Here is an 83,481-nt window from a genome sequence, read left to right as displayed (position 1 = left end):
GCGCTGGCCGCCGAGCTGCCCGATTACATGGTGCCGTCCGCGTTCGTCGTGCTCGACGCCCTGCCGCTGACCCCCAACGGCAAGCTCGACCGCCGCGCGCTGCCCGCGCCTGGCGCGGAAACCGCCGACCAGCACGTGGCACCGCGAACCGAAGCGCAACGCTGGCTCGCGCAGGTGTGGCAGGACGTGCTTGGCGTGCCGCGGGTGGGACTGGACGACAACTTCTTCGCGCTCGGCGGCGATTCGCTGCTGAGCCTGAAGGTGATTTCGCGCGTCCGCGCCAACCGGGCGCTGGGACTGGACCTGAAGTTGCGCGACCTGATGCGGACCCCGACCATCGGCCAGTTGCTGCCGGAGGGCGAGCCTGCCGCAGCCCTGCCGGAAGCCACGCCCGCCGCCGCGCTGCGCGTGCTCGCGCCTGGCCCGGCAAACGCCACGCTGCCGCCGGTGGCGTGCGTCCACGCGGCGCTGGGCACGCTGTTCGACTACGACGCCATCGTCGCCCAGCTGGGCGCGCAGCGCACGGTCTATGGCTTCCAGGCGCGCGCGCTGGCCGATCCGGCATGGCGCGACGCCTCGCTGGCATCGATCGCGGCGGACTATGTGCGGGAATGGCGTGCGGCGCAGCCGCAAGGGCCTTACCTGCTGCTGGGCTGGTCGCTCGGCGCGGCACTGGCCACGCTGATGGCGCGCGAGCTGGAGGCGCAGGGGCAACCTGTCCAGTGGCTGGGCATGGTCGATCCGTTCGTGCCGGAGCCGCGTTCGCAGGCCAGCGCGACGCCCGGCTGGCCCGCCGCGCTGGCGGCGTTTGCCGAGCGCCTGCTGCCCGCTACGGAACCGCTCGCGCTGCCGCGCGATGCCGCCGCCGAGCCCGACGCCGAAGCCGTGCGCGCCCTGCTCGCGCCGCGCATTGCTGCGTCCACGGCGCCGCAGGCAGCGCTGGGCGCGGACGAGTTGGCGCACATGTTCCTGGCCGCGCACCGGCTGGGCTTGCTGGCCGCGGCCCAGCGCACCCTGCCGGTGGTACAGGCGCCCCGCGCGGTCTGGTGGCGCGCCGGCCGTGACGGCGCGGCCGCGCGGCTGGCCGGCTGGCTGGGCGCGCCGTGCGAAGAGACCGTGCTGGACGGCGTCGACCACCACGCCATCGTGCGCGACCCGCGCTTGCTGGTGCAACTGCGCCGCAGTGCCGAGGCCCGGCCCATGCCCAATTCCCAAGCGCGGCACCCCGCTACCGGCCCGGCCACCCTCCCGACGTAGGAGGCTGCGAATGAAATTTCTTAACGCTAATAACAATGATTTGCATTTACAATACGGCCGAAATCAAGAAAGCCGAAATCCAGGAGGAATATGCACAGGGGTAGCACGGGTCGCCCGAGCCAGGGCCGGCCAAGCCATCAACCATTTGCGCTGACGGCGCTGGCGCTGGCGGTCTCCATGCAGTGCGCGCAGGCGCAGGACAGCGGCCCGGCGCAGGCGGGTACCACCGCGGAGGTGCAGTTGCCGGCCGTGAGCGTGCGCGCCGACAGCGTGGAGAACTACGGGCCGGCGAACAAGAAGTCGGTGTCCGCCACCAAGTCCGATGTGCCGATCGCGGACACGCCCCAGTCGATCAGCGTCATCACCGCCGACCAGATGCGCGCCCAGGGCGTGCAGCGGGTCGAGGAAGCGCTGCGCTACAGCGCCGGCGTGCGCACCGAGCCGATCGTCGATACGCGGCGCAGCACGTACATGATCCGCGGCTTCACCGTGTCGCAGAACAGCCAGTACTGGGACGGCCTGAAACTGCCGGCGTCCGGCGGCTACGGCGGCTGGGAACTGGATCCGTACAGCCTGGAGCGCGTCGACGTGGTGCGCGGCCCATCGTCGGTGCTGTACGGACAGACCTCGCCTGGCGGCCTGATCAACCAGATCAGCAAGCGGCCGCAGGCGGAGACCGCCAACGAGATCAACCTCAGCTTCGGCAACTATGACCGCAAGGAGATCTCGGGCGACTTCACCGGCGCGCTCGACAAGGACGGCAAGGTGCTGTACCGCCTGACCGCGCTGGCGCGCGACAGCGGCACGCAGACCGACATGGCCGGCGACGACCGCTTCTTTATCGCGCCGCAGATCACCTGGCGCCCCACCAATGCCACCAGCTTCACGGCGTACGCGCAGATCTACCACGACAACGCCGGCAACAGCGCCAACTTCCTGCCGGCGCTGGGCACGGTCACGCCGCTGGCCAACGGTTCGAAGATCCCGACCGACCTGTTCACCGGCGAGCCCGGCTTCGACCGCTTCAAGCGCGAGCAGTACCTGGCCGGCTATGAGTTCTCGCATCGCCTGAACGATACCGTGACGCTGCGCCAGAACCTGCGCTACGGCCACATGTACGTCAGCTACGAGAACATCGGCGGCAACGGCGGGCTGGTGGCGAATCCGCCCAACGGCCCCTACCTGCTGCGGCGCATCGGCTTGCGCTCGAACGAGTCGTTCGACCTGTTCACGGTCGACAACCAGGCGCAGGTCAAGGTCAGGCATGGCATCTTCGACCATACCATCCTGACCGGCATCGACTACTCGCGCTCGACCTTCAACCGCCTGCGCGGCCTGACCGGCAACACGCCGGCCGCCCAGCCGCCGCTGAATATCTTCAACCCGGTCTACGGCAATTTCGTCGCGCCGAACTACCAGACCGACGAGGACACCACGCGCAGCCAGATCGGCTTCTACCTGCAGGACATGGTGCGGATCTCCGACCGCTTCGTGCTGCAGCTGGCCGGGCGCTACGACAAGGCCAAGGTCAGCACCGACACGCGCGCCCTCGCGACCAACGCGGTCACCCGCACCGGCAGCGACGACGGCAAGTTCACCGGCCGCGCCGGCCTGCTGTGGGAAGGGCCCTACGGCCTCTCGCCCTACGTCAGCTACTCGACGTCGTTCGAGCCGGCCACGGCGGTGCCGCTGTTCGGCGGCGGCACGCCGCAGCCCACCACCGGCAAGCAGTACGAGGCCGGCTTGAAATGGCAGCCGACCGGCAGCCGCAGTTTTGCCCAGCTGTCGCTGTTCGACCTGACCCAGGCCAACGTGCTGACCACCTCGCCGGTCAGCGGCTTCTCGTCGCAGCTGGGTGAAGTGCGCTCGCGCGGCGTGGAGCTGGAAGGCACGTGGTCGGTCACGCCCAACTTCAACATCCTGGCGTCGTACACGTACACCGACGCCGAGGTCACGAAGGCCGGCCCGAACGCGCCCAACGCCGGCAAGACGCCGCAATACGTGCCGCGCCACATGGCCTCGCTGTGGGCCGACTACCGCCTGTCTGGCGGCTTCCTCGCCGGGGTCTGGCTGGGTGGCGGCGTGCGCTACGTCAGCAAGACCTACGACCAGACCAACGTGACCGAGGTGCCGGGCTTCACGCTGGTGGACCTGGCCGCGAGTTATTCGTTTGCCCGGCACTACACGCTGCGGCTGAACGTCAACAACCTGTTCGACAAGACCTACGTCGCCGCATGCGACAGCGCCACCAACTGCTATTACGGGCGCCGCCGCACCATCATCGGCACGGTGACGTACCGCTGGTAAGCCGGGCATGGCCTGGCATGCCAACCCCTGGCGGCAGGCACGGCCCCGCACCCGCAACCCGGGTGCGGGGCCGCGGCCTTGCAGGAGTCCCATCACATGAAAGCCCCCACGCTACGCTTCTGGTACGCGATCCACCGCTGGACCAGCCTGCTCTGCACCCTGAACCTGCTGGTGCTTTGCCTCACCGGACTGTTGCTGATCTTCCATGAGGACATCGACGCGCTCGCCGGCCAGGAACACCACGGCCTGGTGTCCGCCGAACGCACCCTGCCGGTGCCGGCGCAGCGCCCGCCGCTGCAGGGCATGGTCGACGCGGCGCGCGCCGCCCATGCGGGCCAGGCGCCGAAGTCGATCGCCTTCGCCGAGGATGACGCCGATGCCGTCGGCGTGCGCGTCGGCCCGCCCGGCGAGCCCAAGCTGCGCCACGGCACCACGGTGCAGTTCGATGCCGCCACCGGCGCGCCGCGCAAGCCCGGCCCGGCCGGCGAGACCGTCAGCGGCTTTATCCTCAAGCTGCACCTGAACCTGTTCCTGGGCCTGCCCGGGCAGTTCTTCATCGGCTTTATCGGCGTGCTGTTCGCGCTCAGCCTGGTCAGCGGCCTGGTGCTATACGGGCCCTTCATGCGCAAGCTGGCCTTCGGGCTGGTGCGTTTCGGCAAGCCGGTGCGCGTGGTGCAGGCCGACCTGCACAACCTGTTCGGCATCGTGGTGATGGTGTGGGCGCTGGTGGTCGGGCTGACCGGCACCTTCCTGTCGTTCTCGCCGCTGATCATCGGGCTGTGGCAGAAGACCGAGCTGCAGCACCTGATCGCCACCCTGCCCGGCCCGACGCCGCCCAGGCTGGTGCCGGTCGACCGCGCGCTGGAAGCCGCCCACCAGGCCGTGCCGGGCAAGGATCCGGCCTTCGTGTTCTACCCCGGCACCGAGTTCTCCACCGGCCGCCACTACGGCGTGGTGCTGCGCGGCCATACCGAGCTGCAGAAGCGGGTCTATGCGATCGTGCTGGTCGATGCCGGCGACGGCAGCGTCGCCGCGGTGCGCGGCATGCCGTGGTATCTGCAGGTGCTGCTGCTGTCGGCGCCGTTCCATTTTGGCGACTACGCCGGCAGGCCGCTGCAGATCCTGTGGGCGCTGCTGACCGTGATCACGGCGGGGGCCACCGTGACCGGGCTGATCTTCTGGCTCAAGCGGCCGCGCCGCAGCCGCGAGGAGACACGCGCACCGCTGCCGCCGCAACTGTCGGGAGACCAGGCATGAAGCTGATCGACGATACCTGGCCGATGCCGGTGCTGCTGGGCGCGCTGTCGCTGGGTGGGCTCGCGGCCGGCATTTTTGGCGACGGCGCGTGGGATGCGCTGTGCTGGGTCGGGCTGGGCGTGCCGGTTGCGGTCACCGTGGCGTGGCTGTGGCGGCAGTGGCGCGGGCGGGAGCCGTCTGCGCGCCGCTGAGCCGCGCGCGTGCCCGCGCATCCGCCACCAGCGGGCACGTGCCGCAATACCCTTCGCCGGGCAGGCGGTGGTTCAGGCAGCAGATGCGCCGCACCGCCGCCACGCCGGGCAGCCAGGGCTCCGCGCCCGGACGGAAGGCGCCGTGGAACGGATTGCCGAAGCCGTCGGCGGACACGGCATTGCCGCTCCACGCCAGCACTTCCTCCTTCTGCGCCGCCGCAAGACCTGGATGGGCGGCCAGCTGACGCGCGATGCCGGCGGCGGCAACGCCACCGGTACACCAGAGCAGCCGCGGCGATACGCGCGCGGCGACGGCGAATGCCGCCACCACTTGCGGCAGGTGTCGCGCGAGCAATGGCGACAGCAAGCGCGGTAGCGTCGCCGCGGCCGGCGTGCCGTCGTCGGGCAGCAGCAGGCGGGCAAGGCGGCCATCAGCCGCGACTTGCCATCCCAGCGCCGGATGATCGAACGGCAGGCTGCGCCGATGCAGTGTTGCCGCCACCAGCGCGCCGGGCAGTACAGCCAGCGTGTAGTCACGGAACCATGCCGCCGCCAGCGCGCGCCGATCGTTGCAGCCCAGCGCCTGAGCGAGGCTGGCGAGGCAGGCATCCGCCCAGCTGTGGTCCAGTGCCGCGGCGCTGGCCGAGGGCTGCGCTGGCTGCGTGGCAATGGTCAGGCGCTCGCCGAACGGGCGCAGGGGGCCGGCGAAAAATGGCGCAAGCAAGGCGATCATCGGGTTCCTGGTGCGGGCTCACGCGCGATAGGTGCTTCACGGATGACGGATGGCCCGGCCCGGAAATTAGGGCGCCGCGGGCTGTTTGGTATGGCGGTTGGATTGTTGGTCGTGCTTGGCGGGCGTGGCTGTTTCGCCGGCGCAGCCGGCGAGTCACTTTTTGGCCGAGCGCCAAAAAGTAACCAAAAAACGCGTCGCCTGAGCGGCTGGCTAAGGCGGCGCTGGTGGTTCCGGCGGTGGTGACTTGCGGTCAGGCGATTGGTGGTTCCAGCCTGCTGACGCTACCTGGAGGTGCCTGGCGTTCGGGGGCGGATGGACGAACCCGACTTTAGGTCGGTGGCCGCCTGCTAAGCGCGTTATTGGTGGGACGCCTACGGCTGCGCTGCGCGCGCTCCCAATCTCAGGTCGGCTGCACTGGCACGGAGTGCGTCGCTGCGCTCGCACGCGTTGGTGCTGGTGATGCCAAAGGACTTTTCCCTCCCGCTTGTTGTCTCCCCTCTCCCGCGCGCGGGAGAGGGGCGGGGGTGAGGGCCGGCGTATCCACGAAGTCAGCCGCATCAATTTGTGCGTCCCTGCATCATCCCCGCAATTCGGCGACGACCGTAATTTTTCCCGGCGCCCGCACGTCATCCGCTCAGTAACGACCCTCCCGCCAAGCCCGCATGACGCTATTTGCCTCCCTGCCGCGCACGCTGCGCCTTACCATCGTCCTGGCCGCCGCGGCCAGCCTGGCCGCCGGCCTGTGCGCGGTCGGCATGGTGGCGCTGATCAACCGCGTGCTGGCCACGCAGGGCGCCGCGGCGCCACAACTGGCGCTGCCGTTCGCGGCGCTGGCCATCGCGGTGCTGGGGTGCCGCACGCTGGCGTCGACGCTGTTCGTGCGCGTCAGCCAGAGCGCGCTGGCGCGCATCCGCGCACAGATCTGCGAACGCTTTATCGGCGCGCCCTATCCGCATATCGAGCAGACCGGCAATGCGCGCGTGCAGGCAGCGCTGGCGGACGACAGCACCCATGTCGCCAACGGCCTGTCGGTGATCCCCGTGGTGCTGACCAACGCCATGGTGGTGCTGGGCTGCCTGGGCTACCTGGCCTGGCTGTCCTTGCCGACCTTCGCCATTGCCTGCGCGATCCTGGGCGTGGGTTCGTGGATCTATCACCTGAACCACCGCCGCGCGCTGGTGCACCTGAAGCAGGCCGGCGTTGCCCAGGACACGCTGCACGGCCAGTTCAAGGCGCTGGTGGCCGGCGCGCGCGAGCTCAAGCTCAACCACGACAAGCAGCGTGGCTTCCTGCGCGACAGCCTCGGCGCCACGCTCGAAGCGGTGCGCGCGGCGCGCACGCGCGGCCTGTCGATCTTCTTCGTGGCGCTGGGGTTCGGCAGCTTCCTGTTCTTCGCGGTCATCGGCGGCGTGCTGTTCGCGCCGCGCGCGACGCCGCTCGATCCGGCGGTGATGACAGGGTTCACCATCATGTTCCTGTACATCATGTCGCCGCTGGAATCGCTGCTGAACGCGCTGCCGGCGCTGAGCATGGGCCGCGTCGCCTACGCGCGCATCGAGACGCTCGGTGCCGACGCCGATCCCGAGGCGCCGCCGGGCGCGGCGCCTGCCGCGCCGTTCTCGTCGGTTGCACTCGACGGCGCCAGCCACCGCTACTTCCACGAGGGCGAAAACAGCTTCTTTGCACTCGGGCCGGTCGACCTGGTGCTGCGCGCCGGCGAGATCGTGTTTCTGGTGGGCGGCAACGGCAGCGGCAAGACCACGCTGGCCAAGCTGGTCGCGGGGCTGTACCCGCCGCTGTCGGGCCGCCTGCTCCATAACGGCAAGGCGGCCGACCCGGCGCGGCTGGCCGACTACCGGGCGCTGTTCTCGGCGGTGTTCTCGGACTTTCACCTGTTCGACACGCTGCTGGCGCACGACCCGCAGGACGAGGCCCTGGCCAACCGCCTGATCGAGCGCTTCCAGCTCGGCCACAAGGTCAGCGTGCGCGCGGGCCGCTTCACCACGCAGGCACTGTCGCAGGGCCAGCGCAAGCGGCTGGCGCTGATCGTTGCCTGCCTGGAGCGCCGGCCGGTGCTGATCCTCGACGAATGGGCCGCCGACCAGGATCCGCTGTTCAAGGACATCTTCTATCGCGAGGTGCTGCCGGAATTGCGCGCGCAGGGCAAGGCGGTGCTGGTGATCTCGCACGACGACCGCTATTTCGGCCTGGCCGACCGCGTGGTCAGGATCGAGAACGGGCAGATTGCCGGCGACGCCGCGCCGCCCGCCGCCAAGCCGGTGCCGCAAGCCTCCGCCGCCTGACCCCTTCTTCCCCATCGGTACCGATCATGGCACTGCATCCCGATCTCGAAGCGCTGCTCGACATGGTGGAAATCGCCACCGCCACCGGCAAGCGCCCGGTCATCCACCAGCTCACGCCGGCACAGGCGCGGCGCGAATTCGACGCTGCCTCGGCCGCGCTGGACCTGCCGCCCGAGCCGCTGGCGCGGGTCGAAGCGCTGCTGATCCCTGCCCGCGACGGCCAGCGCCTCGATGCCCGCCTCTATGCGCCGCGCGCGCACGGCGACGGGCCGGCGCTGCCGGTGCTGCTGCATTTCCACAGCGGCGGCTTCACCGTGGGCAGCCTGGACTCGCATGCCGCGCTGTGCAGCGCGCTGGCGTCGCGCACGCCCTGCGCGGTGCTGTCGGTGGCGTACCGGCTGGCACCGGAGCACCGCTTCCCGACCGCGGCCCACGACGCCATCGACGCGCTGGCATGGCTGGGCGCGCACGCGGCCACGCTGGGGCTGGATCCGGAGCGGATTGCGGTGGGCGGCGACAGCGCCGGCGGCACGCTCAGCGCGGTGCTGGCGCTGGCCGCGCGCGACGATCCCGCGCTGCCGCAGCCTTGCCTGCAAGTGCTGTGCTACGCGGGACTGGGCGGGCACACCGACACCGATTCGCACCGGCGCTACGGACAGGGCTACCTGCTGGATACGGACACCATCGAATGGTTCTACCGCCAGTACCTGCGCGATGCCGGCGACCGTGCCGACTGGCGCTTCGCGCCGCTACTGGCGCCCGATCATCGCGGCGTGGCGCCGGCCCTGCTGGTACTGGCCGAATGCGATCCGCTGCGCGACGAGGGCCACGCCTATGCCCGCAAGCTGGCCGATGCCGGCGTGCCGGTGACGGTGCGCGAGTATGCGGGCATGGTCCACGAGTTCCTGCGCATGGGCAATATCGTTGCCGATGCCGCGCAGGCGCACGAGGACATCGCCGCGGCGCTGGCGCAGGCGTTTGCCTGCGTGCCGGGCCAGGTGCAGCCGCTCGCGGCGCACCTAAATTCGGCCTCCGCTGCCTCGTCTCGATAGGCATGGCGGCAGCGCCAGGCGCGCCGCCCGCAACCATCGCTTCGCCTGCACAGGACTTCGATGCCGACTACGCTCTCTCCCTTCCCTCGCCACGTTTCCTTCGCCGCAGACCCCGCGCTGCGCTGCGAAAGCCGCTTCGACGGCGCACAGCTTACCGTCGCGCAAGCCGCCGCCGCACCGGTCCGCTTCGCGCTGGACGGCGACACCCTGCGGCTGCTCGAGACCGAGGCCGATGCCGCCGCGCTGGCGCATGCCGCGATGGCGGCGCTGGACGCCGCGTTCGCCCACGGCGCGCCCCGCACGCTGCGCGTCCAGCTGGAGTCCCGCGACGCCGGGCAACGGCTGCAGGCGCTCGGCGTGCTGGTGCCCGATCCGTCCGGCGCGCGCGGCAGCGTGGCCCATGCCGAGCTGCTGTGGCAACGCCCCGAGCTTTACCTTGCGCCAGCGGCCGGGCCGTATCCGCTGCGCTATGCGCTGACCGACGGCAAGCGCCATCCGCAGCGCGCGCCCAAGCCGCACGGCGTGGTCTATGCGCGCCATATCCCGTGGCTGGACCAGACCCTGACGCTGCGCGCCGCCGAGCTCGAGCGCGACCTGCCGCTGCTGCACCGCTGGATGAACGACCCCGACGTAGCGTACTTCTGGAACGAGGAAGGCGACGAGGCCAAACATCGCGCCTACCTGCAGGGGCTGCTCGACGACCCGCACATGCTGCCGCTCATCGCCGCGTTCGACGACGCGCCGTTCGGCTACTTCGAGGTGTACTGGGCCAAGGAGAACCGCATCGCGCCGTTCTACGACGCGCACGACCACGACCGTGGCTGGCATGTGCTGATCGGCGAGCCGGCGTTCCGCGGCAAGGCCTTCCTGACCGCGTGGTTTCCCGCGATCCAGCACTACCAGTTCCTCGACGATCCGCGCACCCAGCGCATCGTGGGCGAGCCGCGCGCCGACCATGTGCGCCAGATCGCCAACCTCGACAAGGCCGGCTTTTCCAAGGTCAAGGAGTTCGACTTCCCGCACAAGCGCGCCATGCTGGTGATGCTGCTGCGCGAGCGCTTCTTTGGCGAACACCTGCTGCTTCCCTCCCTGGCCTCTTCTTCGACTGCTCAGCAAGGACCGAACCCATGACGCTACGCGAGATTCCCCCGGCCGCCCACGACCTGATCGGCATCGGCTTCGGGCCGTCCAACCTGGCCTTGGCGATCGCGCTGCAGGAGCAGGCCACGGCCGGCCGCCCGCTCGACGCCCACTTCATCGAGAAGCAACAGGACTACCAGTGGCACGGCAATACCCTGGTGGCCCAGAGCGAGATGCAGATCTCGTTCCTGAAGGACCTGGTGTCGATGCGCAACCCGACCAGCCCGTACAGCTTCATCAACTACCTGCACCGCCACGGGCGCCTGGTCGATTTCATCAACCTGCGCACCTTCTACCCCAGCCGCATGGAGTACAACGACTACCTGCGCTGGGCGGCCAGCCACTTTGCCGCGCAATGCAGCCATGGCGAGGAAGTGGCGCGGATCGAGCCGGAAGCCCGGGACGGGCGCATCGGACGCGTGCGGGTGGTGTCGGTCGATGCGCAGGGCCGCGAGCGCACGCGGCTGGCGCGCGCCATCGTGCTGTCGACCGGCGGCACCCCGCGCATTCCCGAAGCGTTTGCCGGCCTGCGCGGCGACCCGCGCCTGACCCACCACAGCGGCTACCTGAACTGGATCGGCGCACAGCCCTGCGCCGGCGGCAAACCCATGCGCATCGCCGTGATCGGCGCCGGCCAGAGCGCCGCCGAAGCCTTTATCGACCTGCACGACAACTATCCTTCGGTGAAGGTGGACTGGATCATCCGCGGCGCGGCGCTGAAGCCGGCCGACGACAGCCCCTTCGTCAACGAGATCTTTGCGCCGGCCTACACCGATGTGGTGTTCGAGCAGGCGCAGGCGGGCCGCGACCGGCTGATCGACGAATACCTGAACACCAACTACTCGGTCATCGACGCCAACCTGATCGACCAGATCTACGCCATGCTGTACCGGCAGAAGGTGTGCGGGCAGTTCCGCGTCAACCTGCTGACCTGCAAGGCGGTGCAAAGCGCGCAATGCAGCGCCAGCGGCATCGAGCTGGCCATCGCCGCCACCGCGCCGGGCGCGCCGGCCGACACCGACACGCGCCGCTACGATGCGGTGGTGCTGGCCACCGGCTACGAGCGCGAAAGCCATCGCCGGCTGCTGGCGCCGCTGGCGCGCTACCTGGGCGACTTCAGCGTGGACCGCAACTACCGCGTGCAGGCCTCGCCGGAGCTGGCGGTGCCGGTGTACCTGCAGGGCTTCTGCCAGAGCAGCCATGGCCTCAGCGACACGCTGCTGTCGGTGCTGCCCGCGCGCGCCGAGGAGATCGCCGGCGACATCCACGACGCGCTCGCCGGCGAACGCCGCTGGATGGCGCAGCCGGCTCAGGCCGGCGGCACCCAGGCGATCGCCGCCGCATAGCCGTCCGGAGCGGCAAGCCGGTACAACCGCATCCGCGCCAGCGCCGCCGCATGCCCGGCGAGCTGGCCGGCGAACTGGCCGGATTCCGGCACCACGGCGAGGCGGCCCGCGCCGCCCCGCCCATCCGCCACCACCGACACATGCTGCAGGTGGTCGGCGATCCCCAGGCCCAGCGCCTTCAGCAGCGCCTCCTTGGCGGTCCATAGCAGGAAGAACGCACGCGGCCAGGCTTCGGCCGGCAACAGCGCCAGCCACGCGCGCTCGCGCGGCGTCAGGCAGTGCGCGGCCAGCTCGCGCATCGCCGCCACACCCAGGGCCGGGTCGATCCGCTCGATATCGACGCCGACCTCCCCGCCTGCCTCCGCCAGCGCGATCCACGCGTAGTCCCCCGCATGCGCAAGGTTGAACGCCGGTGCCGCGATGCCCTCGAGGTAAGGCTTGCCATGGCTGCCCGTGCGGAAACGCAGCGTCGACGGCAAGCACTCCAGCCGCTGCGCCAGCACGGTGCGCAAGGCCACGCGCGCGCCCGTGAAGCGCCGGCGGTCAGCGGCTTGCCGCAGCGTGGCGCAGTACGCCTGCTCGGTGGGGCCAAGGCAGCTGGCAGACGCAATCGCCGCCGCATGCACCGGGTCGGCCAGGTCTACCTGCCACAGCGACAGCTGCGGCACCGGTGCCGGCAGGCCGCGCGGAAAGCCGGCATGGGGAAGGTTTCGACAGTCCATCCGTGTCTTGACGAATGGCGGCGACCCAAATTTAGGAAGCCCCAGCGGACTGGGAAACGGCCTGGCGCCCACTGCGTCCGCCCCTAGACGAAGCATCCGTCGAGAAATTTAATTTCTCTCATATGCCGAAACGGTGCCATTAATTTCAATCTTGGTAACATCTGCGTTACGTTTTAATTAATTGCGAATCATTCGCATTCGTATTAACGTACAACTCCGCACTGCAGCAATCCCCAGGAGCCGCCCCCAATGCTTTCCCTGACCGAACCAGGCCTACACGCCGCTCCCCTCCTGGCAGGCGATTCCCTGCTCGGACTATTCGTAGCCAATCGGCGCGCGCTGGTCGGTGCCGCGGCGCGCATCGTGGGCACCCGCGACCAGGCCGAGGACGTGGTCCAGGACGCCTTCCTGCGCCTGCGCGGCATGGCCGACGAGCCGTCGATCCGCTGCCGGCTCAGCTACCTGTTCCAGGTGGTGCGCAACCTCGCCATCGACACCTACCGCCGGCAGACACTCGAGCAGAAATGGATGGCGCCCGAAGACGAAGGCATCAACGCGCCGTCGCCAACCACCACGCCCGACATCATCGCGATGGACCGCCAGGCGCTGTGCGCGCTGGCCGGCGCGCTGGCGGAACTGCCCGAGCGCACCCAGCGCGCCTTCGAGATGTGCCGGCTGCAGGGCATGACGCAGAAGGAAATCGCGTCGGAACTGGGGGTTTCGCCGACGCTGGTGAATTTCATGGTGCGCGACGCCTGCATCCATTGCCGCGCCAGGCTGACCCGGCAACAAGCGATCTGAGCGTGCCGCGCTGGTCCTGCCGCTACGTCGCCGCGAACCGCTCCGCCAGGAACGCCGCGCACGCCGCCCACGAGCGCCGGTCGGCCGCGGCATCATAGACAATGCCGCGCTCCGGGAAGTCGGCACCCTCGAACGTAAACGCATGCCGCGCATGGCCATAGGCATGCAGCTGCCAGTCGGCCCCGGCCTGGGTCAGCTCCGTTGCGATGCCGAGCACATCCGCGGGCGGCGCCACGGGGTCTTCCCAGCCATGCAGCAGCAGCACGCTGGCGTCGATCGGCCCTTGCGTGCCGATGCGCGGCGGCTGCAACACGCCGTGGAAGCTGACCGCGGCCACCAGGCCGGGCGCCGCGGCGCGTGCCAGGTCCAGCGCGCACAGGCCGCCGAAGCAGTAGCCCACCGCGGCCATGCGCTTGGGGTCCACGCCGGGCAAGCGCGTGGCCGCTTCAAACCCGGCCAGCAGCCGCCGGCGCAGCAGGCGGCGGTCGGCCATCAGCGGGTCCATCAGGTGCGCGTTGTCGCCCTGCTCGTCGCCGCGCACGCCCTTGCCGTACACGTCGGCGGCAAAGCAGGGATAGCCCAGTGCCGCGAAGCGATCGGCGCAGCGACGCATCGCCGCGTTAAGACCGCTCCACTCATGAGCCAGCACCACGCACGGCGTACGTGACGCTGCCATGCCGGCTGGCCTGGCGACGTAGCCCTCGAAAACCGTGGTGCCATCCGTGTAGGAGATAAAGCCGCGCTCCGGCGGCAGGCTTGCAGCGTTCATGGTTCCTCCGTTCAGGCCGCCAGCATGCGGCCGCGCGGGAACGCTGTATTGAACGTTTGGGACGTGCTTGGCGTGCGCCGGCGGCGCGCCAGTCAGAGGTAGAACGCGGGCGCGCCGGCCGGGCGCTGCCCGAAAGACGCCGCCAGCGGCGACTGCCCGCCGCGCGCATACGCGCCCGGCGTCTGCGCCACGCGGCGGCGCCATGCGCGGATCTGGTGGGCCTGGTCGCTGTAGCCGTGCAGCGCGTCGCCCGCGCCGCACTGCACCGCCTGGATGCTGTGCTGCAGGCGCTCCAGCTCCATCAGCTGCTTTGGGCCCAGCCCCAGCTGCTGCTCGAACCAGCGATTCAGCTGGCGCCGGCTGACCGCCATCAGGCTGGCGACTTCCTGTACCTGCCGGCCCTGGCGCAACAGCGCGTGCGCCGCGCGCATCGACGGCAGCGCCGCCGGTTCCCGCAGCGCGGACAGCCGGCGCAGCAGCCATGCATCCAGCCGCGCAACGATGCGCGCCGGCATCCAGGCGGCGCTCAGGTCGGCGCTGAGCGCGTGGCTGGCCTGGTCGCCCAGGTAGCCCGCGAGGTCCAGCAACTGGTCCCTGCAGTCGGGCCCGATGCCAGGAAACAGGCGCGCCAGCCCGGCGCCGCTGAGCATGGCCATGACGAAATACGTATCGGACCACGACTGCCAGCGCCGGCTGGCCGACTGGAAGCCCAGCAGCGACACCGCCGGCACGGTGGGACCGCCCACCATCGCGTTCGGACGCCCGAAGTTGACCGACAGCACCGCGCCCGGGTACGGACAGGTGGTGATATCGCTGCCGGCGTAGGCGCCTTCCAGGTCCTGCACGAACCAGTAGCCGTCGACATAGGGCGTCAGGGATGGGCAGGGAGCATGCACCTGAAACATGGCGGCGTCGCGCACGGGGCGGGATGGGTTGGCACAGGCGTACGTTTATCACAGGGCGCCCGGTCCGGGCGGGATCTTCCGGTCCAACAAAAAAAGGCGGGCTTCCGAAGAAGCCCGCCCGTTCCGTGGCGAAACGCCCGGGTGCCTGGCGTATGCGCCGTGTCCGCTCCACTCAGGCCGGTACTTGCGTGCCGGCTGCCGCCGTCTCCTTGGAGTACAGGCTCCTGGCTGTCGCGACGTGGCTCTTCAGCACCGGCCGCAGCACCATGATCGCCAGGAAGGCCGCGGTCAGGTCCATCGCGGCCACCGTGTAGAGCACGGTGGACCAGGTGCCGGTCGCTTCCATCATCAGGTTGCCGATCGGCACGAACAGTGCGCCGATGCCCTTGGCGGTGTAGAGCACGCCGTAGATCTTGCCGATGTGCTTGGTGCCGAAGGCATCGCCGGCGAGCGCCGAGAACAGCGAGTAGACCTCGCCCCAGGCCAGGAATACCACCCCGGACAGGATCAGGAACGCGTACGGGTTGCTGCCGAAGTAGCCCAGCGCGATGATGCCCAGCCCTTCCAGCGTGAAGGCGATCACCATGGTCTTTTCGCGGCCGATGTTGTCCGAGATCCAGCCGAACAGCGGACGCGAGATCCCGTTCATGATCCGGTCCAGCATCAGCGCCAGCGGCAGCGCGGCCATCACGAAGAAGTGCAGGTCGACCTGGAACTCCTTCACGCCGAGGTCCTTGGCGATTACGCCCAGCTGCGCCACGGCCATCATGCCGCCGGTAACGACCAGCACGAACATCAGCAGCATCAGCCAGAACAGCTTGGTGCACAGCGCTTCCTTGAGCGTGTAGTCGCGCGTGGCCTGGACCAGCTTGGCCGACGCCCGGACTTCATGCGACTTGGGCGAACGCAGGAACCAGGCCGCGACGAAGGCGAGCGAGCCCTGCAGCAGGCCGAAGAACAGGAAGGTGTGCTGGAAGCCCTGCGACTCGATCATCGCCGCGATCGGCAGGATGGTCGCCGCCGAACCCGCGCCATAGCCGCCGGCGGTCAGGCCCACGGCCAGCCCGCGGCGGTCCGGGAACCACTTGAGGGCGTTGTTGATGCAGGTGGCGTAGATCGAGCCCACGCCCAGCCCGCCCACCGCCGCGCCGACGTAGAAGCCCATCAGCGTGGTCGCCTGCGAATTGATGCACCAGGCCGCGCCGATGAACACCGCGCCGAACGCCACCATCATGCGTGGCCCGAACTTGTCGATAAAGTAGCCTTCGATCGGCGCCAGCCAGGTCTGCACCAGCACGAACACGGTAAACGCGATCTGGATGCTGGCGCGGGACCAGCCGTAGGTGTCCTGGATCTCCGGGACGAACAGGGTCCATGCATACTGGATGTTGGCGGTGGCGATCATGCAGACCACCCCCACGATCAGCTGGATCCAGCGTGTGCCTTCCGGGACCTGGTGATTGACGCCCATCCCCATTGCCGATGGATTACTCATTGCGCGCTCCTTGAATAGATTGGCCATTAACTCGCGACAGGGCGGAGGAATATACGGTCGCGCTGCGCCTCAGCTTAGGGATGGCTGCTGGCATTTCATGTCTCCTAATGTCATTGGCATTTGTTTGCCTCTTATCACGACGCGACCTGAGGTCTCCGCCCTCACCTCTCTCTCAAACTTTGGAGCGGCGATGGGATACACAGTATGTGATATATCAACGAAGTCAAGCGAAAGCCGGGGCAGGGTTTTCACTGAATTAATGCCAGTCATGGCTGGGCGGCCGATATTCACGACAAAATCGCATCAGAAGCTGTATGCAAAAGCTGGCCGCGGTAACGGATGACTGCCGCAATCCCTTTGCTGGCGCGGAAGCCCAGCGCAAGCTCCGGCATCGATGAGTATTTCTTCTGAATCGGCCGCGGTCACAACCGCGCATTATCATTACAACATTGTCATGATGCCGACCGCGCCATGATGACAAGTTTGTCATGATAATCTGCCGCCACCCGCGCAGATTCCGGCTAAATGCCACCGATTAATCTCGCGCCGACATAAAAAAAATGCCCGCAGGCGAACCTGGCGGGCTGAGGCATGGTGCGTGACATCGGCCGCAACATGTAGTTGCAGTTATAGGCGATAAATGGCATCGGTCAAATACCGCAAATGGATTTTACGCCGATTAATGGGCAAACTCAGAGAAAACCCTGAGCAAGTCTTTCGGCCGCACCGCCGATTATGTGGAAAGCCACCTCGATTATGACAAGCCTGTCATTTTCAACCGGCGTTTAAAAACCGGGGTGGGCGCGGCGCTGGCTGCCCGGTGTAGACGAAAGCGTCATCGCACGCGCCTGGAATAGACCAAACAGCAAGCGCAGTAGAGCGCCTGGTAAAGCCGGCCCGCAGGCCGGCAGGCCGGCCCCGCTGCGCGCCGGCCTCATAGATGAATTGATAAAAATTTGGCGGCGAGTAGATGTTTTGGTAAGTCCTGTAGAAGCTATGGTAAGCTCCGCGGGCATCTGCCTTACGTTTCACCAAGCTCCGCATGGCTCATGCACCACTAGGCTACGACGCCCTGATCCGCCAGTTCGGCCTGCGCGTGCCGCCCTTGCGCTGCACCTCCGCGCTTGGCGACAAGACCGGCGTGCTCAGCACGCATACCGGCCCCGATGGCACCACGCGCACGGTCTACCCCCGCAACCGCTACCGCGGCGGCGACACCACGGTGGACCACCTCACCTTTGCGCTGAAGAAGGAACAGCTCGACCTGACCGTGCTGGCGGCGCTGTTCGAGCAGCCGCAGGCGGTGCAGGATGTGCGCGCCTGGCTGGCGGCCACGCCGACCTCGCGCTATGCCCGGCTGAGCGCCTTCTATGCCAAATGGCTGGCCGGGGCACAGTTCGATTACAAGCTGCCGGCCGGCGCGCCGCGGGTGCTGGCGCTGGACGAGGCGGAATACGTGACCGGCCCGTCAACGCCCGACCTGCAGTTCGGCATCCAGAACAATCACCTCGGGCCGGCGGCATTCTGCCCGGTGGTGCGCCGTACCGAGAAGCTGGCGCGCTGGATCGCCGCCGACCTGCCCGGCCGCGTGGGCAGTGCCATCCGGCACCTGGAGCCGGAGTTGCTGGCGCGCGCGGTGGACTATCTCTACCTTGCCGAAACCCGCTCGACCTATTCGATCGAGCATGAGATTCCCGATAACCAGCGCGTCGCCAAATTCCGGCGGCTGCTGGAATATGCCGGCCAGCGCGCGCCGCTGACCGAATCCCAGCTGTGCGAATGGCAGAACGAGATCATCTCGGGCCTGCGCGCCGAATACAGCTTCCGCGACCAGCAGAACTGGCTGTCGCGCGGCGGGCGGCTGCGCAATATCGCCGACTATATTCCGCCGCCGCCGGCCCAGCTGGGGGCGATGATGGACGGCATTGCCGCGGTCGCGGGACTGGTCGAATCCCACGCGGCAAACCCGATCGTGGTGGCGGCGTGCGTGTCGTTCGGCTTTGTCTTTGCGCACCCGTTCTATGACGGCAATGGCCGCCTGCATCGTTTCCTGATCCACCATCTGCTGCGCCAGGCCGGCGTCACGCCCGCGGGCGTGGTGCTGCCGGTGTCGGCGCGCATGCTCAAGCAGCTCGACGTCTACGCCGGCTTGCTGAAGGCCTATTCCGCGCCGCGTACCGCACTGCTCAACTACGCGCTGGATGCGGACAGCGACACCATCCTGATCAAGTCGCCGCAGCCCTACTGGCTCTATGCCTCGTTCGACGCCACCGCGCTGTGCGAATTCGTGTTCGAGTGCATCGAGCAATGCGTCGAGCAGGACCTGGCGCAGGAAATCCAGTACCTGCGCGCGTACGACGCCAGCGTGACCCGGCTCGAAAGCTGGCTCGACCTGCGCCAGTCGCGCCTGTCGAACCTGATCGACCTGATCGTGCAGAACCACGGCGAGCTGTCGCGGCGCAAGCGCAAGCTGTTCGAGGACATCACCGACGCCGAGCTGGCGCGCATCGAAACGGTAGTGCGCGACGAGTTTGCCGAATACCTGGAGCGCCACGGCAGCAACTGAAGCGCGGCGCCCCCCCCGCTGCCCTATCGCGTCACGTCCTATCGCGTCACGTCCAGCTCCCAGCCAGGCTCCAGGTGGTCGGGGTTGTCGGCGAGCCGATAGCGCGGATTCAGGTTGATCAGTTCGCGCAGCGCGAAGTTGGCCACCTGCTGGTCCGGCGTCATCGCCCGCGCCTGCGCCTCGGCCTTCTGGCCGTCGGACAGCAGCGTGTCGAGATGCGCGCCGGCAATGCCCCATAGCGTGGAACTGGCGACGTTGTCCGGGCTGTAGGGCTGCACCCGTACCGGTCCGGATGCGGGGCGCTCCCTCGGGGTCTGGCTGGGTGGTTCTTTCGGCGGCTGCTGCGGCGGCGTGGGTACCCCGGGATCGGCCGTCGGCGGGGTCGACGGGCCACCGCCGGGGGTCGGCGTCGGCCGCGGCGCGCCCTTGTCCTCGTCCTTGAGCAGCTCCACCAGGATCTTGGCGCCAAAGTTGACGATCACGCCGCCGCCCAGCAGCACCAGCCCCTTGGGCATGGCGCGGCCGAAGAAATCCCATTTCTGCGCCAGCCATGGCGTGACCGGCTTGTCCACGGCATCGGGATTGGCCGCCTTGGCCAGCCGGTTTTTCTCGGCGTTGATCAGCTTCTGCTCGTTGCGCGACTGCAGGTGCGCGCCGATGCCGAACACCGCCAGGCTGCCCGCCTCGATCGCGCCGACCACGCCGCCGGTATGCATCATGTCGGCCGCGGCCAGCGGCACCGCGCCGACCGAATACGCGTTCATCACGAACTTGCGCAGCCGCGCGCCCAGCAGCGCCGGCTGGGCCAGCCCGGTGTGATAACCCGCGCGGGCCGCGAAATTGACCGTGCTCAGCACCGAATTGGCGGCCAGGAACACCGCGCTGCTGTAGGTCAGCGGCTCGCCGATCTGGGTCACGCCGTGCTCGCCGAACCACAGCATGGTGTTGCCGTTGTTGATCGCCAGCGTGGTCAGCTGCAGCGCGTCGTTGACCTGCCCGGCGCGCGTATCGGGCGTCAGCAGCGAGGCGCCGATGGTGCCGATCACCGCCTGCGCCTCGCGGATCTTGTCGGCGGCCTCGGGCAGGTCCTTCTTGTCGGCGTGGTGGGCGTAGGCATCGAGCTGGTCCAGCGCTTTGGCAAACTTCTGCTGGTTGCTGTCGTTGATGCCCCACACCGCGGTGCCGGGCTTTTCGGTCAGCGTGCGGCGCAGCCAGGCGATATCGGCGGGCGTGTGCGTGCCGGCGCGCCGGATCACCTTGCCGGCATGCACGGTGCGCCCCATCGCCACGCTGCCGCGGTAGATGAAGCAGCCGGCGCTGGTCAGCACCAGGTTGGCACCGGTCTGGGCCGAGATCGCCGCGGCGCCGGAGGCGGCGGCGAAGGTGCCGGCCGCCGATACCGCCAGCGCGGTGCGCACCTTCCACGGCCGCGGACCATTGCTGCCGGGCGGCGGTGCGTTGCCGGCCGGGCCATGCGAGATGGTGGCGCGCACCACCCCGCCCGCGCCGCCCTCGCCGCCCCGGGTAACGTCGTCACGCCGGGCGCGCCCTGCCTGCTGCATCCGGTCCAGCATGCGGTACACCGCGCTCCCTTGCGACGCATCCGAGCCGGTCTCGACATGGGTCAGGTCTGCGACCTTGACCGCGCCGTCCGGGAACAGCGCGAACTCCACGTCGCCCAGGTGCAGGCCGCGCGTCTTCATGGTGTCGACCAGTGCGGCGATATCGCGTGCCGAGCGGTCGTTGAGCAGCTCGGCATGCTGCGGCCGCAACTGGCCGGCGCCGTCGAACAGGTCCTTGGTGCTGGCCGCGTAGCGCTCATAGCCGATGGCCGGGCGCCCGAATGCCTCGAACGACTCCGGCCCGAAGCTACGCACGGTATTGAGCCCGTGCGTGCCGGCGGCCTCGGCCATGGCGGCGCGCTCGCCGTGGACCATGTCGCCCAGCCAGGCCTCGTTGGCAATGCCGACCGCCAGGTCCTTGCCCAGCGCGAACACGGTCTTGGCGCCGCCGCTGCCGAGCCGCGGGCCAAGGTAGGTCTCGAGCCGCACCCGTTCGCGGGTGCCATCGGGCCGTCGCAGGAACACGTTGCCGTGATGGTCGATCTTGAAACTGTGGCCGGCGTAGGGATCCGGCTGCGGCGACAGGCGGCGCCAGCGTCCGGGCTGCGCCAGGTCGATCTGGCTCTTGGCCGGGTCCTGCGCGTAGGCGCCGCGGCGCAAGCCGAACTCCGGCACCAGCACGTCGGTGCGCATCACGTCGGCCACCTGCTGCGCCAGCATGCGTCCCTGCGGCGCATGCGCGCCGTCCAGCGCCAGCACGATGGGCTGGCCGGGCTCCCAGTCATGCGCCAGCTGGAAGGCGAGTTCGTGGGCGCCGATGCCCTCGCCTCCCTCGCCGCGCAGCCCGCCCTCGGGGCGCACGGCGCCGACCACCACCAGATGATCCCGGGGCGCGTTGACGCGCACCGCCGGCTCGCCCAGCGCCAGTTCGGCCCAGCGGTCCGGCGTCTGCCGCCAGCTGGCCGGCACCGGATCGCCCGCGGCGCGCGCGCCATGCGAGCGCACCGGCTTGCCGCCGCTGGTGACTGCCACCACCGGCAGCGCCGGCATCGCGCCGTGGAAGCGGCCGCCGTCCTGCACATGCACCGGCGCACCTGACGCGGCCATGGTGGCGGGATCGGCGGCCACGCGCAGGCGCGCGCCATAGGCCAGGTCGCTGCCCGGCGCGCGGAACGCGTCCACGTCCAGCCGGCCGTCGGCGCCGTAGACGCGCGCGTTCAGCCCGGTGGCCAGTTGCTGCACCAGCGACACCGCGCCGTCCTGCCCGTAGCAGCCGTACAGCACCACCGGCATGCCTTCCTGGTAATCCGGATGCGCGCGGATGCGGTCGATCACCGCCGGCGCATCGAGCAACGGCCGCGGTCCGTCGTCGCGGCCGCCGGCGCGCATCGCGATGCCGCCGAACAGGCCCTCGGCGCGCACGGTGAAATGCCCGGGAATCTGGGGCACCGACACCGCCACCGCCTCATCGCCAAAGGTCTTCTGGCCGGCCTGCTGCGCCAGGTCCAGGTCCGCGCGCCCGCGCGGAAACTGCTCCAGCTGGGCCAGCACGTCGATGCGGCGGCCGTCCTGCTGGCGCACCAGCGGCAGGCCCGCACGGAAATCGTCGGGCAGCGCGGCGCGGATCTCGCCGTGGTAATCCGGATTCAGCGCAAAGCCTTCCGCGTGCGGCTTGTGCCCGCGCAGCGACAGCGGCACGGTGCCGATCACGCTGCGCGCGTCGACCGCCCCGTGCCGCGCCGCCTCGCGCTGCGAGACCATGGCGATGCGGAAGTTGCCGCCCGCCTGCAGCGCCGGGCCGAGGTCGCGCATGGCCTGCTGCAGCGACAGGAACGACGCTTCCGGCAGGCCCGCGCGCAGCGGCACCGACAGCCCATCGCCATGGGTCACCACGTAGTGGACGCCGGCCAGGCGCCCGCCGGAGCTATGGATGCCGTCGACCGTGGCCTCGATCGCGGCGCGGCTAGGCGCGCCGTCGCGCACCGACCAGCTGCCGTCGCGGATCGCCGGCCGCCCCGCGGGCATGGCCGCCCGCTCGCTGCCGGCGTCGTCGGCGCGACTGGTGGAGGTGGCTTTGCGCGGCAGCTGCCCGCCGTGCGCGACCACCGCTTCGGCGGCGTCGGCCAGCGGCGTGCGCGCCGGCGCCGGCCCACCCGGCAGCGGTGCGCGCGCGGCACCCGGCCCGCGCGGCTCGCCGCCGGCGGCGGCGCGTCCGTACAACGTGATCACCGCCTGGTGCACCTCGGTCGAGAAGCCATCCACCGTTGCCACCCGCTCGCGCGAGACACCGTCGACGGCGCCGGCATCGGCCGCGGCCTGCAGCACGCGGCCCAGTTCCTCGGGGCTCTGGAAGCGTTCCGGCATATTGCCCCGGCGCAACAGCAGCGCCGAGACCGCGTACGCGCCCCAGTTCGACACGCTGGCGGTGACCACATGGTCCACCGGCACCACCGCGGCGATATCGCTGCCGTCGAGCGCGCGCGGGATCAGCCCGCCGACGCCGCCCATGCCGGCCTCGTTGCCGCCGTCGCCGACGCCCAGGGTCTCGATGCCGTCGATGGCATTGGCTTCCAGCACGATCTGGTCCAGCGCCGGGTTGAAGTCGTCGATGCCGATGCCGCGCATATTGTGCTTGGTGCCGCGCGCGCTGCGCGACGGCAGCTCGATCGCCATCACCCGGTCGGGGCCGACCTCGCGCAACAGCGCACGGGCCGGTTCGGCGGCGCTGTCGATCGGTTCATCGAACACGCGGATATTGTCCAGCGGCTCGCCCATTTCGCGCAGGATGCCTTCCAGGATCGGCCGGTTGGCCGAATCCACCACATAGGTCACCTGCTTGCCGCGCAGCCGCAGCGCGCGGCCCAGTTCCGCGGTGCCCGGGGGCCCGTCGGTTTCCGGCATGTCCTTGGCCACCGAGAAGCCGGTCACCAGCATCACGTTGCTGGCGTCTTCCAGCGACGCCGCCGCGCGCTCGGCGCCGCCCGGCATGTAGAACTCGCGCAGGCCGCGGCCGATGTAGTTGAAGCTGATGCGGTCGACCGGAGACAGGTGGCGTCCGCCGTCGACCAGCGCCAGCGCCGGCGACACGTCGGCGGCCTCGCCGAAGGCGGTCTTGAAGACCCGGATATCGGGGCGCCGTCCCATCGCGTGCGCCAGGCCGGACACCCGCGACGGCTGGCCGGTGGTGAAGACGATGGTCGGCAGGGTCTTGTCGTCGGGCACCGCCGACGGGTCCAGCGGCTGCTCCAGCAGTGCGCCGCGGTCGATCAGGCCCTGGTCCACCAGCATCTCCACGCCCTTGCGCGCCTGGTACTGCATCGGGTCGATCAGCCTGACGTCGCTGCGGCCGATGGCATCTAGCTGCTGGCGCACCAGCGTTTCCAGCGCGGGATAGTGGGTGCAGCAGAACCACAGCGAGGTCGCGTCGGCGGGGATCTGTTCGGCGTTGATGTACTTGGCCACCAACCCCTTGAGCTGCTCCAGCTGCGGGCCGTCGGCCAGGTGCATCAGGTTGTTGACCGCATCGGCCCACTCGGTCGCGCCGATCTCCTTGACCGTGACGCTGCCGCCGCTGGCTTCGGCCACCGCTGTCAGGTAGGCATGCAGCTTCACCGTGCCGGGCGTGGCCACCACCACCGGGCGCGCGCCGCCCTCGGTAACGATCTTGGGCGCGGTCTGCATGATCAGGTTGACCACCTTGGCCTGGTGGGTGCCGGCCAGCGCCTCCGGGAACGCGGTGCAGGCGGTGTTGCAGGCAAACAGGTCGACCGCGCCCTTGGCCTTTTGCGCCGCGACCACGCCGGCGTGGACCAGGTTCACCAGGTCGCCGCGCTCGCGCCCGCCGTAGGTGCCGGCGGCATGGTCGGTAAAGGCCACCACCTGCACCGCCTTGCCGGTCATGGCATAGGTGTGGCGCGCGATGTTCTGCGCGGCCAGCAGGCCGCCGTTGCTGGAATCGAAGGCGGTGATGACGATCGCATCGTCCTGCACGCGGATGCCGAAGTCGGCCGGGTCGATCCCTTCGGGCAGGAAGCGCCGCTGGATGCCCTCGAACAGCTGCGCCATGTCGAGGCCCGCGGGCAGGCGCTCGGCCGCCTTCTGCAGCAGTTCGTAGACGCCTTTCTGCACGGTCTTGTCGTAGCCGCGCACGCTGGTGGCGCCGACTTCCAGCGTGACGCCGTCGCGCGCCTTGTGGCGCGCCATGGTGTCGAGCAGCGCGCCCACGGTTTCCACGCCGGGCATGCCGCTGTCGCGGCCCAGCGCGCGCTGCAGGCCGAAGCCGATCGCCTGCGCCGCCAGGTTGGAGTTCATGCCCGTCACCAGGTGGTCGGCGCCGACGTCGGACCAGCTGTCGGCCAGTTGCTCGGTCACCGCCATGTCGCGCAGCAGACGGTCGCGCGCGGCGCGCATGCCGGCCTCGTTGCCGTGGTCGCCCACGGCAATGGTGACCATGTCGGCCATGTCGTTGGCGTCGATCAGCAACTGGTCGAGCATGGCATTGCCGCGCACCCGCTCGCCGTTCTGGAGCCGGTATTCGTTGTTGGTGTTGCGCCCGGCCACTTCCACCGCCACCACCGCCTGCGGCTTGTGCATCGCCAGCAGCGCGCGCGACTGGCGCCCGGCGCTGGCAAAGTCCCTGGCCGAGAAGGTCTCGACGCGCGCATTGGGCTGGTTCAGGTCCTGGCGCAGCATCTGGCGCAGCGTGCGCGCATGGGCGCGGTCGGTGACATAGACCACGTCCTTGCCCAGCGAGGCCAGGTAGGCGCCGAGCGAGGCCGCCCCGACCGGGCCGTTGGTCTCGGCGCGGCCATGGGCGGTCAGCGGGCCGGTGACGATCATCACCGAGTCCAGGTCCGCCAGCGCGCGCGCGGCCATCTCGGCGCCATAGGGCACGCCGATGTTTTCCATGCTGCCGTCGATCCACAGCACATTGTCCAGCGGCGAGATCGCGTTCTGCCGCAGCGACATGCGCGCGGGCGCTTCGGGCCCATCGGCATGCGCCACCACCGCGGGGCCGTGGCTCACCGTGCGGCGCTGCACGCCGCCCTCGCCGTCGCCCGACGGGTGGCGCGGCGCGCGCGCCAGCGCCGGCGTGCCGGTGGCGGTGCGGCGGCGCGAGGCCGGCACGGGCGCGTCGGCGCGGCCGCTGCCGCTGCGCTCGCCCGAAGGGTTGCGCGCGGCGGACTCGGTCATATAGCGCGCCATGGCCCGGCTCATGGCGCGGTCCATCATGCCGTGGATCACCCGTTCCTGCAGGATCGCGCCGCGCGTGACCGCCATGTCGAAGGCCGCGGCGGTGCTGAGCCTGGCCGATTGCCAGGGCGTGAGCCGCTGCGGCGTGCGCAGGTCGCGCGCCGGGGTGGCGCCGCCGTCGGGCGCCGGGCGGTTGCCGCTGGCGCGCTCCGGGGTCGCGGGCCGGGCCGCGCCCGGGGTTGGTTCGCCGTCGGCCTGCTTGCCGGAGCGGCCGGATTGACCGTCGGCATCGGTGCGCGCGGGTGGCTGTGCGTCGGCATCGCGGCCAGGCACGCCGCGGCGCGTGGTGGGCCGCGTGGCGGAAGGCACGGGCGTGCCATCGCCGTCGCGGAACGCGCCCAGCGCTTCCGGACCCAGGCCGCGGCCCGGACCGTTGCTGCCGGCCAGGTCGCCCGCGCCGGTGCGCCCGCGCATGGCCTGGTAGCCGTCGCGCACCGACTCGCCGATGCGCTTCTGCAGCGCCATCGGCAGCATCTGCGTGGCGCCCATCAGCAGCATGGCGCCGTTCTGCAGCTTCTCGGACACGCTCATCTCGCTGCCGTGCTCGGCGAACATGGCGGCCTGCTGCAAGGTCTGCACGCCGCCGATGCCGAAGCCCACGCCGTTGAGCACGCGGCTGGCGGTGCCGTAGTGGCCGGCGCTGTGGCTCAGCATGCCGCCCGCCATCTGGCGCAGCGGGTTGGTGCTGCCGGCCAGCCGGGTGCCGGCGTTCATCGCCAGCGCGCCGGTCTTGGCCAGGCCCATGCCGCCCATGCCCGCCAGCGAGCCGGCCACGTTGAGCCACTGCGCCATCGCTTCCTGGCTGGCGAAGGGATTGACCGAGCGGCCATGGTCCGAAATATTGTCCAGCGCGGCCCACGAGGTACCGACGCCGTAACCCATGCTGCCCACCATGCCGACCCACGCCGCGGCCACCAGCGGCGTCAGCGTGCCGCCCGAGGCCACCGCCAGCACCCCGCCCGCGACCGCGCCCACCGCGGCCACGCCGAGGTTGACCCAGCCCCATACCTTCTCGCTGGTGGTGACGATATGGGCGTCCATCGCGGTGTAGTCGACGTGGCCGTCGCGGCCCAGGTCCAGGTTCTCGGCAAAGTACACCGTGCCCTTGTCGGAGAGCAGGTTGTTCTCCTGGAAATCGCGCTTCGCGTCCAGCTCTTCCTTGCCGTAGACGGCGCCCTGGTCGTCCACCCACAAGGTCTTGCCGTCCTTGCCCTCGAACTCGAACACCGCGGTCTGGTACGGCACCCCGCCGGGACCGGCCACGTACATCGGGATCGCCTTGACCGTGGTGCCGGCCTTGGCGTCGGCGGCGATCTGTTCGCGGATCGCGTTGGCGTCGCCCTGCGGCGCGCCCAGGGCGATGGCCTCGGACAGCCCCTTCTCGTCCGAGGCCTTCGCGCTGAGTTCTTCCTTGCGCATCGCCAGGCTGTCGAAGGTCTGGCGCAGGATCTCGTCCTTGTCGAGCTCGAAGCGCTGGTTGGCTTCCTTCGCCTCATCGGTGCCGGCGTAGTCCTCGCTGCCGCGCTGCACCGCGTTGCGCAGGTAAACGTCGGACATCACCGGCGCGTCCTTGCTCGACTTCAGCGACTGCTCGAACGCCGCCGACAGCCCGATGTGGCCCTTGGCGGCCGCGTCCTGGGCGCCGCCGTAGATGCGTCCCTGGCGCGACGAGCCGCCCTGGTTCATCATCATCAGCATGCTGACCTCGTTGTCGTGGTCGGTCAGCCAGCTGGCCGTGCCGGTCGCGGCCGGGGCCGTGCCGGGCTTCGCTTGCGGGTTGCGCGCGTAATACCCGGCATCGGCCGCATCGACCACCGCCGACAGGCCATGGTAGAAGTCGTCCCAGTCGTTGTATCCGGGCGACTGGCTGTTGTTGCGCCCGGTCCAGTCGTTGCTGTACTCGGTCTTCACCGTATCGAGCAGCGTGCCGGCGTCTTCCTCGATCAGGTGCGGCGCCACTTCCTGCAGGTACACGCCCACCTTGTCGGCGTACATCTTTTCCTGGCCGATGATGGGCCGGCCCTCGTCATCGTGGGTCTTGTTCTTCAGGTCCTTGTCCATCGACGCTTCGATCTGCGCCTTGAACAGGTCGCCGCTGAAGCGATCGTTGTGCACGTCGACGTAAAGCTGGCGTTCCTCGGGCGTCTGCGCGGCATCCGCGCCGGCCTTGCGGATCTGCAGCGCGCCGGTGACGTCGCCGCTGTCCAGCTTCTGGTCGATGCCGCGGGTCATGGCGTCCACCCGCAGCGGCACCGAGCCCTCCATGAAGCCGAGCATCCGGTTCAGGCCGCTGGCGGCCTGGTCGCGCTCGGCCTGGCTGAGCTTGGGGTCTTCGCTGCGCACCTTGAGCTGCTCGACGGTGTAGCCGAGCAGGCCTTTCTCGGCGACGCCCTTGTCGTAGGCGATCCGGGCCGGATCGGTCGCCGGCAGGTCGGGGGCCGGAACCAGGCTGTCCGCGCCCAGCGCCTTGTACATGACGTAGCCGGCCGGGTTGTGTTCCATCAGCGCGCGCTCGGCCTGCGGCAGGTCGCGCGGCGTGGTGGAGTTGGGATCGGTCTTGGCCTCGGGATCCAGCGTCAGCCCCTGCGCCTGCGCCATCGCCAGCGTGGTGGGGTCGTTCTGCGCCAGCTTGCGCTCGAAGTCGGTGGACGGCGTCAGGTGCTCCATCTCCCCGGCGATGCGTCCGCGCAGGTCGACCCGGTCGATCAGCTGGCCCATGCCGCCTTCGGTGCCGTAGCGCGCCTTCAGGTCCTGCACCGCCTGCTGGCGATAGCTGTCCGGCACCTTGACGCCCTTTCCAGACGCCAGCGCCTGCAGCTGCGCGTCGGCGTCGCTGACCTTGCCGTTGGCCAGGGTCAGGTCGTACGAGCGGTCCGCCATCGAGATGGTGCGGTCGTGCGGATCGTTGCGCAGGTCCTTCAGGGCCTGATTGGCGTCCTGCTGGTAGGCGTTCGCCGCGACCGTGTCGATCTCTTTCTGCATGGCGGCGAGGAAGGCCTCCTCGGCCTTTACCCGTTCCTGCTGTGCTTGCTGATGAGCGTCGCGCGCGGCCACCAGTTCATCGTCGGCCTCGAGCTCGAAGCGCCGGATGCCGCCGGGAATCTTCAGGTAGGCGGCCTGTTCCTCGTCGACCCTGGCGGCGGCCTGCTGCTCTTTTTCCTGCGCCAGCACCACGTTGAAGCGCGCGCCCTGGGTGTTGCGCGCCTCCTGGGTGCTCTCGTTTTTCAGGAATTGCGTCTTGGTCTCGTCGATGTTCAGCGCGACATTGGGATCGTCATAGCGCTTGCGGATCTCCTCGGCCTTGGCCTCGACCGCGGCCTTGACATCTCCGCCGGTGGCCGCGGCGTTGTTGGCGGCCACGCGCAGCTCGTTCTGCGCGCCGCCCATCACGTTGCCATACTTCAGGCCCAGCGGCTGCCACTGCTTGTCGGTCATGGCGCGGCCGTCGAGGTCGGCCACGACCTTGTCATAGGCGTCCTGCGCTTCCTGCTGCCAGCCATCGGTCAGTGCCCTGGCATCGCTTTCCTTCTTCTTGCGGGCTTCCTCGGCGGGATCGGTCCTGGGCTTCTCGGGCGCCGGCGCATCGACCTGCATCGCGCGGGGTGCCTGCACACCCGTGGTGCTGGTGGTGTAAAGCGCCGGCGTCACCGCGAGCGCCTGCGGCTTGTCCGGCTGGTCGGCGGGTTTCGCCTGCGGGTCTTGCTGCGTCTGCTGGGTTTGCTGCGACTGTTGCGCCTGCTGGGTGTTCTGGGCGTCCTGCTGGCGCTGGGTCTCGCGCGCCTCGGCCGCGCGCTGGGCACGCTCGGCGGCTTCGCGGGCGGCCCGTTCGGCGGCCTCGCGCGCGGCTTCGGCGGCGGCGCGGGCCGCGGCCTCGGCGGCCGCGCGCGCGGCAGCCCGGATGGCATCCATGAAATCCAGCATGACGCAAGTCTCCTGGCGACGCCGGCGCCTGCCGGCAGGTCAGACGGTTGCCGATGCCCTGGCACGCGGCCGGGTCACGGGCAGGCCGCGGGCATCATGCGCGCCGATTCTGCGCGCGTCGGCGGCGCAGGCCAACTATGGGAATTCGTAGGCCCGCGGCTGCCGGTGGAGTTGCCGGCAAACTACAGCCGGTTGTTGTCGAGGTCGGTCACCAGCATGCAGCCCGGCGCGTGGGTGATGCAGATCTCGGGCCGCGCCTCGCGGATCACGGCCTGCGGCGTGACGCCGCAGGCCCAGAACACCGGGATTTCATCGGCGTCGAGCGGCACCGCGTCGCCGTAGTCGGGCGACTCGATATCCTCGATGCCGATCAGTCGCGGGTCGCCGATATGCACGGGCGCGCCGTGCACGTCGGGATAGCGCGCGGTGATCTCGGTGGCCAGGATCGCGTCGGCGGCCCTGAGCGGGCGCATCGACACCACCAGCTTGCCCGACAGCCGGCCCGCCGGGCGGGTCTCGATCGCGGTGCGGTACATGGCGACGTTGCGGCCCAGGTTGATGTGCTTGAGCGGCACATTGGCCGCCAGCAGCGCCTGCTCGAACGAGAACGAGCAGCCGATGGCAAAGGCGACGAAGTCATCGCGCCACAACTCGGTGATGCCGGTGGTCTCGTGGTAGGCATTGCCGTCGCGGTAGACCCGGTACATCGGCACGTCGGTGCGGATGTCGACGTCGCGCCCGAGGTTGCGGAACACCGGGTCACCCGGGTCGGTCACGTCGATCAGCGGGCAGGCCTTGCGGTTGAGCGCGCAGAACTGCAGGAAGTCATAGGCCCAGTCGCGCGTCAGGATCACGATATTGGCCTGCACGTGGCCGCGCGCCAGGCCGCTGGTGTGGCCGCGGTAGCGGCCCGCGCGGATCAGCTGGCGCAGTGCGGCGGGGTCTTCGGGCAGGAGCGAGGCGGCGTGCTGGAGCGGCTGGTTCATGGTCGGCAGGCGGGCGCCGGGCGGCGCGCAAAGTCGGGTTGGCCTGCCGATTCTGGGCGCGCGCCGGCGCTGGCGTCCAACAAATCTTTCGGATCGAGCGCGATAAAGGAATCCGATGACTACGAGCCCGCGTGGGGCGCCGCGGCGGGCGCCTGCACCGGCACCGCCATGTCCTCGCCGACCTCGGCGCAGAACTCCGCCACCACACCGGTGGCCAGCCCCACGATCGACTCGTTGACCTCCAGTCCCGCGCCGATGCGCCACGAGGCGACGATATCGAGCGCGGGCGGATGGTTCTCCACGTCGACCACCGACAGCGTGCCCTCGGCCAGTTCCTTGCGCACCAGTGCCGGCGGCACCGCGCCGATGCCGAAGCCGTCGCCGATCAGCCGCGTCATCGCCGCCACCGAGTTCACGCAGTTGATGCGCGGCGAGGCCACGCCGTTCAGGTGGAACAGGCTCAGGATGTCCTGGTGCGGGCGCGAGTTCTTGACGAAGGTGATGACGCGCTCGGCGGCCAGTTCATCGAGCGAGGCATAGGGCCGGTCACAGGCGGAACCGGTGGCGACGATCCAGCGGATCGGGTAGCGCGCCAGTTCGACATTGCGCACCGTTTCCAGCCGCAGCAGGTCGGTCTGGAAGATCACGTCGAGATAGCCCTTCTGCAGCTGGTCGCACAGGTTCAGCGCGGCATCGGCGGTCAGCTCGATCTCCAGCGCCGGGTAGGCCTGCATCGCGCGCTTGACCACGGTGGAGAGCCAGGTATGGATGACGGAGTCCATCGCGCCGATGCGCACCCGCCCTGCAATGGCGCGCGAACGGTCCAGCGACTGCCGCATATGGTGCATGGTGTTTACCATCTTCTCGGCATACTCCAGCACGCGCTGGCCCTCCGGCGTCAGCGTGACACCGCGCGAATCGCGCAGGAACAGCTTGACCCCCAGGTCCTCCTCCAGCACGGCGATGCGGCTGGAGATCGAGGCCTGCGTGCTGAACAGCTTCTCCGCGGTCAGCCGGAAGCTGCGCAGGCGGGCCACCCAGACAAAGGTTTCGAGAAAGCGCAGGTTCATGGGCGATGGGTAGGGGACGGTCGCTGCGGCGGCGCATCAGGACAGGCGCCGAGCCACCGAATCTACGCGATGACACGGTGGCAAACAAGCGTTTGACAGCGGCGCTCGGTAGCGTGCCATGCTGCCGCGCAGCATGGCCGGCGCGCCGCGCTCACGCCCCCAGCGGCGACGGCTGCGACGGCGTCGGCGGCTGGCGCGGCGGGATCAGTGCAGGGCCGCGCGCGGCGTCCTCCTCGGCCTCATGCTGCGCCGCTTCCGCCTGCGCCTTCATGCGCTGCAGCGCGGCCAGCATGTCGTCGCCCAGCGCCGCCGGATACTCCGCGCGCGCGCCGTCGGGCACGGCCGACGGATCCAGCCACATCTGCCAGGTCACGCGCGTGGTGCCCACGCCCTGCCCCGGCGCGGCCTGCAGCCGACCACGCGTAAGGCTGGAGAGCTTGCGGTAGCTGTAGGAGTACGGCCCCTTGTCGGTCAGCACGTCGACCGCCGGCAGGCCGCCGGCCTTGTGGACCATGCGGCGTACCGTGCCCGGGCTGCCACTGCCCAGCACCACGCGGCAGTCCTTGTAGACGGTGTCCCACTCCGGCACCGCGCAGTAGCCGCCGGCCAGCTGCCAGACGCGCGCCGGATCGGCCAGCACCTCGACCGAGCGCTCCACGGGGATCAGCTGCGCGTGCGCCGGCGCCTGCCACGCCAGCAGCAGCGCGGGCACGGCGAGCCGGAGCGTGGACAGGGTCAGTCTGGCAAGAGTCGACATAGGCAAGGCGGCACGCGCGCGTTCGGGGCAATGGGTGCAAGCCTAGCCGAGCGCGGCGGCGCGTGCCATTACCGAAGGCTCGTAGCGGCCGCGCCTGCGGCCCTGGCCTACGGGTTTCCGTAGGGTCGCGGCCAACCCGCATGCGCTGGCGCGCCGTATGCTTATGCCCTCGCGGGTCCGGGCCCGCGCGCGCCGCCGGGGCATCGGGGAAAACCCGCGGCCCGTGGTGATGGCGCCACGGGCCGGAACGGCGCCAGCCGCGCATTTACGGGCTTTCAGCACAGGAATCAATTTTTCTTATCGGCCGCCGCCCGAAAAACTAGTTGGACGCGGGCAGCCGTGCCTTTCAAGAATGCAGTCAGCGGGCGCACCGCAGGACGCGCTGCAACCGCGCACCGCCGCGCCATCGATACGCGCCAGCGGTAGCCGGCAACGCATGCCGGGACCACAAGGCAAGCGCCGCGCACCACGCGCGCTGCCACGGCCGAGCCAGACATCGCACGAGAGGAATGCATGGAAACGCAGATTGGCAGTATCCAGAGCCCCCAGCCATCATCGCCCGCCAACGCCGAGGCAGCACCGTCGCGCGGCTTTTTCTCCTGGTACCGCGACATCACCGCCAATGAGCGCCGCACCTTCTGGAGCTGCAAGGTCGGCTATGCGCTCGACGCCATGGACACGCAGTTCCTGAGCTTCGTCATCCCCACGCTGATCGCCACCTGGGGCATCAGCCGCGCCGACGCGGGCTTTATCGGCACCGCCACGCTGCTGACTTCCGCCGCGGGCGGCTGGGTCGCCGGCATCCTGTCCGACCGCATCGGCCGGGTGCGCACGTTGCAGCTGACCATCCTGTGGTTTGCCTTCTTTACCTTCCTGTGCGGGCTGGCACAGAACTATGAACAGCTGCTGGTGGCGCGCGCGCTGATGGGCTTCGGCTTCGGCGGCGAATGGACCGCCGGCGCGGTGCTGATCGGCGAAGCCATCCGCGCGCAGGACCGCGGCAAGGCCGTGGGCATGGTGCAGGCCGGCTGGGCCGTGGGCTGGGGGCTGGCGGCGCTGCTCTATGCGCTGGTGTTCTCGCTGCTGCCCGCCGAGACCGCATGGCGCGTGCTGTTCCTGATCGGGCTGCTGCCGGCGGTGTTCGTGATCGTGCTGCGCCGCCTGGTCAAGGAGCCCGAGGTCTATACCGAGCACAAGGCACGCGAGGCGCAGGTCAGCGAAAAGACCTCGTTCGCCGCGATCTTCTCGCCGCGCCTGCTCAGCATCACGCTGCGCGCGGCGCTGCTGACCACCGGCGCGCAGGGCGGCTACTACGCCATCACCACGTGGCTGCCGACCTTCCTCAAGACCGAGCGCGGCCTGACCGTGCTGGGCACCGGCGGCTACCTGGCGATGGTGATCGTCGGCTCCTATATCGGCTATGTCACCAGCGCCTACCTGACCGACCGCATCGGCCGCAAGCGCAACTTCATCCTGTTCGCGCTGGGCTCGATGACGATCGCGCTGGCCTACACGCACATCCCCGTCAACGACACCGTGATGCTGCTGCTGGGCTTTCCGCTGGGGTTCTTTGCCTCGGGCATCTTCGCCGGCATGGGCGCGTTCCTGACCGAACTGTTCCCGACCAGCGTGCGCGGCTCGGGCCAGGGCTTCTGCTACAACGTGGGCCGTGCCATCGGCGCGTTCTTCCCGTTCCTGATCGGCCATGTCAGCCAGCAGATGTCGCTGGGCCACGCCATCGGCATCTTCGCCGCGGCCGCGTATGGCGTGCTGATCCTGGCCGCGCTGACGTTGCCGGAAACACGCGGCAAGGCACTGGAAGCGTAGGGCGCAAAATGACACCGCCGCGGCCCGGCGCCGCGGCTCGCGTACACCACAATAAAAATCACGGCAGCCCCACGCGGGGCCTGCCCAGTTTTGTTCCGACGGGAATCGGGTCAGCAGTATGTCGGGCTTGCCAGCTCGACGGCAATGCAGCGCAGCCGCGATACGCGCTGGCGATGGCCAGGCTCCGTGCAGCATCCGGCGGACCGCCACGACCGGCATGACGCGCCGCGCCCCGCAGTGCCGCCGCGCAGGCCAGCCCCATTTGCGCGCGTGGACCGGCTCACAAGGCCGTGGTCGCACGCCAAGACTCGTTGTCGGAGGCCTACATGATCAAAGATGTGGAAGTCGTGCCGTACCGTGACGCGGGGGCGTCCGGGCATGGCACCGCAGCAACCACCGCACGCCCCACGGCCCGCCCGGCCACCGCGCCTGGCACCGTCCCGGCACTGGTGGCCAACAACGGCATCAAGGTATTCGGCGAGCGCCACCTGGTGCCGGTCAGGCAGCGCGTGCGCCACGGCGCCACCCCCGGCCTAGTGACAGCGCTGCAGGCCGAGCCGACCCACGAAGGCCGCAGCGCCGTGATGCAGTCCGCCATCCGCGCCATCGGCTTCGACTGGCTGGGCTACGCCACCGCCGCCCATGTCGGCGGGCAGCTGCAGCCACGCACCTTCTTTGAAAGCTATTCCCCGCCGGGCTGGCGCGAGCGCTATTTCCGCGAGCGCTACTACGAGATCGATCCGCGCACCCCGCAACCCGGCACCTTCTGCCTGCCCACCGTGTGGGATGCCGACGACCTGGCGCAGACGCCGCTGGGCAACGTGCCCCCGCTGCGCCGGCGCCGCTTCCTGGAAGACCTGCGCGACGCCGGCGTGCGCAGCGGCATCTTCCTCAACCTGCCGATGCCGGGCAACAGCGAGTTCGTGCTGATCAGCTTTATGTCAGGCATCGAGAGCCGGCGCTGGATCGGCGACTCCGTGGTGGGCCAGGCCCTGGCAACGGGGCTGGCGCTGCACGAGTTCCTGACCTGCCACGTCGAAATCCCCGCATTTGCCGGCCGCCATCGCGAAGGCCTGTCGGACGTGCAGCGCGATATCCTTGCCTGCCTGGCGCAGGGGCTGTCGGACAAGGAGATCGCGCGGCGCATGGACATGTCGATCTTCAACGTCGACTACCACATGCGCCGGCTGCGCAGCCACTTCGGCGTGCGCAACCGGGTGCAACTGGCCAGCGCGGCAACGCTGCTGCGGCCGCCGGGCGCGCCCTTGTCGGTGGACAGGGAAAAGGATGCCGAAGGCGTGATCGCGGCGTAGTTTACTGTCGTTGGCGTTGGCGTTGGCGTTGGCGTTGGCGTTGGCTCGACCGACTGTGTACGCCCTCTCCCGCTTGCGGGAGAGGGTTGGGATGAGGGCCAGCATGTCGATGAAGTGAAGCCCGTCGATATTGCCGTCGCCCGCCCTCACCCCCGCCCCTCTCCCGCAAGCGGGAGAGGGGAGAAAACCTGCAGCGGGCAGTGTCCCCCACCCAGTCTCACTCCCCCTTCGCCCACCGCATCAGCTCCGCCACACGCTCGAACAACGTCCGATCGATATACCGGTCCAGCGGCACGTTCAGGTACAGGCGCTGCGCCAGGTCCGAATCAAAGGCCGACGGCACCAGGTAGTCCGCCGCGGCCTGGCGGATGCGCGCCGCCACCTGGCCGCTGCCCTTGGCCACCACGCGCGGCAGCGTGCCGGGGCCGTCGTAGCGCAGCGCCACCGCGTACTGGGTGGAATACACCACCGCGGTCGACACCCGCACCCGCTCGCTGACGCCGAAGAACGCGGCCTCGAAGAACGCGGCACGGCGGCGCCCGGCCATGATCGGATCGCCCTGGGTCTCCTTGTACTCGCGGCGGTACTCGTCCACGCTCATGCGCTGGCGCTTCATGAACTGGTGGCGCTCGTGCACGTAGTCCACCACGGCCATCACCAGGTAGATCACCGCGGCCCAGCAGCACATGCGCAGGATGATGTAGGCGACCAGCAGCAGGATTTCCGCCGGGCGCGCGTAGCCGGTGCGCACGCCGTCCTCGATCGCGCCCAGCGCCAGCACGTAGACCAGCCCCGCCAGAAGCAGGATCTTGACCAGGATCTTGGCCAGGTTCACCAGGTTGCGCACGGCGAACATGCGCTTCAGGCCCTCGGCCGGGTTCAGCCGCGCCAGGTCTGGCTTGATCTGCTCGAACGCCACCAGCGGCCCCACCTGGAGGAACGCGCCGACGATGCCGCACACCAGCGCCAGGCCGACGATCGGCAGCACGCCCATCAGCAGGAAGCGCGCCGCGGCCTCGCCCAGCACCAGCATCTGCTGGTCGGCCAGGTGCTGCGGCACGCTGCCCATGGCGCTGTGCCACAGGGCCTGGAACAGCCGCACGAAATAGCGGCCCAGCAGCCACAGCCCCGCCAGCACGCCGAGAAACACCACCGCCGAGGTGACGTCGCTGCTGCGCGGCACTTCGCCGCGCTTGCGCGCCTCGTCCAGCTTGCGGCGGGTCGCCTCGAGGTTCTTTTCGCTGTCGCTCATCTGGGGTCGATCTGCCGCGTCGCTGCTAGGATGGCGCGCCCCGGCGCAGCATCTCGATCAGGATATTGTCCGGGCGCAGGAAGCCCTGCAGCGTATCGACCATCACCGCCAGCATCAGCACCAGCATCAGGAAGGCCACCGAGATCTTGACCGGCTGCGCGAACTGGAACACGTCGAACTGCGGCACGAAGCGCGCGATCAGCGCAAAGCCCAGCTCGACGATCACCAGCAGCAGCAGGATTGGCGCGGCCAGCTTGACCACCCACGAAAACAGCGTGCCGGCGTAGAGGTTGGCAAAGCCCATCGACGCCAGCGACATCTCCGGCCCGAACGACATCACCGGCCAGAACGCGAACGACTCCACGATCACGCCGGTCATGGCGATAAAGCCGCCGAACGCCGCAAACAGCGCGATGCCGAAGTGCGACAGCAGGTTCTCCATGGGTCCGTCCTCCTGCTGCGTCACCGGGTCGAAGAAAGTGGCATTGCCCGAGCCGGTCTGGAAGTCGATCAGCTCGCCGATCATCTGCAGCGCGACGAAGAACAGCCCGAACGCCATCCCCAGCAGCAGCCCGATAAAGGCCTCCTTGAAGATCAGCACCAGCCACAGGCCGCCGGCGACCGCGTCCAGGTCGATGCGCGCGCCCGGCGACACGAACAGCGCGATCGCCAGCACGATGCCGTTGCGCGCCACCCCGGGAATGGCCTGCTGCGACAGGAACGGCAGCACCGTAAACGCCGTCAGCAGGCGCGGCATCACCATCACGATCGGCATGATGACCTCGCGTCCCCACTGGAACAGCAAGGCGGGATCGAGCAGTTCGCCCTGCATCTCAGGCCTGCCGCGCGTCGTGCCGGCCAGCGTGCCAGCTGCGCGCCGCGGCTTCGTCGATGGCCTCGTCCTCGCGCCGCCCGGCGCCGGCGCGCAGCGCGCGGCGCTCGCGCAGCGCCAGTTCGCGCGCGCCGTCCAGCCGCGCCTGCGCGCGCAGCAGCGCGTGGCGGGCCGCGTCGAAGGCGGCACGCCGCTGCGCCACGTCGTCTAGCACCGCGGCCAGGTTGGCATTGGCCCGGGCGATGCGGGCATCGAAGGCGCTTTGCCAGCCCTGCGCATCGAGCAGCCCCGACACCGACACCCCACCCTGCGACGCGCCCTGCCGCAGGCGTTCGATGAACGCCGCGCGCTCGGCCAGCGCGGCCTGCACCGCCTGCTGCGCGGCCTCGGCCTGCTGCAGCCCTGCCAGCACCTGCGCGCGGTGCTGCTGCAGCGCGCGCAGCGCGTCTTCCTGGCGGCGCTGGCGCACCGCCTCGAGCTGGCCCAGGCGCGGGTCGGCGCCGCCGCCCGTCATCGCGCGGCTCCGGCAAGCGGCGCGGGCTCGCGCACGCGCAGCGCCTGCGCCAGCTTGTCGACGGCGCCCGCAAAGGTATCGAGCCGCGCCGCCGGCTGCGCCAGGTAGGCGCGGATATCCGGCATCGCCGCCACGGCGGCGTCGGCGACGGGATCGGCGCCGGGCCGGTATTCGCCGATCTGCAGCAGCAGCTCCAGCTCCTGGTACCGGGCCAGCAGCTGGCGCAGCCGCGCCGCGTCGCGCGCGTGCGCGCCGGCCACCACCTGCGGCATCACCCGGCTGACCGACTGCAGCACGTCCACCGGCGGATACTGGCCGGCGCTGGCCAGCTTGCGCGACAGCACGATATGGCCATCGAGGATGGAGCGCACCTCTTCGGCGATGGGGTCGCTGTCGTCCTCGCCTTCGGTCAGCACCGTATACGCCGCGGTGATCGAGCCCTGCACGCCGGTGCCGGCTCGCTCCAGCAGCTGCGGCAGCATCGAGAACACCGACGGCGGATAGCTGCGCCGGGTCGGCGGCTCGCCGCTGGCCAGGCCGATCTCGCGCTGCGCGCGCGCCAGCCGCGTCAGCGAATCGACCAGCAGCAGCACGCGCTTGCCCTGGTCGCGGAAATGCTCGGCAATCGCGGTGGCGGTATAGGCGCAGCGCACGCGCTCCATCGGCGAGCGGTCCGAGGTCGACACCACCAGCACCGTGCGCGCCATGCCTTCGGGTCCCAGGTTGTACTCGATAAACTCGCGCACCTCGCGGCCGCGCTCGCCCACCAGCGCGACCACATTGACATCGCTGGACGCGCCTCGCGCCAGCATCCCGAGCAAGGTGCTCTTGCCCACGCCGGGCGGCGCGAAGATGCCTACGCGCTGGCCCTCGCCCAGCGTCAGCAGGCCATCGATGGCACGCACACCGGTGGCCAGCGGCTCGCGGATCAGCCGGCGCGTGAGCGGGTCGGGTGGCTCGTTGTCCACCGGCACGCGCGCCACGCCATCGAGCGCGCCCTTGCCGTCGATGGGCTCGCCCAGCGCGTCGAGCACGCGCCCCAGCAACGCGGCGCCGGCCGGGCACTGGTGGCCATGGGCTGAGGGGATTACCTCGGTCAGCGCCGACACGCCGGTGGTGCGCCCCAGCGGCGTGAGCAGCGCAGTCTGCTGCACGAAGCCGACCACCTCGGCCAGCAGCGGCGGCTCGCCGGGCGTGACCAGCTGGCACAGCTCGCCCACATGGGCCTGGATGCCGGTGGCGTTGATCAGCATTCCCACCGCCTTGCTGACGCGCCCGCGCATCGCCACCGGCGTGAAATGCTCGAACGCGCGTTCCAGGTCAGCGGCGGCATGCTGCAGCGCGGCTTCGATATCGGTGGCGGGGAGTTCGGTGGACATGGGTATCGAGGTAGGGATCAGCCCGCCCGCAGCCGGCGCGCAAAGGCTTCGAGCTGGGCCTGCAGGCCCACTTCCATGGTGCCCGAGGGGGTCTGGATGCGGCATGCATCGGGTTCCAGCCCCGGTTCGACCACCACGTTGGCGCGGCGCGGCCACTCCTGGGTCTCGGCCAGACGGTCGAGCAGGCTGCGCACCGCCTGCTCGCGGCCCAGCGGGATCTGGATGGTGATGAAGGGCTCGGCCCGCACCAGCGCCTCGACGCGCTGCAGCGCCACCTCCAGGATGATGTCGGGGTCGAGCTCGCCGGCAATCTGCTGCACCGCCTTCATCACGATCTCGGCCATGGTGCGGCGCATTGCGCCCAGCTGGCGCTCGGCCTCGGCGGCGGTGCTGACCTGCGCCGCGGCGTGGTCGGCGTGCGCGCGCGCCCAGCCTTCGCGGTAGCCGTGCTGGCGGCGCTCCTCGGCCTCGCGCTGCGCTTCGCTGCGGATGTGCATGGCCTCGCTGCGCGCCGACTCGATCACCGCGGCGGCGTCGAGCAAGGCGGCATACTCGGCCTCCTTGAGCACCTTGCGCTCGGACAGCAGCTGAAGGTTTTCGCTGGTGATCAGAAAAGCCAGTGCCATGCCGGGAACCGTTCAGGGATCAGGTTGAGCCGCAACAGTTCGCGCAGCTGCGCGGACTGCGCCGGGGTCAGCGGTGCCGGCGACAACGCCGCCAGCCGCCGCGGAAACTTGCGCCGCAGCGCCTGCAGCAGCGGCCCCTCGTGCGCCGCGTGCGCCTCGTGTGGCGCCTCGGCGGCCAGGAGCCCGCACAGCAGCCGATAGCCGCGCTCGGCCATCAGCCGGCCGGCGCCGGCAGGATGCGCGCGCAGCGGCGCCAGGTTCATCGGCAGCGCCGGCAGCGCCGGCACGCGCTTCAGGATAAAGGCCACCGCGTGGCGGTCGAGCCGGCGCGCGGCACGGCGCATCGCGCGCGGCGCGCTGCCGAGCAGCGGCGCCGACAAGGCACCGGGCAGCGGCGCGATGCTGTCGGCCAGTTGCGCCGGCAGCATGCGGCGCTCGCTGGCAAAGCCCGCCTGGTGCACCGCCAGGCCGAGCCACCAGGCCAGCAGGCGCAGGTCGCTGCGCGGCATCAGCACCAGCCGCGCCAGCGAGGGCGGCGCCTCGAGCAGGCGGTGGATCACGGCGTCACGGGCGGCGTCCGCGCCGGCCAGGCCCAGCGGCTGCGCCAGCACGTCGGCGGCGGCGGGCCCGAAGCGGTCCGCGCGGCGCCACGCCAGCGGCCAGTCGGCCGGCAGCCAGCTGGGATGCAGATGCGCCAGCGGCCGCTGCGCCAGGTCCGCCACCGCGCGCGCCAGCGCCGGGTCCGGCAATGCCGGCGGCGCCGGCGCGAGTGCGGCGGCCAGCGCGCCGGGCAGGTAGGCGCCAGGCACGGCCCCGGGGGCGGCAACGGTGGCTGGCGTCAATTCGCGCTCTGCGGCGCGCCGCGCCGCTGCGGCCAGCGCAGCACGCCGCGCTGCCATGCCACCACGGCCGCCACCGCCAGTGCAATCGCCACCGCCGCGCCGACCGCGAGCACGGCGAAGCGTCCGACGGCAAAGCCTGCCGCCGGCCCGGGTGCGCCTGCCTGCGGCGCGAACGGGCGCGCCTCGACCAGCGACAGCGACACGTTGTCGTGGGTCACGCCTTCGATGCTGTGCGCCACCATGTCCTTGACGGTCGGCACCAGCAGGCGCAGGTCGGTATCGGCGCGGTGCTTGATAAACACCGCCGCCGACGACGGCCGGATCTTGTCCGAGAGCGGATCGGTGGCGGGGATCACCACATGCACGCGCGCGGTGACCACGCCGTCGATATTGCGCAGCGTCTCCGACAGCTCCTGCGACAGCGCGAAGATGTAGCGCATGCGCTCTTCGGTGGGGGTCGCCACCAGCCCCTGCTTCTGGAACACCTGCCCCAGCGAGGCAAAGCGTTCGCCCGGCAGGCCTTCGCTGCGCAGGATCTCCAGCGCGGCAGGCAGTTGCGATTCCTCGACGCGCACGCGCCACTGGCCCTCGCCCGTGCCGCCGCTGGTGTCGGCGCGCGCCTTTTCCGCGTCGATGCCCTCGGCGGTCAGCGCGGCCAGCACCTGGTTGGCCTCGGGTTCGTTCAGCGACGCGTACAGGTCGACCTTGCATGCGGCCAGCGCCAACGCCATCAGCGCCGGCGCCAGGCGGGCCGCGCGCGCAAGGCGCCGGCACAGCGGTGGCGTGGACATCATTGCTGGTTCTTCAGCAGGCTGTTGAACAGGTTGGTGCCGGCGCTGCCGATGCTGGAGGTCACGTGGATCGACGAGAACAGTTCCAGCGACTGCGTCTGCAGCAGCATGGCCTGGTACACCACCTCGCTGGTGCTGCCCTCGTAGATCGACGCAAACATGCCGTCGCGCAGTTCCTGCAGGCGTGCGGCCTGGCGCGCCGATTCCTCGCCGGCCGAGACATAGCTGGCGCGGATGGCGTTGCCGAGCGTGGTCGAAGTCGGGTCTGCCGCCTGGGTCACGTGCGCGGTGCGCGAGCCGTCGGCGGCGCGGCCCTGCTGGACCATCTGCGCGAATTGCCGGGCATCGGCCGGGTCGGGCTGCGCGGCGGGGGCCGCGGCCGGCGACTGGTGCGCGGCGACGGTGGCGCTGTCGGGCGCGGCGCCGGCGGCGGGGGCGGCGGCAATGGCTGCGGTAGGGTCCATCATGGCTCTCCTTGCAAAGCGTTGGGGCGCCCCGGCATGCCGGGGCGCACGGCAGGCCTGCCGTCAGTTGGTGCGCGAGGTCTGCTTGACGTCCTGCATCGCGCCCTGGACCAGGTTGGCCTTCTGCGTGTTGTGGGCCATCTCGCTGCTGACCACCGCGTTCTGGCGCGTCAGCGTGTCCTGCAGGCCCAGGATGTTCACCGAGAACTCCTGCGCTTTCTGCTGGATTTCCTGCATCTTGGCATTGAGGTCGACTTCAGCCATGACAATCTCCTTCAGGTAGGTTGGCGTCATACACCTGCCCTCCGGGGGCAAGCGGCATCTGCGCCCGCGGGCGCAAATCCTGTGGCACGGCGCGCGGTTGTGCCGTCATCGCCGTGCCTGCGGCGGCACCGGGCTGTCCTTCAGCACCACGCCGTCCGCGTCGATCCGTTCGATCTCGGCGCCGTTCTTCAGCACCGCCCCTTCGAAATAGCGCGCGCCGTTGGCCAGCTGCACCGAGCGCGTGCCGTTGCCGTCCTCGGTAATGCTGACCACGCGCGCGGGAAACACGCCCTGCCAGTTCTCCATGTGGCCGTCGCGCACCTGCCTGCGCCGGCTCTCGGCGGTTTCGCGGTAATCGATCTTGTCGGACACCAGCACGCCCGGGTGCAGGTCCTCGATCACGCGCCGCACCTTGTCGCGCCCGTGCACCGGGTCGGCGGTGCCGCTCAGCAGCACCCGGCCCTGGCCCTGGTAGGCGATGCCCACGCCGGGCTCGTCGAGATAGCGCTGGATATGCTCGATCAGGTCGTCGGCCGAGCGCACCTGCTGCTGCACGCCGCGGCCGAACGGCGCCAGCGCCTGCACGATCCGCTGCCGGTCCACGCGCGAATTGACGAAGCCCTTGACCGTGACCGTGCCGTTGGGCAGCGACACCACCTCCAGCTCCGGATAAGCGGCCACGGTCTTGCGCACCGCCGCGGGGTCCGCCTGCTGCGTGCGCGGCGCCAGCCCGCCGTTGGCATAGGTGGCGGCGAGCCAGCCGGCGCCGACCAGCCCCACCACGCCGGCCACGCCCAGTGTCGCCAGCAGCGCGCGCCCGGGCCGGCGCCCGCCTTGCTGCTGCGCGTCGGCATCGCGCGCGGCGCGCCGCCCGGATTCGGCCCAGGCAAAGAGCGTGTCGGTGGCCTCCGACATGCCCGGCTGCGCGCGCAGCAGTTCCACGTCGAGCGCGCCGATGGTGAGGATGTCGCCGCCCGCCAGCGCGAACGCGCGCTGCGTGGTGGCGCGACCGTTGACGGTGACCGCGGCCTCGCCGACGCGCTCGGCCGACACCGCCAGCTCGCCCACGTTCAGCACCAGGTGGCGCGGCTGCACCTCGGCGCCGGGCACGCTGATGTCCACGTCCGCCGCGGTGCCGAGTACATTGGCGCCGCGCCGCAGCGTGACCTGGCGGCCGTAGACATCGCCGCCGAGAAAGCGCAGCGTCCAGCCCGAAGCTTGAGAATCGCGCAGGTCGGCCATCAGCTCATCCCCGGGATCACCAGGCGCGGCGTCAGCAGGTAGAAGCGCTCCATGTTGTTCTGGCGCTTCTCCTGGTACTTGAACAGGTTGCCGATGATCGGCACGTCCTGCAGCAGCGGCACGCCGGACGAGGCGTTTACCTTTTCTTCGGTGGTGTAGCCGGCGATCAGCAGGCTCTTGCCCTCTTCCACCATCGCCTGCGTGGTGATGGAGCGGCGCCGCACCACCGGAATGCGGTCGACGGTCTCGCCCGAGAGGTTGCCGTCGGCGATGTCGATGGTCAGCATCACCGCGCGGCTCTGCTGCTCGTCGACCACCAGCGGAGTCACGCGCACCGCTGTGCCGGCGGTGACGTTGAACAGGCCCGCATCCTGGAAACCGTCGACGCGCACATAGAATTCCTGCAGGTTCTCCAGCGCGGCCTCGGTGTTGTCGAGCGTCAGCACCTTGGGCCGCGCGACGAAGTTGGCCTGCCCGCGCTCGGCCAGCGCCTTGACGCGCGTGAGCAGGTAGCGGGTCACGTCGCTGCCGATGGCGCCGGTGAACTGCAGGCCGCTGCCGATGGTCGCGGCGGTGGTGCCGGCCTCGTTGGCGAGATTGCCGAAGCTCAGGCCGGCGTTGCCGTTGCCGCCGCCGAGCTGCAGGTCGATATGGCGCGTATGCAGGCGCCAGTCGACGCCCAGGCTGTCCAGGTCGGCCTGGCTGATGTCCATGATGGTGACCTCGATCTCCACCAGCCGCGGCTTGACGTCGAGCGATTCGATCAGGCGCCGGTACTGCGCCATCTTGTCCGGGGTGTCGCGCACGATCACCGCGTTGAGGCGGGTATCGGCCTGGAACTGCGGCAACTGGCCGCTGCCCCAGTTGTTCTGCATGCCCAGACCCAGGCCGACGCCACCGCCGCCCATGGCATCGAGCATCTGCGACGGGTCGGCGCTGGGGATGCCCATGCCGCCCCCGCCGCCCTCGCCCATGCGCAGCTGGGCCTGGCGCGTGGCGCCGCGGCTGGTGCCCAGGCTGGGGCCGGTGCCGGTGGCCAGGGTGCGGTTGCGGCCGTACAGGTTGCGCAGCACCGTGACCACGCCGGGGACGGTCATCTCCTTGCCGGCGCGGTTGATGCGGAAATCCGAGGCCCACGAGTACTTGAGCGGGAACAGCTGGATCTCGGCGCGCTCGTCGGCGATGGAGCGGTCGTCCACCGCGCGCACCGCGGCGCGCACGGTCTCGACATAGCGCTTGGGCCCCGACACCATCAGGGTGCCTTCCGCGTCGTTGATGGTGATGGGATAGCGCGAATCGGGCACCTGCATGCGCTCGAGCGAATCGCGCAGGCGCGCGCCCGAACCGCGCGCGATCGGCAGCACCTCGCTGCGCGCCTCGCTGGCGACGTCGATATACAGCAGCGAACCGTCGTAGTAGTAGGTCAGGCCGAACATCGAGCACACGCTCTTGAGCACGTGCTGCGCGGATTCATTGAACTTGCCGCTGATGGTCCCTTCCACCTTGGGATCGATCACCGCGGTGGTGCCCTGCGAGGCGGTCAGCTCGCGCAGGAAGTCGGCCAGCCGCTTGTCGCTGGCCGAGGCCTGGAACGGCTTGTTGGGCCAGCGCAGGTCCGCCGCACGCGCAGCCTGGGTGGCGCACAGCAGCGCGCCCGCCAGGCACAGCAGCGCCGCCGCGGTGCGCCATGGCCGCCGTGGCGGGCATGGGCGCCATGCCGGCGGGCGCGTGGCGCGGCCAGTCGATCCGTGTTCCCCGTGGTGCCCCAGCATCATGTCAGTTTGCTTGTCCGTTGGTCCTGCGTGATTGCCTGCGCATCGATTTCTCCTTACAGGAAGGTCAGCATGGTCTGCAGCGCGCGTTGCGCGAAGCGCATCACCTCGCCGCCCAGCCAGCCGCCCAGCAGTACCAGCGACACCAGCACCGCGATCAGCCGCGCCGAGGTGCCGATGCTCTGGTCCTGGATCTGCGTCACTGCCTGCAGCACCGCCACCACCAGCGCCACCAGCGTGCCGATCAGCACCACCGGCAGCGTGACCCACAGCACCACCAGCAGCGCCTGGCGCGTGATGTCGAGGATGGTGTCGGCGCCCATCTCACTCTCCGGCCGGGTTCTGGATCCAGCCCACCGGCACCAGCGTCACGTCTTCATCGACTTCCTGGTACGACAGCACCGGGATGCGCGGCGCGACCGGCTCGATCAAGCGCTTGATATAGCGGCGCACATCGACGCTGACCACCACCACCACGCGGGCGGCGCCCGATCCACCAACCGCGCCCGCCGCGCCTGCCTTCTCCGCGGCCTTCTCCAGCAGCACGCGCAGCTGCTCGCGGATATCGCGCGTGACGTCATGGCTGAGCAGCAGCAGGTTGCCGCGCGCTGCCTTCTCGATCGCGCCCTGCACGCGGGCTTCCAGCGCGGGCTCGAACAGCACCGCGTCCAGCGAGCGGTTGGCGCCGACATGGCGGCTGGTGATCAGGCGGCCCAGGTCCACGCGCACCAGCTCGGTCAGCGCGATCGCATCGGTTTCCTTGGGTGCCCAGGTCACCAGGCTTTCGAAGATGGTGCGCAGGTTGCGGATCGGCACGCCCTCCTGCAGCAGCCGTCGCAGCACGTCGGTGATGCGCTGCAGCGGCACCACGCGCGCCAGCTCCATCACCAGGTCCGGCGCCTCGGCCTGGATCACATGGATCATCGACTGCACGTCCTGGATGCCCAGCAGCGGCGCCGCATGCTGCTTGATCACCGCGCCCACGTGCACCGCCAGCACCTCCTCGCACGACAGCGTGCGCACGCCGTCGGCGGCGCCAGGCTCGGCCGGCACCCACACTACTTCCTGGAACGGGCCGAACGGCGCGCCGGTCTCGGCCACGCCCTGGTCCACGCGCGCCCGGGCACCAGGCTCCAGCAGCCGCTTGCCGGGGCGCAGCACGCCGCCGGAAGCCACCACGTCCTGCACGCGGATGGCATACGCATCGCGCTCGGCCAGCGCGCGGTGCTGGATGCGCAGGCGCGGGAACACCATGCCCAGCTCGGCCTCGACCTCTCCCTTGGCGGTGGTCATGCGTTGCTCGAACAGCCGCAGGTCGATGCGCCCGCGCAGCGCTTCGTCCAGCTCCAGCGCCAGCGCCGGCGCCACCGCGGCCTGGGTCCCGGCCGCCGCCGCGCCTTCGTCCGCATCGGCCATCTCGATCCAGGTGACGGTGCCGGTGCTGCGCTGCGCGCGGCGCAGCAGCAGGTAGCCGCCGCCGGCCACCACCAGCGCCATCAGCCCGAAGGTCCACTTGGGAAAGCCCGGCACCACCGCGAACACCGCGATGGCTAGCCCCGATACCACCAGCGCCTTGGGCTGGGCCAGGATCTGCTTGCCGATGACCTCACCCAGGTTGGGCGAGCGGCTGCGCTCTTCATCGGACGAGACCCGGGTGATCACCACCCCGGCCGCGATCGAGACCAGCAGCGACGGGATCTGCGACACCATGCCGTCGCCGATGGTCAGGATGGCATAGCGCTGCAGCGCCTCGCCGATGCTCATGTCCTTCATCAGCGTGCCGATGGTGATGCCCGCCAGGATATTGACCAGCGCGATCACCACGCCGGCGATGGCGTCGCCCTTGACGAACTTCATCGCGCCGTCCATGGCGCCGTGCAACTGGCATTCCTGCTCCAGCGCGCGGCGGCGCTCCTGCGCCTGGCCGGCGGTGATGGTGCCGGCGCGCACGTCGGCGTCGATGCTCATCTGCTTGCCCGGCATCGCATCCAGCGCAAAGCGCGCGCCCACCTCGGCGACGCGCTCGGAGCCCTTGGCGATGACGATGAACTGCACGATGGCGATGATCAGGAACACCACCCCGCCCACCACCACGTTGTTGCCGACGATCAGCTTGCCGAAGGTATCGATGATGTGGCCCGCGTCGGCATGCAGCAGGATCAGCTTGGTCGAGGCGATGTTCAGCGACAGCCGGAACAGCGTGGTGAACAGCAGCAGCGACGGAAACGTCGACAGCGACAGCGCCGACGGGATATAGGTAGCGACGATCAGCAGGGTCAGGCTCATGCCAAGGTTGATCGTCAGCAGCAGGTCCAGCAGGAAGGTCGGCAGCGGCAGCACGAACAGCGCGATCACGGCGAACAGCAGCAGCGTCAGCGCCAGGTCTGACTGGCGCGCCGCCGCCGCCGCCATCTGCTGCAGCCCCGGCGCGCCCGGGCCGAGGCCGCGCGGGAACGCTGGGAGGTTTGCCGGGAGTTTCGCCATCGTCCTTGCCGGTGGGATCAGTGGGCGCAGTGTATGGCCGCCTCCGCACAGCCACCAGTACCGAGGATTCGTAGCGCGCGCCGCACATCCGGCCCGCGCGGCCGGCGCCCGGCGGTTCTGGGCGCCGGCCTACAAGGCCTCGTAGTGGACGTGGCTGCACCCCGCTGCTTATCGTTGCGTCTCGAGCAACCGAGCCGCCCAATATGTCTTCCGTCCTGCCTCGTCCTGGCCGCGACCCGTCCGCGCAGGCGCCCGCCGCGGCGCCGCGCGGCAGCGCCATGCGCGTGCTGGTGCACGGCGCCGCCGCGGCGGCACGGCTGGCCACGGCGGGCCTCGATGCCACGCCGGCGCTGCCGCATATGGAGCCCGATACCGCGCGGCTGTCCGGCTGGCTGGCCTGCCGCGCGGCCGCCGTGCCGGTGCGGGCCGGCGGCCACGACTGGCAACTGCGTTTTGTCCCCGCCGACCCTGAGATCGCGGCGCGGCCCGGAGCCGGCTATGCCTTCACCTTCGGCAGCGGCCACGGCGTGCTGCGCTGGGATGTGGCCAGCGAACGCCTGCTGCTGGGGGTCCCTGGCGCGGCGGAAGCGCTGCCGGCATTGCTGCGCCACGCGCTGATGGCGGACGCGCTGGCCGAAGCGGTGGCGGCACTGGGCCATGCCGTGCCCGACGCCTTCAGCTGGCAGCCCGATGGCGCCCGTGCGCAGCCATTGGCCGCGGCCCATGCCTTTGGCTTCGAGCTGCGGCGCGACGCACCGCCGGCGCGGCTGCGCGGCACGCTGCAGCTGGACCAGCCCGAACGGCTCGCGGCGTTGCCCGCGGGCGTGCCCGCGCAGGCGCCGGCGTGGATGGAGCGTCTGCCGGTGCCGGTCGCGGTGCGTATCGGCACCACGCGGCTGGCGCTGGGCGAGATGCACGGCATCGAGCCCGGCGACATCGTCGGCATCGACGACTGGCATTCGCAGGGCAGCGCGCTGGTGGTGCGCTGTACCACCGGGCGCCACGGCCCGGACTGGACCGCGCTGGCCGAGGGCCGGCGCCTGGTGGTGCAGGCCGGCGCCAGCAGTACGGATGTTTCAAACGGAGCGCATATGGAAGAGCAAGACCCCGCACGGCAGGCCCAGCCCATTCCCCATCCGGACGCGGCGCAGCCGCCGCTGTCGCGGCTGGACCAGCTGGAGGTGACGCTGCGCTTTGAAGTCGGCGACGTCGCGGTGCCGCTGGCCGAGCTGCGCGCGGTGGCCCCGGGCTATGTGTTCGAGCTGCCGCAGCCGCTCAAGCAGAGCGAGGTGCGCATCGTCGCCAACGGCAACCGCATCGGCACCGGCACCCTGATCGCGGTCGGCAACCGGCTGGGCGTGCGCATCACCACCTTCGCCGGCGGCGACGCATGAATCGCGGCAGGCCGCCATCTCCCGTTCCGCCCCGGTGCATGCGATGAACAGCGGACTCTACAATCCGGTCCTGATCCTGACCATCATCCTGACGTTCGGCATTGCGCCCTTCGTCGCGCTGATGGTGACCAGCTATACCAAGCTGGTGATCGTGTTCGGCCTGCTGCGCGCCGCGCTGGGGCTGCAGCAGGTGCCGCCGAACATGGTCCTGAACGGGATTGCCATCATCCTGACCGCCTACATCATGGCGCCGATCGGCTCCGACGCCTTCGACGCCATCAAGCGTCGCGCCGACGCCAACGCCGCCTTCAACGTCAACGACGTGGTCACCGTCTACGACGCCGTCAGCGGCCCGCTCAAGGAATTCCTGGTCAAGCACACCGAGGAGCGCAACCGCACCTTCTTCGTCCAGTCCGCCAAGCGCATCTGGCCCGAGGGCCGCGCCGACGACCTCAAGTCCGACGACATGATGGTGCTGATCCCCAGCTTCACGCTGTCGGAGCTGACGCGGGCGTTCCAGATCGGCTTCGTGGTCTACCTGGTATTCGTGGTGGTGGACCTGATCGTCGCCGCCATCCTGCTGGCGCTGGGCATGTCGATGGTGGCGCCGACCACGATCTCGGTGCCGTTCAAGCTGCTGCTGTTCGTGATGCTGGAGGGGTGGACGCAGCTGATCCAGGGGCTGGTGCTGTCGTACCGCTGAGGGTGGTTCGATGACGGCATGCCCGCCGCGCCGTCCACCGCGTCAGCGCGCCGCTGCGTTGAAATGCCGGCGGATCAGCCAGTCGAGCGACAGCGCCCCGGCGCCCCGGGCCAGCAGCACCAGCAGCATCGCCGCCCACTGGATATGCGTGGGCCATGCCTGCGGATAGACCAGCAACTGGATCGACGCGATCATGCCAAGCAGTATCAGCGCCACCGGGCGGGTTGCCAGGCCGAGTATCAGCAGCACTGGTGCGGTCAGTTCAACGGATACCGCCAGGGAGGCGCCCAGCTCCGGCGACAGCAGCGGCAGCCGGTATTCCTCCCGGAACAGCTCCACCGCCGTTGCCCAGTTGGCCAGCTTGGCCATGGCCGAATTCCAGAACACGGTGGCAACCGCTAGCCGCAATGGAATCGCCAGGACTGTGTACGGTATGCGATCGAGCCGATCCACCACGCGCTGCACGCGCGCGGCAAGGGTGGCGGAGGCGCGGGGGGAGGACGCGGCGTGTGTCATGGCGAATGCTCCGGGATGGGCAAATCAGCGGCCCGGGCCGGGCCGAAGCCGATAAAGCAGCCGGCCGACAACAGCCACGCCAGCCACGCTTGAGCGTCCGCCGCAGGCACGGGGTCGAGCGCGGCGTGCAGTGGCTGCCCGGCCAGCAAGGCCGCCGTGAATTGCCATTGCCACGCGCCCAGCCGGGCGACGTCGATGCCGTCCGGCGTGCGGCGCACCAGCAGCCGGACCGCGCCCGCAGCCGGGTCGATGCGCGCCAGCGCGTGGTCGTCGCGGTTCAGCACCGCGCGCCAGATGGCATCGACGGGAAACGCGGCATGTACCAGCCGCACCGCGGGATGCGGCAGGAAGTGCATGGCGCCGGCTGCGGAAAGGTCGGATTCAGCCAGGCGGCGCAGATCGAGCGGCATGGCGTCCGGCGCGTGCAAGACCGTACTCACGGCCCATTCCAGCCGGGCGACGTCAGGCAGGTAGTCGATCGCGCCCGCCTCAGGCAGGCGCGCCAGGAAATCCGCGAACCCGTCGCCGTACACATCCAGCCACGCGCTCTGCGGGGCTGACTGCACGATAAACCGCCGGCACGCACCTTCGAAGAACCCGGGGCCTGTCAGGGCATGGACGGCCGGATAGGACAGGCGCAGCGCGGCTACCAGCGTCGCGGTGGCGGTGTTGCGGTAGAGGTCCAGCCGCGCCTGCGGCGCCAGCCCGTCAGCGACCACGTGCGCCGAGGCCCCGCCGGTGGCAGCATCCTCCAGCTCCCGGGCGAACGCGCGCTGCAGCTCAAGCAGTGAGGGCTGGCCGGATGGCATCTGGCTGTTGTTCCAGTACCGCCTGGGCGATACGCGCTTCGCCCATCAGTACATCGAGAGGCGGCACGTTCGTATCCCATTCGATCAGCGTCGGCACCGGCCCGAACTGCCCGAGCGCCGCCGCGTAGAGCGCCCATACCGCCGGTGCCACGCGCGAGCCGTGATCGTCGATGCGCAGGACCTGCCCGTTGCCGAGTTCACGCACGCTGTGGCCTGCCAGATGGATCTCGCCGATGGCAGCCGGTGCAAGCGCGTGCAGGTATGTCATGGCGTCCCATCCGTGGTTGCTGGCGCTGACATAGATATTGTTGACGTCACACAGGATGCCGCACCCGGTGCGCCGCGCCACTTCGGCGATGAATTCCCACTCGGGAATGGTCGAGTGGCGATACCGGAGGCAGGTAGACGGGTTCTCGACCAGGATGCGGCGCCGCAGCGCGCCCTGGACCTGGTCGACATGCGCGCAAACCACGGCCAGCGCCTCGTCGGTCATCGGCAAGGGCAGCAGGTCGGCCAGATACGTGCCGCGGGTGATGCTCCAGGACAGATGCTCCGACACCAGCCCGGGCTCGAAGCGTTCAACCACCTTGCGCACCCGCGCCAGATGCACCGGGTCCAGCCCGTCTGCACTGCCCAGCGACAGGCCAACGCCGTGCAGCGACAGCGCGTAGTCCCGGCGAATGGCGTCGAGGCAGGCCGGCATGCGGCCACCGCCCATGTAGTTCTCCGTATGCACCTCGAACCAGGCCACCGCCGGGCGTTCCTCCACCACCGCCTGATGGTGCCGGAAGCGCAGTCCGATCCCGACGCGCGGCGGGATCGGGCCCAGCCCGCGTGGCTGGGCGGTGGCCGCAGCAGCCATGGCGCCCGGCCTCAGGAGGCCTTCAGCTTGCCGCCCTGGATCTTGCTGCAATCGCCGGCGGGCAGCAACACGAAGGATTTGGCATCGCGTGCCTGCGTGGCTTGCCCCGCGCAGGAATGCGCACCTTCCGCGCAGTCGTTCTTGGCCACGGCATTGATGCCATAGCACTTCTCCAGCTTGCCCTTTTCCATCCTCGCCATGTTGTCCTTCACGACCTGGGGCGTCGCGCCCGCGTCCTTCGTGGCTTGCGCTTGCGCGGGCGCGGTGACCATGGCAAGCGCCAGCCCGAGGGCAGACGACAAGGTGGATGCGGCCAATGCATGCTTGTTCATCTCGCATTCTCCTGACGGTTGCGGCCCGGGATCCGGAGCCGTGTCAGGAGATTCGGCCCCGCGCGACGAAAGGTTACGCATCGTCGGAAAAATTAACCGGGCGACAAGCGGCCCGCCATGAAGCAGAATTCAGGCATGCCTTCCCAAGCCGACCGCTCGCAGCGCCAGGGCCACCATGCCGGCGGCAAGCCGGGCCTGGCGCACGCCACGGACGATGCGGCGGTTCCTGGCCCGTTGTCCGGGCCGCCGCGCCGCCCGGACGGCACGCCGGACTGGTCGGCCATGATGGCCCGCGCGCAGGCAGGCGACCGCGCGGCGTATCGCCGCCTGCTCGAAGGCATCACCCCGTACATCCGCGCGCTGGCCATGCGGCAGGTCCGCAATCATGGGGATATCGAGGACATCGTGCAGGATGTGCTGCTCACGATTCACGCCGTGCGTCACACCTACGACCCGGCACGTCCGTTCGGTCCATGGCTGGTGGCCATCGCCCGCCGGCGCATTATCGACAGCCTGCGCCGGCGGGCACGTACCAGTGCGCGCGAAACGCCGCTCGACGCCGAAGCGGAAACCCTTCCCGACCTCGGCGCGAACCTTCAGGAAATGGCATTGGACGCGCGCGCGCTGCACGACGCGGTCGACGGTCTGCCTGCCGGACAGCGCGAGGCGCTGCGCATGCTGAAACTAGAGGAAATGTCATTGAAAGAGGCCGCCGCCGCCAGCGGCATGTCTGTCGGCGCCCTGAAGGTGGCCACCCATCGCGCCCTGAAGACGCTGCGCAAACTGTTCGAATCCGAAGGTAGCAAGCCGTGAGAGACACCCATGACCTGATCGAGTCGCTGGTGGCCGACGCCAATCCGGTTCGGCGCTTGCACCGGCCCTGGGTGCGGGTGGTGTGCTGGGCGTTCCTGGCTGCGCTGTTGCTGGCGCTGGTCATGCTCGTGAATGGCGTGCGGCCAGACCTTGCGCTGAAGTTCCAGCAGCCAGTGTTCGCGCTCAGCATTGCAGCCGCCATCGTGACCGGCGTCCTGGCCGCGGCGGCCGCCTTCATCGCCAGCGTGCCGGGTCGCTCGCGCCGCTGGCTGTGGTTGCCGCTACCATCGCTGGCCGTCTGGATGGGGACCATCGGTTACGGCTGTCTCACCAACTGGGTGGAGATCGGGCCGGCAGGCGTATCGCCCGGCGAGACCGCGCGCTGCTTCGCAACGCTGGTGATGATCAGCACGCCGCTGGCCATTGCCCTGGCGGCGATGTTGCGCCATGTCGCACGCCTCTCGCCTGCGCCGGTGGCGATGTGCGCGGGCCTTGCCGTTGCCGCCTTCGCGGCTGCGAGCCTGCTACTCGTTCATCCGCTGGAGGCCAGCGCGATGGTCTTGTTGTGGAATCTGGGTATCGCGCTGCTGTTTGTCGGTGCCGGCGGCCTGTCTGGACATCGGACGGTCGCGCGAATGGCGCAACACTGACTGCCCGCAAACGTCCTTTGGACTTCGCGAACATGACATGGCTGCTGACTCAGGCACCATCAAGACGGTGTGGTCGTGTCCCCTTGCCTGCTTCCGGAGCTAGCCCTTCACGTCAAATGACTCGTGATACTTGACGACACCCGAGGGCACGTGCGGGCCGAACGCAATGGCTTGAAAGTAGTCCGCCGGAACTCCGGGTAGCACGAGCGACGACTGTGTTGAGAATCCAAAGCGGGAATAGTAGGCCGGTTCCCCGAGGACTACGCAACCTTGCGCGCCGGACTGTCTCAGGCGATCCAGAGCCGCACGTATGAGTTGCGAGCCCACCCCCATGCCTTGATAAGCAGGCATGACCGATACCGGACCAAGTCCGTACCATTGCGCATTGCCGTCGGAGATGTCGACGGGGGAAATGGCGACATGGCCGACAACCTTGCCTGACAGTTCCGCGACAAGCGAGATCTGCAACTGTCCCGCCGCCCTCAGGGCCGCGATGATCAGTTGTTCCGTGCCACTGGAGTGGGGAGCGACGGCGAAGGCCGCCTGTGTCACCTGGGTAATGGCGTGTGCGTCGTCCGGACGCTCGCTCCTGATCAGGATCGCATCAAGCTTGGTCATTCGGTTTCCTGAGATCGCTACGCGCAGTGCCATCAGTATGGGCCGCTCCCTGCATGAAGAAGTCCAGGGCTGTGCAAAGCTCGTCTTCCAGGCGCACGTCCGCGCCGCTCAGCCAGGTCATGACGGCACCCAGGTACAGGAAATGCAGATAGTGCGCCAGGCGCCCGGCCGCCGTATCGGACCGGAGCTCTCCAGCCTGCTGTGCCTGGTCGATCAGTAGCACGTACAAGGGAAGCATGTCCGAGCTGGCCTGCTGCTCCATTCCATCACGCACCTGCTGGAAGCGGAAGCGGATATACGGCGCCGCATACTGGCGATGGTGTTCCCACCAGCTGGCCGAGCCATGCCACAGCGTTGCCACGCGTGCGACGAAGGACTCCCGACTCAGAACGTAGTCCTCGACCACCGCTTGCAGGTCCTGCTCGAGCTCGTTGTGCATCCAGTGCACCAGTACCGCCTCTTTGACGGGGAAGTGGTTGTAGAGCGTTCCTCTTGCAACATCCGCCTCTGCTGCGATCTGTTCCATCGTGACCCCTTCATATCCGTCGCGTTCAAATAGCGCGTGCGCGGCGGCAGCGATGCGATCGCGTGTCTGCTTTCTTTTGCGGGCAATCCGGTCGTCTTCGCTCATCACAGTTGCGGCTGAATTGGACAATGTCTAATATTGTACAGTGTCCAATATTGCAGGGGAAGTCGTTGATGCGCGCAAGGAAAGAATTTCCCACGGTAGTCATCGGAGCGGGTCTCTCAGGCTTGGCTGCTGCGCTTTCGCTATCCCGGCGTGGCATCCCGGTGATGGTCGTGGAGGCGCAGCAGAGCGCGGGCGGATGCTGTTCGACCGAGGTGTCCGACGGATATACCTTCAACAATGGCGCGGTATACGTGGCCGTGCCTTCATTGCTTCGCGCGGCCTTCGGGCGCCTGGGCCTCAGCTTCGATGACGAAGTCGAGCTCGTCCGCATAGCAAAGCCCCACGCTACTTATCTGGACAATGGCACCGCCGTGCACCTTTCGACAGCGGAGCACTCGTATATGGAAGGGGCCAACCACAACCGTCGGACGCAGGCGCTGCGAGACGGGCTGGCCCGGCTACGGGACGACTGGCGTCCGATCTACGGAACCTTGGTCCGCGACGTGCTTCCAGAAGAACCGTCGCTGCTACGTACCGTCGGCAAACTCTGGAGACATCTGCCGCGAATGGGCGGGCATGTAAATGGCTTGATCGCGTCCTATTTTCCGGATGGGGACCTGCAAGCTGCCGTCGCGTCCACGTTGCTCTACACAGGCCTCGCACCCGCCCGGCTCCCCGCGACACAGATCATTGGCTTGCTGGCCTTGCTGGAGGAAGGATTTCACCTGCCGCGCGGCGGCATGGGAGCCATCAGTGCTGCGCTGCTGCGGAACCTGCAGAGTCAATCCGTCGCAGTGCGCTTTGGTACCGGGGTCAAGGAAATCGCCGTCAAGGATGGCCAGGTGCATGGCGTTGTGCTGACCGACGGGGAACGCATCCCGACCTCGCATGTCGTCGCCACGTGTTCGGGATTGGGTGTGGTGAAGAGTCTGCTGCGTGCCGCCGACATCCCGCGAAGCCTGGCCGTAAAGGCGGACAAGGCTCCGTTGTCACACAGAGCGATCTCCATCCAGATCGGATATTCCGGTGCTGCGGCAGCAGACGCGTTCATCGTCAACCATGTACCGGCGATGGAAAAACAAGGCGCGATGCATGTTCGGACATCCGACGTCCCGCAATGGATTTCGTACACACAGCCTACTCAAGTTCTCCCCGAACTGGCGCCTGGGGGCAGGCATATCATTGAGTTTTACGCGCCCGCTGGCGATATTCGCTCAGTATCTGAATGGAATCAGGCATGGAGCGATTCGGCACTGGAGAGATACCTGGACGCGTTGCAGAAACGAGTCCCCGGCATCGCCATCGAAACGACCCGCGTACTCGATCCGCAGGACTTTGCCCGGCAACGACAATTGTATGAAGGTGCGCTGTATGGAATTGCCCCGGGTGCTCCACCCCACCGGTTCCTCCCGCATCGGACACCGGTCAGCGGGCTATACCTGGGCGGACAAACGACGTTCCCGGGCTATGGCGTGCCCTCGGCAATTCTGTCTGGCATACAGTCCGCGGAGTCGCTATTTGCAGACTTGTCTCGGTCAGGCTGACTTCATTCTCCAGGGAGCGCCGGGTGGCATCGGCCAGGAAGCAGCACAGGACTACGATGCCTCGGGGCCGGGCGGCCGCAACCGCCCGGCAGCCAACCGCTCCAATTCCCTCACGCCGCCACCGCCCTCACGTCCGCCACCTCCCCCTCATGCGTATGGTCCACCACCGCCACCTTGGCCAGTTGCAGCGCCCGCACGCGCTGCCCGGGCAGGCCGAAGCTGCGCGCCAGTTCGTCGGTACGCAGCGCGGGCAGCGGCTTGCGGCGGTCCAGGCCGGCAAAGCGGTACTGGTTGTAGAGCGCCCATGACAGCAGCACGATGCCGTTGAACAGCCCCACCAGCACGTAGACCGTGAGCGTGCCCATGGTAGGCAGCAGCGCGGCCCAGAACGGCACGCCGGGGCCGGCGGAGGCTTCGTGCAGGATGGCGCGGATGCCGCTCGCGCCGAGGTAGAAGAAGCCGGCCCAGGCCAGCGCCGTGAGCAGCGCGTCGAACAGCCAGCGCAGGCGCGAGCCGCGGGTGCGGATGATCATGCTTTCGGGTTTCATGACGACCTCATGGTGTGGATGCCCCGGTCGGGGCTGGTCCAGCGCGCGCGCTGGCGCCGGGTCTTGAGCATGACCTTGGGGAAGGCCAGCAGCGTGGTCAGCATCCCGACCATCCAGTACGCCAGCGGATACCAGATGATCCAGTACAGCGTGCGCGCCAGGCGCGGCTCGTAGCGGCGGTCGATCAGCACGCTAAGCCCGAACTGCAGCAGGCACACGGCGGCCAGCACCATGCCGGTAAAGCCCGGCGGCATCAGCTTCTGGATGCGGATATTGGCCGGCAGCTCGATGAAATGCCCCAGCGCCCACAGCAGGATCGACATGGCGAAGGCAAAGGCCCAGCCCGCCGACAGGCAGTACTCCGCCATCAGCGGCCACAGCCGGCGATGGCGCCAGATCCAGATCGAGCGCACGTTCTTCATGAACACCTCGGCCCCGCCCTGGGCCCAGCGCAGCCGCTGCTTGAGCAGGCCGCGCACGGTCTCGGGCATCAGGATCCAGCACAGCGCGCGCGGTTCGTAGAAGATCGACCAGTGGTCGCGCTGCAGCTTCCAGCTGATGTCGATGTCCTCGGTGATCATGTCCAGGCTCCAGTAGCCCACGCGGTCCAGCGCGCGGCGCCGGAACGCCGCGACCACGCCCGAGACGGTGAAGACCTGGCCGTAGACGCGCTGGGTGCGCTTGATCAGGCCGATGATCGACGAGAACTCGCCGACCTGGATCCGCCCCACCAGCGTCGAGCGGGTACGGATGCGCGGGTTGCCGGTGACCGCGCCCACGCGCGGGTTGGCCACCATCGGCGCGACCAGGTAGGCGGCGGCGTCGGGGTCCAGCGCGGCATCGCCGTCGATGCACACCAGGTATTCGCCGCGCGCCGCCAGCGCGCCCATGCGCAGCGCCATGGCCTTGCCCTGGTTGTGCGCCAGGTGCACCACGCGCAGGCGCGGGTGCCGCGCCGCCAGCGTGTCGAGCAAGGCGCCGGTGCCGTCGCGCGAGCCGTCGTTGATGGCGATCACCTCGAAGTCCGGATAGCGCTGCGCCAGCGCCGCCAGCAGGGTTTCCTCGCCGTTCTTTTCCTCGTTGTAGCACGGCACCAGGATCGAGATGAATGGCTGGCCGGGCACCTCGGGCGCCTCGCGTTCGGCGCCCCAGCGCCATTTGCGCTCCCAGTGCCACCAGAAGTACAGGCCGCCGGCGATCCACAGGCCGGACATGAACAGCGGATAGAAGAACACAAAGGCCAGCAGCAGGTCACCGGTGGCAAGGGCGGCCAGCGCGAACGGCAGCGCCAGCGCAAGGCACAGGATGACCAGGGCAAACAGTCGTTCGATCATGGTGCGGGGTACCAGGCGTTGGACAGCGCCGGCCGGATTACCTCGAGCCGGGGCTGGTTGTTGTGGAAGTCGTCCGGGTAGTAGCCGAAATTGCGCGCGCCGCGGCGCTGCAGCCGCTGCATCCAGCCGGCCAGCACGGCGCTGTCGACCGGACGGGCCGCGGGGGCGCGCCAGTCGCGCGCCTGCAGTTCGAACACGGTGCGCCGCAGCGCGCCGGGGCGCCGGGCGATGGTGTCGACCATGCGGTCGAGCCACGCGTGCTCCTGCCCGGCCGGCACCTGCTCCATGTACGGCATCGCCATCGGCGCGGTCCAGTCGTAGGCGGTGAGGAAGTCGTCCAGGTTCTGCGCGAACCACGCCTCGCTCTGCGGCTGCAGCACCGGCAGCGCGAAGATGTTGCGCGCGGTCTTGATGGCGGGCCCGCGCATCTCGCGCACGCGCGCGGTCAGCTCTTGGGTAAAGTCCACCAGCGCCCTGCTCTTCATGCGCGTCCAGCGCTGCATCTGTTCGGGGCTGGCGCGCAGGTCGGCGATCGAACCGGGCAGGCCCGCGGCGCGATACGCGGCCAGTGCCGGCGCGCTGGCATCCTCGAAATCGCCCAGCAAGGCGTCGTCGTGGAACAGGATGCCGTCGAAGAAGGCGTGGCGCGCCAGGTCTTCATACAGGTCGCCGATGCGGGCCCGGGCCACCGGATCGAACGGCGACAGGCGCCGGTACTGCTTCGGGTCGACCGCCGCCGTGCCGGTGGCCGGATCCCAGCGCGCCACGCGCGCCAGCGACGGGTCGAGGTCGAAGCTCAGCACCGGCATCCACGCGTACACCTTCACGTTGGCGCGGTTGTCGAGCTGCCACGCGACCCGGTTGAACAGGTCGGCGCGCACCGGCAGCCAGCGGTTGGGGAAGTACACCGACTTGACCAGTCCGTCGCCGTCATCGTCGGAGAACGCCTGCAGGAACACGGTGTCGATCCTCAGGTCGGCAATGCGCTGCACCAGCAGGCCCAGGTTGCGTTCGACCTGGGCGGGATCGGGGTCATAGACGTAGTCCAGGTCCACGTGCGCGACACGCATGCCGTTGGGCTCTTCCGTCGCCACCACGGAGCGGGCGAAGCCGCGCAGGCCGGGATCGTCGCTGAGCAGCAGGCGCGCGCCCGACATCAGGCGGTCCACCGTGGCCAGGCCGTCTTCCAGCGTCAGCGCCAACTGGTAGCCGTTCTCGGCGACGATGCGCAGCGCCGCGCCGCCCTCCGCGCCGTACGGCCAGATCCAAACGCGCACCGGCTTGCCGGTGACGGCGCGCACCTTGGCGGTGATGCGGGCCACGTCGGCACGCAGCCTCTCTTGCTGCGCGGCATCGCTTTCATAGCGGCCGGTGCCGGCATCGAAGGCGCGCACCGCCGCGGCCGGCTCGGTGTTGCCCTGCGGGTTGGCGCGCACGCCGTAGTGCAAGGCATCGGTATGCGCGCCGATTTCCACCAGGCCCGACGCGGCGATCTCGCGCACCTGCTGCCAGTCGAGCAGGCGCTCGCGCGCCGTCGGCGTGCCGCCGAAATCCACCGGCTGTCCCGGCGGAGTATCGAGCCAGCCGCCCACCGGCGCCAGCACGGCCGGCCAGCGGTAAGCCTTCAGGATCGGCAGCACGCGTGTATAGAAGCTGCGGTAGCCATCGTCGAAAGTCAGCAGCACTGCGCGCTCGGGCAACGGCGGCCCGCCGCGGCGCGCCGCCAGCACCTGGTCGACCGAGACCGCGCGGTAGCCGTTCTCGCGCAGCCAGGCCAGCTGGCCGACCAGGTGGTCGGTGCGCACGCTCAGGTAGGCCTGGTCAGGGTCCTTGTCTTCGACATCGTGATAGGCCAGCACCACCACATGGTTGCGCGGCCACGGCTGCTCGGCAGCCGCGGCGGGGCGCTGGGCCGGCGGCGTGAACACCGGGATGTCCTTGGCACAGGCGGCCAGCAGGCATGCGGCCAGCACCAGCCAGAGCAGGCGGCAGGCGCGCCGCAGGGTTGGGTTCATGGCTTGCATTCCTGTTCAGAAGCGGTAGGTCAGGTCAAAGACGATGCGCAGTTCGCGCTCGCGCTGGCCGTCATAGGGGCGGCTGGTGCCGGTCACGGTGGCGCCGACTTCGAACACGTCGTTGGTGCGCCAGCGCTGGCCGTAGCCCAGCAGCAGGATCGCGCCGGTGCCGAAGCCGCGCTGGCTGTAGGCACCGGTGCCGGCCAGGAACTGCTGCTCCCAGACGGTCTCGTAGCGCCGGTACAGCGTGTGGGTCAGGCGCACCGACGGCAGCACGGTCAGGTCCGAGCGCGGGTTGTAGTACGGCGTGTCGGCGCGGCTATTGCGCGACGCCCACAGGTCGACCAGCAGGTCGGCCTTCAGGTGCGGCGCGGTATAGAAGCGCTGCACGCCGGACACGCCCGCTTCGAGCCGGTCGTTGCCGTCGCTGAAGCGCGACGGCGCCACGGTCAGCATCCATTCGCTGGCTTCGCTGCGGCGCCAGCGCGCGTAGGCCTGCACGGTGTCGGCATAGATGCCGTGCTTGAGCGCCTGCAGCGGCGTGCCGGTCGAGCGCAGCGCCGCCGAGGCGCCCACGCGCCAGCGGTCGTCGATGTCGTAGTCGGCGGCGATGCGCCCGCCCTGGCGTGCGCCCTGGCCATAGCCATGCAGCGACAGCTCGCCCTCGACGGTCAGGTCGCGCACGCGCCATTGCGCGCCGGCGCGCGCCCAGCGGTAATCGACGCGGCCCTCGTCGAAGCGGCCGGTGGCATAGCCGATGCCGCCGAAGGCGCGCCAGTCATAGTTGATCGGCGGCGTGTACAGCACCGCTTCGATGCCGAAGTTGCCGTTGCCGACCACCGCGCTGTCATTGGCCAGTCCGCGGTATCCCTCGATGCGCAGCTCGGCCTTGTTGTGGACCTGCCACTCGCGGTCGAGGCGCCGCGCGGTGAGGTCTTCGGGGAAGCGCGCCAGGGTGTCGTCGCGCAGCAGCTCGGCCTGGCGCCACTCCTGCAGATCGAGCGCCGCGTGCCCCTGCTGCACCTCCACCGCGAGGCCGCGCGGGGTCTGGGTCTCGGCCAGCTTCAACTCGCCCTCGGCCGCGCGCGGCCAGCCGCGGGCGCGGTAGACGTCAGCCAGCGCGGCGCGCAGGCCGGAATGGCCGGGCGCCTTGCGCACCAGTTCTTCCAGCTTCTGCTGTGCCGACCCGGTGGCGTCGGCCTGCAGGTCGGCGCGGCTGGCGGTCTGCTCGGCCTGCAACCACAGGTCGTTGGGCTGGCGCACCGGCTGGCCGCGCACCCAGCGCCAGCGCGGCTGCTCGGCGCTGGCCTGCGCCACCGCCTGCGCGGCGGGATCGAAGGCCTCGGCCTCGGCGTGCGCGTAGTAGAGGCCGGTCTGGGCCTTGAGCCGGGCCTCGGCATCGAGGCCCTGCGGGTAGGCGTCGCGGACCTGGCGGAACAGCGGCGCGGCCTGCTCCGGCTGACGCAGGTACAGGTAGGCGGCGGCGACATCGCCCAGGGCATAGGCCGGCACCTCGACGCCCTCGGCGCGCAGCGCCTCGTATTCGCTCGCCACCTCCTGCATCCGGACCCGCGCATGCAGCGCGGCGAGGCGGTCGATGCGCGCGCGGCGCAGTTGCGGCGCGGCTGGCGGCCCCAGCGCCCGCAGTGCGGGCAGCAATGCGTCATAGCGTGCCAGCGCGCGATCGGCAATGGCAAAGCGCTCGGCTTCGGTGCGCGTCGGCAGGTCGGCCAGGCGCACCAGCTCAGCCACGGCATCGAGCTCCAGCCCCAGCCGCGCGCGCTGGTCGAACAGTTCAGCATGCTCGCCGGCGACGCGCAGCGCCGCCTCCGGCAAGCCAGCGCGCTGCAGCGCGCCGACATATTCGCGTACGACCTCAGCGCGCTGCGGCGCGCGCAGGTACGCCTGGTCGACCTCGAACAAGGCCGCGTACGGCTCGCCGGCGCGCGCCTGCGCATAGGCCAGCGCCAGGCGGCTGTCGACGGCGGCGGGCTCGCGCTGCACCAGCGTTTGCCCCAGCGCCACCGCCTCGACGGCCTGGCCGCGGTCGGCCAGCACCTTCACCTCGCCCAGCGCGAACACCGCTTGTGCAGGGAAGCGTTGCCGGCCCTCGCGATAGCGCGCCAGCGCCTCGTCCCAGCGTCGCTCGTCGCGCAAGGCGCCGGCCACGGCCGCCAGCACCTCCGGCGGCAGCGCCCGGGTCTCGTCCAGGTGGCCATGGGCTTCCAGCACTTCGCCCGGTCGTCCCGCCCAGCTGGCGATGACGATGCGGTCCCACGCCGCCCGCTGGTCCGCCGGGGCGCGCGCCACGCGCTCGCGCAGCATCGCCAGCGCGGGCGCATAGTCGCCGGCACGGGCGCGCCGGATCAATGCGTCATAGTCGGTATCTGCATGTGCGAGTGCCGGCAGCCAGCACATTGCCGCCAGCCCCGCAGCGAGGCCGGTGGTCAGTCCGGTGGTGAGTCCGGTACCTGGCCTCGCCGGTGCGCGCCGGCGCCCCCCCTGCCGCCGCAGCGCCTCGTGGCGGGCACGCTCACGGCGCTTCATCAGTGAATCCATGGGATCCGCAGCCTGTCTCTGTGTTGCCCAAGCTTGCGCCACGCGCCGATGGCGCAGGCGCGCGTGTGCTTGAGGTCCGTTATCGGCTTATCGCAATGCGGCACGAGGACACGGAACCCGACCGGGCCTGGCCGGGAGCGAAAACCGGCAGAACAGGCCTACGGGATCCGGCGCGGCACCGAGGAACTGCGCCGGATGGCCATTCGCAGCGGGAATGGCGTCGTGCAACCGCAGGGGCCGATAAATCGGGCTGCGTTGCCGCAATGCGAAGGCGATTGTAGGGAGGGTTCCGCGATGAGATTGTTAATTTTCGCAAACGGATGGGTGACCGGATAAATGAATTCAATCACCAATTGGTCTATGTCGCGCTCCAGATATCTGGAGTCGATTGCGGAATACGTAGTCTGCCTCGCCGTGCTATGCGGCCCATATCCCAGTACAGACAAGGCTTTCAAGGAAATCGATGCATCTCATTTTTGGCTATGAAAATTCAACGCATTGCCACTGATTTAATCCAATAAATCGATCCAGCCACACCCATCACGCTAGTGATAATTGATTATGATTTTTATGACATAACCCAAATAGGCCAGGCGACATTTATCCCCCGATCAGGGGATGGGATGGGATTTTTGCTTAACGGATTTGGGGGATTGGGCCGCCACGAGGACGGTGAGTGGAATTTCCGGGGGGACTGACTTCGCGGGGGCGCCGACTCTCTCCCCCGCCCCTCTCCCACAGGCAGGAGAGGGGCGAAAAAAACTCGCTATCAGGCGGGCAGGCGCAGCGTGGCCTGCAGGCCGCCGCCTTCGCGATTGGCTAGTTGCAGCGTGCCGCCCAGGGCTTGCGTCAGCTGCTGCGCGATCGCCAGCCCCAGGCCGGTGCCGCCGGTGCCGCGGTTGCGCGAGGTTTCGAGACGGTAGTACGGCTGCATCACGCGCTCCAGTTCCGCCTCCGGAATGCCGGGTCCGCGGTCCTGCACGGCGATCTGCAGCCAGCCATCGTCCTGCCGCGCCACCGCCAGCGTGACCTCCGCGCCGAACTTCAGCGCGTTGTCGATCAGGTTGGTCAGGATGCGCCGCAGCGCCTGCGGACGCGTCAGCAGCGGCGCGCCGGCGTGGCCTTCGACGGCGATGGTATGGCCGGCGTCGAGGTAATCGCCGGCCAGGCTGTCGAGCAGTGCATCGGGATCGATGCGGGCCGGGGTCTCGGTGCCGCCCTGCAGGGTGCGCGCATAGGCCACGCCTTCGCGCACCAGGTGCTCCATCTCGCGCAGGTCGTGGTAGAGCTTCTCCTGGGTGGAGGATGCCTCCATCAGGTCCACGCGCAGGCGCATGCGCGTGATCGGCGTCTGCAGGTCGTGCGAGATCGCCGCCAGGATCTGCATGCGCTCGTCCAGGTAGCCGGCGATGCGTGCCTGCATGGCGTTGAAGGCGGCGGCGGCGTGGGCTACCTCGGTCGGCCCGGTTTCGGGCACGCGCTGCGCCTTCAGGTCCGGCCCCAGGTTCTCGGCGGCGCTGGCCAGCTGGCTGAGCGGACGCGTGACCACGCGCACCGCCAGCCAGGCACAGGCCACCAGCAGCGCCAGCTGCGCCGCCAGCATCGCCAGCAGCCACGGCGAGACCAGCGAACGCTTGGGCTGCACGTCGATCGTCAGCGGGCTGCCGTCATGCAGCTGCAGGTGTACCTGGAAACCGCCGCCCGGCTGGCTGCTGGCCGAGACCGGATAGCGGCCCTGCAGCGCCTCGGCAATGGTGTCGACGGCCCGGCGCGCCAGCGGGGCGCGCGGCGGCTCGCCCGGCGTGCCGGCATCGAGGCGGTAGCTGTAGTTCTCGCGCCGCACCCGCTCCAGCCAGGCCGAGCGCTGGTCGGGCGGCAGCATGTCGAGCATCGCCACCGAGCTGGCCACGTCGCGCTCCAGGTTGCCCAGCATCAGCCGGTCGGCCGCGCTCTTGCGCTCCATCATCACCAGGCTGTACGACAGGCTCTGCGCCAGCACCAGCCCGACCAGCAAAATCACCATCAGCCGTGCGAACAGCGTGCGCGGCCATGCCAGCCCCTTGCGCGTGCCCCCGCTCATGAGCGCTCCTCGCGGATTTCGACGGTGGCGCTGAAGACATAGCCGCCGTTGCGCACGGTCTTGATGTAGCGCGGCTCGCGCGCGTCGTCGCGCAGGCGCTGGCGCAGGCGGCTTACCAGCAGGTCGATCGAGCGCTCGAACAGCTCGGCGTCGCGGCCCTGGGTCAGGTTCAGCAACTGGTCGCGCGTAAGCACGCGCTGCGGGTGGTCGACGAAGACACGCAGCAGCCGGTATTCCGCGCCGCTGAGCGCGACGATCACGTCCTGCTCGTCGATCAGGTGGCGGGCGTCGGTGTCCAGCCGCCAGGGCCCGAACGCCAGCACGCTGGCGGCTTCGGTGACCTGCAGGTTGGGCGGCAGCATGCGCGTGCGCCGCAGCACCGAGCGGATCCGCGCCAGCAGTTCGCGCGCGGCAAAGGGCTTGACCAGGTAGTCGTCGGCGCCCATCTCCAGCCCCAGGATGCGGTCGGCCTCCTCGTTGCGCGCGGTCAGCATCAGCACCGGCAGGTTGCGCCGCTCGCCCGCGCGCAGGTCGCGGCACAGCGCCAGCCCGTCTTCGCCGGGCAGCATCAGGTCCAGCACTACCAGGTCGACCGAGCCCTTGTCCAGCGCCGCGCGCATCTCGCGCCCGTTGGCGGCCAGGGACACGCGCATGCCGCTGCGCTCGAGGTAGGCGGCAACCAGTTCGCGGATTTCGCGGTCGTCGTCGACGATAAGGATATGGTCCTGCGGGGTCATGGCGGGTCCCGGAATCGAAGAAAGAAAAGAAAGGGGGCGGCCGGCGCCGGCAAGGATGTCCGTCGCCTGGCCCGGTGCCGCCATTATGCGGCGCTGGCGGCGCTCTTTGTATCGCTGTGTATCCGGCTCGTGTCCGGACAAGAAACATTGCACAGCGGGCCGGATGCGGAAACAACGCCGATACGCCGGGACGGTGCAATGCAGTCATCGCCAATCCCGGAGTCCACCGCCATGATCGATGCCTACCTTGCCTTTGCCGCCGGCGTGCTGACGATTGCGTCGCCGTGCGTGCTGCCCGTGCTGCCCATGCTGCTGGGTGCTTCTCTGGGCGAAACCAGCCGCCTGCGCCCGCTGGCGATCGCACTGGGTTTCGTCTCCGCCTTTTCCGCGCTGGGCATTGTCTTCGGCGCGCTTACCAGCGCCTTCAGCGACGCCCCGGGCGTGATCCGCAACGTGGCCATCGCCATCCTTTTCGCCGCCGGGCTGGCGCGGCTGTGGCCGGCCGGCTTCGCCCGCCTCACGGCACCGTTGGCCGCGCCGTTCGCCGCGCTTACCGACCGCGCCGCCGGCGCCGGCAGCCGCGCCGGCAACGGCCTGGCCGGCGGCTTTGTGCTGGGCATGACGCTGGGCGCGGTATGGACCCCCTGCGCGGGCCCGGTGCTGGCCTCGATCCTGGCGCTGGTGGCCAAGGCGCAGGACCTGCACCGCGCCGCCGGCCTGCTGGCACTGTTTGCCGCCGGCGCCGCCGTGCCGATGCTGGGCATCGCCTACGGCGGCCAGTTCGCCACCACCCATGTACGCCGGCTGGCACGCCATACGCCACGGCTGCAGCAAGCCTTCGGCGTACTGGTGGTGGCCACCGCCATCGCCATGTACTTCCAGTACGACACCCTTGCCGTCGCCTGGCTGACCTCGCTTTTCCCCGCAACCCAACCTGGAGCCTGACCCATGCCCCGCATCCTTCGCACCCTGTTTGCCGCAGCCGCCTTTGCCGCCGCCCCCCTGGCAATCCAGCCCGCCGCCGCCGCGCCCGCCGCGCCCGCCAACTACGGCGCGGCGCCCGAGTTCACCGGTATCGGCAAGTGGCTGAACTCCGAACCGCTGACCCTTGCCGGCCTGCGCGGCAAGGTGGTGCTGGTCGACTTCTGGACCTACAGCTGCATCAACTGCATCAACACCCTGCCCCATGTGCGCAAGTGGTACGACAAATACCGCGACCAGGGCCTGGTCGTGGTGGGCGTGCACACGCCGGAGTATGCGTTCGAGCGCTCCACCAGCAACGTCCAGGCCGCGCTCAAGCGCTTCGACATCCGCTACCCGGTAGCGCAGGACAACGCCTATGCCACCTGGAACGCCTGGCGCAACCAGTACTGGCCGGCGCTGTACCTGGTCGATGCCAACGGCAACGTGGTCTACAAACACTTCGGCGAAGGCCAGTACGCCGAAACCGAAGCGGCGATCCAGAAGGCGCTGGCACAGCGCCGCTAAGCCTGAAAGCCGCCATGCGGGCGGCTTCCACGGCCTCCGCCTTGTCTTCCGGCGCATGGGAGTTGATACAAATTGTATGCAATCTTTGTATCACGGTTCGCTGATCCCTGTTATTCTTGCACGCCTGTTGAGGCGGGATGCAGGTCCTGCCCGCCTCGCTCGCGGAGTTGCCGCACCTGGCCCGCGAGCGTGCACGAGGACGCCGGGTTCCCCGCCCGGCGCCAGAAGAACAAGACAGCCCGGAACATCCGGGCAGACGACAGGAGACTCGAATGGCGCCCTTGCTGTTCCAGGTGGAAGACCGCCCCCCACGGTTGACGACGTTCTTGCTGGCGCTCCAGCATCTGCTGGCCGCGCTGGGCGGCATCATCGCGGTGCCGCTGGTGATCGGCGGCGCGCTGCGCCTGCCCTCCGACCAGGTAGTGGCGCTGGTCAATGCCGCGCTGCTGGGCTCGGGCATCGTCACCATCATCCAGTGCAAGGGCGTGGGCCCGGTCGGCATCCGCATGCCGTGCGTGATGGGCACCAGCTTTGCCTTCGTCGGCGCGGCCATCAGCGTGGGCGTCGAGCACGGCGTGGCCGGCATCCTGGGCTCGGCGCTGGCCGGCTCGCTGGTGATGATCCTGGGCAGCTTCTTCATGCCGGCGATCCGCAAGCTGTTCCCGCATACCGTCACCAGCGTGGTCGTGACCATGATCGGCCTGTCGCTGATCCCGGTGGCGATCGACTGGGCCGCCGGCGGCCAGGGCAGCAGCCGCTATGGCGCGCCCGGCAACCTTGCGATTGCCGTCGCCGTGCTGGCGCTGGTGGTGGCGGTGGTGCAGTGGGGCAAGGGCATGCTGTCGGCCTCGGCCATCGTGGTCGGCATTGCCGGCGGCTACCTGCTGTGCCTGGCGCTGGGGCTGGTCGACTTCACCCAGTTCCACCAGGCACCGGTGTTCGCCGTGCCGCAGCCGCTGCACTTCGGCATGTCGTTCCCGGTTTCCGGCATCGTCGCCATGTCGATCGCCTTCCTGGTCACCATCGTCGAGTCGACCGGCACCTTCATGGCGCTGGGCTCGGCCACGCAACGTCCGGTGTCCGGCAAATGCCTGTCGCGCGGCATCCTGTGCGACGGCTTTGGCTCGGCCTTCGCGGCGCTGGTGTGCAGCCCCCCGCTGTCCACCTTTGCGCAGAACGTCGGCGTGGTGTCGCTGACCGGCGTGGCCAGCCGCCATGTGGTGGCGCTGACCGGCGTGATGCTGCTGCTGGCCGGGCTGTTTCCGGTGCTGGGCGCGCTGGTGGTGACGATTCCGCAGCCGGTGCTCGGCGGTGCTGGCCTGATGATGTTCGCGATGATCGTCTCGGGCGGGATCCAGATGCTCAGCACGGTCCGCTTCACGCAGCGCAATACCCTGATCGTGGCGGTGTCGATCGGCTGCGGCCTGGCCGTGACCTTCCGTCCGGAACTGCTGGCCAAGCTGCCCGCCTTTGTCCACGAGGTGTTCGGCTCCGGCATTACGGTGGGCTCGCTGTCGGCGGTGATCCTGAACCTGCTGCTGCCCGGCGGGAAGGAAGAAGCCGCGGCCGAGGAAGACGGACACGGCACGGTCGGCGAGGCCGCCTGAACCGCAATCCCCGCCGGCGCTAGCGCGCGCCGACGGGCACAGCCGGCCTGAGCAGCGGATAAGGATTGATCGCCCCGCGCGCGGTATAGATGCCGTAGTGCAGGTGCGGCGGCGTGCCCCGCGCATTGCCGGTGGTGCCCACATACCCCAGCACGGTGCCGGCGGCGATGATGTCGCCGGCGCGCACGCCGGCATACCGGTCCAGGTGGGCGTAGTAGTGCATCTGCCGCCCCGGCCCCATCACCCACACCACGTTTCCACCCAGTCGGTTGGTGCCGACGCGCGTGACGATGCCTTCGGTGGCCGACACCACTTCGCGGCCGCGCGGCGCGAAGATGTCGATGCCCTCATGCTTGCGCCCGCCGGAGCGCGCGCCGTGCCAGGTATCGCGCAGCGCCCGGGGCGCCACGCCGGCGACCGGGACCGGCAGCGCCGCCGGCGCGGGCCGGGCGGACAGGCGGGCCGCGTAGATGGCGCGCTCCAGCGGCGGCTGCAGCCAGGGCCAGGCCAGCCAGGCCAGGCCGATCCACAGCGCCAGCCACGCCAGCCGGCGGACCCACGCAAGCACAGGGGGAAGGAGATGCGAGGCAGCCATATGCCTTCGACGGCAGCCTGGCATGCAAATTCCCCGCCCCAAACCCCTTCATGGGTCGTACGCGCCACTTCCGGCCGCCGTGCGGACCGAACCATCGGCGCCGCGGCCGGTCATAACTGGACCGTTTTCATTGCAACAGGAGAACCCATGGACTGTCCGGTGTGCCCGCAAACCCAACTCGTGATGTCCGAACGCCAGGGCATCGAGATCGATTACTGCCCCAAGTGCCGCGGCGTCTGGCTGGACCGGGGCGAACTCGACAAGATCCTGGAGCGCTCGGCGGCAGCCCCGGCGCAACAAGCCCCCATGCAGCAAGCGCCGCAGCAGCAGGCACCGGTGCACAATGCACCGCCGCAGCAGGGCTACCAGCGCGGCTACGGCGACCGTGACCGGGACCGCTACTACGAGCGCGAGCAGAAGCACTATCGGAAGAAGAGCATCTGGCACGAACTGTTCGACTAAGCCGGCCAGAGATTGAAAGAAAGGGCGACCACGGTCGCCCTTTTCTCGTTTGCGGCCCGCTACAGCCCGGCCGCCAGGCCGTCGCCGCGCGGATCGGCAGCGCCGTACATCACGCCGGTGACCGGGTCGATCAGGATCGCGCCGGCATGGCCCATGGCGTCGGTAAAGGCCTGCACCCGCTTCACCGGATGCCCGCGCCGCGCCAGTTCGGCGGTCACCGCTTCCGGCACGCGGCCCTCGATCTTGAGGTCGTTCGACGACACGCCCCAGTTGCGCCCGTAGAGCAGGCGCGGCGCGTTGACCGCGTCCTGCGGCGACATGCCGAAATCGACGATGCGCGTCACCAGCGCGGCCTGGGTCTGCGGCTGCCCCTCGCCGCCCATGGTGCCGTAGACCAGGAACGGCTTGCCGTCCTTCAGCAGCAGCGCCGGGTTCAGCGTATGGAAGGTGCGCTTGCCCGGCGCCAGGTGATTCACATGCGCGGGGTCTAGCGAGAAGAACGCACCGCGGTTCTGCAGCAGCACGCCGGTGCCCCTGGGCACGATGCCGGAGCCGAAGTCGTGATAGACGCTCTGGATCATCGACACCACGTTGCCGTCCTTGTCGGCGGTGCCGAACCACACCGTATCGCCGTGCGGATCCATCGGCTTCACGTCCGCGCCGGCGCGCAGCATGCTGATGCGCTCCGATTGCGCCTGCCCGTGCCGCGCCGACAGCAGCCGTTGCAGCGGGATCTGCACGAAGTCCGGATCGGCGAGATAGCGGTCGCGATCGGCAAACGCCTGCTTGGTCGCCTCCACCAGCACGTGGTAGTAGTCCGCCGTGCCCTCCCCCAGCGCGCGCACGTCGCGCTTGTCCAGGATGTTCAGGATCTCAAGCGAGGCAAAGCCTTGCGTGTTGGGCGGAACGTTGACGGCCTGGTAGCCGCGGTAGTTCACCGAGATCGGCTGGACCCAGTCGGCGCGGTGGCGGGCAAAGTCGGCCTGGGTCAGCACGCCGCCATGGGCATGCAGGTCGGCCACGATCTTGCGCGCAATCTCGCCCTGGTAGAACGCGGCGGCGCCACCTGACGCAATCTGCCGCAGCGTGCCCGCCAGATCGGGCTGGCGCAGCGTTTCGCCCATCCGGTAGGCCGATCCGTCCGGCTTCAGGAAGGCGTGGCGAAAGCCGTCGAAGCGCTGCAAGGCCCGGAATTCGGTGTCGGCCGGGTCGAGATTGATGCGGCTCCACGACGCCAGCGACGCCGACACCGGGAACCCGCCCTCGGCATGCCGGATGGCATCGGCCATCAGCTCCGGCCACGGCAGGCTGCGGCCCATGCCCTGGCGCGCGTACTGATACGCCGCTTCCCAGCCGGCGACGGTACCGGGCACCGTGATCGCCGACAGGTAGCCGCGCGCGGGAACCCGGTCGAGCCCCTTGTCCCGGTAAAGCGCGATGGTCGCGCGTTCGCCGGCACGCCCGCTGGCATTGAGCGCGCGCACCTCGCGCGTGCGGGCGTTGTAGATCAGCCAGAAGGCGTCGCCGCCGATGGAGTTCATGTGCGGGTACACCACCGCGATGGTCGACGCCACCGCGATGGCGGCATCGACCGCATTGCCGCCGCGCTCCAGCACGCGCAGCCCGGCCTGCGTCGCCAGGCGGTTGGAAGAGGTCACCATGCCGCCGGTGGCCATCGGGTTGATACAGGCCGAAGGCGTGTCGCAGTACTTGCCGGCCTCGTCGACGGCCCATGCCGGCGCGGCGGCCAGCGTCAGTGCCGACCACATGCCGGCCAGGCGCAGAGCGTTGAAGAATCTTGTGCGGTGCATCGCAGGCTCCCTGGGTAACACAGCGAAGTTGCATGCCGGAGCGGACGCAACCGGCACGAGCGGTAGAGCGGATTGCCCGGATTGTCTCGTGGGGCGAGCGCAAGTTAGCCTGCGCCAAACAATCTGGCTAACGGCAAAGTCGCATCCGGTGTCGGCAATCGGACATGAGCGGACATCGGCCGCGGCGCTGCCCGTGCCGCCAACCACTACCACCGACCACGCATGCCTGCCCATGATCCCGCCCTGCGCGCGCTCGCGCGGCTGCCTCGCCCGCTGTACGGCCACATCGAAGCCCTGCCCAACCGCGTGCTGGGCTACCGCCACCGGCATCCCTGGTGCCAGTTCGCCTATGCCCTGCAGGGCGTGCTGGAGGTATGGACCGACCGCGGGCGCTTTGTCGCGCCACCGCAATGGGCGGTGTGGATTCCGGCCGGCGTGGCGCACCGCGTGCGCTGCGCGACCGGCACGCGCATTCGCAGCCTCTACCTTGACAACAGCGTCTGCGCGGCGGCGCGTGCCCGTTGCCGCGTGCTGACGGTCAGCCCGCTGTTGCGCGAGCTGATCCGGACCTTCAGCCACCTGCCGGCCGAATACGATGAGCGCGGCGCCGACGGACGCCTGGCGCGCGTACTGATGGACCAGCTTGGCGCCGCGCCCGAAGTGGAGTTCATGCTGCCGCTGCCGGCCGACCCGCGCGTGCGCCTGGTCTGCAATGGCCTGCAGCGCCATGCCGACCGCGACACCAGCCTGGCGGCGTGGAGCGCGCGGCTGGCGGTCTCGGGCAAGACCCTGACGCGGCTGTTCCAGCGCGAAACCGGCCTGACCTTCCGCGCCTGGCGCCAGCGGCTGCGGCTGCTCGACGCCGTGCCCCGGCTGGAGCGCGGCGAAGCCGTGACCGAGGTGGCGCTGGATTGCGGCTATGAGTCCCTGTCGGCGTTTATCGCGGCCTTCCGGCGGCTCTACAACATGACGCCGGGCGAGCTGGCGCGCGCCAACCGCGTCGTTCCAGCGGGCAGTTAGCGAACGCCGTCAGGCACGCTTGCGGTGGCGCCGCGCCGCTTCCGCCGCGGCGTCGCGCAACGCCGGCGGCAGCGCGCGGACCTCGGCCGTGAAGAAGGCGCGTTCGGCCGGGCGCAACGCGGGCAGCTGCCCGGCCAGCCGCTCCACCGCGGCGCACGCGGCGGCGGTGGCGCCCTGTTCATGGGTCAGGTACCAGGCCGATTCCAGCAGCAGGTTGGCCAGCTGAAGCGGCGCCAGCCGGACGTGGCCGGCGTCGTGGTCTTCCAGCGCGAACGCGGCCACGGCCGACCAGCGCACGAAGCCCCTGGCCGGCGCGAACGGCGCATGGAACGGCCGCAGCGCCTCGACCGCGTCGCCCACCGAGAGCGGGCGCTGGCGGCGGAACACGGCCATGCTGTCGCTCGCGCTGGCCGGGCGGTCCAGCGGCGGCGCATCGGGCCCGCAGCTGCCGCGCGCGATGCGCAGCAGGAAGATCGCATTCCACGCCGTGCCGCCGCCGACGCCGAAGCGGTCGCAGATCCATTCCGACAGCCCCAGCCAGCGCATCGCCTGCCGCTGCACGGCGCTGGCGGAAAGGCTGCGCGCGCCGTCGATCAGCCCATGGCGCCAGAACAGCCACAAGCTCAGCCCGATATTGGCTGCGGCATGCTGCACGGCATCGACCGAATCGGCCTCGTATGCAGCCTGCAGCGCGCCCGAGAACGCGTCCAGCGCGCGCTGCGCCGCAGTCGCCGCGGCCGCATGCCCGGGGCGCATGGCATCGGCCTTGTGCAAGAGCGCTTCGAGGTTCAGCACCTCGAAGCGCACGCGCGGGTTGTAGCGCACCACCAGGCGCAGCTCGGCATCGGCGTGCAGGTGCTCCAGCCCGGCACGCGCGCCCTCGCCGTCGCCGCGCGTATAGCGCTCCCAGGCACGCACCACCTGCGCCATGGCCTGGAACGCCGGCGTGGCCGCGCCCGCGTCGGCCGCCTGAGCCAGCCGGTCGAAACGCCGGAGCGCGGCGCGGCTCTGGTCGAGGCGCCCGCAGCGGCGCCACGCCTGGCTTTCCTTCAGCAGCGACAAGGCCTGCTGGAAACCGTCGCCGGCAAGCCGGCGCGCCGCGCCGAAGGACTCGGCCACGGCAAAGCCGTGGGCGCCCGCATGGCCGTCCTGCGCGCTGCGCATGGCCTGCGTCAACTCGCTCCAGAAGGCCATCTCGCGCATCACGTAGCCAGTGCCATCGCGCTGCGCCGGCGGCACGGGATGCGCGCCGGCAGGAAAGCCGAAATGCCGCGCCAGCGCAACCGGGCCCAGCGTGCGGCCGTTGGCGATAAAGCGCAGCCGGCGCGCACTGGCCGCCGTCAGCCAGAACGGCCCGCGGCTGCGCAGCGCAGGGTTGGCCGCGGCCGGATCACGCGCGCGGTCCGCGCCCCACCCCATCACGACGCCCCAGCTTGCGAAGTCCGCAAACGCGCGCGACACCAGCATGCGCAGGTTGGCCGCCGTGGGGAACGCTCCGCGTACCGCGGCGGCGGTGACTGCTCCCTCCGCGCTGCGATGCGCATGCCATGCGCGTGCGAGCAGCCACACCGACTGGTAGCGCGCGGGCTGGCCATCGACCCGGTAGGGACTCGACACATCGACATGGATCAGGGCAGGCGCGGGCATCGGTTTGGCAGCAGGCAGCAGTGGCGACGCCCGCCATGTTACGCAAGTTACAGGGCACGCGGTTGGCGCTGCGCGAGCGCTCTCCTATGCTGCGCATCACGGTCCGGGCCCGGATTGTCATTCCCTCAACTTCCCACGCACAACCATGAACAATCATCTTGCCCGCCTGCTGACGCCGGTGGCCTTCGGCCTCGGCCTGCTTGCCGCCAACCTGCCCGCGCTGGCCGCGCCAAAGGAAGCGCCGCTCGACGCCGCGGCACTGTTCCGCCAGGCCGATACCACCGGCACCATGGTGATCTACGACCTGCGGCGCGACCGCATGCTGACCTACAACCCGTCGCGCGCCGCCACGCCTTATTCGCCGGCATCGACCTTCAAGATCATGAATTCCCTGATCGGCCTTGAAACCGGCGCGGTGGCCGACGTCGACCACGACAAGCTGCCATGGGACGGCAAGGTCTGGCTGGTGGGCGGCAAGGCCGTGCTGCCCGAGACCTGCAACGCCGACGTGCCGCTGCGCGTGGCCCTGCCCAACTCGTGCGTGCCGGCCTACCAGGCGCTGGCGCGCCGGGTCGGCAGCGCGGCCTACCAACGCTACCTGAGCGCATCGCACTATGGCAATGCCGACAGCTCAGGGCCGGTGGACCGCTTCTGGCTGAACGGCAAGCTGAAGATCACCGCCTACCAGCAGATCGATTTCCTGAAGGGCCTGGTGCAGCGCACCCTGCCGTTCTCACCCGCCACCTTCAAGGCCGTGGACGACATCACCGTGCTGGAGCGCACCGCCAATTACACCCTGCACGCCAAGACCGGCTGGGCCACCTCGGCCAAGCCGGCGGTGGGCTGGCTGGTGGGCTGGGTCGAGCGCGGCAATGACGACTACCTGTTCGCGCTGAATCTGGACCTGCTGCGGCCGGAGCATGCCAAGGCGCGGATGGAGATTGCGCGGGCCGCGCTGCGGCAGGTGGGCGTGCTCGCCGACTGAGCGCGACCAAGGGTGCTGGGCGTCCAAGTGTTCAATGAATTAGTCAATTCTTGCCTTTTTGACTAGAATACTAGACATATGCCAGCCTTCACTGACACCACTACAGTCCTGGAACGTCACTTGCTTCTGCAGCTGGGCGACCGTCTCAAACGGCTGCGGAAGGCGAGAAAACTCAGCACGGTCGAGATGGCCAAAAGCGTCGGCATTTCCCGAACGACGCTCGCGGCCGTTGAGGCGGGCGATCCTGCGCCAACCATGGGCACCTACCTGCGGGTGATGTCCGTGCTCGGCGTCGCCGGCGATCTTGCCCTGCTGGTCAGTGACACATTCCAGCCGCCGCCCCCGGATTCTGCGGCGGGTGCGTCCACGCGTGCCAGACCACATGTGCAGGTCATGGTCAGGACTGATCCGAGCCGTCACGAAGCACAGGACCTGCAAAGCATGGCGCTTCACAAAGAGGCGATCCGCATGATTCAAGATGATCCTGCGCTACTGGACCGTGCCCACGAGGTTCTCAGGCGATGGCGCTTGCAAGGGGACGCACGGTCAGATTCACTCTGGTCCGAATGGGAGGCAATTCTTGCGAAACAGTCGTGGCGCAAAGTGCTTGGCCGGACTCGGCGTGCTCAGGAACTTCGCCAGGCCTCTCCCCTGCCAACGATTCTGCCCGAGGCCCTTCGGCAGGACGTGCTTGCGCAGGTCCGGTCGTTGAAGAAAGGGGTAGTGCTCGGGGATCAGGAATGAACCGGGAAAATCTTGAACACATCATTCGGGCTGCGGCCGACATTACGAACGAGTATGAATTCGTAGTCGTTGGCAGCCAATCAATCCTTGGACCCATCCCCAATCCCCCGGCGATATTCACGATGTCCGCGGAGGCTGACATCTACCCGCTCAATGCCATCGACAAGGCGGATGCGATTGATGCAGCCATCGGCGAAGGTTCGCGCTTTCACGAGACATACGGTTATTACGCGCAGGGCGTCGGGCCGGAGACCGCGTGCCTCCCTGCCGGTTGGCAAAGCCGCTTGCAGCGCATCCAGACGCCGGGCACGAACGGACGCGTCGGCTATTGTCTGGACGTGGTTGACCTCTTTATGGCGAAGGCGGTAGCGGATCGTGACAAAGACCGAGTGTTCTGCATGGCGCTGATCCAGCACGGCTACGTCTCCCCGCTTACAGCGATAGCTCGGGTCGAGGACATGCCGATAGAAAGAGCTGCCCAGGGCCGACTGCGTGCACGCATCAAGCGATGGACGAAGGCCTTGCGCGACCACGGCCACGCGTTTGCACCGGATGAGGCCTGAAACTGCCTTCAAGTGCCGTTATCCGTTGCGGCGCTGCAAGCCGGACAAGATCTGTTCAGCAAGGAAATCACACGGGGGCCGCTTCGACTTGGCGCTGCGCGCCAGCAACAGCTCCAGCGCAGCCAGCTCGGGCAACCCCTGTGGCTGGCCAAGGATCGTGAAATGCGCCGGCACTGCGCAACGCGCCAGCGGCGCCACCGCCAGTCCGGCTTCCACCATGCTGAGCAGGCCAAGCAGGCTGGGGCTTTCGTAGGACATGCGGTAGGCAATCCCGGCTCGTTCCAGGCTGCGGATCGCATTGTTGCGCGCAACGCTGCCCGGCTGGAACACGGCGATGGGCAGCGGCCGCTCGTTCCAGATTTCCCGGGCCGACGGCGAAGCCGCCCACACCATCGGTTCCAGCCGGATAAATTCACCGGACAATCCTTTCACGCGCGTGGCGCAGGCCAGGTCGACGGTTCCGTCTTTGACCAGCGGCGCCAGCGCCACGCTCGGCAAGCCGATGACCTGGATTTCTACCTTGGGGTAGGTCGCGGAAAATTTCTTGAGGATCGGCGGCAGCAACGACGAGGCATAGTCATCCGGCATGCCGAGCACCACGCGCCCGGTCACATCCGGGCGTACCACGGCCGCCCAGGCCTCGTCGCGCAGGGCCAGCATGCGGCGCGCGAAGCCGAGCAGCACCTCGCCTTCCGGCGTCAGCAGCAAGTTCCTCGGCTTGCGCACGAACAGCGGCTTGCCCAAAGCGAGCTCAAGCGCCTTGATCTGCATGCTGACCGCCGACTGCGACCGGTGCACGAGTTCGGCCGCACGGGAGATGCTGCCGGTATCTGCCACGGCCACCATCATCGCCAGCACATCGAAGTCAAGCGCTTTCATTGGTATCAGTAAACCTGAAGCAACAAATCAATTTTACGCGTTTTTCTTAATGGTCCGGCCACGGCATACTGATCCGAAACGTTAAACGCCCATGCCGCATCTCATCCTGGACCACCCCCTGCGCGACAGCCTTGCGCGCGAACTGCATGCCCGCCCCTTCCTGCGCATCGGCGGATCCGCCTCGCTGACGCACTTTGCCATCTATGCCGAGGGCGAAGGCGATACCAACATCCACCACGCCCTGCTGGCTGACCTGTGCAGGCTGACCGGGCTCGACCAGCCGGCCGGCGGCGCGACGCATTACTCAGCGCGCTGGAACCATGGCACGCAACTGAAGTGGGAGCGGCACACCGAGTTTTCCACCTTCACGTTCGTGGCCCGGCGCAGCGACACCGACTACTTCTCGGAGCTGGCCACCTCGCATGTCCCGGCGCAATGGTTCGAGCGCTTCGCCGGCAAGCGTCTGGTGGCGCTGCGCATGGAACTGGTCTCCGGCGAGGCCGCCGGCCATGCGCGCGACAACGTGAGGCAGTGGATCGATGGCCCTATCCTGGCGGGCAGCCACGTGCTCGGCGGCGGTGAGGTGTTCTGCGACTGGACCATTCCCCCTGACGGCTTTACGCGCTTCCTTGTCATCGACAATGGCTTTCGTGAAGTGCAAGGCGGACGGCTGTTGCAGCGGCTATACGAGATCGAGACGTACCGGATGATGGCGCTGTTGTCATTGCCAGTGGCGCGTGAACTGGGGCGCAGCGTCGATCATCTGCAGAGCGCGCTCGCGCCGCTGATGCGCAGCATGGACACCAGCCAGGGCGGGCGCCACGATGCCGCGGTGCTGGAACGACTGACGCACCTGGCCGTCCGCATCGAAGCCCTGGCAGAGTCCGGCAACCGCTTCAGCGCGTCGCGTGCCTACGAGAAGCTGGTGCTGGCACGCATCCAGGAATTGCGGGAAGAGCGGATCGAGGGCATCCCGACGATCGCCGAATACATGGAGCGCCGCTTCGCGCCGGCCATGGAGACATGCAGGTCGGTGTGGGCGCGGCACGAGCAGTTTGCCAGCCGCGTGGCGCGCGCGCTCGACCTGCTTCGCACGCGCGTCAACCTGGCGCAGGAGCAGGACACCACGCGCCTGCTGGAGGGCATGGACCAGACCGCGCGCAACCAGTTGCGGCTGCAGCATGCGGTCGAAGGCCTGTCCGTGGCTGCCATTTCCTACTACGTGCTGTCGCTCGCCGGCACCGGGCTCAAGGCGCTGCATGCCGTCCATCTGCCGCTGGACCCGGAACTGATCAAGGGCGTGTTGATCCTGCCGGTGGTGCTGCTGGTGCTGCGGGCGACCCGGCGCAGCAAACATGCCGGGGAAAAGGCGTCAACGCGGCGACAGGCTGAAAACCAAGCTGCGTAACCTGCACATCAGCATTAGCGGATAACGCGCCCAGCCTCGTATCCCCTCCAGGGTGGGCTGGGTGTGAACGTTCGCCCTCGGGTTTCCCCGTAGTTGAGTTTTCCGTCCTTCCGTCATTTAATTCAACATGAATTAATTAATGAGCGAACCGTGGCAGTGTGGTTCGCCAACAGGACGGAGACAACATGACGGCATCCAAGGCGGGTCGTGGCGTGAATTCCGCCAGCCTGCGCCTCTACAACGAACGCGCGCTGCTGCTGGCGCTGCGCCGTGCCGGCGAAGCCTCCAAGGCGGATCTTGCGCGCATGGCGCAACTGACCAATACGGCCGTCGGCAGCATCGTTCAGACGTTGTCCGACGAGGGCCTGGTCGAGCAGTCCGGGCGCCGCACGGAAGGCCAGCGTGGGCAGCCCGCCAGCCTGATCCGGCTTCAACCAAAGGGCGCCTTCGGCCTGGGCGTGAGGCTGGACCGGGGCAGCATCGAGGTGGCGATGGTGGACTTTGCCGGCCATGTCCTGGCCAGCCGCGCCCATCAACTGGTATTGCCGCACCCCGACCAGGCGCTCGAGCTGGTGCGGCACGATATCGCCGAGCTGCGTGCCCTGCTCACCCCTGCAGAACAGAAGCGGCTGCTGGGCATCGGCGTGGCGCAGCCCTATAACCTCGGCGCCTGGCTGCGCGAGCTGGACGTGCAGGACGATGCGTTCCAGGCCAGCTTCCGTGCCTGGGACGAGGCCGATTTCCCGGCGATGCTCAACGCCGCCACCGGCCTGCCGGTGTTCGGCGAGAACGATGGCACCGCCGCCGCGGTGGCCGAGCTGTTCTACGGGCGCCACCACGCCCAGCATTTCCTGTACGTGTTCCTGGGCCCCGCCATCGGCGGCGGCGTGGTGCTCAACGGCGATTGCGTGCGCGGGGTTTCCGGCAATGCCGGCGATATCGCGATGATGCCGGTGCCGCGCAGCACCCTGTCCTCTGCGCCGCCGGCGACGGGCCAGCGCAAGCGCCACGACATCCTGATCTCGCGCGCGTCGCTCAACGCCCTGACCCGCCACCTGCGCCACCATGGCGTGGTGGTCAGCGGTCACGCCGACCTGGAGCGCCAGGTCGAACTGGGGCACCCGGCGGTCGGGGAATGGGTGGCGGACTGCGTCGATGCGCTCGCGCCCGCGCTGCAGTCCGCCCTGGCGGTGCTCGACGTACCGCTGGTGATCTTCGATGCCGATATCGACGGCGGCCTGGTCGCCACGCTGATCGCGCGCCTGCAGCAGGCGCTCGCTGAAAGCGCCCCCGAAGCCCGCGCGCCGGCCACCGTGGTGCGCGGCTGCTTTGGCGCCAACGCCGGCGCGGTCGGGGCCGCGTCGCTGCCGATGTTCATGAACTTCTCGCCGCGCACCGAGTTGCTACGGGGTGCGTCGGCCATCGTCCCGGAGGCCAGCCATGCCAATGTCTGAAGCACCGCATGCATCGCCGACGCCAACGCCCTTGCATGGCGGCCATGCGGGCCACCGCGGCGACCCTGCGCCGCTGCTCGAGCTGCATAACATCTCCAAGACCTTCCCCGGCGTGAAGGCGCTCACCAATATGGCGCTGACCGTCTACCCCGGCGAGGTCCATGCGCTGATGGGCGAAAACGGCGCGGGCAAGTCAACGCTGATGAAGATCCTGTCGGGCGCCTACATTGCCGATCCCGGCGGCGAATGCCGCATCGCCGGCAAGCCGGTAACCATCGACGGTCCGGCCGCGGCGCGCGCCCACGGCGTGGCCGTGATCTACCAGGAACTGAGCCTGGCTCCCAACCTGAGCGTGGCCGAGAACATCTACCTGGGCCGCCACCTGCATCATCGCGGCATGGTCGACCGCGCCGCCATGGCGCGGGCCTGCGCGGCCACGCTGGCGCGTCTGGGCGCGGACTTCACGCCGCAGGCGGCGGTACACACATTGTCGATCGCCCAGCGCCAGCTGGTCGAGATTGCCCGCGCGGTGCACTTCGAGACCCGCATCCTGGTGATGGACGAGCCCACCACGCCGCTGTCCACGCGCGAGACCGACCGCCTGTTCGCGCTGATCCGCCAGCTGCGCGCCGAAGGCCTGGCGATCATCTACATCAGCCACCGCATGGCCGAGATCGACGAACTGGCCGACCGCGTCACGGTGCTGCGCGACGGCTGCCTGGTCGGCACGCTCACGCGCGACACGCTGACGCAGGCGGCACTGGTCAAGATGATGGTCGGGCGCGACCTGTCAGGCTTTTATACCAAGTCCCATGGCGAGCGCGCGCCAGGCGAGATCCTGCTGTCGGTGCGCAATATGTCCGACGGGCAGCGCGTGCGCGGCTGCAGCTTCGATCTGCGCGCCGGCGAGGTGCTGGGGCTGGCGGGACTGGTCGGGGCCGGCCGCACCGAGCTGGCGCGGCTGGTGTTCGGCGCCGACGCGCGCACCGGCGGCGCGGTGTTCGTGGCCGGCACGCCGCTGGCGGTCAGCGGCCCGCGCCAGGCCATCGATGCCGGCATCGCCTACCTGACCGAAGACCGCAAGCTGCAGGGGCTGTTCCTGGACCAGAGCGTGCACGAGAACATCAACCTGATCGTGGCCGCGCGCGATGCGCTGCGCGGCGGGCGCCTGAACCGCGCCAGCGCGCGCCAGCGCACCGCCGCGGCGATCCGCTCGCTCGGCATCCGCGTGGCGCACCCGCAGGTCAATGTCGGCGCGCTGTCCGGCGGCAACCAGCAGAAGGTGATGCTGTCGCGCCTGCTGGAAACGCGCCCGCGCGTGCTGATCCTGGACGAACCGACCCGCGGCGTGGATATCGGCGCCAAGGCCGAGATCTACCGGCTCATCGACGCCCTGGCGCGCTCCGGCGTGGCGGTGCTGCTGATCTCCAGCGAACTGGCCGAAGTGGTTGGCCTGTGCGACCGCGTGCTGGTGATGCGCGAGGGCGAGCTGGCCGGCGAAGTGCCCGGCTGTGCCGATGCCGCCGCCATGCAGGAACAAATCATCGCGCTGGCGACCGGAGCCGGCGAATCAGCTTCCGCAGTCCTGCATTGACCCATTGAATCCTCATGAAAGCCGGCCAGAAAACGGCTGAGCCGGGGCGGCCTGCTGCCTCGCAGCCACAGGAGACACCAATGCGCAACACCAGCAATCCCAGCAATCCCCTTTCATCCGCGGCCCACGCCGCCCCGCCGGCGCGCGGCGCCGGACGCGCCACCACCCAGGAGCGCCTGCGCGCCCTCGGCATGCTGCCGGTGCTGGTGCTGCTGTGCGTGGGCTTCACGCTGCTGACCGAGAACTTCGCCAGCCTGCAGAACCTCTCGATCATTGCGCAACAGGCCTCGATCAATCTGGTGCTGGCCGCCGGCATGACCTTCGTGATCCTGACCGGCGGCATCGACCTGTCGGTGGGCTCGATCCTGTCGGTGTCGGCGGTGGTGGCGATGCTGGTGTCGCTGATGCCGCAGCTGGCCGCGCTGAGCGTACCCGCGGCGCTGCTGTGCGGCTTGCTGTTTGGCCTGCTCAACGGCGCGCTGATCGCATTCATGAAGCTGCCGCCGTTTATCGTCACACTGGGCAGCCTGACAGCGGTGCGCGGGCTGGCGCGCCTGGTCGGCAACGACAGCACGGTCTACAACCCGGATATCCCCTTCGCCTTCATCGGCAACGGCGACCTGCTGGGCGTGCCCTGGCTGGTGGTGATCGCCGTGGCGGTGGTGGCGGTGTCGTGGGTGGTGCTGCGCCGCACGGTGCTGGGGCTGCAGATCTACGCGGTCGGCGGCAATGCCGAGGCCGCGCGCCTGTCGGGCATCAAGGTCTGGGTGGTGCTGCTGTTTGTCTATGCGGTCTCTGGCCTGCTGTCGGGACTGGGCGGCGTGATGTCGGCGTCGCGCCTCTATGCGGCCAACGGGCTGCAGCTGGGCCAGTCCTATGAGCTGGACGCGATCGCGGCAGTGATCCTGGGCGGCACCAGCTTTGTCGGCGGGGTCGGTTCGATCGCCGGCACGCTGGTGGGCGCGCTGATCATCGCGGTGCTGTCCAACGGGCTGATCCTGCTGGGCGTGTCGGATATCTGGCAATACATCATCAAGGGCCTGGTGATCATCGGCGCAGTCGCGCTCGACCGCTATCGCCAGAA

Annotated in this window: 67 protein-coding genes (1 of these 67 only partly in view); 29 read left to right on the top strand and 38 right to left on the bottom strand. The window is 69.3% G+C overall.

The window, feature by feature from the left end; all coding sequences use genetic code 11:
* The 4 genes from GA0116996_RS22340 to GA0116996_RS22325 form a co-directional block, all read left to right on the top strand.
* Positions 1–1,257 (top strand): thioesterase domain-containing protein (locus GA0116996_RS22340; RefSeq protein ID WP_244159955.1); only part of this gene is annotated, 1,257 nt, incomplete at its 5' end.
* 90 nt (positions 1,258–1,347) lie between these two features.
* Positions 1,348–3,564 carry a TonB-dependent siderophore receptor gene (locus tag GA0116996_RS22335; RefSeq protein WP_092315953.1) on the top strand — a complete coding sequence of 739 codons (2,217 nt, stop codon included), beginning with the start codon at positions 1,348–1,350 and terminating at the stop codon, positions 3,562–3,564.
* A gap of 96 nt (positions 3,565–3,660) precedes the next feature.
* On the top strand, positions 3,661–4,821 hold the full coding sequence (locus tag GA0116996_RS22330; protein ID WP_092315951.1) for a PepSY-associated TM helix domain-containing protein: 1,161 nt from the start codon (positions 3,661–3,663) through the stop codon (positions 4,819–4,821).
* Entirely contained in the window at positions 4,818–5,012 is a 195-nt protein-coding gene (locus tag GA0116996_RS22325; protein WP_092315949.1) for a hypothetical protein, read from the top strand. Before GA0116996_RS22330 ends, GA0116996_RS22325 begins: the two co-directional genes overlap by 4 nt.
* On the opposite strand, the gene fhuF is transcribed toward GA0116996_RS22325, so the two are convergent.
* Positions 4,954–5,745 (bottom strand): siderophore-iron reductase FhuF, encoded by a 792-nt coding sequence (gene fhuF / locus GA0116996_RS22320; protein WP_092315947.1) that lies wholly within the window; start codon positions 5,743–5,745, stop codon positions 4,954–4,956. The genes GA0116996_RS22325 and fhuF overlap by 59 nt on opposite strands.
* Before the next feature lie 662 nt (positions 5,746–6,407).
* Here fhuF and GA0116996_RS22310 point away from each other — a divergent pair.
* The 4 genes from GA0116996_RS22310 to GA0116996_RS22295 are packed head-to-tail and all read left to right on the top strand — an operon-like array spanning position 6,408 to position 11,586.
* Positions 6,408–8,048 (top strand): cyclic peptide export ABC transporter, encoded by a 1,641-nt coding sequence (locus tag GA0116996_RS22310; protein ID WP_092315943.1) that lies wholly within the window; start codon positions 6,408–6,410, stop codon positions 8,046–8,048.
* 26 nt (positions 8,049–8,074) lie between these two features.
* Positions 8,075–9,100 (top strand): alpha/beta hydrolase, encoded by a 1,026-nt coding sequence (locus tag GA0116996_RS22305; RefSeq protein WP_092315941.1) that lies wholly within the window; start codon positions 8,075–8,077, stop codon positions 9,098–9,100.
* 60 nt (positions 9,101–9,160) lie between these two features.
* Positions 9,161–10,231 carry a GNAT family N-acetyltransferase gene (locus tag GA0116996_RS22300; protein WP_092315939.1) on the top strand — a complete coding sequence of 357 codons (1,071 nt, stop codon included), beginning with the start codon at positions 9,161–9,163 and terminating at the stop codon, positions 10,229–10,231.
* Positions 10,228–11,586 (top strand): lysine N(6)-hydroxylase/L-ornithine N(5)-oxygenase family protein, encoded by a 1,359-nt coding sequence (locus GA0116996_RS22295; protein WP_092315937.1) that lies wholly within the window; start codon positions 10,228–10,230, stop codon positions 11,584–11,586. The genes GA0116996_RS22300 and GA0116996_RS22295 overlap by 4 nt, the downstream gene beginning before the upstream one ends.
* Here the strand turns inward: GA0116996_RS22295 and GA0116996_RS22290 are convergent.
* Positions 11,550–12,308 (bottom strand): 4'-phosphopantetheinyl transferase family protein, encoded by a 759-nt coding sequence (locus tag GA0116996_RS22290; protein ID WP_092315935.1) that lies wholly within the window; start codon positions 12,306–12,308, stop codon positions 11,550–11,552. The genes GA0116996_RS22295 and GA0116996_RS22290 overlap by 37 nt on opposite strands.
* 249 nt (positions 12,309–12,557) lie before the next feature.
* Here GA0116996_RS22290 and GA0116996_RS22285 point away from each other — a divergent pair, with 249 nt between their 5' ends.
* Positions 12,558–13,109: an RNA polymerase factor sigma-70 gene (locus GA0116996_RS22285; RefSeq protein ID WP_092315933.1), complete on the top strand. Its 552-nt coding sequence runs from the start codon at positions 12,558–12,560 to the stop codon at positions 13,107–13,109.
* Positions 13,110–13,131: 22 nt separating this feature from the next.
* On the opposite strand, the gene GA0116996_RS22280 is transcribed toward GA0116996_RS22285, so the two are convergent.
* The 3 genes from GA0116996_RS22280 to oxlT form a co-directional block, all read right to left on the bottom strand.
* Positions 13,132–13,878 (bottom strand): dienelactone hydrolase family protein, encoded by a 747-nt coding sequence (locus GA0116996_RS22280; protein ID WP_092315931.1) that lies wholly within the window; start codon positions 13,876–13,878, stop codon positions 13,132–13,134.
* A gap of 92 nt (positions 13,879–13,970) precedes the next feature.
* Entirely contained in the window at positions 13,971–14,783 is an 813-nt protein-coding gene (locus GA0116996_RS22275) for a helix-turn-helix domain-containing protein (RefSeq protein ID WP_092315973.1), read from the bottom strand.
* A 172-nt stretch (positions 14,784–14,955) separates the two neighbouring features.
* Positions 14,956–16,278, bottom strand: coding sequence for an oxalate/formate MFS antiporter (oxlT, locus tag GA0116996_RS22270; RefSeq protein WP_092315929.1), 1,323 nt, complete (start codon positions 16,276–16,278; stop codon positions 14,956–14,958).
* A 1,042-nt stretch (positions 16,279–17,320) separates the two neighbouring features.
* On the opposite strand from oxlT, the gene GA0116996_RS22265 reads away from it, so the two are divergent.
* Positions 17,321–18,844 (top strand): Fic family protein, encoded by a 1,524-nt coding sequence (locus GA0116996_RS22265; protein WP_092315927.1) that lies wholly within the window; start codon positions 17,321–17,323, stop codon positions 18,842–18,844.
* A 38-nt stretch (positions 18,845–18,882) separates the two neighbouring features.
* Here the strand turns inward: GA0116996_RS22265 and GA0116996_RS22260 are convergent, their stop codons facing one another.
* The 4 genes from GA0116996_RS22260 to GA0116996_RS22245 all read right to left on the bottom strand — a co-directional run bounded on the left by GA0116996_RS22260 (position 18,883) and on the right by GA0116996_RS22245 (position 32,393).
* A complete protein-coding gene (locus GA0116996_RS22260) occupies positions 18,883–29,580 on the bottom strand; it encodes an LWXIA domain-containing protein (RefSeq protein ID WP_092315925.1) in 10,698 nt (3,565 codons plus the stop codon).
* Between the two features lie 182 nt (positions 29,581–29,762).
* The gene (locus tag GA0116996_RS22255; RefSeq protein ID WP_092315923.1) at positions 29,763–30,566 is read right to left on the bottom strand and encodes a putative hydro-lyase; all 804 of its coding nucleotides are present in this window, start codon (positions 30,564–30,566) and stop codon (positions 29,763–29,765) included.
* Positions 30,567–30,685: 119 nt separating this feature from the next.
* Positions 30,686–31,636, bottom strand: coding sequence for a LysR family transcriptional regulator (locus GA0116996_RS22250; RefSeq protein ID WP_092315921.1), 951 nt, complete (start codon positions 31,634–31,636; stop codon positions 30,686–30,688).
* A 151-nt stretch (positions 31,637–31,787) separates the two neighbouring features.
* Positions 31,788–32,393, bottom strand: coding sequence for an SRPBCC family protein (locus tag GA0116996_RS22245; protein WP_092315919.1), 606 nt, complete (start codon positions 32,391–32,393; stop codon positions 31,788–31,790).
* Positions 32,394–32,906: 513 nt separating this feature from the next.
* Here GA0116996_RS22245 and GA0116996_RS22240 point away from each other — a divergent pair.
* Both GA0116996_RS22240 and GA0116996_RS22235 read left to right on the top strand, forming a co-directional pair.
* Complete coding sequence (locus GA0116996_RS22240) at positions 32,907–34,220, top strand: MFS transporter (RefSeq protein ID WP_092315917.1); 1,314 nt, start codon at positions 32,907–32,909, stop codon at positions 34,218–34,220.
* A 326-nt stretch (positions 34,221–34,546) separates the two neighbouring features.
* Positions 34,547–35,533, top strand: coding sequence for a helix-turn-helix transcriptional regulator (locus tag GA0116996_RS22235; protein ID WP_092315915.1), 987 nt, complete (start codon positions 34,547–34,549; stop codon positions 35,531–35,533).
* Between the two features lie 217 nt (positions 35,534–35,750).
* Here the strand turns inward: GA0116996_RS22235 and GA0116996_RS22230 are convergent, their stop codons facing one another.
* From GA0116996_RS22230 to sctV, 13 genes are all read right to left on the bottom strand, one after another.
* Positions 35,751–36,785 (bottom strand): EscU/YscU/HrcU family type III secretion system export apparatus switch protein, encoded by a 1,035-nt coding sequence (locus tag GA0116996_RS22230; protein ID WP_092315913.1) that lies wholly within the window; start codon positions 36,783–36,785, stop codon positions 35,751–35,753.
* 25 nt (positions 36,786–36,810) lie between these two features.
* Entirely contained in the window at positions 36,811–37,617 is an 807-nt protein-coding gene (gene sctT / locus GA0116996_RS22225; protein ID WP_092315911.1) for a type III secretion system export apparatus subunit SctT, read from the bottom strand.
* A gap of 1 nt (position 37,618) precedes the next feature.
* Positions 37,619–38,131 carry a type III secretion protein HrpD gene (locus tag GA0116996_RS22220; protein WP_092315909.1) on the bottom strand — a complete coding sequence of 171 codons (513 nt, stop codon included), beginning with the start codon at positions 38,129–38,131 and terminating at the stop codon, positions 37,619–37,621.
* Positions 38,128–39,510, bottom strand: coding sequence for a FliI/YscN family ATPase (locus GA0116996_RS22215; RefSeq protein WP_092315907.1), 1,383 nt, complete (start codon positions 39,508–39,510; stop codon positions 38,128–38,130). Before GA0116996_RS22215 ends, GA0116996_RS22220 begins: the two co-directional genes overlap by 4 nt.
* A gap of 17 nt (positions 39,511–39,527) precedes the next feature.
* Complete coding sequence (locus GA0116996_RS22210; protein WP_092315905.1) at positions 39,528–40,136, bottom strand: FliH/SctL family protein; 609 nt, start codon at positions 40,134–40,136, stop codon at positions 39,528–39,530.
* Positions 40,118–40,978, bottom strand: coding sequence for a type III secretion system protein SctK (locus tag GA0116996_RS22205; protein WP_244159953.1), 861 nt, complete (start codon positions 40,976–40,978; stop codon positions 40,118–40,120). Before GA0116996_RS22205 ends, GA0116996_RS22210 begins: the two co-directional genes overlap by 19 nt.
* On the bottom strand, positions 40,975–41,772 hold the full coding sequence (gene sctJ / locus GA0116996_RS22200; RefSeq protein ID WP_092315901.1) for a type III secretion system inner membrane ring lipoprotein SctJ: 798 nt from the start codon (positions 41,770–41,772) through the stop codon (positions 40,975–40,977). Before sctJ ends, GA0116996_RS22205 begins: the two co-directional genes overlap by 4 nt.
* Positions 41,769–42,233: a hypothetical protein gene (locus GA0116996_RS22195; RefSeq protein ID WP_244159951.1), complete on the bottom strand. Its 465-nt coding sequence runs from the start codon at positions 42,231–42,233 to the stop codon at positions 41,769–41,771. Before GA0116996_RS22195 ends, sctJ begins: the two co-directional genes overlap by 4 nt.
* A gap of 63 nt (positions 42,234–42,296) precedes the next feature.
* The gene (locus GA0116996_RS22190; RefSeq protein WP_018007336.1) at positions 42,297–42,497 is read right to left on the bottom strand and encodes a hypothetical protein; all 201 of its coding nucleotides are present in this window, start codon (positions 42,495–42,497) and stop codon (positions 42,297–42,299) included.
* A gap of 105 nt (positions 42,498–42,602) precedes the next feature.
* Positions 42,603–43,739 carry an FHA domain-containing protein gene (locus tag GA0116996_RS22185; protein WP_092315897.1) on the bottom strand — a complete coding sequence of 379 codons (1,137 nt, stop codon included), beginning with the start codon at positions 43,737–43,739 and terminating at the stop codon, positions 42,603–42,605.
* Positions 43,739–45,514: a type III secretion system outer membrane ring subunit SctC gene (gene sctC, locus GA0116996_RS22180; RefSeq protein WP_092315895.1), complete on the bottom strand. Its 1,776-nt coding sequence runs from the start codon at positions 45,512–45,514 to the stop codon at positions 43,739–43,741. The genes GA0116996_RS22185 and sctC overlap by 1 nt, the downstream gene beginning before the upstream one ends.
* 53 nt (positions 45,515–45,567) lie before the next feature.
* Entirely contained in the window at positions 45,568–45,834 is a 267-nt protein-coding gene (locus GA0116996_RS22175; RefSeq protein ID WP_018007333.1) for an EscS/YscS/HrcS family type III secretion system export apparatus protein, read from the bottom strand.
* A 1-nt stretch (position 45,835) separates the two neighbouring features.
* Entirely contained in the window at positions 45,836–47,995 is a 2,160-nt protein-coding gene (gene sctV, locus GA0116996_RS22170) for a type III secretion system export apparatus subunit SctV (RefSeq protein WP_092315893.1), read from the bottom strand.
* Positions 47,996–48,198: 203 nt separating this feature from the next.
* On the opposite strand from sctV, the gene sctQ reads away from it, so the two are divergent.
* Both sctQ and sctR read left to right on the top strand, forming a co-directional pair.
* Entirely contained in the window at positions 48,199–49,389 is a 1,191-nt protein-coding gene (sctQ, locus tag GA0116996_RS22165; RefSeq protein ID WP_092315891.1) for a type III secretion system cytoplasmic ring protein SctQ, read from the top strand.
* Between the two features lie 43 nt (positions 49,390–49,432).
* Entirely contained in the window at positions 49,433–50,092 is a 660-nt protein-coding gene (sctR, locus tag GA0116996_RS22160) for a type III secretion system export apparatus subunit SctR (RefSeq protein ID WP_012356083.1), read from the top strand.
* Between the two features lie 42 nt (positions 50,093–50,134).
* On the opposite strand, the gene GA0116996_RS22155 is transcribed toward sctR, so the two are convergent.
* The 4 genes from GA0116996_RS22155 to bufA1 are packed head-to-tail and all read right to left on the bottom strand — an operon-like array spanning position 50,135 to position 52,611.
* Complete coding sequence (locus tag GA0116996_RS22155; RefSeq protein WP_092315889.1) at positions 50,135–50,608, bottom strand: DoxX family protein; 474 nt, start codon at positions 50,606–50,608, stop codon at positions 50,135–50,137.
* Positions 50,605–51,417, bottom strand: a complete 813-nt coding sequence (locus GA0116996_RS22150) for an HvfC/BufC N-terminal domain-containing protein (RefSeq protein ID WP_092315887.1) — start codon at positions 51,415–51,417, stop codon at positions 50,605–50,607. The genes GA0116996_RS22155 and GA0116996_RS22150 overlap by 4 nt, the downstream gene beginning before the upstream one ends.
* Positions 51,389–52,279: an MNIO family bufferin maturase gene (gene bufB / locus GA0116996_RS22145; protein WP_092315885.1), complete on the bottom strand. Its 891-nt coding sequence runs from the start codon at positions 52,277–52,279 to the stop codon at positions 51,389–51,391. The genes GA0116996_RS22150 and bufB overlap by 29 nt, the downstream gene beginning before the upstream one ends.
* An 11-nt stretch (positions 52,280–52,290) precedes the next feature.
* Entirely contained in the window at positions 52,291–52,611 is a 321-nt protein-coding gene (bufA1, locus tag GA0116996_RS22140; RefSeq protein WP_092315883.1) for a BufA1 family periplasmic bufferin-type metallophore, read from the bottom strand.
* Between the two features lie 282 nt (positions 52,612–52,893).
* On the opposite strand from bufA1, the gene GA0116996_RS22135 reads away from it, so the two are divergent.
* On the top strand, positions 52,894–53,424 hold the full coding sequence (locus GA0116996_RS22135) for a sigma-70 family RNA polymerase sigma factor (RefSeq protein ID WP_311734387.1): 531 nt from the start codon (positions 52,894–52,896) through the stop codon (positions 53,422–53,424).
* Positions 53,421–54,074 carry an NrsF family protein gene (locus GA0116996_RS22130; RefSeq protein ID WP_092315879.1) on the top strand — a complete coding sequence of 218 codons (654 nt, stop codon included), beginning with the start codon at positions 53,421–53,423 and terminating at the stop codon, positions 54,072–54,074. Before GA0116996_RS22135 ends, GA0116996_RS22130 begins: the two co-directional genes overlap by 4 nt.
* A gap of 99 nt (positions 54,075–54,173) precedes the next feature.
* Here GA0116996_RS22130 and GA0116996_RS22125 read toward each other — a convergent pair whose 3' ends face one another.
* Positions 54,174–54,692, bottom strand: coding sequence for a GNAT family N-acetyltransferase (locus GA0116996_RS22125; RefSeq protein ID WP_092315877.1), 519 nt, complete (start codon positions 54,690–54,692; stop codon positions 54,174–54,176).
* A complete protein-coding gene (locus tag GA0116996_RS22120; RefSeq protein ID WP_092315875.1) occupies positions 54,679–55,323 on the bottom strand; it encodes a TetR/AcrR family transcriptional regulator in 645 nt (214 codons plus the stop codon). Before GA0116996_RS22120 ends, GA0116996_RS22125 begins: the two co-directional genes overlap by 14 nt.
* Positions 55,324–55,346: 23 nt before the next feature.
* Here GA0116996_RS22120 and GA0116996_RS22115 point away from each other — a divergent pair, with 23 nt between their 5' ends.
* On the top strand, positions 55,347–56,867 hold the full coding sequence (locus GA0116996_RS22115; RefSeq protein ID WP_341845118.1) for a phytoene desaturase family protein: 1,521 nt from the start codon (positions 55,347–55,349) through the stop codon (positions 56,865–56,867).
* A 110-nt stretch (positions 56,868–56,977) separates the two neighbouring features.
* Here GA0116996_RS22115 and pgaD read toward each other — a convergent pair whose 3' ends face one another.
* From pgaD to GA0116996_RS22085, 6 genes are all read right to left on the bottom strand, one after another.
* Entirely contained in the window at positions 56,978–57,415 is a 438-nt protein-coding gene (gene pgaD / locus GA0116996_RS22110) for a poly-beta-1,6-N-acetyl-D-glucosamine biosynthesis protein PgaD (protein WP_092315873.1), read from the bottom strand.
* The gene (gene pgaC, locus GA0116996_RS22105; protein ID WP_092315871.1) at positions 57,412–58,749 is read right to left on the bottom strand and encodes a poly-beta-1,6-N-acetyl-D-glucosamine synthase; all 1,338 of its coding nucleotides are present in this window, start codon (positions 58,747–58,749) and stop codon (positions 57,412–57,414) included. Before pgaC ends, pgaD begins: the two co-directional genes overlap by 4 nt.
* Positions 58,746–60,764 (bottom strand): poly-beta-1,6-N-acetyl-D-glucosamine N-deacetylase PgaB, encoded by a 2,019-nt coding sequence (gene pgaB, locus GA0116996_RS22100; protein ID WP_092315869.1) that lies wholly within the window; start codon positions 60,762–60,764, stop codon positions 58,746–58,748. Before pgaB ends, pgaC begins: the two co-directional genes overlap by 4 nt.
* A 15-nt stretch (positions 60,765–60,779) precedes the next feature.
* Positions 60,780–63,311 carry a poly-beta-1,6 N-acetyl-D-glucosamine export porin PgaA gene (gene pgaA / locus GA0116996_RS22095; RefSeq protein WP_244159947.1) on the bottom strand — a complete coding sequence of 844 codons (2,532 nt, stop codon included), beginning with the start codon at positions 63,309–63,311 and terminating at the stop codon, positions 60,780–60,782.
* 781 nt (positions 63,312–64,092) lie between these two features.
* Positions 64,093–65,403 carry a sensor histidine kinase gene (locus GA0116996_RS22090; RefSeq protein ID WP_092315865.1) on the bottom strand — a complete coding sequence of 437 codons (1,311 nt, stop codon included), beginning with the start codon at positions 65,401–65,403 and terminating at the stop codon, positions 64,093–64,095.
* Positions 65,400–66,140: a response regulator gene (locus GA0116996_RS22085; protein WP_092315863.1), complete on the bottom strand. Its 741-nt coding sequence runs from the start codon at positions 66,138–66,140 to the stop codon at positions 65,400–65,402. Before GA0116996_RS22085 ends, GA0116996_RS22090 begins: the two co-directional genes overlap by 4 nt.
* 231 nt (positions 66,141–66,371) lie before the next feature.
* Between GA0116996_RS22085 and GA0116996_RS22080 the strand changes: the two genes are divergently transcribed.
* The 3 genes from GA0116996_RS22080 to GA0116996_RS22070 all read left to right on the top strand — a co-directional run bounded on the left by GA0116996_RS22080 (position 66,372) and on the right by GA0116996_RS22070 (position 69,235).
* Complete coding sequence (locus tag GA0116996_RS22080; RefSeq protein ID WP_092315861.1) at positions 66,372–67,085, top strand: cytochrome c biogenesis CcdA family protein; 714 nt, start codon at positions 66,372–66,374, stop codon at positions 67,083–67,085.
* Between the two features lie 3 nt (positions 67,086–67,088).
* Positions 67,089–67,628 carry a thioredoxin family protein gene (locus GA0116996_RS22075; RefSeq protein WP_092315859.1) on the top strand — a complete coding sequence of 180 codons (540 nt, stop codon included), beginning with the start codon at positions 67,089–67,091 and terminating at the stop codon, positions 67,626–67,628.
* Positions 67,629–67,900: 272 nt separating this feature from the next.
* Positions 67,901–69,235: a nucleobase:cation symporter-2 family protein gene (locus tag GA0116996_RS22070; RefSeq protein WP_092315857.1), complete on the top strand. Its 1,335-nt coding sequence runs from the start codon at positions 67,901–67,903 to the stop codon at positions 69,233–69,235.
* Positions 69,236–69,254: 19 nt separating this feature from the next.
* Here the strand turns inward: GA0116996_RS22070 and GA0116996_RS22065 are convergent, their stop codons facing one another.
* On the bottom strand, positions 69,255–69,830 hold the full coding sequence (locus tag GA0116996_RS22065) for a M23 family metallopeptidase (protein ID WP_092315855.1): 576 nt from the start codon (positions 69,828–69,830) through the stop codon (positions 69,255–69,257).
* Positions 69,831–69,977: 147 nt separating this feature from the next.
* Between GA0116996_RS22065 and GA0116996_RS22060 the strand changes: the two genes are divergently transcribed.
* Positions 69,978–70,292 (top strand): TFIIB-type zinc ribbon-containing protein, encoded by a 315-nt coding sequence (locus GA0116996_RS22060; protein ID WP_092315853.1) that lies wholly within the window; start codon positions 69,978–69,980, stop codon positions 70,290–70,292.
* A gap of 59 nt (positions 70,293–70,351) precedes the next feature.
* Here the strand turns inward: GA0116996_RS22060 and ggt are convergent, their stop codons facing one another.
* Positions 70,352–71,968 carry a gamma-glutamyltransferase gene (ggt, locus tag GA0116996_RS22055; RefSeq protein ID WP_092315969.1) on the bottom strand — a complete coding sequence of 539 codons (1,617 nt, stop codon included), beginning with the start codon at positions 71,966–71,968 and terminating at the stop codon, positions 70,352–70,354.
* A 357-nt stretch (positions 71,969–72,325) separates the two neighbouring features.
* On the opposite strand from ggt, the gene GA0116996_RS22050 reads away from it, so the two are divergent.
* Positions 72,326–73,123, top strand: a complete 798-nt coding sequence (locus tag GA0116996_RS22050; protein WP_092315851.1) for an AraC family transcriptional regulator — start codon at positions 72,326–72,328, stop codon at positions 73,121–73,123.
* Between the two features lie 9 nt (positions 73,124–73,132).
* On the opposite strand, the gene GA0116996_RS22045 is transcribed toward GA0116996_RS22050, so the two are convergent.
* Positions 73,133–74,770 (bottom strand): hypothetical protein, encoded by a 1,638-nt coding sequence (locus GA0116996_RS22045; RefSeq protein ID WP_092315849.1) that lies wholly within the window; start codon positions 74,768–74,770, stop codon positions 73,133–73,135.
* A 145-nt stretch (positions 74,771–74,915) separates the two neighbouring features.
* On the opposite strand from GA0116996_RS22045, the gene blaOXA reads away from it, so the two are divergent.
* From blaOXA to GA0116996_RS22030, 3 genes are all read left to right on the top strand, one after another.
* Positions 74,916–75,755, top strand: a complete 840-nt coding sequence (gene blaOXA, locus GA0116996_RS22040; RefSeq protein ID WP_092315847.1) for an OXA-1206 family carbapenem-hydrolyzing class D beta-lactamase — start codon at positions 74,916–74,918, stop codon at positions 75,753–75,755.
* Between the two features lie 78 nt (positions 75,756–75,833).
* Positions 75,834–76,499 (top strand): helix-turn-helix transcriptional regulator, encoded by a 666-nt coding sequence (locus GA0116996_RS22035; RefSeq protein ID WP_092315845.1) that lies wholly within the window; start codon positions 75,834–75,836, stop codon positions 76,497–76,499.
* Positions 76,496–77,062: a DUF6036 family nucleotidyltransferase gene (locus GA0116996_RS22030; protein ID WP_092315843.1), complete on the top strand. Its 567-nt coding sequence runs from the start codon at positions 76,496–76,498 to the stop codon at positions 77,060–77,062. Before GA0116996_RS22035 ends, GA0116996_RS22030 begins: the two co-directional genes overlap by 4 nt.
* An 18-nt stretch (positions 77,063–77,080) precedes the next feature.
* On the opposite strand, the gene GA0116996_RS22025 is transcribed toward GA0116996_RS22030, so the two are convergent.
* Entirely contained in the window at positions 77,081–77,941 is an 861-nt protein-coding gene (locus GA0116996_RS22025) for a LysR substrate-binding domain-containing protein (RefSeq protein WP_183292043.1), read from the bottom strand.
* Positions 77,942–78,032: 91 nt separating this feature from the next.
* Between GA0116996_RS22025 and GA0116996_RS22020 the strand changes: the two genes are divergently transcribed.
* The 4 genes from GA0116996_RS22020 to GA0116996_RS22005 form a co-directional block, all read left to right on the top strand.
* Positions 78,033–79,349 (top strand): DUF3422 family protein, encoded by a 1,317-nt coding sequence (locus GA0116996_RS22020; protein WP_092315841.1) that lies wholly within the window; start codon positions 78,033–78,035, stop codon positions 79,347–79,349.
* Between the two features lie 185 nt (positions 79,350–79,534).
* A complete protein-coding gene (locus GA0116996_RS22015) occupies positions 79,535–80,803 on the top strand; it encodes an ROK family protein (RefSeq protein ID WP_092315839.1) in 1,269 nt (422 codons plus the stop codon).
* Positions 80,790–82,397 (top strand): sugar ABC transporter ATP-binding protein, encoded by a 1,608-nt coding sequence (locus tag GA0116996_RS22010; RefSeq protein WP_092315837.1) that lies wholly within the window; start codon positions 80,790–80,792, stop codon positions 82,395–82,397. Before GA0116996_RS22015 ends, GA0116996_RS22010 begins: the two co-directional genes overlap by 14 nt.
* An 80-nt stretch (positions 82,398–82,477) precedes the next feature.
* On the top strand, positions 82,478–83,481 hold the 5' portion of the coding sequence (locus GA0116996_RS22005; protein WP_092315835.1) for an ABC transporter permease subunit. The gene runs 19 nt beyond the window's last position; the window shows 1,004 of its 1,023 coding nt (coding positions 1–1,004); it begins with the start codon at positions 82,478–82,480; its stop codon lies off the right edge, out of view.

The sequence above is a fragment of the Cupriavidus alkaliphilus genome, from assembly GCF_900094595.1.
Classification (GTDB): Bacteria; Pseudomonadota; Gammaproteobacteria; order Burkholderiales; family Burkholderiaceae; genus Cupriavidus; species Cupriavidus alkaliphilus.
This window is presented reverse-complemented; position numbering and strand designations above follow the sequence as displayed.

What these genes read in the sequence shown, in the direction of transcription:
- GA0116996_RS22335 (WP_092315953.1), top strand. Translation starts at nt 1,348, where the DNA reads ATGCACAGGGGTAGCACGGGTCGCCCGAGCCAGGGCCGGCCAAGCCAT.
- GA0116996_RS22330 (WP_092315951.1), top strand. Translation starts at nt 3,661, where the DNA reads ATGAAAGCCCCCACGCTACGCTTCTGGTACGCGATCCACCGCTGGACC.
- GA0116996_RS22325 (WP_092315949.1), top strand. Translation starts at nt 4,818, where the DNA reads ATGAAGCTGATCGACGATACCTGGCCGATGCCGGTGCTGCTGGGCGCG.
- fhuF (WP_092315947.1), bottom strand. Translation starts at nt 5,745, where the DNA reads ATGATCGCCTTGCTTGCGCCATTTTTCGCCGGCCCCCTGCGCCCGTTC.
- GA0116996_RS22310 (WP_092315943.1), top strand. Translation starts at nt 6,408, where the DNA reads ATGACGCTATTTGCCTCCCTGCCGCGCACGCTGCGCCTTACCATCGTC.
- GA0116996_RS22305 (WP_092315941.1), top strand. Translation starts at nt 8,075, where the DNA reads ATGGCACTGCATCCCGATCTCGAAGCGCTGCTCGACATGGTGGAAATC.
- GA0116996_RS22300 (WP_092315939.1), top strand. Translation starts at nt 9,161, where the DNA reads ATGCCGACTACGCTCTCTCCCTTCCCTCGCCACGTTTCCTTCGCCGCA.
- GA0116996_RS22295 (WP_092315937.1), top strand. Translation starts at nt 10,228, where the DNA reads ATGACGCTACGCGAGATTCCCCCGGCCGCCCACGACCTGATCGGCATC.
- GA0116996_RS22290 (WP_092315935.1), bottom strand. Translation starts at nt 12,308, where the DNA reads ATGGACTGTCGAAACCTTCCCCATGCCGGCTTTCCGCGCGGCCTGCCG.
- GA0116996_RS22285 (WP_092315933.1), top strand. Translation starts at nt 12,558, where the DNA reads ATGCTTTCCCTGACCGAACCAGGCCTACACGCCGCTCCCCTCCTGGCA.
- GA0116996_RS22280 (WP_092315931.1), bottom strand. Translation starts at nt 13,878, where the DNA reads ATGAACGCTGCAAGCCTGCCGCCGGAGCGCGGCTTTATCTCCTACACG.
- GA0116996_RS22275 (WP_092315973.1), bottom strand. Translation starts at nt 14,783, where the DNA reads ATGTTTCAGGTGCATGCTCCCTGCCCATCCCTGACGCCCTATGTCGAC.
- oxlT (WP_092315929.1), bottom strand. Translation starts at nt 16,278, where the DNA reads ATGAGTAATCCATCGGCAATGGGGATGGGCGTCAATCACCAGGTCCCG.
- GA0116996_RS22265 (WP_092315927.1), top strand. Translation starts at nt 17,321, where the DNA reads ATGGCTCATGCACCACTAGGCTACGACGCCCTGATCCGCCAGTTCGGC.
- GA0116996_RS22260 (WP_092315925.1), bottom strand. Translation starts at nt 29,580, where the DNA reads ATGCTGGATTTCATGGATGCCATCCGGGCTGCCGCGCGCGCGGCCGCC.
- GA0116996_RS22255 (WP_092315923.1), bottom strand. Translation starts at nt 30,566, where the DNA reads ATGAACCAGCCGCTCCAGCACGCCGCCTCGCTCCTGCCCGAAGACCCC.
- GA0116996_RS22250 (WP_092315921.1), bottom strand. Translation starts at nt 31,636, where the DNA reads ATGAACCTGCGCTTTCTCGAAACCTTTGTCTGGGTGGCCCGCCTGCGC.
- GA0116996_RS22245 (WP_092315919.1), bottom strand. Translation starts at nt 32,393, where the DNA reads ATGTCGACTCTTGCCAGACTGACCCTGTCCACGCTCCGGCTCGCCGTG.
- GA0116996_RS22240 (WP_092315917.1), top strand. Translation starts at nt 32,907, where the DNA reads ATGGAAACGCAGATTGGCAGTATCCAGAGCCCCCAGCCATCATCGCCC.
- GA0116996_RS22235 (WP_092315915.1), top strand. Translation starts at nt 34,547, where the DNA reads ATGATCAAAGATGTGGAAGTCGTGCCGTACCGTGACGCGGGGGCGTCC.
- GA0116996_RS22230 (WP_092315913.1), bottom strand. Translation starts at nt 36,785, where the DNA reads ATGAGCGACAGCGAAAAGAACCTCGAGGCGACCCGCCGCAAGCTGGAC.
- sctT (WP_092315911.1), bottom strand. Translation starts at nt 37,617, where the DNA reads ATGCAGGGCGAACTGCTCGATCCCGCCTTGCTGTTCCAGTGGGGACGC.
- GA0116996_RS22220 (WP_092315909.1), bottom strand. Translation starts at nt 38,131, where the DNA reads ATGACGGGCGGCGGCGCCGACCCGCGCCTGGGCCAGCTCGAGGCGGTG.
- GA0116996_RS22215 (WP_092315907.1), bottom strand. Translation starts at nt 39,510, where the DNA reads ATGTCCACCGAACTCCCCGCCACCGATATCGAAGCCGCGCTGCAGCAT.
- GA0116996_RS22210 (WP_092315905.1), bottom strand. Translation starts at nt 40,136, where the DNA reads ATGGCACTGGCTTTTCTGATCACCAGCGAAAACCTTCAGCTGCTGTCC.
- sctJ (WP_092315901.1), bottom strand. Translation starts at nt 41,772, where the DNA reads ATGATGTCCACGCCACCGCTGTGCCGGCGCCTTGCGCGCGCGGCCCGC.
- GA0116996_RS22195 (WP_244159951.1), bottom strand. Translation starts at nt 42,233, where the DNA reads ATGGACCCTACCGCAGCCATTGCCGCCGCCCCCGCCGCCGGCGCCGCG.
- GA0116996_RS22190 (WP_018007336.1), bottom strand. Translation starts at nt 42,497, where the DNA reads ATGGCTGAAGTCGACCTCAATGCCAAGATGCAGGAAATCCAGCAGAAA.
- GA0116996_RS22185 (WP_092315897.1), bottom strand. Translation starts at nt 43,739, where the DNA reads ATGGCCGACCTGCGCGATTCTCAAGCTTCGGGCTGGACGCTGCGCTTT.
- sctC (WP_092315895.1), bottom strand. Translation starts at nt 45,514, where the DNA reads ATGATGCTGGGGCACCACGGGGAACACGGATCGACTGGCCGCGCCACG.
- GA0116996_RS22175 (WP_018007333.1), bottom strand. Translation starts at nt 45,834, where the DNA reads ATGGGCGCCGACACCATCCTCGACATCACGCGCCAGGCGCTGCTGGTG.
- sctV (WP_092315893.1), bottom strand. Translation starts at nt 47,995, where the DNA reads ATGGCGAAACTCCCGGCAAACCTCCCAGCGTTCCCGCGCGGCCTCGGC.
- sctQ (WP_092315891.1), top strand. Translation starts at nt 48,199, where the DNA reads ATGTCTTCCGTCCTGCCTCGTCCTGGCCGCGACCCGTCCGCGCAGGCG.
- sctR (WP_012356083.1), top strand. Translation starts at nt 49,433, where the DNA reads ATGAACAGCGGACTCTACAATCCGGTCCTGATCCTGACCATCATCCTG.
- GA0116996_RS22155 (WP_092315889.1), bottom strand. Translation starts at nt 50,608, where the DNA reads ATGACACACGCCGCGTCCTCCCCCCGCGCCTCCGCCACCCTTGCCGCG.
- GA0116996_RS22150 (WP_092315887.1), bottom strand. Translation starts at nt 51,417, where the DNA reads ATGCCATCCGGCCAGCCCTCACTGCTTGAGCTGCAGCGCGCGTTCGCC.
- bufB (WP_092315885.1), bottom strand. Translation starts at nt 52,279, where the DNA reads ATGGCTGCTGCGGCCACCGCCCAGCCACGCGGGCTGGGCCCGATCCCG.
- bufA1 (WP_092315883.1), bottom strand. Translation starts at nt 52,611, where the DNA reads ATGAACAAGCATGCATTGGCCGCATCCACCTTGTCGTCTGCCCTCGGG.
- GA0116996_RS22135 (WP_311734387.1), top strand. Translation starts at nt 52,894, where the DNA reads ATGATGGCCCGCGCGCAGGCAGGCGACCGCGCGGCGTATCGCCGCCTG.
- GA0116996_RS22125 (WP_092315877.1), bottom strand. Translation starts at nt 54,692, where the DNA reads ATGACCAAGCTTGATGCGATCCTGATCAGGAGCGAGCGTCCGGACGAC.
- GA0116996_RS22120 (WP_092315875.1), bottom strand. Translation starts at nt 55,323, where the DNA reads ATGAGCGAAGACGACCGGATTGCCCGCAAAAGAAAGCAGACACGCGAT.
- GA0116996_RS22115 (WP_341845118.1), top strand. Translation starts at nt 55,347, where the DNA reads ATGTCTAATATTGTACAGTGTCCAATATTGCAGGGGAAGTCGTTGATG.
- pgaD (WP_092315873.1), bottom strand. Translation starts at nt 57,415, where the DNA reads ATGAAACCCGAAAGCATGATCATCCGCACCCGCGGCTCGCGCCTGCGC.
- pgaC (WP_092315871.1), bottom strand. Translation starts at nt 58,749, where the DNA reads ATGATCGAACGACTGTTTGCCCTGGTCATCCTGTGCCTTGCGCTGGCG.
- pgaB (WP_092315869.1), bottom strand. Translation starts at nt 60,764, where the DNA reads ATGAACCCAACCCTGCGGCGCGCCTGCCGCCTGCTCTGGCTGGTGCTG.
- pgaA (WP_244159947.1), bottom strand. Translation starts at nt 63,311, where the DNA reads ATGAAGCGCCGTGAGCGTGCCCGCCACGAGGCGCTGCGGCGGCAGGGG.
- GA0116996_RS22090 (WP_092315865.1), bottom strand. Translation starts at nt 65,403, where the DNA reads ATGAGCGGGGGCACGCGCAAGGGGCTGGCATGGCCGCGCACGCTGTTC.
- GA0116996_RS22085 (WP_092315863.1), bottom strand. Translation starts at nt 66,140, where the DNA reads ATGACCCCGCAGGACCATATCCTTATCGTCGACGACGACCGCGAAATC.
- GA0116996_RS22080 (WP_092315861.1), top strand. Translation starts at nt 66,372, where the DNA reads ATGATCGATGCCTACCTTGCCTTTGCCGCCGGCGTGCTGACGATTGCG.
- GA0116996_RS22075 (WP_092315859.1), top strand. Translation starts at nt 67,089, where the DNA reads ATGCCCCGCATCCTTCGCACCCTGTTTGCCGCAGCCGCCTTTGCCGCC.
- GA0116996_RS22070 (WP_092315857.1), top strand. Translation starts at nt 67,901, where the DNA reads ATGGCGCCCTTGCTGTTCCAGGTGGAAGACCGCCCCCCACGGTTGACG.
- GA0116996_RS22065 (WP_092315855.1), bottom strand. Translation starts at nt 69,830, where the DNA reads ATGGCTGCCTCGCATCTCCTTCCCCCTGTGCTTGCGTGGGTCCGCCGG.
- GA0116996_RS22060 (WP_092315853.1), top strand. Translation starts at nt 69,978, where the DNA reads ATGGACTGTCCGGTGTGCCCGCAAACCCAACTCGTGATGTCCGAACGC.
- ggt (WP_092315969.1), bottom strand. Translation starts at nt 71,968, where the DNA reads ATGGCCACCGGCGGCATGGTGACCTCTTCCAACCGCCTGGCGACGCAG.
- GA0116996_RS22050 (WP_092315851.1), top strand. Translation starts at nt 72,326, where the DNA reads ATGCCTGCCCATGATCCCGCCCTGCGCGCGCTCGCGCGGCTGCCTCGC.
- GA0116996_RS22045 (WP_092315849.1), bottom strand. Translation starts at nt 74,770, where the DNA reads ATGCCCGCGCCTGCCCTGATCCATGTCGATGTGTCGAGTCCCTACCGG.
- blaOXA (WP_092315847.1), top strand. Translation starts at nt 74,916, where the DNA reads ATGAACAATCATCTTGCCCGCCTGCTGACGCCGGTGGCCTTCGGCCTC.
- GA0116996_RS22035 (WP_092315845.1), top strand. Translation starts at nt 75,834, where the DNA reads ATGCCAGCCTTCACTGACACCACTACAGTCCTGGAACGTCACTTGCTT.
- GA0116996_RS22030 (WP_092315843.1), top strand. Translation starts at nt 76,496, where the DNA reads ATGAACCGGGAAAATCTTGAACACATCATTCGGGCTGCGGCCGACATT.
- GA0116996_RS22025 (WP_183292043.1), bottom strand. Translation starts at nt 77,941, where the DNA reads ATGAAAGCGCTTGACTTCGATGTGCTGGCGATGATGGTGGCCGTGGCA.
- GA0116996_RS22020 (WP_092315841.1), top strand. Translation starts at nt 78,033, where the DNA reads ATGCCGCATCTCATCCTGGACCACCCCCTGCGCGACAGCCTTGCGCGC.
- GA0116996_RS22015 (WP_092315839.1), top strand. Translation starts at nt 79,535, where the DNA reads ATGACGGCATCCAAGGCGGGTCGTGGCGTGAATTCCGCCAGCCTGCGC.
- GA0116996_RS22010 (WP_092315837.1), top strand. Translation starts at nt 80,790, where the DNA reads ATGCCAATGTCTGAAGCACCGCATGCATCGCCGACGCCAACGCCCTTG.